The organism is Aeromonas sp. QDB63, assembly GCF_027707425.1.
Taxonomy (GTDB): Bacteria; Pseudomonadota; Gammaproteobacteria; order Enterobacterales; family Aeromonadaceae; genus Aeromonas; species Aeromonas caviae.
The window spans coordinates 1-113,181 of the sequence record NZ_JAPCIS010000003.1; the positions used below are offsets into that span (position 1 = coordinate 1).

Here is a 113,181-nt window from a genome sequence, read left to right on the forward strand (position 1 = left end):
GGGCAGGATGATGGAGGGTCAGACCCCCTACAGCATGTTCAAGAAGGGTCTGAAATTGATACCGAAGGAAGTGCGCATTAAAGTAGCGTAAACAAGACACCGGTTTGAGGCCGGTGTCAGGTGATAACTAGATCTGTACACTAGGGTATTGCTTACAATCAATAAACAAGGGGCTACACCCTCTTGTTTATTGATATTCAGCACGGACAATCAACCTTACTCGCTCAACCCCCGCTGCCTCAGGGCGGTCAGCAGCTCATCCACCAACACCTCGACCGGCTTGCCGGAGTTAAGCAGATGAATTTCCGGCTGCTCCGGCGCCTCGTAGGCGGAGTCGATACCGGTAAAATTCGTGATCTCCCCGGCCCGCGCCTTTTTGTAGAGCCCCTTGGGGTCGCGCTCTTCGCACACGCTAAGGGGCGCATCGACAAACACCTCGACAAACTCCCCTTCACCCACGAGATTGCGCACCAGCTCCCGCTCGGCACGAAACGGCGAGATAAAGGCGGTGAGCACGATAAGGCCCGCATCCACCATCAGTTTTGCCACTTCGCCGACCCGGCGGATATTCTCCTGACGGGCGGCGTCATCGAAGCCCAGATCGCCGCACAGGCCGTGGCGCACATTGTCCCCATCCAGCAGATAGGTGTGCTTGCCCGAGGCCGCCAGCGCCTGCTCCAAGGCTCCCGCGAGGGTGGACTTGCCCGCCCCGGAGAGGCCGGTGAACCAGATCACCAGCGGCTTCTGTCCCTTCTGCTCGGCCCGGCTCTGTTTGTCGACGGCATGGGCATGCCACACGATATTGCTCATCCAAAACTCCTTGCTTGGCGCTCGCGCCTCAATGCTGAAACGGTCTGGCTCCTTGAGCTCAGCCTCTGGCCACTCGCCACTGACGGGGGCCATGGTCGTCGTGTATTCCTATTCCCTGCAAGGCACCTGGCCCCCAGTTGCGCCGCCTTAAAACGGAAACAGCAGGGGCACCATGACGATCACCCCGAGGCTGTAAGCCAGGGAGACCGGCAGTGCCAGCTTGAGGTAGTCCGGCATCTTGTAGTTGCCCGCCGCATAGACCATCAGGTTGGTCTGGTAGCCGTAGGGCAGGATAAAGCTGGAGCTCGCCCCGAACAGCACCGCCAGAATGAACGGCATGGTCGAGACATCCATGCTGAGCGCCAGCTGGTAACCCATGGGGAAGGCCAGGGCCGCAGCGGCGTTGTTGCTCATCAGTTCGGTCAGCACCAGGGTAAACAGGTAGATGCCGATAAAGGCGATGATGGGGCTGGCGCCGTTGAACTCCCCCATCAGCCAGTCGGCGATGAGCTTGGCCAGGCCGCTTTTTTCCAGCTGATCGGCGATAGCCAGCGCCCCGCCCACCACCAGCCAGATATCCAGCGGAAAGCGGCGGCGGATCTCGTCCAGGGTCAGGATGCGGGAGAAGAGCAGCACCACCAACATCACCAGCAAGCCCTTGAACAGCGGCACCAGATCGAGCACCGACAGGGTCAGCACCCCAAGGAACCCCGCCACCACGGCGGCGCTGCGCGTGGCATCGAGCCGGGTGGAGGCCTCCAGCCCGCTCACCACCACGAACTCCCGGGAGAGGGACTTGTTGCCCGCAAACTTGGGGCCGGGGGCCAGCAGCAAGGTGTCCCCTGCGTGCAGTTCAATCTGGCCGAGGCCGCCGGTGAGCTGGGTCTCGCCCCGGCGCACCGCCAGCACCACCGCATCGAAGTGGGTACGAAACTCCGCATCCTTGATGGTCTGACCCACCAGGCGCGAGCTGTGGCTGACGATCACCTCCACCAGGTGCTGGCCGTTGAGGCGATGCTGGCCGTAGAGATCCAGCCCCTTGAGCTCCTGCAACACGCCGACGCTCTCCACGTCGCCACAGAACAGCAGCATGTCCCCCTCGTGCAGCTCGTGTTCCGGCTGCACCGGGCAGATCACCTGGTTGCCCCGGATGATCTCGGCGAGATAAAGGCTTTTCAGGCTGCGCAGGCCGTTCTCCTTGACGCTGCGCCCGGCCATCGGCGAGCCGGGGCCCACCTTGGCTTCGAGAAAATAGCCGGATTCCCGGCTCATCTCGGTGTCCTGCTCCGGCAGGTGGCGGGCAAACAGCAGCACGGCCACCAGGCCGGTCAGCAGAGTCCCCGCCCCCACCATGAAGAAGTCGAACATGCCGAGCGGCTTGGCCCCCATCTTGATGAGGAAGCTGTTGACGATGAGGTTGGTGGAGGTGCCGATCAGGGTCAGCACGCCGCCAAAGGTCGCCGCGAAGCACATGGGCAACAGCAGCCGGGAGGGCGCATGGTTGGGGTTGCGTTTGACCGCCCCCAGCATGGACGCCACCACGGCGGTGTTGTTGACGAACGCCGACAGGAAGGCGGTGGAAAACCACACCTTCACCAGCACCTTGTTGAAGGAGCCGGTGCCCACCAGATTGGCAAACCAGCTCATGACCCGGGTCTTCTCCACCGCGAGCGACACCAGCAGCAGCAACACCAGGGTCAGCAGGGCACTGTTGGTGTAGCCCGCCACCACGGCGTTGATGTCCGCCAGGCCGCTCAGGTAGGTGATGAGCACGGCGCCCGAGAAGAGCAGCGCCGGCCGGAGTTTGCCCTGGATCAGCAGGGCGACGAGGGCAGCCAGCAGACCCAGCACCAGGGATTGTTGCCAGGTCATGGGCTTACTCCTTGCCGGAATCGTTGCTGATGGTCAGCGCCTGCCAGTGGGGGAAGTGCTTGCGCACCAGGGCGTTGAGCTCCACTTCGAACTCGCTGTATTGCCCTGCCATCACCTTGGCCGCCAGCCCTTCCACTATCATGCCGGCACCGACGGTGACGTTGGTCAGCCGGTCGATGAGGATGAAGCTGCCGGTGTCGCGGATCTCCTTGTAGGGGTCGAACGCCACCGGGTCGGTCAGGCTGAATTCGCACAGGCCGATCTCGTTGAGCTTGAGCTCGGAGGCGGGCAGCTCGTCGAGCTTGTTGATCTCGATGCGGTGGCGGATGGCCTCCACCTGGCCGCGGCTCTTCTTGGTGGCAAGCTTGACGTCATAGACCCGGCCCGGTTGCAGGGACTCTTCCCCCATCCAGACGATGTGAGCCAGCACGTTCTGGGTCACCTGGGGCTTTTTCGCCGCATCCACCAGCAGGTCGCCCCGGCTGATGTCGATCTCGTCCGCGAAGGTGACCGTGATGGCCTGACCCGGCAGGGCGTACTCCAGATCCCCGTCGAAGGTGACGATGCGGGTCACCGTGCTCTCTTTGCCGGACGGCAGCACGGCAAGCTTGTCGCCCACCCGCAGGATGCCGGAGGCGAGCGTGCCAGCGAAGCCGCGAAAATCGAGGTTGGGGCGGTTCACGTACTGCACCGGCAGGCGCACCGGGTGACGCTCCAGCTCGCGCTCCACTTCGGCAGACTCCAGCAAGGAGAGCAGGGTCTCGCCCTGATACCAGGCCAGCTTGTCGCTCGGGTTCACCACGTTGTCACCGTCCAGGGCCGAGACCGGCACGATGTGGATGGTGTCGACGCTGAGCTTCTTGGAGAATTCGCGGTACTCCAAGCTGATGCGCTCGAACACCTCCTGGCTGAACTCCACCAGGTCCATCTTGTTCACTGCCACCACGAACTGCTTGATGCCGAGCAGGCTCGCGATAAAGCTGTGGCGGCGGGTCTGATCCAGCACCCCTTTGCGGGCGTCGATCAGGATGATGGCCAGATCGCAGGTGGAGGCGCCGGTGGCCATGTTGCGGGTGTACTGCTCATGGCCCGGGGTGTCCGAGATGATGAATTTGCGCTTGGCGGTGGAGAAATAGCGATAGGCCACGTCGATGGTGATGCCCTGCTCGCGCTCCGCCTGCAGGCCGTCCACCAGCAGGGCCAGGTCCAGCTTCTCGCCGGTGGTGCCGAGCTTCTGGCTGTCGGACTCCAGTGCCTTCAGTTGATCTTCATAGATCTGCTGGGAGTCGTGCAGCAGGCGGCCGATGAGGGTGCTCTTGCCGTCGTCCACGCTGCCGCAGGTGAGAAAACGCAGCAGGCTCTTGTGCTGCTGGGCGTGCAGGTAGGCTTCAATGCCCTGTTCGCTGATGGCGGTCTGAATGTGGTTGTTCATGTTGCGATTCCTTAGAACATTTTTTTAGAAATAGCCCTGACGCTTCTTCTGCTCCATGGAGCCTGCCTGATCGTGGTCGATGAGCCGCCCTTGCCGCTCGCTCGAGGTGGTGATCAGCATCTCTTCGATGATCTCCGGCAGGGTGGTGGCATTGGATTCGATGGCCCCGGTCAGCGGGTAGCAGCCGAGGGTACGGAAGCGCACCAGCTCCTGCTTCACTTCGTCTTCCGGGCCGATGGGCATGCGATCGTCATCCACCATGATCTTGATGCCGCCGCGATCCACCACGGGGCGCATGGCCGCGAAGTAGAGCGGGACTATGTCGATGTTCTCGAGATAGATGTATTGCCAGATGTCCAGCTCGGTCCAGTTGGAGAGCGGGAAGACACGGATGCTCTCCCCCTTGTTGACCTGGCTGTTGTAGACGCGCCACAGCTCCGGGCGCTGGTTCTTCGGATCCCAGCGGTGGGACTTGTCGCGGAAGGAGTAGACACGCTCCTTGGCACGGGATTTCTCCTCGTCGCGACGGGCACCACCGAAGGCGGCATCGAAGCCGTATTTGTTGAGCGCCTGCTTGAGCCCCTCGGTCTTCATGATGTCGGTGTGCTTGCTGCTGCCGTGCACGAAGGGGTTGATGTCCATGGCCAGACCGTCCGGGTTCTTGTGGACGATGAGATCCAGCCCGAACTTTTTGGCGGTCTCGTCCCGGAACTTGATCATCTCCTTGAACTTCCAGTTGGTGTCCACGTGCAGCAGGGGGAAGGGGATCTTGCCCGGATAGAAGGCCTTGCGGGCCAGGTGCAGCATGACGGAGGAGTCCTTGCCGATGGAGTACATCATCACCGGGTTTTCAAATTCGGCGGCCACCTCGCGGATGATATGGATGCTCTCGGCTTCCAGTTGCTGCAGGTGAGTCAGTCGCTCGCGGGTGACACCTGCACGGATGCTCTGTGCATCGGATGGCTGCAGTTGGGTCAGTCTTTCACGGTCCATGTCTGGGTCCTCGGTTCATTGCTATCGCACCTGCTCGGGGCGCGGTGTTGGTTCAGTTCGGTGCCGCCTTGGCCGCACCGTCAAATCGATTCGGGTCTCGCCTCTCAGGCCAGGCTCACCAGCTTGAGCTCGTGGCCGCTTTTTGCTTCCTGCCCTTGCCCCTGTTCGCCAAACCAGGCGAGTTGCTGGCGCAGGGCCACCACTTCACCGATGACGATAAGCGACGGGCTCACCGCCTGCTGGGCCAGCTCGGCCAGATCCGCCAAGGTGCCGGTCAGCACCCGCTGACGGGCCGTGGTGCCCCGCTCGATGATGGCGATGGGGGTGGCGGCGCGTCGGCCATGGCTCACCAGTTGCTGCTGGATATGCTCGGAGCGCATCAGCCCCATGTAGATGACCAGGGTCTGGTTGGTGGCCGCAAGCTGCTGCCAGTCGGGCTCCTTGCCCTCCTTCTGGCAGTGGCCGGTGATGAAGACGGCGCTCTGGGCATGGTCGCGGTGGGTGAGCGGAATGCCCGCATAGGCGGTGGCACCGGCGGCGGCGGTGATGCCGGGCACCACGGAGAAGGGAATGCCCTCCTCTGCCAGCACTTCCAGCTCCTCGCCACCACGGCCGAACATGAAGGGATCCCCCCCCTTGAGGCGCACCACCCGGTTGCCCGCTTTGGCATATTCCACCAAGAGGCGGTTGGTCTCTTCCTGGGGCACGCTATGGGCCCCCGCCTTCTTGCCGACCGACACCAGGGTGGCGTCGCGGCGCACCAGGTCCAGGATCTCGGGGGAGACCAGCTGGTCATAGAGCACCACTTCGGCCTGCTGGATCTGTTGCAGCGCCTTGAGGGTCAGCAGGCCAGGATCCCCCGGGCCCGCCCCCACCAGCACCACTTCGCCCACTTCGGTACGGGCTTTGTCCAGTCCCTCGTTCAGCCACTGCTCGGCACCCTGCCAATCGGCTTTCTCAATCAGACCGGCCAGGGTGTTGGAGGCAAAGGCGCGCTCCCAGAAGCGGCGGCGATCGGAGAGGGAGGCCAGCACCTGCTTGGCCCGGCGGCGCACCCGGCCGGAGAGCTCCGCCAGACCGCCAAGATGGCGGGGCAGCAGGCTCTCGAGCCGCTCGCGCAACAGGCGCACCAGCACGGGGGCCTTGCCGCCGCTGGAGACGGCCACCACGATGGGGCTGCGATCGATGATGGAGGGGAAGATAAAGCTGGAGCGCTCGGGGTCATCCACCAGGTTGACGAACAGACCGCGCTCGGTGGCGCTCTGGTAGACCAGGGCATTGACCTCGAGATCGTCGGTCGCGGCCACCACCAGGATCTGCCCTGCCAGGTGGGCCGGGTCGAAACGCGCCACCACATGGGTGAAGCGACCGGCAAATTCATGGAACTCGGGCTCGAGCGCGGGAGAGACCAGGGTGATCCGGGCACCTGCCGCCAGCAGCAGGCGCGCCTTGCGCAGGGCAACCTCGCCCCCGCCCACCAGCAGTACCGGGCGGCCTTCCAACCTGGCAAACATAGGTAAATAATCCATCAGGGCCCGCTCCTCGGCATCGCGACATCTGGGGCGACTATAGGCAGGAGCGCTTATCCCTCAAAATAATAAAAAATGCTCTTTAATGCGTTTTGGTAATTAGTAAAGCCGTGTGGCGGCAATAGAGAAGCGAATCTGCTTGTGGTGGATGGCACCAGACCCTAGGCTAGTGAAAGTGTTTCATAAGGAGCTTAATCATGAATGAGTCATTGATTGTATTGGGGATCTTCATATTCCTGGTACTCGCCACCCTGAGTGCCGGCATCAAGATAGTGCCCCAGGGTTACAACTGGACCGTGGAGCGCTTCGGCCGCTACACCCGCACCCTCTCCCCGGGCCTCAACCTGCTGATCCCCTACATCGACCGCATCGGTCACAAGATCATCATGATGGAGCAGGTGCTGGACATCCCGGCCCAGGAGGTGATCTCCCGGGACAACGCCAACGTCACCATCGACGCCATCAGCTTCGTGCAGGTGGTGGATGCCCGCAAGGCGGGCTACGAGGTCAATGATCTCACCAGTGCCATCCGCAATCTCACCATGACCAACATGCGGACCGTGCTCGGCGCCATGGAGCTGGACGAAATGCTCTCCCAGCGCGACACCATCAACGAGAAGCTGCTGCGCACCATGGATGCCGCCACCGCCCCCTGGGGCATCAAGGTGACCCGGATCGAGATCAAGGATGTGCGCCCGCCCCTCGCCCTGGTGGAAGCCATGAACGCCCAGATGAAGGCCGAGCGCCAGAAGCGGGCCGAGGTGCTGGAGGCCGAAGGGGTGCGCCAGTCCAAGATCTTGAAGGCCGAGGGGGAGAAGCAGTCCCAGATCCTGAAAGCCGAGGGTGAACGTCAGGCCGCCTTCCTCGCCGCTGAAGCGCGGGAGCGGGCCGCCGAGGCGGAAGCCAAGGCGACCCACATGGTCTCCCAGGCGATCGCCGAGGGCGACATGCAGGCCATCAACTACTTCGTGGCCCAGAAATACACCGAGGCCCTGGCCCGCATCGGTGAAGGCCCCAACAGCAAGATCATCATGATGCCCCTGGAAGCGGGCAGCCTGATAGGCTCGGTGGCGGGCATGGCCGAGCTGTTCAACAAAGACGGCAAGGCGGGCAAATCATGACAGCCCTGTTCGAGGGGCTGACCCACTGGCACTGGCTGGGGCTCGGCTTCGTGCTGCTGGCCATCGAGGTGATGGGGTCGGTGGGCTTCCTGCTCTGGACCGGCATCGCCGCCCTGGAGGTGGGACTCTTGCTGCTGGTCTGGCCCTTCGGCTGGCAGGCGCAGTTGCTGCTCTTCGCCCTGCAATCCCTGCTCACCACCTGGGCCTGGTGGCGCTGGCAGCATCGCCGGGATCGCTCCGGGCTGGATGCCGCCGCTCCCATCAACGAGCGGATGCAAAGCTACATGGGCCGCGAGCTGACCCTGCTGGACGAGGTCAGCCAGGGGATGAGCCGGGTGCATCTGGACGACACCGTCTGGACGGTGCGCTGCAACGCGCCGCTGCCGGCCGGCAGCCGGGTCAAGGTGGTGGGGGCCGACTCCCACATCCTGCTGGTGGAACCCCTCGGCTGACCGGGCAACGCCCTTCCATGGCCATAAAAAAACGGGCCCGGCGCGAGTGCGCCGGGCCCGTTTTTCAATGAGGTGCTGGCTTAGTTGGCCTTGGCATCGCTCACGGCAGCTTCAGCCTTGGTGGCCACGTCAGCGGCAGCCTTCTCGACAGTAGCGGAAGCTTCGGAAGCAGCCTTCTCGACGGTAGCAGACGCTTCGCTAGCGGCTTTCTCGACAGTGGCAGCAACGTCTGCGGCCGGGGTCGCAGCCGGAGCGGCAGCTTCTTCTTTCTGACCACAGGCGGTCAACATCAGACCCAGGATACCGGCTACCAGTACTTTGTTCATGTGCATACCCTCAAAAAAAGATGGAGAGATGGTGCAGGGACCATCACTGTACGCCCCGGCTCCTGTCGGCACACCGGCCGCTGGAGCCCGAAGGCGCGCGAAATATATCCCCATATGCGGCCGATGAAAACGCGTATCACAATGATATTTTCTCGTTGGCATGATAAGAAACACTGCTGCAACGACAAATATTAATATAAAACACCCATCCATCACCAGATTCGCACAACAAATCGCCAATTACCTGACGATTGCCAGTCAGCTATTGTCTTTCTGTCAGGCTCTCGGCGCTGCCGGATTACGCCGTCAGTCAGACAGCTTCTGACAAGGCAGGCGCCGCCCCTGCTGGTCGCTCTCCCGGGCCAGGTCCAGCAAGGCCATCACCGCCAGAGCCTCGTCGGCCGGCACCGGGTTGTCGCCTTCCCCACGGATGGCGGCACAGACGCCGCGATAGTAGGCGCCGTAATCCCCCGCCTCGCCGGCCACGCTCTGCTGCTGCAGCTGACCATCGCGGATCCGGCTGAGCTGGCCGGGTTCGTTGTCCACCCCCCAGTCTGCCGCCGGCGGCCGCTTGCCGAGCTTGAGCTGCTCCTCCTGCACATCCATGCCGAACTTGATGAAGGAGCCATCGCTGCCGTGGATGACGAAACGCGGCATGGTGGCCGACACCAGGCAGCTGCCGTGCAGCACGACCCGCATCTCGCCATAACCCAGCACCACGTGGAAGTAGTCATCAGCCAGGGCGCCGGGGCGCTGCTGGGCCAGATCCGCCTGCAGCCAGTCCGGCTGACCGAACAGCTGCAGCGACTGATCGAGGATGTGGGGGCCGAGATCGAACCAGAGGCCGGAGCCCGGACCGCCCGCTTCACGCCAGCGCTGGCGCACCTCGGGGCGATAACGATCGAAATGGGATTCGAACTGGGCAACCTGACCGAGCGCCCCCTCTGCCAGCAGGCGGCGCACGGTGAGAAAGTCACCGTCCCAGCGCCGGTTGTGGAAGATGCTGAGCAGGCGCTGCTGCTTCTGCGCCAGCTCCACCAGCGCCTTCGCCTCGGCCAGATCCAGGGCGAACGGCTTGTCGATCACCACGTGCTTGCCCGCCAGCAGCGCCTCGCGGGCAATGGGGGCATGGGTGTCGTTGGGAGTGGCGATCACCACCAGATCGACCGAGGGGTCCGCCAGCACCTCGGCCAGCGAACCGACCCGGCAGCCGGGCAGCGCGGCATGCACCTTGGCGGCATCGCGGCTCACCACCCAGCCGAGGGAGAGCCCGGGCGTGCTGGTCAGAAACGGGGCGTGAAAGGTTTGGCCTGCAAAGCCATAACCCACCAGGGCGGCATTGATTGTGTGGCTCATCCGGTTTTCTCCACGGGTAGCTGTGTCATGAGATGCAGGCAAACCTTTGGCCTGCCAAAAGAGAAGGGGGCCCAAGGCCCCCTGAGTGTGCCCATCAGAGCACAGGATTTATTGCAAACACAAGCGCCGGCCCTGGCGGGTCATCAGCACCAGCAACGGAGGCAGCAACAGCCACATGTGCAGCGCCAGCTGGTTCAGCGGGTCGTGCATCAGCGCACCGATAAAGCCCACCAGCGCACCGGAGCCGCTCATCTGGAACAGACCGAGCAGGGCGGCGGCGGTACCGGCGCAGTGACCGAACGGTGCCAGCGCCATGCCGGCGGCCGAACCCAGGATCATGGCAAAGCCGATGCTGGAGAGGAACACCGGGCCCATCATGGCCAGCGGATGCGCGATGTGCATCGACAAGCTCAGGGAGATGGCGGATAGCAGCAGCACCAGCAGGCCGATGCGCAGGGTGCGTCTTGGCCCCACCCTGGCGATGAAACGGGGCGCCAGGAAGCAGGCCAGGATGTTGAGCGCCGCGTTAGCCGCAAACCAGTAGCTGAAGCCGCTCATGTCCAGCCCCAGCCTCACCATCAGTTGCACCGGCGCCGCGGTGACATAGGCCAGGATCACCGCCATCGCCAGCATGCACAGCGTCGCGTTGAACAGGAAGCTCGGGGAGCGCAGCACCGGGCTGTAGCGCGACCAGCTGATGAGCGGGCCGCCGCTGCGGGTCTCTTCCGGTCGGGTCTCCGGCATCCGCCACAGCAGCCAGCTGCCGACGATGGCCGCATAACCGGCCATAAACCAGAAGTTGGCCGACCAGCCCGCCTTGGCGGTGAGCCAGCCACCGAGCAGGGGGGCCAGCGCCGGAATGAAACAGATGGCACCGTTCAGGTAGGAGATCATCTGACCGCTCTTCTTGGGGCCGTAGCTGTCACGTACCACCGAGAAGGCGGCCACCGAGGTGGCACAGGCGCCGAGGCCCTGCAGCACCCGCGCCAGCATCAGCTCGCCAAGGCTGGCAGCAAAGCCGGCACCCAGGGCGCTCAGACCGTAGAGCAGCACGCCGCCAAGGGCGATGGGCTTGCGGCCGTAGCGGTCGGCCAGCGGCCCCACCAACAGTTGCCCCAGTCCCATGCTGAACAGGAACCAGGTGATGGTGCCCTGCATCAGGGTCACCTCGGCGCCCAGCTGCTCGGCCATCTGCGGAATGGCGGGCAGGTAGATGTCGATGGCCAGCGGACTGAACAGCACCAGTAGGACAAGCAGAAGAATCAATGGCATCAGTCACCTCGTGGCATGGGGGAAATGGATTGGGGCGCGAGTCTACTGACTCACAGTAATGAATTGAAATGGTATTTAATCACTTCTGTTATTCCATTCAGGAAACATTCATTTTATCCACATCTTGCCATGACCCCGGTGAGGGTGATCCAGGGCAATTGGCGCTTTTCCTGGGCGCCAGCCCCGCATAGAATGCGCAGATTATTTTTGCGGAGGTGCTCGATGAACAAGCTTGTCCTGGCAACAGGGAACCAGAAAAAGGTGAAAGAATTGGCCGCCATGCTGGCCGATATGAAGATCCAGGTGATCCCACAGAGCGAGTTTGCGGTCTCCGATGCCGACGAGACCGGCACCACCTTCGTCGAGAATGCCATCATCAAGGCCCGCCACGCCGCCCGCGTCACCGGCCTGCCGGCGGTTGCCGACGACTCCGGCCTGGAAGTGGATCTGCTGCACGGCCGCCCCGGCGTCTACTCCGCCCGTTTTGCCGGCGCCGGTGCCAGCGACAAGGAGAACATCGACAAGCTGCTGGGCGAGCTGAAAGGGGCCCCCGAGTATCTCAAGAGCGCTCGCTTCTGGTGCGTGCTGGTCTACATGCGCCACGCCGACGATCCTACCCCCATCATCTGCCAGGCCAGCTGGGAGGGGATGATCATCGACGAGCCGCGCGGTCAGCACGGCTTTGGTTATGACCCTGTGTTCTTCGTGCCCGATCACGACTGCACCTCGGCCCAGATGCCGGCCGAGCTCAAGAACCAGCTCAGCCATCGCGGCCAGGCGCTGGCCAAGCTCAAAGCGGCCCTGGCGGCGGTCAACTAAAGCGCTGTCTCCCGCCGCGTTGTCATCTACAATGGGGGCCGTCGGCCCCCGTTTCGTTCGCGGCGCCCCGGCCCGTTGTCATCGACGACAAGGGCAACCCGACCCCTTTTGATTGTTGAATACTGGAAACCCCATGCTGCAACTGCCGCCCCTCTCCCTCTATATCCACGTGCCCTGGTGTGTCCAGAAGTGCCCCTACTGCGACTTCAACTCCCACGCCCAGAAGGGGGAGCTGCCCCACCTCGAGTATGTGGCCGCCCTGCTGGAGGATCTGGAGCAAGACCTGCACTGGGCTCAGGGGCGCTCCCTCTCCTCCATCTTTATCGGCGGCGGCACGCCGAGTCTGCTCTCCGTGGAAGCCATGCAAGCGCTGCTGGACGGGGTGCGCGCGCGCATCGCACTCACCGCAGACTGCGAGATCACCATGGAGGCCAACCCGGGCACGGTGGAGGCGGACAAGTTCGCCGGCTTCCAGCGGGCCGGCATCAACCGCATCTCCATCGGGGTGCAGAGTTTCCAGCAGGAGAAGCTGACCCGCCTCGGCCGCATCCACGGCCCCGAGGAGGCGCGCAAGGCCGCCGAACTGGCCCACGCCATCGCACTGCCCACCTTCAACCTGGATCTGATGCACGGCCTGCCGGATCAGAGTCTGGACGATGCGCTCTACGACCTGCAGCAGGCCATCGACTGTGCGCCGCCGCATCTCTCCTGGTACCAGCTCACCATTGAGCCGAACACGGCGTTTGCCTCCAAGCCGCCAAAGCTGCCGGAAGATGACACCCTGTGGGAGATCTACGAGCAGGGCCACGCCATGCTGACTGCCAAGGGCTATCAGCAGTACGAGATCTCGGCCTATGCCAAGGCGGGCTACCAGTGCCGCCACAATCTCAACTACTGGCGCTTCGGCGACTATCTGGGGATCGGCTGCGGCGCCCACGGCAAGGTGACGGATCTCGCCAACCAGCAGATCCTGCGCACCGCCAAGGTGAAGCATCCCAAGGGATATCTGGACCCGAGCCGCCCCTATCTGGACGAGCAGTGGCAGGTGAGCGCGGACGATCTGCCGCTCGAGTACTTCATGAACCGGTTCAGATTGTTTGAGCCGGCCCCCAAGACGGAGTTCGAGGCCTACACCGGGCTGCCGCTGGAGCGGGTGGAGACGGTGCTGGACATCGCCCAGAGCAAGGAGCTAATCGAGGATCTCGGCGACAGCTGGCAGCTCACCCCCCTCGGTCATCGCTATCTCAACGTGCTGCTCGAACTCTTTATGGACGAGTGAATACGGGTTCACTCTCTTGCGGCAAGACCGCAAGTCAGCACCAGCAAATAGAACAACAATCAGGGCGCCATTGGCGCCCTGATTGTTTTGGTTCCAAGAACCTGTTCACGGTCTGTCACGAGAGGCTGTCAGCAAGGTGAAGAGCTGCGCAGGAACCGGAGTGTGTAAGTACACATGAGGATTGCGAGCAGCACATGAGCCTTGATCACGGCCTCGCAGCAAGATCGTGGACAGGTGCCAAAGCAGAAACCCGCTCAGCAGCAGACGCGTACCATCTGCTGTTGGCCGGGCTCCCACTGCTTGCCGTGCTTGGCCTTGCGCTGATAGCTGCCCTTGCCCTTCTTGCTCGGTTCGACCCGGGCCTGGAACAGGGGGGAGGTCACCAGTGCCTTGAGGTGGTTGTCTTGAATGATGCCGCGCTGATGTTCGCAGGCGGGTTCGGCTGTGACGGAAGTCACCTTCTTCTTGGCCATATGGGCTCCTTGATGGGGGTGTCGTGTTTGCCTATCGTCCCTGCCTGGAAGGGCAGATGGCGAAAAACGCGCCGATTGTGCGCCTCTTGCCTCCCCCGTGCAAGCTGTCAGGCGGGGTGATAGATAACCCGCACCAGGCCGCTTGGCAGCACGGCGCTCGACACCGGTCTCAACCCTGCGGGGAGAGGCCCGGTAAAGAGCGGGATCCCGCCCCCCAGGGTGACCGGCACCCAGAACAGGGTCAGCTCGTCCACCAGGGCCCCCTGCAGACCCTGCCTCACCAGCTCCCCGCCATCCAGATAGAGGTGACGGCTTCCCCCCTGCCACAACTCGTCCAGCACCTGCGCCAGCGCCCCCTGCCGGAAGGAGACCCGAGGACGGGGGTCGGCGGGCCTGTGGGTCAGTACCACCAGCGGCTTGTCCCCGTAGGGCCACTCGGGAAAGGCGCTCACGATATCGTAGGTGTTGCGCCCCATCAGCAGGGTGTCCGCGTTCGCCATCAGGGCGCTGTAGCCGGTCTCCTGCGGCCCGTCGCCACCATAGGGGGCCAGCCATGCCAGATCGCCCCCCTCCCCGGCGATGAAACCGTCGAGGGAGAGGGCGAGAAAGGCGGAGACCCGGGGCCGACGCAGCTCAGTGCTCATGGTCGTGATGCTCGTGGCGGGAAGGGGCGCCGGACTCCAGGGTCTCGAGGATGGCGCAGTGCTCCGCCGAGCGCGGGCCGCCGCAGCAGATGTCGGAGAGGGCCTTCAGGTTCTCGCGAAAACGGGTCAGCTCCAGGAGCTTCTGCTCCACCTGTTCGAGCTTGGTGTCAGCCACCGCCTTCACCTCCTGGCAGGTGACCTTGGCCTTGTTGGTGTCGAGGGCAAGCAGCTCGCCGATGTCCGCGAGGGAGAAGCCCACCGACTTGGCGCGGATGATGAACTCCAGCCGCCGCTTGTCCTGCTCCCCGTAGAGGCGATAGCCGGATTCGTTGCGAATGCCCGGCGAGATGAGGCCGTTCTTCTCATAAAAGCGCAGGGTGTCGGCCTTCACCCCGCACGCCTTGGCCAGTTCACCGATCCGATACATGGTCCTCTCCCCCCGCATGACATTCCCGACATGGTACTCAATATAAACCGGCCTCCACTATCACCTCTTTGCCCGGCGATTGCCAGTCAAAGGCAGGAAAGCAGCAGCTAACCCCTCACTTGCCGGCCATTTATCCCCAAAACACTGAAAAGACAAACGTTTCACAAAAATTCACCAGAAAACGTTTAACGCCGCATCCCACAAGGGTTTGTCTCTTTAAAAAATCCACCACAGGTCACATTTTTTGTGTAGAATACGCGCCCACAAGAGAGCGTCGCGTCAAGCGGGCATTTCCTAAAACGCTTTTGCCAACGGCCGCCCCGGGCGAGAGTGGTTTGCGAAATCCCCCACTTCCATTTATTTGGGGACTCTCTGTGTGTTGAGCCTCGCCTCCCATGGAACGGTCCCCGTTATGCTGAGGACGATAGTGTGATGGAACAAGCTCGACCCATTCGCCGTGCACTGCTGAGTGTGTCTGACAAGACTGGCATCCTGGAATTTGCCAAGGCACTCGACGCGCGTGGTGTGGCCCTGCTCTCCACCGGTGGTACCGCCAAGCTGCTGGCCGATGCGGGCCTGCCGGTGACCGAGGTGTCCGACTACACCGGATTCCCCGAGATGATGGACGGCCGGGTCAAGACCCTGCATCCCAAGGTACACGGCGGCATTCTCGGCCGTCGCGACCGGGATGACGCCATCATGGCCGAGCACGCTATCTCCCCCATCGACATGGTCGTCGTCAACCTCTATCCCTTCGCCGCCACCGTGGCCAAAGCCGGTTGCACCCTGGAAGACGCCGTCGAGAACATCGACATCGGCGGCCCGACCATGGTCCGCTCCGCTGCCAAGAACCACAAGGACGTCACCATCGTCGTCAAGGCCTCCGACTATGACCGCGTCATCGCCGAGATGGATGGCAACGGCAACAGCCTGACCCTCTCCACCCGCTTCGATCTGGCCATCGCCGCCTTCGAGCACACCGCCGCCTACGACGGCATGATCGCCAACTACTTCGGCACCCTGGTGCCCTCCTACGGCGAAAACAAGGAAGGCGACGAAGAGTCCCGCTTCCCCCGCACCTTCAACAGCCAGTTCATCAAGAAGCAGGACATGCGCTATGGCGAGAACAGCCACCAGGCTGCCGCCTTCTACGCCGAAGAGCAGGCCGCGCCGGGCTCGGTGGCAAGCGCCATCCAGCTGCAGGGCAAGGCCCTCTCCTACAACAACATCGCCGACACCGATGCGGCGCTGGAGTGCGTGAAGGAGTTCAGCGAACCGGCCTGCGTCATCGTCAAGCATGCCAACCCCTGCGGTGTCGCCATCGGTGACGACCTGCTGGCAGCCTACGATCGCGCCTACCAGACCGACCCCACCTCGGCCTTTGGCGGCATCATCGCCTTCAACCGCGAACTGGACGGCGAGACCGCCGCGGCCATCGTCGCCCGCCAGTTCGTGGAAGTGATCATCGCCCCCAGCATCAGCCAGGCAGCCCGCGAGGCGGTCGCCGCCAAGCAGAACGTGCGCCTGCTGGAATGCGGCCAGTGGACTGCCCCGGCGCAAGGCTTTGACTTCAAGCGCGTCAACGGCGGCCTGCTGGTGCAGGAGCGCGATCTGGGCATGGTGACGCTCGGGGATTTGAAGGTGGTCAGCCAGCGTCAACCCACCGAGGCCGAGCTGCAGGATCTGCTGTTCTGCTGGAAGGTCGCCAAGTTCGTCAAATCCAACGCCATCGTCTACGCCAAGAACGGCCAGACCATCGGCGTGGGCGCCGGCCAGATGAGCCGCGTCTACTCTGCCAAAATCGCCGGCATCAAGGCCGAGGATGAAGGGCTGACCGTGGCGGGCTCCGTCATGGCCTCCGACGCCTTCTTCCCGTTCCGCGACGGCATCGATGCCGCCGCTGCCGCGGGCATCTCCTGCGTCATCCAGCCAGGTGGCTCGATGCGCGACCAGGAGGTGATCGACGCCGCCAACGAACACGGCATGTGCATGGTGTTCACCAACATGCGTCATTTCCGTCACTGACAGCCCAGGGCCGCCGATGGCGGCCCTGCCTCTTTAGCACCGGATCCTTTCCACTGGCAGGTTGCCACCGCAGCGCCAGTGAACTCAGACAGAAGCGAGCGAGACGATGAAAGTACTGATCATTGGCAACGGCGGCCGTGAACACGCCTTGGCCTGGAAGGCCAAACACTCCCCCCTGGTGACCCAGGTCTTCGTGGCACCGGGCAATGCGGGCACCCAGCTTGAGCCGGGCATCGAGAACGTCGCCATCCAGGCCACCGACATCGAGGGCCTGCTGGCCTTCGCCAAGGCGAACCAGATCGGCCTCACCATCGTCGGACCGGAAGCCCCCCTGGTGAAAGGGGTGGTCGATGCCTTCCGCGCCGCCGATCAGACCATCTTCGGCCCGACCGCCGCCGCCGCCCAGCTGGAAGGCTCCAAGGCCTTCACCAAGGACTTCCTGGCCCGTCACGCCATCCCCACCGCCGATTACCAGAACTTCACCGAGGTGGAGCCGGCGCTGGCCTATCTGCGCGAGAAGGGCGCCCCCATCGTCATCAAGGCCGACGGTCTGGCCGCCGGCAAAGGGGTGATCGTCGCCATGACCCTCGACGAGGCGGAAGCGGCGGTACGTGACATGCTTTCCGGCAATGCCTTCGGCGATGCCGGCGCCCGGGTGGTGATCGAGGAGTTCCTGGACGGGGAAGAGGCGAGCTTCATCGTCATGGTGGACGGCGAGCACGTGCTGCCCATGGCCACCAGCCAGGATCACAAGCGCGCCTTCGACGGCGACACCGGCCCCAACACCGGCGGCATGGGGGCTTACTCCCCGGCCCCCGTGGTGACCGACGAAGTGCACCAGCGCGTGATGGAGCGGGTGATCATGCCGACCGTGCGCGGCATGGCGGCCGAGGGCAACGTCTACACCGGCTTCCTCTACGCCGGCCTGATGATCGATGCCGAGGGCAACCCCAAGGTGATCGAGTTCAACTGCCGCTTCGGCGACCCCGAAACCCAGCCCATCATGCTGCGGATGCAGTCCGATCTGGTGGATCTCTGCCTCGCCGCCTGCGCCGGCCAGCTGGATCAGAAGGAAGCCGTCTATGACCCCCGCGCCGCCATCGGCGTGGTGCTGGCAGCGGGTGGCTATCCCGGCGACTACGGCAGCAACCACCCCATCAGCGGCCTGCCGGTGGACGAAGTGGCAGGGGAGAAGGTGTTCCATGCAGGCACCCGCCTGGAAGGACACACCAGCCTGACTCAGGGTGGCCGCGTGCTGTGCGCCACCGCCCTCGGCCACACGGTGCAGGAAGCCCAGCAGCGGGCCTATGCCCTGGCTGGTCGCATCCAGTGGGACGGCATCTTCTATCGCAAGGACATCGGCTGGCGTGCCATCGAGCGCGAGCAGGCCGAATAAGGGCCGGATCCCGATCACTCAAAGGGCCTGCGGGCCCTTTTTTTGTTGCACGGCGTCTGTACGGGCAGTGGAATCATCCATGGGTGGTGGCTTTCAAAAACAAAAACACCTGAAAAACTCACCTGACTTTAACAAAACGATGTGTGATAAAAAATGGCAGCATGATTCACTGCCTGCGGGCCCCTTCCCGGGCCAGATGCGCGCCCTTGTATCCCTGCCGGAGGCGAGATCCGGTGGCCGTTCTCTTTCGGCTACATTCCCACAGCAATCCCCTGCACAATTCGTCACAATTGGTCGCACTTTCTTCATACAATGATCGCCCTTTCATGGCATCATGATGCGTGAAACCGCACTCAAATGAGTGCTATAACAACCTGCAATCTCGTCGTCTCATAAGGAAATCCCATGCTGAAAACTGTGCGTCCCCTGCTGCTGCCCCTGATGTTCGGCCTGATGGCCCTGCCTGCCATGGCTGGCGATCTGGAGCAGCCGATGAAGAAGATCGGCTTCAACTACAAGCAGGCCGTCAAAGCCGACGACGCGGCCACCATGGAGAAATACATCAAGGAGATGAAGGCCCAGCTGGATGTCGCCAAGGGCAAGAACATGCCCGCCGCCAAGAAGGAGAAGTTCCTGGAAGGCATGACCGAAGTGCAGACCGAGCTGGATGCCAGCCTGGCAGCCCTCCAGGCCGGTGACGAAGCCAAGGCGCGCGAGCACCTGGCCAAGGTCAACGACCTGAAGAAGGAGTACCACAACTATGCCAAGCAAAAAGGCTGATCCCTTCCACTGGGATGCTCTGGTGCGCCTCACCCACTGGGGTGTGGCGGCCATCTGTATCGGCAATCTCTGGCTCAACGAGGCGGGCGAGGAGTGGCACGAGCGGATGGGATACGCCGTCATGGTGCTCATCGGCATACGCCTGCTGTGGGGGCTCACCTTCGCTCGCGGCCACGCCCGCCTGCGTGCCCTCATCCCGAGCCGGGAGGATTTTCGCCATCAGGCCGACGCCCTGCGCGAACGGACCCCGCCCACCCCGGGCCATCACGGCAGCGGCAAGCTGGCGGTCTGGGCACTCTGGCTGCTGGTACTCGCCACCGCAGGGACCGGCTGGTTCCAGAACACCGAGACCGGCTTCGATCTGGGGGCGGACGACTGGCACGAGTGGTGCACCTGGGTACTCCAGGGCATGATCGCTCTGCACCTGTGCGCCATCGCCTACACCTCCTGGCGCCAGCGCAGCAACCTGGTCACCCGCATGCTGCCAGGGCGTCGTGCCCGGGCCAGTGCCGGGCAGCAGGAACCCAACGTCTGAACGTTCACGGGGCCCTGCGGGGCCCCTGTTCATCCCCTTCGCTACCCGCTTGACGGGATCTCGCACCGATCTGCTCCCCTCTGCCCCCTCCTGCTGCCACCGAATAGCATGAAAGCATTTTCATTCACATTTCTTAATTAATTCAGCTTGTTCGATTTTCAACCACGTCGATTTCATGAATGCTACGGAGCTGAACGAGGTTGTTTGTTGTCCGTTCGACTACACGACAGTGATACGTCAATAACAAGATCGAAGGGAAAATCGTCATGCACAACACACTGTTTCGAACCGCCCTGCTGGCGGCGGCACTCGGCTCTTTCAGCCACACTGCCAGCGCCGAAGGGGTCATGGTTCACCTGTTCCAATGGAAGTTCAACGACATCGCCAACGAGTGCGAGACCGTGCTCGGGCCCAAGGGGTTCGGTGGCGTCCAGATCACCCCACCCGCCGAGCACAAGCAGGGCAGCCAGGTCTGGTGGACCGTCTATCAACCGGTCAGCTTCAAGAATTTCAACAGCTTCGGCGGTAGCGAGGCAGAGCTCAGGAGCATGATCGCCCGCTGCAACGCGGCCGGGGTCAAGGTCTATGCCGACGCCGTCTTCAACCAGCTGGCATCGGGTTCCGGCACCGCCACCGGCGGCGGCAGCTACAACTCGGGGCAATACCAATATCCCCAGTTCGGCTACAACGACTTCCACCACAGCGGCGACATCACCAACTACGGCGACAGCAACAACGTCTGGAACGGCGCCCTCTACGGCATGCCGGACCTCAATACCGGCTCATCCTACGTCCAGGATCAGATCGCCACCTACATGAAGACCCTGCTCGGCTGGGGCGTGGCGGGCTTTCGCATCGATGCGGCCAAGCACATGGCGCCGGCCGATGTGAAGGCCATCCTCGACAAGGCGGGCAGCCCCAGGGCCTACCTGGAGGTGATCGGCGCAGGCGGGGAGTCCCCCGACATTCAGCCGGGCCGCTACACCTATATCGACACCGTCACCGACTTCAAATACGGCACCGATCTCGCCGCCAACTTCAACGGCCAGATCAAGAACCTCAAGACCCTGGGCGAGAGCTGGGGCCTGCTCCCCTCCAACAAGGCCTTCGTCTTCGTGGTCAACCACGACCGCGAACGCGGCCACGGCGGTGGCGGCATGCTCACCTTCATGAGCGGTGCCCGCTACGATCTGGCCAACACCTTCATGATGGCCTGGCCCTATGGCTGGAAGCAGGTGATGTCGGGCTATCGCTTTGAAAACATGGGCACCTATGAAACCGACAAGGGGGCGCCGGGCAGCACGCCCTGCACGGACAGCCAGTGGAACTGCGAACAGCGCCGACCGACCATCATGAACATGGCCCTGTTCCACAACCGGACCGAAGGCCAGCCCGTCAGCAACTGGTGGGACAACGGCAACAATCAGATAGCCTTCAGCCGCGGTGACAAGGGCTTCGTCGCCATCAACAACGAGAGCGGCAGCCTGGTGGCCTCGGTGCAGACCGGCCTGCCGGCCGGCGAGTACTGCAACCTCCTGGGGGGCAATGACTACTGCAGCGGCGGCTATGTCACCGTCGATGGCAGCGGCAAGGCCAGCCTGAACGTCCCCGGCATGAAGGCGGCCGCCATCATCGCCGGTTGCACCAAGGCCAGCCCCTGCGGCGGTTCCGTCCTGCCGGGCAACAAGTTCAGCAGCATGAACCTGCGCGGCACCCACAACGCCTGGGGCAACACCCCCATGACCGTCGATGCCAACCGTGTCTGGTCCGCCACCCTCACCCTGACCGGCAACGGTGACGCCACCGGTGCCCAGCGCTTCAAGTTCGACGTCTTCGGCAACTGGGCCGAGAACTACGGCGACAACGAAGGGGATGGCATCGCCGACAAGGGCAGCAGCAAGGATATCCTGGTCAGCGGGGCGGGCACCTACCGCATCACCCTGAGCGAGAGCGATCTGCGCTACACGGTCACCCCCCTCACCAGCAACCAGGCACCGGTCGCCGCCCTCTCTCCCAAAACCCTCAGCGTCAAGGCGGGCGAGAGCGTGGTGTTCGACGCCTCCGCTTCCAGCGATGATGGCGGTGTGGTGAGCTACAGCTGGTCCAGCGGGGGCACCGCCGCCACGGAGACGGTCCGGTTCGATACCCCGGGTACCCATACCGTGACGGTCACCGTGACCGATGCGGAAGGGTTGACCGCCAGTGCCAGCGCCACCGTGACCGTCACCGACGACAACGGCACCTACGCCAGCGTATTGCCCACCCTGAACTTCCGCGGCACCCCCAATGCCTGGGGATCCCTTGCCATGACGCTGATCGCCGACAATCAGTGGGAAGCCCTGGTCACCTTCGACGGTCAGACCAACCAGCGCTTCAAATTCGACGTCAAGGGGGACTGGACCCAGAACTACGGCGACACCAACAAGGACGGCGTGGCCGAACTGACCGGCAGTGACATCCTCACCCCGGTCATCGGCCAGTACCGGGTACGTTTCAACGATCAGACCCTGCAATACAGCCTGACTCCGGTGAGCGTCACCTATGCCAAGAATGTCGCCAGCCTCAACATTCGCGGCACCACCAACAACTGGGGCACCACCCCCATGTCCCTGGTCGGGGATCACCTCTGGCAGGCCAGCGTCACCTTCACCGGCAGCGGTGATAGGAACGGCAGCCAGCGCTTCAAGTTCGACGTCAAGGGGGACTGGACCCAGAACTACGGCGACACCAACAAGGATGGCGTGGCCGAGCTGGCCGGGGCAGACATCACCACGGCAGTGGTCGGTGCCTATGTGGTGCGCTTCAACGACCAGACCCTGGCCTACAGCCTGAGCTCCCAGTAAGGCTGGACACACGCCAGGGCGATTGCGCCCCGGCGCCGAGCCAGGCCTCCCGCCATCGGCGGGAGGCCTTTTTCATGGCTCCATGACCCGTTCCCCGCCAGCCTGTCGGCAGGCATACTGATCCTTCATCCCCATGCAGGAGCGCATATGAAACAGCTGAACACCCTCAAGGCCGAGGGACGGCTCCAGGAAGCCCGTCAGCACGGTCTGCTGCAACTCATCGAGCACCCAACCCACGCCGAGCTGCATTACGAAGTGGCCGGACTGCACGACATGCTGGGGCGAGAGGCCGAGGCCATTCCCCTCTATCAGAAGGCCGTGTCGCTGGGGCTTGGCGAGTCGTCGCTGCGCGGAGCCCTGCTTGGACTTGGCAGCTCCTATCGCACCACGGGCCGTCATGCCGAGGCGCTGGCCACCTTTGACGAGGCCCTGTCCCGCTTCCCCGATGCCGTGGAGTTCAAGGTGTTTCGCGCCATGACCTGCTACAACCTGGGGCGCAGCAAGGAGGGGATGGAGACGCTGCTGGGGATCCTCGCGACCACCACCACGGATCCCGCCCTGCTTCCCTACCGGCGCGCGATGGCACTCTATGCCGAGGATCTGGACAGACACTGGTAAGCGCCAGAAACGACAAAGCCGCTCAAAAGAGCGGCTTTGTCTGAAAATGGTGGCCCCTGGGGGACTTGAACCCACGACCAATCGATTATGAGTCGACTGCTCTGACCAACTGAGCTAAGGGGCCATTGATGCTGGTTAGCGGCGTGGATTATAGGGGATGGCGGATACCCCGTCCATAGTCAGATCAACCACTTGGCGAGATTTCATCCATATTCAAGCGGTTCCATGACCCCTCTTCACGCCCATGCCACCACGGATAAAACAAAGCCCCGCATGGCGGGGCTTTTTGTTGCTATGTCAGGCTGACAAAACCCGGGACTACTCGTCCAGGAAGCTGCGCAGCACTTCCGAGCGGCTCGGATGGCGCAGTTTGCGCAAGGCCTTGGCTTCGATCTGACGGATACGCTCACGGGTGACGTCGAACTGCTTGCCCACTTCCTCGAGGGTGTGGTCGGTGTTCATGTCGATACCGAAGCGCATGCGCAGTACCTTGGCTTCCCGTGCGGTCAGCCCGGCCAGCACTTCGCGGGTCGCGTTGCGCAGGCTCTCGCTGGTGGCCGCATCCGCTGGCAGAGCCAGGGTGGTATCTTCGATGAAGTCGCCCAAGTGGGAGTCTTCGTCATCACCGATGGGCGTCTCCATGGAGATGGGCTCCTTGGCGATTTTCAGTACCTTGCGGATCTTGTCTTCCGGCATGCCCATGCGCATGGCCAGCTCTTCCGGGTTCGGTTCACGACCCATCTCCTGCAGCATCTGGCGGGAGATACGGTTGAGCTTGTTGATGGTCTCGATCATGTGCACCGGGATACGGATGGTACGGGCCTGATCCGCGATGGAGCGGGTAATGGCCTGACGGATCCACCAGGTGGCATAGGTCGAGAACTTGTAGCCGCGACGATATTCGAACTTGTCGACCGCCTTCATCAGACCGATGTTGCCCTCCTGGATCAGATCCAGGAACTGCAGACCGCGGTTGGTGTACTTCTTGGCGATGGAGATAACCAGACGCAGGTTGGCCTCGACCATCTCTTTCTTGGCACGGCGGGCTTTGGCCTCACCAATGCTCATGCGGCGGTTGATGTCCTTGATCTGGGCGATGGACAGACCGGTCTCTTCTTCGATCTGCTGCAGCTTGCCGATGGAACGCAGTACTTCTTCGTCCATCTCGAGCAGGCGGGGAGACCACGCCTTGCCAGCCTGCTTCTGGTATTCGAACCAGGCAGTTTCGCACTCGTTGTTGGTGAAGGCCGCGACGAAGGTCTTCTTCGGCATCTTGGCCTGCTCAACGCAGAGCTTCATGATGATGCGTTCCTGCACGCGGACACGCTCCATCATCTCCCGCATGTTGTTGACCAGGCGATCGAACTGCTTGGGCATCAGGCGGAATTGACGGAAGACATCGGCCAGCTGGGCGATGGCATTCTGGGTGTCGTCGTGGGCACGGCCATTCTGCTGAATGGAGAGACGAGTCACCTCGTACTGGGCACGCAGTTCGCCGAATTTCTCGCGAGCGACTTCCGGATCCGGGCCACCGTCGCCGTCATCGTCGGAGTTGTCACCGTCTTCGTCTTCGTCCTCATCTTCGTCTTCGTCTTCGTCGGCGAGGTCGTCCTCGCTGAGCTCGGAGCCGATATGAGTGGCGGTCGGCGCCACGTCATCCACTTCGTTCGGATCGATGAAGCCGGATATGATGTCGGACAGGCGAAGCTGCTCGGCTTCGTACTTGTCGTACTGTTCGAGCAGATAGGTGATGGCTTCAGGGTACTCGGCGACGGAGCTTTGTACCTGGTTGATACCGTCTTCGATCCGCTTGGCGATGTCGATCTCGCCTTCGCGGGTCAGCAGTTCGACGGTACCCATTTCCCGCATGTACATGCGGACGGGATCGGTCGTGCGACCAATCTCAGATTCAACAGATGCCAGAGCCTGGGCCGCTGCTTCGGCAGCGTCCTCATCGGCGGTACCACCTTCAGCCATGATAAGGTCATCAGCATCCGGAGCGTTTTCAACCACTTGAATGCCCATATCGTTGATCATCTGAATGATGTCTTCGATCTGGTCTGAATCGACAATGTCTTGCGGGAGGTGATCGTTCACCTCGGCATAGGTCAGGTAGCCCTGTTCTTTACCTTTGGCAACGAGGAGTTTAAGCTGAGACTGCGGGGTTTGCTCCATAGAACTCATCCGGTTGGTGTTGCTAGGTTGCGCGTACAGTGCGCTGCTGCGCAAATAGCCAATTCTAATAGAAAACCGCCAGACATGCTATGTCTGGTTGCGGCGTCGGTCATGAGAAACCCCTGCCCGCAGTGTTGTCGGGGCCAGGTGGTTATAAAGTGTTTGCTTTCAATCCCGTCGATTCGGGCAACGCTATTCATATTGGGACTGCTCACTCAAATATCAAGCCCCACTCTCATTTCTTTTCTCAATCTGCACCTCTCTGATCAGCATCATCAGCTCCTGAGTTTCCTCAGAGCTTAGCCCTTCCTGCGCCACCTTGGCCTGCAATTCTTCGATCCGTTGCTTCAGGAAAAGGTTGATGAAACCGACAAAGGTATCCTGTAATTCTCCCAGAATATCGGGCTCCTGGTCGAGCTTTACCTCTTCAAACAGGTCATGCATCGCCAGCTGGGCAAGTATTTCTCCCTCTTTTGTGCCGCGCCAATGCTCCAGCAGGATACCCGTTGTCACTCCCGGCTGGGTCAGGATCTGCTGGTGCAACTGCAGCAGGAAAGGGATCCCCTGCAGGCGCAGCCCGGCCAACTCGGGCATGGCCGGCAGCTCGGCGGTGATCGCCGGATACTGCACCATCAGGGCCAGAGCCCTGCGGATCGGCGTCAGTTTGGTCGCCTTGGGTTTGTTGACTTCCACCTTGGGCTGGCTGCTGCGGGCAAACAGCTCGGCAATCCGCTGCTTGTTTTCTCCCCAACGCATCATGCTGGAAAGTCGGGTAATCAACCCCTCGCGAGTGAAACCTTCCGGTACCCGACGAATCAGCTCGGCGGCCTTGTTGGCCACTTCAAACTTGCCTGCCTCACCGGAAAGAGCCGCATCGCGCCCGAGGCGTTCGAACATGAAATCCGCAAACGACTGGGCCTTGTCGAGTAACGCTTCGAACCCCTCCTTGCCGATCTGGCGTACCAGCGAGTCGGGATCCTCGCCATCCGGCAAAAAGACGAACTTGAGTTCACGGCCGTCCTGCAGGTGGGAGAGCGCGTTATCCAGCGCACGCCAGGCCGCTTCCCGACCGGCGTTGTCGCCGTCGTAGCAACAGACCACCTCTGCCGTGGTACGGAACAGGGTGTGGATGTGATCGCTGGTGGTCGCAGTCCCCAGTGCCGCCACCGCATAGTCGATGTCGTACTGGCCGAGCGCCACCACATCCATGTAGCCTTCCACCACCAGGATCCGGCGCGGATCCTTGTGTGCCTGCTTGACCTCATAAAGGCCGAACAGCTCTCGCCCCTTGTGGAAGATGGGGGTTTCGGGGGAGTTCAAGTACTTGGGCGTACCATCTCCCAGCACTCGACCACCGAAGCCGATGACCCGGCCGCGTTTGTCCCGGATCGGAAACATGATGCGATCGCGGAAACGATCGTAGCTGCCCGGGCCGCTGTCACGGGGGATCAGCATACCGCCCGAAATCAGCAGTTGTTCGTGATCCCGACTGGCGCCAAAGCGGCGACGCACCTGATCCCAGTCCCCAGGGGCATAACCGATGTTGAAGCGCTTGACCACCTCGCCAGTCAGGCCCCGGCCTTTCAGATACTCCACCGCCTGAGGCGCGTTCTTGAGATTGCTCTCGTAGAAGCGCGCAATCTGGTTCATCAGCTCGAACAGATCCTTGCTGACGGCTGGTTGGCTATGGCTTGATCCACCCGCCGTTTGCTCACGGGGGACCTGCATGCCGTGCAGGCTTGCCAGCTCTTCGATGGCATCGGGGAATTCCAGGCCGTCGTACTCCATGACAAAGCCGATGGCATTGCCGTGGGCACCACAACCGAAACAGTGATAGAACTGCTTCTCCTGGCTGACGGTAAAGGAGGGGCTTTTTTCGTTATGAAAAGGGCAGCAAGCCTGGTAGTTCTTACCAGCTTTCTTCAACCGCACACGGGAGTCGATCAACTCGACTATGTCTGTGCGTACGAGCAGATCATCGATAAAGGATTGCGGGATCCTGCCAGCCATAACCGTCCTGTTTCATTGCATAGGAAATAAAAAAGCCGCGCATTCCAATGGGAAGCACGGCTTCTTCGACCAAACAAGAGAGTTGCCTGTTACGCCAAGCGGGTTTTCACCTGAGCACTGACGGCGCCGACATCGGCACGCCCCTGAATTTTTGGCTTCAAGACAGCCATGACTTTACCCATGTCAGCCATGACGGCAGCACCACTTTCAGTGATGGCTTGCTCGATCAGGGCGGCAATTTCGTCTGCGGTCAGCTGTTGTGGCAGGAACTCCTGCAGCACAACGATCTCGGCGGACTCTTTGTCGGCGAGATCCTGGCGACCGGCAGCTTCAAACTGACTGATGGAATCGCGACGCTGTTTGACCATTTTGGTCACGACGGCGAGGATCTCTTCATCATTGAGCTCGACACGGGTATCGACTTCACGCTGCTTGATTTCTGACATCAACAAGCGGATAGCACCCAACCGAGGCTTGTCTTTGGCAAGCATGGCGAGCTTTTGCTGATCCTTGAGTTGATCCTTCAGAGACACGGCATGATCCCTTGATTAGTACAGGCGGATACGACGTGCGTTTTCGCGGGACAGCTTCTTGGCGTGACGCTTGACAGCGGACGCTTTGGCGCGCTTGCGAATGGTAGTCGGCTTCTCGTAGAACTCACGGCTACGAACTTCGGACAGGATACCGGCCTTTTCGCAAGAACGCTTGAAGCGACGCAGAGCAACGTCAAACGGCTCATTTTCACGGACTTTGATTACTGGCATGTGCCTTTCACCTCAGTGATAAATTGTTAGCTGACCTTCAATCGATCAGCATGTCTTAAAATGGTGCGAAATTATACTCTGGACAGGGAATGAAAGTAAACCCGCAGAGATCGCTCTGGTTTAAAAAACCCGCGAAGGTTACCATAGCCGTCTCATTTTAGCAGTGAAATTTTTTAGCAATGCGTGTATTGGGCATAGAGACATCCTGTGACGAAACCGGGATCGCGATCTTCGATGATCAAAAAGGGATCCTTTCCCACCAGTTGTACAGCCAGGTCAAGCTGCATGCGGACTACGGCGGCGTCGTTCCCGAGCTCGCCAGCCGGGACCATGTACGCAAGACGATCCCCTTGATCCAGGCCGCCTTGAAAGAGGCCGGGCTTGGCAAGGATGACATCGATGGCATCGCCTATACCGCGGGGCCAGGTCTCGTTGGTGCCATCCTGGTCGGGGCTACCATAGGCCGCTCGTTGGCGATGGCCTGGGACAAGCCGGCCATCGCCGTACATCACATGGAAGGCCACCTGCTGGCCCCCATGCTGGAAGAGAAGGCCCCCGAGTTCCCCTTCGTGGCGCTCTTGGTTTCCGGCGGCCACTCCATGCTGGTCCGGGTCGACGGTATCGGCAGCTATCAGCTGCTGGGCGAATCGATCGACGATGCCGCCGGTGAGGCGTTCGACAAGACCGCCAAGCTGATGGGTTTGGACTACCCCGGTGGTCCGCTGCTCTCCCGGCTGGCAGAAAAGGGCACCACTGGACGCTTTACCTTCCCGCGTCCCATGACCGACCGTCCCGGGCTCGACATGAGCTTCTCCGGCCTCAAGACCTTTGCCGCCAATACCATAGCAGCCAATGGCGACGACGAGCAGACCCGTGCCGACATCGCCCGGGCGTTTGAGGATGCGGTGGTCGACACCCTGGCCATCAAGTGCCGCCGTGCCCTGAAAGAGACCGGTCTCAATCGTCTGGTCGTGGCAGGCGGCGTCAGTGCCAACCGTCATCTGCGCGCCCAGCTGGCCGAGCTGATGGAGAACCTCAAAGGTGAAGTCTTCTACCCGCGCACCGAATACTGCACCGACAACGGCGCCATGATCGCCTATGCCGGCATGCAACGCCTGAAGGCGGGAGTCTTCGAACCCCTCGTCGTCAAGGCCGTGCCGCGCTGGCCGCTGGACACTCTGGATCCGGTGTGATCCTGACGATCCACGACAAAAAGAAAGGGGCCTGCGGCCCCTTTTTCATCTTGATGACGGTATTCATACCCGTTTAGTTGGTGCGGAACAGCGCCTCAATGGACAGCCCCTGCCCCAGCAGAATTTCCCGCAGACGGCGCAACCCTTCCACCTGGATCTGGCGCACCCGCTCGCGGGTCAAACCAATCTCGGCGCCCACGTCTTCCAGGGTGGCCGGTTCATAGCCGAGCAGACCGAAACGGCGGGCCAGCACTTCGCGCTGCTTGGGATTCAGCTCCTCCAGCCAGTGCACTATGCTGCTGCGCATGTCATCTTCCTGGGACTCCAGCTCGGGCCCCATTCCGCGCTCGTCGGAAAGCACATCCAGCAACGCCTTGTCGCGATCGCCACCAATGGGAGTATCCACCGAGGTGATCTTCTCGTTGAGCTTGAGCATGCGATTCACATCGTCCACAGAGCGATCCAGTGCAGAGGCGATATCCTCGGCAGTCGGCTCATGGTCGAGACGATGGGAAAGCTCGCGCGCAGTGCGCAGATAGACGTTCAGCTCCTTGACCACATGAATGGGCAGACGAATGGTACGGGTCTGGTTCATGATGGCCCGCTCTATGGTCTGGCGGATCCACCAGGTGGCATAGGTGGAGAAACGGAAGCCTCGCTCGGGGTCAAACTTCTCGACCGCGCGAATAAGACCGAGGTTGCCCTCTTCGATGAGATCCAGCAGCACCAGGCCGCGGTTGTTGTAGCGTCGGGCAATCTTGACCACCAGGCGCAGGTTGGATTCAATCATGCGCTTGCGCGCCGCTTTGTCGCCACGCAGGGCACGGCGGGCGTAGTAGACTTCCTCTTCGGCCGTGAGCAAGGGGGAGAAGCCTATCTCCCCCAGATAGAGCTGGGTGGCGTCCATTACCTTGTTCAGCTCTGGCGCCATCAGTTCATCGGAAATGGTCTCTTCGGCTTCGGCCGCCACTTCCTGAACCTCTTCTTCCTCCTGAACCTCCAGCTCCTCGTCGAACTCTAACTCTGCATCCTGCATTACCAGTTGTTCTTGGCTCATGATATCTCTCCCTGACCTACACCAGAGTAAGACTCAGCTCTCTGAGTTAACGCTTTGGCAAATAGCCCATCGGGTTGATCGACTTGCCTTTGTACCGGATTTCAAAGTGCAAGCGCACATCCGGCGCATCCGTGCTACCCATATTGGCGATAACCGCCCCGCCCTTCACGGTGTCTCCCTCCTTGACCCTCAACTCATCGTTGTGAGCGTAGGCGGAGAGGTAGTCATCGTTGTGCTTGAGAATTATCAGCTTGCCATACCCTCGCAGTGCACTGCCCGCATAGACCACTTTGCCGCTGCTCGCAGCGTAAATGGGTTGGCCCTTCTGGCCGGAAATGTCGATGCCCTTGTTGCCTTGTTCCGCAACGGAGAAGCCTTCAACGATCCGCCCTTTGGCCGGCCAATGCCAGGAGAGTGTTGACGAGGAACTGACGGTTTTTTGTTCTTTCGCCTGAGCGTATGCTGTTGACGAGGCAGGAGCAATCGTTTTCTGAGCAATAAATGGTGTGGTCGTACCTGCCGGAGCCGTGGCCAGGGGTTTGGGCCCCGTGCTGGTCACCACCGGTGTGGTTGCTGCCACCATCTGACCACCCGAGGAACCCGCGCCCCCCACATTGAGCACCTGGCCCACGTGCAATGCATAAGGAGCCTGGAGGTTGTTGCGCTGGGCCAAGGCCTGGTTGGAGAGACCGAACTGGCGACCGATGCTGCTCAAAGTATCGCCACGGCGCACCTCGTAACTGCCAGACCCCGTCACGCTGCCACGACTGACAGGGCTGCCGACGGTTGCCACCGCCATGGGGGCGGAAGCGCCATCGAGCCTGAGCTGCTGGCCGGGATAAATGTTATAGGGGGGAGTGATGCCATTGATGCTGATAAGCGAAGCCACATCCATGCCAGAACGAAATGCAATGGAGTAGAGAGTGTCTCCTTTGACCACGGTGTACCCGTTGCCTGCAATGCCGGGCTTGGTCATACCTTGACGCACGGGGATGGTCGAAGCGACCTGATCATTGCCTAGGCTGTGCACCGGAGCCGCAGTCTTGCTGGAGGAACAGGCAAGCAGCAGCCATGACAACACGACGACACCGCTACCTTGCCAAACACGCGAACACATAGTGGATCCTTAACGACTAAACCAGAAATAGGCCGCAACGGCCAAACCAATACAGAGCCAGCCCAGCACATCCACATAGTGCATCAGCTTGCGCTCCATCTTCTCGCCGCCCCAGCGCATCAGACCTGCAACCAGGAAGAAGCGCATGCCACGACCGATCAGCGAGGTCAGGATGAAAGGCAACAGTGCCATGTGAAGCAAGCCAGCCGTGACGGTAAACACCTTGTAGGGGATCGGCGTGAAGCTGGCAATAAAAATAACCCAGATGCCCCACTGCGCGAACCACTGCTCGGCCAGGGCAATCTTGTCCTCATAGCCAACCGAGGTCACCAGCGGCTGCACCACAGGCTCCCACAGGGCATAGCCGAGCAGATAACCAAACAGGGCGCCCAACACCGAAAAGAGGGTGGCCAGCGCGGCATAGTGCCAGGCGCGATGAGGTTTGCCGAGCGCCATGGGCGCCAGCATCACATCCACCGGGATGGGCCAGAAGATGGATTCAATAAAGGCGGTGATGGCCAGATACCAGGGGGCATACTTGTAGCGTGCCCACTGCATCACCAGAACATAAAGGCGGGAAAACAACTTCACTCGACATCTCCGTCAATCAGGGGAACGAAACGTACCGGCTCCAGGATCCGGCTGGTGAGCTGGGAGCCCGATCGCTCGATGAGCTGCAGGGTCTGCTGACCATCACCCACCGGCAACACCAGACGACCACCGTCAGCCAGCTGATCGGTCAGGGCCTTGGGGACCTCACTGGCCGCCGCCGTCACCAGAATGGCGTCGAAAGGGCCCTTGTTGGGCCAACCTAGCCACCCATTGCCGTGCTTGGCCGACACATTGTGCAGATCGAGCTGGCGCAATCTGCGCCGGGCCTGAAACTGCAGCGACTTGATCCGCTCCATGGTGTAGACATGCTCCACCAGATGGGCCAGTACCGCCGTCTGGTAGCCCGATCCCGTCCCGATCTCCAGCACATGGGCCGGATCGTTCTGGATCAGCAGCTCGGTCATGCGCGCCACGATGTAAGGCTGGGAGATGGTCTGCCCATGGCCGATGGGCAGGGCCGTATTGTCCCAGGCTTTGTGGGCCATGGCTTCATCCACGAACAGCTGGCGCGGCACCTTCGCAATCGCCGCCAATACGCGGAAATCGCGGACATCCTGGGCAATCAGTTGATTCAACAGGCGCTGTACTATCACAACGTCATCCCTGCAGATCCAGCCACGCGCCCAGGGTCGACAGACTGCCGTAGGCCGTCATGTCGATGGTCAGGGGAGTGATGGAGACATAACCCTGCTCGATGGCGGCAAAGTCCGTTCCCTCTCCCGCATCCTGCTGGTTGCCGGGGGGGCCAATCCAGTAGACGGGCTGACCACGGGGGTCCTCAGTGCGGATCACCGACTCCGCCCGGTGGCGATTGCCAAGGCGCGTCACCCTGATCCCCTTTATCTGCTCGAGCGGCAGGTCAGGCACATTCACGTTGAGGATCTGATCCGCAGGCAACGGATGCACCATCAGCCCCCGCACCAGCTGGGCGGCGTAGTGGGCCGCACTGGCGAAATGGGTCTTGCCCACCAGCGATACGGCGATGGAGGGGAAACCAAGATGGCGCCCTTCCGTCGCGGCCGCCACCGTCCCCGAGTAGATGACGTCATCCCCCAGGTTGGCCCCGTGATTGATACCGGCCACCACCATGTCGGGCTCAGGGCGCAGCAGTTCGTTAACCGCCAGATGAACGCAGTCGGTCGGCGTCCCCTTGACCGCATAACTCTTGATGCCTTGAAAACTGGACGCATCGAGGCGGGTGACCCGCAGCGGCACTTCCAGCGTCAGGGAGTGGCTGGCACCGCTGCGGTTGCGATCCGGTGCCACCACCACGACCTCGCCACAGGCACGCAACGCCTCGCTGAGGGCGAGAATGCCCTCGGCGTGTACCCCATCGTCATTACTGACCAGAATTCGCATCGGTTGAGTTCCTGAAACCGTGATCGGCCTCTTCGGCCTGCATTAATTCGCGTACCACGCTGGTGGCAAAGGCGCCGGCCGGCAGGAAGAACGACAGGGTCAGCACCTCGTCCTCCCGTTGCCAGCTCATCTGCTCCGGCTTGAGCAGCAGCGGGCGCCTGTCCTGATCCAGCCCGGCTTTCTCCAGCCCCTCGCACCAGTCACCATAAGGAGCCAGCACTTCTTGCTCGAACTCGGCAGCAGCGCCCTGGCTCGCCAGACGGCCACGGCCCCACTGGGGAGCGGTGAGCTGCACGTCTCCGGAGGCAAGGCGCGCCTCCAGCTCGGGCGTCACGCTCTCTTCGCTGAAGATGGAGTGGCTGCCCTTGAGCATCACGCAGTCGCCTGCCAGCAGCTGATGGGCCAGTCCCTGCTCGATGCGGGCGCTGACGATGGCATTGAACAGCATGCTGCGGGCGGCGGACAGATAGAGGGAGCGCTTGTTGCGATCCTTGATCCGTTTGCCGGCGAACATCGCCTTGGCGGCCTCCAGGTTGTTGCCACCGCGGCCGAAACGCTGCTCGCCGTAGTAGTTGGGCACCCCCTGGGTTGCAATCGCCTGCAGACGGGATTCCAGCCCGTCGGCCTGCTCCAGCCCGGTGAGGCGCAGGGTGAAGTGGTTGCCCTTGAGATAGCCGACCCGCAGCTTCTTGTTGTGGCGCTTCACCTCAAGGATCCGGATGTTGTCGTTCTCGATGACCGAGAGATCCGGTTCGCCCTTGCCCGGCAGATGGATGCCGAACCACTGTTCGGTCACCGCATGGCGATCTTTCAGACCAGCCCAGGTCACCGCATTACGGGCAACCCCGGCCGCATCGGCCAGCAGACCAGCCACCCAGGCGGTATTCTCGCCGGTTTTGCGTACCCGGACGAAGATGTGTTCCCCCTCGCCACAAGGTGCAAACCCGAGATCTTCATTGACCACGAAGTCGGCGGCCTCGGCCTTGAGGATGCCGCGAGCACTGGGCGTCCCGTGCAGATAGGCAAGTTGTTCAAGCATCATTGTTTCACCAGCAAGACGACGGCTTCGGTGGCGATCCCTTCCTTGCGCCCCGTGAATCCGAGTTGTTCGGTGGTGGTCGCCTTGACGTTCACCCGGTTCAAATCACATTGCAGATCTGCGGCCAGCACGGCGCACATGGCGTCGATATGGGGGGCCATCTTGGGGGCCTGGGCGATGATGGTCACATCCAGGTTGCCGATGGCATAACCTGCGAGCTGCACGCGGGCAAAGACATCCCGCAGCAGGATGCGGCTGTCGATGCCCTTGAATTCGGCGGCGGTATCGGGGAAGTGGCGGCCGATGTCGCCAGCGCCGATGGCCCCCAGCAGGGCATCGCTCACCGCATGCAGCACCACGTCACCATCGGAGTGGGCCAGCAGGCCCTGTTCATAGGGCACCGCCACCCCGCCCAGCATGCAGGGACCGACCCCGCCAAACTTGTGAACATCAAAACCATGTCCGATCCGCATCATGCCTGCGCCCTCCTCAATACACGGAAATCTGTCTCATCAAAACCATGTCCGGTGCGGATCATGCCTGCTCCTCTGGGGATGAATCGGGTCGTGCCGACCGGCACGCACGTTGTTGCTGTAAATAGAGCCCGGCCAGGGAGAGATCTTCCGGCCGGGTCACCTTGATGTTATCGGCCCGCCCTTCCACCATGCGCACGGGGAAACCGGCGCGTTCCATGGCGGAGGCTTCATCGGTGATGGCAGCGCCGAGCGCCAGCCCCTCCTCCAGCGCCCGCTTGAGGGGGCGGACTAAAAACATCTGGGGCGTCAGGGCATGCCAGAGCTGCTCGCGATCCACGGTGGCGAGGATATTGCCGGCCGCATCGGTGCGCTTCATGGTATCGCGCACCCGGCTGCCGAGGATGGCACCGCCAGAGGCCATGGCGGCAGCAATGAGCGCATCGAGATCCTCGTGGGTCAGACAGGGCCGGGCGGCGTCATGCACCAGTGCCCACTCCCCTTCTGCCATGTGCAACGCATTGAGCACGGAGAAGGCGCGCTCGCTTCCCCCTTCCACTCGCAGCACCCGCGGATCGGTTGCCACGGTCAGCGTCTCAAACCAGCGGTCGTGGGGCGCCAGCGCCACGATCACACGGGCGATGGCGGGATGGGAGAGCAGACGCTCCAGGGTGTGCTCCAGAATGCATTTCCCTGCCAGGGACAGGTACTGCTTGGGGCAACTGGCCCCCATGCGACTACCAATACCGGCAGCCGGGACGATGGCGGTCAGGCCGCTCAGGCTATCAGTCATCGTAGGGGGCACCATCAGGCTCCGTCACCTGATCCTTTTCTTTGGGAATGATTCGGTAGAAGGTCTCGCCCTGCTTGATGTAGCCAAGATCGTTGCGCGACAACTCCTCGATGGCCTCAAGGCCAGAGGTAAGATCGTCGATTTCGCGGTAAATCAGACTGTTGCGATCCTTGAGTACCAGGTTGTCCTGTTGCTGCCGCTCGATGGCGGTGGAGAGTTCCCGATAGTCGGAGAGGCCGTTTTTCCCCAGCCAGAGGTCATATTGCAGCCCTCCCAACAGGAGGAGCAGGATAAGAGTGAGTAGCCGCATGCACTGAGTCTCCTTCAAGCGGCCTAGTTTCCCATATTCGCAGGCAAGACAAAAGAAAGCCTGTGTGCCGGATGGGTTGGTCGGAATAAAAAATGCAGTTCGCACACGCCCATAAGCGCAGAACGAAAAAGCCCCGCCAGATGGCGGGGCTTTGTGAAGCATGAGCGCAGGCGAAAATTAAGCCTGGTTCTTCACTTCTTTCAGACCACGGAACGGAGCCTTGGCACCCAGGGCTTCTTCGATACGGATCAGCTGGTTGTACTTGGCAACACGGTCAGAACGGCTCATGGAACCGGTCTTGATCTGGCCAGCAGCGGTACCCACAGCCAGGTCGGCGATGGTCGCGTCTTCGGTCTCACCGGAGCGGTGGGAGATGACGGCAGTGTAGCCAGCGTCTTTGGCCATCTTGATGGCAGCCAGAGTTTCGGTCAGGGAACCGATCTGGTTGAACTTGATCAGGATGGAGTTGGCGATGCCGTTGTCGATACCGCGCTTCAGGATCTTGGTGTTGGTTACGAACAGGTCGTCACCCACGATCTGGATTTTCTTGCCCAGTTCGGCGGTCTGGTAGGCGAAGCCTTCCCAGTCGGACTCATCCAGGCCATCTTCGATGGAGACGATCGGGAACTTGGTGGTCAGGTCAGCCAGGAAGTCGGAGAAACCGTTGGAGGTGAAGATACGACCTTCGCCCTTCAGGTTGTACTCTTTCTTCTCTGCGTCGTAGAACTCGGACGCAGCGCAGTCCATGGCCAGGGTGATGTCGGTGCCCAGTTTGTAACCGGCAGCGGCAACGGCTTCAGCGATCACTTCCAGCGCTTCGGCGTTGGATTTCAGGTTCGGAGCGAAACCACCTTCGTCACCGACGGCAGTGTTGTAGCCCTTGGACTTCAGCACTTTGGCCAGGTTGTGGAACACTTCTGCGCCCATGCGAACGGCTTCTTTCAGGGTCTTGGCGCCAACCGGCTGGATCATGAACTCCTGGATGTCGACGTTGTTGTCGGCGTGCTCACCACCGTTGATGATGTTCATCATGGGCAGCGGCATGGAGTAGACGCCCGGGGTGCCATTCAGCTCGGCGATGTGGGCGTACAGCGGCATGCCTTTGGCAGCAGCGGCAGCTTTGGCGTTGGCCAGGGAAACAGCCAGGATGGCGTTGGCGCCGAACTTGGATTTGTTCTCGGTACCGTCGAGGTCGATCATGATCTGGTCGACAGTGGCCTGGTCCTTGGCATCTTTACCCAGCAGAGCCTGAGCGATCGGGCCGTTGACGGCTTCGATGGCTTTCAGCACGCCTTTACCCAGGAAACGGCTCTTGTCGCCGTCACGCAGTTCCAGCGCTTCGCGGGAACCGGTGGACGCGCCAGACGGAGCGGCTGCCATACCAACAAAACCACCTTCCAGGTGAACTTCGGCCTCAACGGTCGGGTTACCACGGGAGTCGATGATTTCACGACCGATCACTTTAACGATCTTGGACATGTGTATTTCCTCAGGTTTCGTAAAAAAACAACAAAAATATGCCAAAAAAAGCGGCTGTGGCACAGAGCCCCAACCGCATTTATTTTCAATTACTTCAAATTACGCTTCTGATACTCGCCCGCCGCCTTCACAAAACCGGCGAACAGGGCGTGGCCATCACGGGGAGTCGAGGTGAACTCCGGGTGGAACTGCGCGGCCACGAACCAGGGGTGATCCGGGATCTCGATGATTTCCACCAGCTTCTTGTCGGCGGAGAGACCGGTCACCTTCAGACCTGCCGCTTCAATCTGCGGCAGCAGCTTGTTGTTCACTTCATAACGGTGACGGTGGCGCTCGTAAATGGTCGGGCTGCCGTACATCTGACGCACCTTGGAATCTTCCACCAGGTGGCAGAGCTGGGAGCCAAGACGCATGGTACCGCCCAGATCGGACTTCTCGGTCCGGGTCTCGACGTTGCCTTCGTCATCCACCCACTCGGTGATGAGACCGACCACGGGGTACGGGCTGTCTTTCTTGAACTCGGAGGAGTGGGCCCCTTCCATGCCCGCCACGTTGCGGGCGTATTCGATCAAAGCGACCTGCATGCCCAGGCAGATACCGAGGTACGGGATCTTGTTCTCGCGGGCATATTTGGCGGCCAGGATCTTGCCTTCCACGCCGCGTTCGCCGAAGCCGCCCGGTACCAGGATCGCATCCAGACCTTCCAGCAGCTCGGCACCACGGGTCTCGATGTCCTGGGAGTCGATGTACTTGATGTTGACGGAGAGACGGGTCTTCAGGCCACCGTGCTTGAGCGCTTCGTTGACGGACTTGTAGGCGTCCGGCAGGGAGACATACTTGCCCACCATGCCGATGGTGACTTCGGCAGTCGGGTTGGCCTCTTCATAGATGACCTGTTCCCACTCGGCCAGGTCGGCTTCTTTGCACTCGATGCCGAAGCGCTCGGTGATGTAGCCGTCCAGCCCCTGGGATTTCAGCAGCGCCGGGATCTTGTAGATGGAGTCGACATCCTTCATGGAGATGACGGCGCGCTCGGGCACGTTGCAAAACAGGGCGATCTTGGCACGCTCGTTGGCCGGAATGGCGCGGTCGGAGCGGCAGATCAGCACATCCGGCTGGATACCGATGGAGAGCAGCTCCTTCACGGAGTGCTGGGTCGGCTTGGTCTTCACCTCGCCGGCGGCGGCCAGGTAAGGAACCAGGGTCAGGTGCATGAACATGGCATTGTTGCGACCCACGATGGCCGCCAGCTGACGAATGGCTTCAAGGAACGGCAGGGACTCGATGTCGCCCACGGTACCGCCCACTTCGACGATGGCAACCTGATGGCCTTCGGCACCGGCAATCACCCGCTCCTTGATGGCGTTGGTGATGTGCGGGATTACCTGGATGGTGGCGCCCAGATAGTCACCACGACGCTCCTTGCGCAGCACGTCTGCATAGATGCGGCCGGTGGTGAAGTTGTTGCGGCGGGTCATCTTGGTGCGGATGAAACGCTCGTAGTGGCCCAAATCCAGATCGGTTTCGGCCCCGTCCTCGGTTACGAACACTTCACCATGCTGGGTCGGGCTCATGGTGCCCGGATCCACGTTGATGTACGGGTCCAGTTTCATGATGGTCACATCCAGACCACGGGCTTCCAGAATGGCTGCCAGAGAAGCTGCGGCAATGCCTTTGCCGAGGGATGAAACAACGCCACCAGTCACAAAAATATATTTGGTCGTCATGCTGAACCTGAAAGAAGTTTAGGGAATTTTAAGGGGTGCTTCGGGGATGAAGCAGGACGGGGAAACAGTATACCAAAACCCCCACTCCCAAACAATGAACAAAAATCTATCAGGCTCCCCGCCGCCCCGTCTTGCGCCAAATCAACTTTGCTCGGTTTCCTTGGCCTTGTTCCAGGCCTCGTCCAGCTTCTCCAGGGAGCAATCCGTCATTTTCAGACCTTCTGCGGCAATAAAGTGTTCAACTTGACGAAAACGACGCTCAAACTTGGTGTTGGCAGCCCTCAGCACCTGCTCGGGATCCTTGCCCAGATGACGCACCAAGTTGACGGTGGCAAACAAGAGATCGCCGAGCTCGTCGCTCACCCGAGCCTCGTCCACGTCAACCATCAGCACCTCTTCCATCACCTCCTCGATCTCCTCGTGGATCTTGTCCACCACGGGCCCCAGCGTCTTCCAGTCAAAACCGACGGTAGCGCAGCGCTTCTGGATCTTGGCGGCCCGGGTCAGGGCAGGCAGGGAGAGGGGGATATCGTCCAGCACGCTCTCCTTGTCGAGCGCGGCCCGCTCTTTGGCCTTTTCCGCCTCCCAGTTCGCTTTGACCGCCTGCTCGTCACCCAGGTCGGCATCGGAGAAGACATGGGGGTGGCGGCGAATGAGCTTCTCGCTCACGGTATCGACGATGTCGGCAAAGTCGAACAATCCCTGCTCCTTGCCGAGCTGGGCATAGAACACGACCTGGAACAGCAGATCACCGAGCTCCCCCTTCAGCCCTTGCCAATCTTCGCTCTCGATGGCATCCGCCACCTCGTAGGCCTCCTCCAGGGTGTGCGGCACTATGGTCTGGAAGCTCTGCTTGAGATCCCAGGGACAGCCCCCGTTCGGGTCACGCAATCTAGCCATGATGTCGAGCAGTTGGGGAAGGTCGTAGCGTTGGGACATGGGCAACTCACTTTCGATTCGGTAAATGGGGTTCATGAATATCCGCTCACGCCACTGCTCCACATGATGTGGAGCCATGGCGGCCGGAGATGGGGCGCGTGATATCCGTCTTCAATGCTCTACAAGGAGGGAGAAAATGCAGACCGGCCACTGGGGCCGGTCGGTTGAGCATTACAGCCGCTTGGCGCTGATCACGTCGTTGAGCTGACTGAGCTTGGCCAACGCCCGGTTGAAGGCGTTGATGTTGTAAATCTCCAGCTCCATGTCTATTTCGGCAGTCTGCTCGCGCACGTTGGAGCGCGAACGCACTCCCATCACGTTGATCTTCTCGTTGGCGAGCACGGTGGTGATGTCGCGCAGCAGGCCGGATCTGTCGTTGGAGAGAATGCGGATGGTGAGACCGTAACCGCCGGAGTAGTTCTCCCCCCAGACCGCATCGATCAAGCGCTCCGGGTTGCGACGCGACAGCTCCTTGAGCTGCTCGCAATCCTCCCGGTGGATGGAAACCCCCCGTCCCATGGTGATGAAGCCCTGGATGGCGTCCCCCGGGATGGGCTGGCAGCAGCGGGCGATGTGAGTCATCAGGTTGCCCACCCCTTCCACCACGATGTGATCCTTGGGTTTGGGGCGGAAGGGCACATTGGCCTTCTGCTCCAGCTTCTCCAGCAGACGGCGATCTTCTTCTTCCGCCGTCGGCTTGTTGTAGCGGGTGTCCAGATAATTGAGCAGCTGGTTGATGCGGATGTCGCCGCTGCCGATACCGGCCAGCAAATCTTCCAGCTCCTCCGCATGGAAGCGCTCCAGCACTACCTTGTCCACCTTGGAGAGGGTGAGGTTGTGTCTGTCCAGCTCTTTCTCCAGCAGCTCCTTGCCGGCGGCGATGTTCTTGTCCCGGTCCAGCTTTCTGAACCAGGTGGCCACCTTGGCCCGCGCCCGGCTGGAGCGCAGGAAGCCGGCGTTCGGGTTCATCCAGTCGCGGCTCGGGTTCGGCTCCTTCTGGGTGATCACCTCCACCTGATCACCGGTTTGCAGCGTATAGGTGAAGGGCACGATACGACCGTCGATCTTGGTGCCGATGCAGCGGTGACCGATCATGCTATGCACGTGATAGGCGAAGTCGAGCGGCGTCGCCCCTGCCGGCAGGTCGATGACATCGCCCTTGGGAGTGAAGACATAAACCCTGTCCTCGAACACCTGACTGCGCAGATCGTCCAGCAAGGAGCCGCTCTCCGAGAGATCCTCCTGCCAGGCGAGGAGTTTGCGCAGCCATTCGATCTTGTCTTCGAAGGTGCTGGTCTTGGCAGCGGCCTGTGCACCTTCCTTGTAGCGCCAGTGCGCAGCCACACCGAGCTCCGCATCCTGATGCATCTGCTCGGTACGGATCTGGATCTCCACTGTCTTGCCCTCCTCCCCCACCACCACGGTGTGGATGGACTGGTAGCCATTGGGCTTGGGGTTGGCGACATAGTCGTCAAATTCGCGGGGAATATGGTGGAAATGGGTGTGAACGATACCGAGCGCCGCGTAGCAATCCTGCAGCCGCTTGGTGATCACCCGCACCGCGCGCACATCGAACAGCTCGTTGAATTCGAGGTGCTTCTTCTGCATCTTGCGCCAGATGCTGTAGATGTGTTTCGGTCGGCCATAGACCTCGGCCTCGACGCCGGCCTCGGCCAGGGCATCGCGCAGAGACTGCACGAATTCACGGATGTAGCGCTCGCGGTCGAGCCGTTTCTCGTCCAGCTGTTTGGCGATCTGCTTGTAGGTGTCCGGGTGCAGGTAGCGGAAGGCGAGATCCTCGAGCTCCCACTTGAGCTGACCGATACCGAGGCGGTTCGCAAGGGGGGCATAGATGTTGGTGATCTCCTGGGCCATCAGCACCCGGGTCTCCTCATCCGCCTTCTTCGCCTCACGCAGGCAGGCGATGCGCTCCGCCAGCTTGATGACCACGGCGCGCACGTCCTCGACCATGGCGAGCAGCATGCGGCGCACGTTGTCCACCTGCTCCGGCGAGGTTTCGCTGCGGTGAAGGGTTTGCAGGGAGCGGATGGCCTCCATCTCCAGCACCCCTTCCACCAGCTTGGCGATCTTGGGGCCGAAGTCCTCGTTCACCTTTTCCTGGCTGATGAGACCGGCTTCGACGAAGGGATAGAGAATGGCGGCCTTGAGGGTGGCGAGATCCATGCTGAGCATCAGCAGGATGCCCACCATCTCGACCCCGCGCACCAGCAGGCGGTTGGTGAGCGCTTCGTCACCCAGGGTCAGGCAATACTGGTAGACGGTTCGCAGCTGATTCTTGTCACTTTCACTCAGGGTAAGGGAACTGACCCACTCATCCAGAGTGAAATTGTCTTTCAAATGAATATCGCGCACCGCAACCATGGTATCAATCCTTAAAAGTGTGGGGTCGAAAGCCGATGCTCTCCTCATCCCCTCATCAACTGATGACTGCCTCAAATGGGGATGCATGAAAGAGTTTTCAAGGCATGTCACCGCGCAAGGTGACAGGGCTCTTCCCCGCATCCGATCCACTATCGACGACCTAGATTACCCTAATCACTCCCGCTCAAACAGCGCTGCCGCCGCTGGAAAACCAAGATAACCGCATTCTGCCCTGCCCGTTGAAGGCAGCGAAAAACACCTGTTTTACCTCACTCTGGCAGCATCATGCACATCGAAAAATCATCACGACCGCATCTTGATTCATCCAGAATAATGCGGTCGCCTCGACTCAGCCCCGTTCGAACAGCGCCATGGACTCCAGATGACCGGTGTGGGGGAACATGTCCAGCATCCCCAGACGGGTCAGCTTGTAGCCCCCCTGCACCAGCACCTGACTGTCACGGGCCAGGGTGACCGGGTTACAGGAAACATAGACCACCCGTTTGGGGGAAAGTGCCACCACGTGGCTCATCACCTCCAGCGCCCCGGGTCTGGCCGGATCCAGCAGTACCAGATCGAACCCTTCCCGGGCCCAGGACATGCCCACGATGTCGCCGCTCAAGTCCGCCTTGTAGAAGCGGGCGTTGTCGATGCCGTTGCGGCGGGCATTCTCCTGTGCACGCGTCACCATGGCGAACTCCCCTTCCACCCCCACCACTTCGCGGGCCTGACGGGCCAGCGGCAGGGTGAAGTTGCCGATGCCGCAGAAGAGGTCCAGCACCTTGTCATCCTTGCCTGCGTCGAGCCAGCTCAATGCCTGCTCCACCATGCGCTGGTTGACGGGCCCGTTGACCTGGATGAAGTCGCCGGGAGCGAATGCAAGAGACAGGCCATCCAGCGTGTAACTTGGCTGAGACTGTTGACGCAGAGGTTCGATCTGCTCGTCCGCCGCCTGCAGATAGAGGTCTATCCCCTGGGCGGTGGCAAACTCGGTCAAGTGCGCCCGATCCGCCTCGGTGGGGCTACCGATGTGGCGCAGCAGCATCAGAATGCCCTGCTCCCCCTGAATGAGTTCCGCATGGCCCAGTTCGCGCTGGCTCTTCAGCCGGTTGAGACATTCGCGCAGAGGGGCAATAAGGGCGGAGAGGGGCTCGGCCAGCACAGGACAGCCGGCAATCTCTACCAGATCGTTCGACTGGCGACGACGAAAGCCCACCCGGGTGCAGCGACCGTTCTTGTCAAACTTGATGGCCAGACGGCAGACCCGGCGGTAGGCGCGGGACTCCCCCGTCAGCGCAGGTGCCAGCGCCGGCGCCTGGATGTTGCCAAGGCGCTCGAACAGGCTGACCAGTCCCGCCTCCTTGGCCGCCAGTTGATCTCCCTCTCCCAGGTGCTGGGCACTGCAACCGCCACACTCGCGATAGTGGTCGCAGAAGGGGGCGACCCGGTTGGCCGCCGGGGTCACCACCTGTTGCAGGGCGGCGTGGGCATAGTGCTTCTTGTCGTCGATGATGCGGGCCTTGATGGCCTCGCCGGGCAGCGCCCCTTCGATGAAGATGGCCTTGCCCTGATGACGGCCGACGCCGACACAGTGGTGATCCAGACTGTCTACCGTAAATTCAATACGTTGGGGCTGGGTGGATTTCTTTTGGGGCTTGAAAAACTGGGCCATAAAACTTGGTGCCTATAGGTGGCTATGTCATGATTGTGGAATCTGCGGCAGACCATTGTCCCACAAGAATAATCGTATGACCAAATACGGCCTGAGGACCCCAGCCGCGGCATCCGCCCCATCGTCCATTCTGACCAAAAGTGGCCCATTGATATGACCGGATACGGCCTGAGACCCCGTACAGCGACAATGACTGTATTGCCTGCCCGACCCCAGTGCCTGCATGCGCCCCGGATCATGGCTTCTCTTGCGAAAGGCGGGTCGGCGGCATGACCAAGTACGGTCTCAGGGCCCGGGTGCTGGCCTTCACCATCTTGCCGACCCTCATCATTGGCGGCCTCATCGCCGGCTATTTCACCTTCCACCGCTATCAGCAGCTGGAAAACAACCTCATCGATCAGGGCATCAACATCATCGAGCCCCTGGCCATCGCCAGCGAATACGGCATGACACAGCACAGCCGCGAATCCCTCAAGCGGCTGATCGGGCTCACCCATCGCAAAAACTCGCCCTTCATCAAGTCCATCGCCGTCTTCACCCAGGAGAACCAGCTGTTCGTGACGTCCAACTACCACAGGGACTTCAGCCAGCTTCGTCTGCCGGACGGCAGCATCATCCCGGCCCTGACCAGCGTCTCCGTCAACGGCGATGACATCATACTGCGCACCCCCATCCAGGCAGAGACCAGCCTGGACGGCTTCCCGCTGCCAAGCGATCTGGAGCCGCCGGTCATCGGCTACATCTCCATGCAGCTCGCCACGGACAGGGCCATCGTCCTGCAGTACCGCGACGCCTTCTTCGCGGTCATCATCGTGCTCATCGGGCTGGCCATCAGCGCCCTGTTCGGCTTCCGTCTGGTCAAGAGCGTGACCCAGCCCATCACCGACATGGTGCAGGCGGTGCACCGGATCAGGGAGGGGCGACTCGATACCCGGGTCAGCGGCCAGCTCACCGGCGAGCTGGACATGCTCAAGAACGGCATCAACGCCATGGCCAAGGCGCTCTCCGAATATCACGAGGAGATGCAGCAGAACATCGATCAGGCGACGTCGGATCTGCGGGAGACCCTCGAGCAGATCGAGATCCAGAACGTCGAGCTCGACATGGCGAAGAAGCGCGCCCAGGAGGCGGCCAGGGTCAAGTCCGAGTTCCTCGCCAACATGTCCCACGAGCTGCGCACCCCTCTCAACGGGGTCATCGGCTTCACCCGCCAGCTGCTCAAGACCAGCCTAACCCCGAGCCAGACTGACTACATGCAGACCATCGAGAAGTCGGCGCGCAACCTCCTTGGAATCATCAACGACATCCTCGACTTCTCCAAGCTGGAGGCGGGCAAGCTGCAGCTCGAGCACATCCCCTTCAGCCTGCGGGACACCCTCAACGAGACCATGCACCTGCTGGGGCCGAGCGCCCACGACAAGCAGCTCGAACTCTCCCTCCAGGTGGATGCCGCCGTGCCGGACTACCTCACCGGCGACCCCATGCGCCTGCAGCAGGTGCTCACCAACCTCACCGGCAACGCCATCAAGTTCACCGAGCGCGGCAACGTGGACGTGCGTGTCGAGCAGACCGGGGAATCCAGCGGCAACAAGGTGCGCCTGCGGGTGCTGATTCGCGATACCGGCATCGGCATCTCGGAAGAGCAGCAGCGCCAGTTGTTCCAGGCCTTCAACCAGGCAGACTCCTCCATCTCCCGCCGCTATGGGGGCACCGGGCTCGGGCTCGTCATCACCCAGAAGCTGGTGCAGCAGATGGGGGGCCAGATCCGCTTCGAATCCGAACTCGGCAAGGGGTCGGTCTTCTCGTTCCACCTCGATCTGGATGTCTCGCCCCTGCCCCAGAGCGAGCGGCTTCCGCTGGATCGCATCCAGGGCAAGCGGGTCTGGCTGCTGGAGCCGGATCCCTTCACTCACGCCTCCCTGCTCGCCCTGCTGGGAGAGTGGCACCTGGATGTGCACTCCCTGACGGTGGACGAGGAGTGGCCCCCGATGAGCAGCCAAGACATGGTGCTCATCGGCAGCAGCACCCTGCACAGCCCGCAGCAGGTGATTGCCCGTCTCGACGGACTGGACGGCCAGCAGAACACCATAGTGCTGCTCAGCAGCCACGAGCCGGCCCTCTACGACGCCATGCTGGCCCACGGCGCCGTCCACTGCCTCTCCAAGCCCATCAACCATCGCAAGTTGCTGCACGCCCTGCTCTCCCCCGAGGCGGTACGCCGTGCCCCCCTGCCCGCGCCGACGCCGCGAAGCGTGCAGGCGGTCAAGGTGCTGGCGGTGGATGACAACGCCGCCAACCTCAAGCTCATCGCCGCCATGCTCAAGGAGATGGTGACCGAGGTGGTGGTGTGCAAGAACGGCAAGGAGGCGGTCAACCTGGCCCAGAGCCAGCCGTTCGACATCATCTTCATGGATATCCAGATGCCCGTCATGGACGGCATCAGCGCCACCCAGGCGATCCGCCACCACTCCCTCAACACCGAGACCCCCATCGTCGCGGTCACCGCCCATGCCATTCCCGGTGAGCGGGAGCGCCTCATTCGCCAGGGCATGGACGACTACCTGGCCAAACCCATCGACGAGGGGATGCTGGCACAGCTCATCACCGACTTCGCCCACCGGCGGCACCAGAATCACGGGGATCAGCAGATAGACTGGCCCCTCGCCGTGCGTCAGGCCGCCGGCAAGCCAGCCCTCGCCCGGGAGATGCTGACCATGCTGCTGGCCAGCTTCGACGAGGTGGAGCCCATCCTGGCGGCGGCGCTGGAAGGGAGTGCCGACGATGCAGACGTGCTGGCCCAGCTCCACCGCCTCAACGGTGGCTGCGCCTACTCCGGGGTGCCGGGTCTGCAACGCCTGCTCTCCCAGCTCGAGCAGCAGCTGCGCGACGGGGTCGCCGTGAGCGATCTGGAACCCGAGTTGCTGGAGCTGCAGGATGCCCTGGAGCAGGTGAGGCAAGAGGCACCCCGCTACCTGGCCCTGACCGACTGAGGCGCTTTTTCTGACTGGACAGGCGGCAGGTGGTAACATCTGCGCCGTTTCCACAGGAGTCAACATGACCAACAACGATATTCTGCGCCGCCTGCGCTATGCCCTCAGCATCAGCAACGACCAGATGGTCGAGATCTTTGCCAAGGGCAATCTGGCCATCACCCATGCCCAGTTGCACGGCTGGCTGATGAAAGAGGCCGAAGAGGGCGAGGCACAGGAAGCGGGCTTCGCCGCCTGCCCGGACTCGGCACTGAGCCAGTTCCTCGACGGCTTCATCGCCCTGCGCCGCGGTGTGCGGGAAGATGCCCCGCCCCAGGTGATCCCGAACCGGATCAACAACAACCTGATCCTGCGCAAGCTGCGCATCGGCCTCAACTACAAGGAAGAGGAGATGCTGGGCACCCTCAAGCTCGCGAACTTCAACCTCTCCAAGTCCGAGCTGAGCGCCCTGTTCCGCGCCAGGGATCACAAGCACTATCAGGATTGCGGGGATCAGATCCTGCGCAACTTCCTGATTGGCCTCACCGCCAAATACAGGCCCGGGCCCTGATGACCGCCTCCGGCCAGGTGCGAGGCTAGACCATGGGCTGGCGCCGCCTGCTGACTCCACGCCCGTCGGCGAGCGGCGGTGCGTGTCGGTTCGCGGCGCGCTGGTTCTGGTCACTGCCCCTCATCCTGCTGCTCGGCGCCTGCCAGCCTGCACCCTATCGGCTCAACCAGGATCATCAGAGCGCTAGCCAGAACGAGCGCATCGCCTTTCTCATCCTGCACTACACGGATGAAGAGGATGCCCGCTCCCTGCACCTGCTGACCGAGCCGGAGCACAAGGTGAGCGCCCACTACCTGATCCCCCGCGACACCGACGAGCAACCGTTCCCGGTCTACCAGCTGGTGCCCGACAGCCAGCGGGCCTGGCACGCCGGACGCAGTCGCTGGCATCACTACGCCGGGCTCAACGCCAGTTCGCTCGGCATCGAGATAGTGAATCTCGGGTATGACGAGAAAGACGCGGCCCTGCCCGCCCATCTGAGACACTGGCAACCCTATCCTCCTGCCCAGACCGCCGCCCTCGGCGCACTCGCCCGGGATCTGGTCGAACGCTACCACATCCCCCCCACCCAGGTGCTGGCCCACAGCGACGTCGCCCCCGAGCGCAAGCAGGATCCCGGCCCCCGGTTCCCCTGGCGCGAGCTCGCCCTGCGCTACGGTGTCGGCGCCTGGCCCGACGAGGCCCGGGTGGCCGAGCTGCGCCAGACGCAGCTCATCCCCTGGGATGCGCTGCAATGGCAGCAGCAGCTTGCCCGTTACGGCTACGGCCTACCCCAGCACGGCGCCTGGGATGAGCAGAGCCGCGCCGTCCTGCGCGCCTTCCAGCTTCACTTTCGCCCCGCCCTGGTCACCGGCGAGCCGGATGCCGAGTGCCAGGCCATCCTCACCGCCCTGCTGGAGCGCTACTTCCCGGAACCAGGCTGAGACGCCCCTTCCCTTTCGCCCTCTGCACACGGATGCCCGGCCCCATGCCAGATGAGCACGGGGTTCACCCCTCCCTCCATTCCTGAAAACCACAAGGGACGCCGAAGCGTCCCTTGTGGTTTTCATACCTGCGAAGCGGCATCAGATCCCCTGACGGGCTTCCTGCATCAGCGCACGCATGTCGCTGACCGCCTTGGCCAGACCGTCGAAGGCGGCGCGACCGATGATGGCATGACCGATGTTGAGCTCATAGAGCTCGGGGATCGCGGCGATAGCCTTGACGTTGTGGTAGTGCAGGCCGTGGCCCGCATTGACCTTCAGGCCCTTGCCAGCGGCGTAGGAAGCTCCGGCTGCGATGCGCTTGAACTCGGCGTTGCGCTCGGCATCCGTGGTGGCATCGGCGTAGCGGCCGGTGTGGATCTCGATGAAGGGAGCACCGCTCGCGGCGGCCGCATCGATCTGCAACGGATCCGCATCGATGAAGAGGGATACCTGAGCACCGACGGCCGCAAGACGGGTCACCGCATCGGTCACCTTGTCCAGCTGGCCCGCCACGTCCAGACCACCCTCGGTGGTCACCTCGGTGCGCTTCTCCGGTACCAGGCAGACGAAGTGGGGCTTGATGCGGCAGGCGATGCCGATCATCTCCTCGGTCACCGCCATCTCCAGGTTCATCCTGGTCTGGATGGTCTGGCGCAGGATCTCCACGTCCCGGTCGGTGATGTGGCGGCGATCTTCCCGCAGGTGGACCGTGATGCCATCGGCACCGGCCTGCTCGGCCACGAAGGCGGCCTGTACCGGATCCGGATACTGGGTGCCGCGGGCGTTGCGCAGGGTGGCGATATGGTCGATGTTCACACCCAGGTAGATCTCGCTCATTGCTTACTCCTTGATACAGGTCATCTGTGAATGCCGGAGCGGGTGGAGCCCGCTCCTCTGTCCATGTGCCGCCGCAGGCCGGTTCTGGTCGCGGCGACAGCATTATTGTTCATGAAAGGCGATGTCATAAACACAAAACATCACCAGATAATAAAAATCAGCTTGAAACACTGCCTTTTCGCTTCAAAAAGAGCTCCCTGCTCTTCAGTTGACGCTTGCCGAGATAGGGCTGCAGCGCCAGTCGGCTGAAACGCTTGGCCGCCTGCAGCAAGGGAGGCGTGTCAAAACGCCCCTCGGCGAAGGCCAGCAGGTGGGCGCCGAGGAACAGGGTACGGGGATCCGGCGCCCGCTCGCAAGCGACAAAGCCGAGCTCCCGCTCGAAGCCGTAGAGCAGGGTGGGGTCGATGGGGGAGTCGTCGTCCGCGGCATATTCGAAGTCCACCGCGTAGCCCAGGGCCTGCAGCAGCAGGAACTCGAAGCGGCGCAGGGGCAGCTCCGGGGTCTCTCCGTCCGCCAGTGCCATGATGGCACGGGCATAGGCATCGAACACCTCGGGGAAGGGGGTGTGCGCTTCCAGCAGGTAGTAGACCAGCTCGTTGAGATAGAGGCCGTAGAAGAGACGATCCCCGCCGAGGCGCAACGAGTGATCCGGGCACTCCACCTGGGTGAGGTTCTTGAGATCCCCCTTGCCGCGCCAGGCAATGGTGAGCAGGGTGAAGGGCTGAAGCAGCCCCTTCAGAGAGGAGCGTGGCCCGCGGGAACCGCGAGCCACCAGGGTGAATCGACCGCTATCCTGGGTGAAGACCTCGACCAGCTGGCTGGTCTCCCGATAGGGCCGACTGTGGATGACGAAAGCCGGGGTCAGCAATCAGTCGTCGCCATACCCGAGGCTGCGCAGGGCCCGCTCGTCGTCGGCCCAGCCGGACTTGACCTTGACCCACAGCTCGAGATGCACCTTGTTCTGGAACAGCCGTTCCATGTCGATGCGCGCCTCTGTGCCGATGGTCTTGATCTTCTCGCCCTTGTTGCCGATGACCATCTTTTTCTGGCCTTCGCGCTCCACCAGGATGAGCCCGTGGATGTGGTAAAGACCGGTCTCCTCCACCTTGAAGCGCTCGATCTCCACCGTCACCGAATAGGGCAGCTCCTCGCCGGTGAAGCGCATCAGCTTCTCGCGGATGATCTCGGAGGCCATGAAGCGGGAAGAGCGGTCGGTCACGTAATCTTCCGGGAAGAAGTGGACGTTCTCCGGCAGCAGATCCTTGGCCCACTCGCGGATCTTCTCCACGTTGGTGCCCTTCTCGGCGCTGATGGGCAGGATGTGGGCAAAGTTCATCTGCTGACCCAGCCACTCGAGGTGCGGCAGCAGATCCTCTTTCTCCTTGACGTTGTCGATCTTGTTGACCGCCAGCACCACAGGGCACTTGAGGTGGCGCAGCTTGCCCAGCACCATCTCGTCATCCTTGGTCCAGTGGGTGCCGTCCACCACGAACACCACCATGGCCACGTCCCCCAGGGAACTGGTGGCGGCGCGGTTCATCAGACGGTTGATGGCCCGCTTCTCCTCGATGTGCAGACCCGGGGTATCCACATAGATGGTCTGATGGTTCTCCTCGGTGTCGATCCCCAGGATCCGGTGACGGGTAGTCTGGGGCTTCTTCGAGGTGATGCTGACCTTCTGGCCGAGCAACTTGTTGAGCAGGGTGGACTTGCCCACGTTGGGGCGGCCCACGATGGCGACAAAGCCGCAATAGGTGGTATCTGTCATGACCGCGTTCCCAATGCTGATGGAGTGAAAAGAGCGCACAGTGCCGGATCCGTCATGGTGCTCATGACAGCCGTTCCAGTGCTTGCTGCGCCGCGGCCTGTTCGGCCTTGCGGCGGCTGGAGCCGATCCCGACCAGGGGGCCATCCAGCCCATCCACTTCGCACTGGACGGTGAACTCCTGGTTGTGGGCCTCGCCCTTGACGTTGGTCACCGTGTAGGTCGGCAGGGATTTGCGGCTGCCCTGCAGGATCTCTTGCAGACGGGTCTTGGGATCCTTCTGTTCGATCCCGGGCTTGATCTCGCCAAGGCGGCTGGCATACCAGCCGAGCAGGAGGCTGCGCACCCGCTCCAGATCCGTGTCCAGATAGACGGCGCCGATCACCGCCTCGACGGTGTCGGCCAGGATGGACTCGCGGCGAAAACCGCCGCTTTTCAGCTCCCCCGGCCCCAGGATCAGGTGATCCCCGAGGTCGAATTCCCGGCCCAGCTCGGCCAGCGTCTTCTCGCGCACCAGGGTGGCGCGCATCCGGCTGAGATCCCCTTCCGCCGCCTGCGGGAAGCGGTGGAAGAGGTCATCGGCAATCACCAGACTCAGGATGGAGTCCCCCAGAAATTCCAGGCGCTCGTTGTGACGGGACCCTGCGCTGCGATGGGTCAGTGCCCGGGTCAGCAGCTCAGGATCCTGAAAGACATGCCCGAGACGGGACTGCAGTCTGTTCATCTTGATATTCATTTACTTGATTCCGCCAATGCGGTTGAAGCGCACACCGGTCGGCACCCAGCTCGGCAAGCTGGACCCTTCCTCGCGCTCGAATTCGAAACTGATCCAGATGGCGACCGCCTTGCCCACCAGGTTCTGCTCGGGCACGAAGCCCCAGAAACGGCTGTCGGTGCTGTTGTCGCGGTTGTCACCCATCACGAAATAGTGGCCTTCCGGCACCACCCACTCGTCGGGGTAGGTGCCGGGCTGGCGATAGTAGCGGTCCACCAGGTCCGGCATCAGCGGGTTGCGCAAGGTCTCGTGGGAGACATCGCCCAACTGTTCGGTGTAGCGATCCAGCGGGATCCCCATCTGGCTGAACTCGCCGCGCTGCTCGAACTTGACGTCCAGCTTCTGGAAGCCGGGGCACGTTTTCCCTTCCTGCTCATCGCACTTGGGCCGGATCATCAGCTCCTTGTTGCGATAGATGACCCGATCGCCGGGCATGCCGACCACCCGCTTGATGTAGTCCACCCGGGTATCCAGCGGATACTTGAAGACCACCACATCACCGCGCTTCGGCTCGCCGGTCTCGAGGAACTTGGTGTTGGTCACCGGGTCCTTGAGGCCGTAGGCGAACTTCTCCACCAGGATGAAGTCGCCCACCAGCAGGGTCGGCATCATGGAGCCGGACGGGATCTGGAACGGCTCGAAGATGAAGGAGCGCAGGATCAGCACCAGCGCGATCACCGGGAAAACCCCGCCGGTCTGTTCGATCCAGACCGGCATGGGGGCCACCTTGGCCAGTGTCTTCTCGTCCACATCCGGACCGGCATTGGCACGGGCGGCGGCAATCTTGGCCGCCCGCTGCTTGGCCCAGACCAGCTTGTCGAGCGTCCAGATGATGCCAGTCAGCAGGGTGACGACGACGAGGATCAGGGAAAAGGTGCTTGCCATCGATTAATCCTTTCCGACGTGGAGAATGGCGAGGAAGGCCTCTTGCGGCACGTCCACACGACCCAGGGACTTCATCCGCTTCTTGCCTTCTTTCTGCTTGTTCAGCAGCTTCTTCTTCCGGCTCACGTCACCACCGTAGCACTTGGCGGTGACGTCTTTACGCAATGCCTTGACGGTGCTGCGGGCGATGATCTGGTTGCCGATGGCGGCCTGAATGGCGATGTCGAACATCTGGCGCGGGATCAGCTCACGCATCTTCTCCACCACCTGGCGACCGCGATACTGGGCGTTATCCTTGTGGGTGATGATGGCCAGGGCGTCGACCCGCTCGCCGTTGATCATGATGTCCAGACGGACCATGTCGGAGGTTTCGAAGCGCTTGAAGCCGTAGTCCAGGGAGGCGTAGCCGCGACTGGTGGACTTCAGACGGTCGAAGAAGTCGAGCACCACTTCCGCCATCGGGATCTCGTAGGTCAGCGCCACCTGCTTGCCGTGGTAGACCATGTTGGTCTGTACGCCGCGCTTCTCGATGCAGAGGGTGATGACGTTGCCCATGTACTCCTGCGGCAGCAGGATGTGGCACTCGGCGATGGGCTCGCGCATCTCCTTGATGTTGTTGATGGCGGGCATCTGGGCCGGGCTGTCGATGTGGATGGTGGAGCCATCGTTCAGCTCGATCTCGTAGACCACGGTCGGCGCAGTGGTGATGAGATCCAGATCGTATTCACGCTCCAGACGCTCCTGGATGATCTCCATGTGCAGCATCCCGAGGAAGCCGCAGCGGAAGCCGAAGCCCAGCGCCGTGGAGCTCTCCGGTTCGTAGAACAGGGAGGCGTCGTTGAGGGAGAGCTTCTCCAGCGCATCGCGGAAGGACTCGTAGTCATCGCTGGAGATGGGGAACAGGCCCGCATAGACCTGGGGTTTCACCTTCTTGAAACCGGCCAGCGCCTTCTCGGCACCGTGCTTGGCCAGGGTCAGGGTATCCCCCACCGGCGCACCGTGGATGTCCTTGATGCCGCAGACGACCCAACCTACCTCGCCACAACCCAGGCCGTCGGTGTCCACCTGCTTCGGCGTGAAGATACCGATGCGATCCACACCCCATACCTGACCGGTGCTCATCACCTTGATCTTGTCGTTCTTTTTCAGGGAACCGTTCTTGATCCGCACGAGCGACACGACCCCGAGGTAGGAGTCGAACCAGGAGTCGATGATCAGCGCCTGCAGCGGCGCCTCCGGATCCCCTTCCGGGGACGGGATCTTGGCGACGATCTCTTCCAGCACCAGATCGACACCGAGGCCGGTCTTGGCGGAGCAGCGCACCGCGTCCACCGCGTCGATGCCGACGATGTCCTCGATCTCCTCGGCAACCCGCTCGGGCTCTGCGGCCGGCAGGTCGATCTTGTTCAGCACCGGCACCACTTCCAGATCCATTTCCATGGCGGTGTAGCAGTTGGCCAGAGTCTGTGCCTCAACCCCCTGACCGGCATCCACCACCAGCAGTGCCCCTTCACAGGCAGCCAGGGAGCGAGAAACCTCGTAGGAGAAATCCACGTGGCCCGGGGTGTCGATAAAGTTCAGCTGATAGGTGTTACCGTCTTGTGCCTGGTAGTTCAGGGTCACACTCTGTGCCTTGATGGTAATGCCGCGCTCGCGCTCCAGATCCATGGAGTCCAGCACCTGGGCCTGCATCTCGCGATCGGACAGGCCGCCGCAAGTCTGGATCAGACGGTCCGACAGGGTCGACTTACCGTGGTCGATGTGCGCAATAATCGAAAAGTTACGAATGTGTTTCATCGAGCAAGAATCACTCAAAATTAAGTTAGGGTCGGATATGAGGGCAGGATTTTACTGGATAACCCGGTCGACGGCCAATCTTTAGTCGGCGGGCCCCACAAATAGCGCCTTGTCTGGCGGGCGTTGGGCACCTGGATGCCCTCCGCCAGACCCGGCCCCTCAAGAGAGATGACGGGTATTGAGCACCACCCCGAGCATGCGGGGACCGTATTCCCCCTGCTCGAGCCGGTCAGAAAAGTAACGAACCAGTAAAAATCCGATGGCGCCGCCCAGCAGACAGCAGAGGATGGTCACCCCCTCTCCCGCCGACAAGAGCGGCACCAGCCAGAGCTGGCCGAGCAGGGCGCCCAGCAGCAGACAGAAGAGCGGCAGCACGTACACCAGAGCCGCACCGCGCAGGATGCTGGCCTGAGGGATGCCCAGGCGGATCTGCTGGCCCACCGCCACATCACCGGTGAGGGCGACCCGCAGCCGCTGCGCCTTCATGGGAAAGGCCTTGGCGACGGTGCCGGTCCCGCAGCTGGATTGTTGGTGGCAACCGCTGCAGGCGGATCGCCGCTCGCACTCCACCCAGGCGTGATTGCCGTCGATGGCCACTACTGTGGCCAGCTCTTCACTCATGTTACTCACCTGATGACTCCTCACAGGGGGCGGTGGATGCACCGGATCTCAGCACGGCGGCACCCTCAGGGCAAGTCTCACGGCAAAGACTCACTGCACCGCCTCGTTGCGAGCCAGGGGCTGCACTGCCTCGGCGATGCGCTTGGCGGTTTCGGCGGGCACCTCGCCCACCACGGTGATCTCCACCCCGACCTCGTTGACGAAACTCACCAGCGAGGTAGCCCCCTGGCGAATCAACTGCTGGCGCACCGCCTGCTTGGGATCGACCCGGGAGACGTAGACGGAGAGATCCACCAGCCCGTCGGAGAGCATCATGTAATCCACCGGCAGACTGGTGCTGACCAGCTGATGCCGATCCTGAGAGAGCACCTTGAAGCCATCGGGCAACCAGGTCAGGTGCCAGTTGAGGGTCTGCTGGGGAGCGGGATAGGCATCTTCCAGCGCCAGCGCATCCGGCAGCTTGCTGCGTGCCAGGGTGACCAGCCAGGGGGCCGGCGCAGATTGCCTGTCCAGATCCACCCCCAGCACCTGCTCCACCAGATTGCCTTCTCGATCCACCATGTCCACCCGCAGCAGCAAATGGCTCTGTTCATCAATCCAGAGCACGAAGCCGTACTTGTCCGCCTCCTTGGGCACCAGCCGCACCACTTGTGCCACCAGGCCGGCCACCCGGCTGCGGCCCGCCAGCACGGGGTCATAACTCTCCATCACCCGGGGCAGCGGCATCCTCACCAGGCTCGACCAGACCCCGGGGAAACGCGCCCCCTTGAGGGTGTAGGGTTCATGGGTGTTTTCGAAGAAGGTGTATTCGTTCTGGCGTTGCAGGAACTCCACGGCCTTGCCGTCGAGATAGCTCAGGTGAGCCACCTCCTTGCCATCGATGATCCCGTGGCTGAAACGGATAGGCTCGAGGCGCCCCTGGCGGGCCTTGACCATGGACAATTCGAAGTTCTGTTGCGAAACGGCACTCTGCATCTGCTGCAACAAGGCCTCGGCCGACAGATCGTCGGCCGAGGCCTTGGCACAAATCAACAGGAGAGAGGCCAGCAGGATACGGCTGGACTGGCGCACGATCTGATCCCTAAAAATGCGTTATTCCTGAATCTGCTTGTCTTGCAGCAGACGCTGTTGCAGTTGATGGTCGCGCAGGAAGGCATTGATGCGCTCGCGCTGCTCCTGCATCTGCTGCTCGCTCAGACCTTGCTGACGCACACCGGTCCGGCTGCCATCCTGGGGATAGTGCACGCTCACCGGCGCAGCACTGCCACCCACGGGTATGGTATTGAGCACCGGGCTGGTCGGCACACCATCCTTGCCCTGGTACTGCTGCACGCCGAAGATGACGGCGGTAGCCACGGAGGCGGCAATGGCATACTGCCCCACTTGCTGGCCAAAGCGGCGAACGAAGGGGATCACCTTGCCGGCGGGCTGCACCTGGGGCGCAGCAGGCTGTGCCGGCTTGGGCGCCAGTATGGCGGGTTCATCCTCCAGCGCCAGCATGATGCTGTCGCTGAGATCCAGTTGCAGATTGACCGGCAGGTCACCCCGCATGGCATCACCGATCAGATGGTAACGCGACCAGGTATCCTGCAGAGCGGGATCCGTTCCCAGCTCGTTCAGTACCTCGATTTCGCTAAGGTCGCCATCCATCAGGGCTGAAAGTTGCTCTTTATTTGCCATAAGTTTGCCTGTCTTTCCCCAGTTAATGCTCGATCAGAGGTTGCAGCTTTTTATCGATTGCTTCCCTCGCCCGGAAGATGCGGGATCTCACCGTACCCACCGGACAATCCATGATCTCCGCAATCTCCTCGTAGCTCAGCCCTTCCATTTCACGAAGGGTGATCGCCGTTCTCAAATCTTCTGGCAAGGCTTCTATGGCGGTAAACACGGTACGCTTGATCTCGTCGGTCAGCGCCAGGTTTTCCGGGGTGGCCACCTCTTGCAGGGCTTCACCACCACCATAATATTCAGCCTCGTCCGCTTCGACATCACTGCTGGGCGGTCTGCGCCCCTGTGACGTCAGGTAGTTTTTGGCCGTGTTGACGGCAATCCGGTACAACCAGGTGTAAAACGCGCTCTCGCCACGGAATGTCGGTAACGCACGGTAGGCCTTGATGAATGCCTCCTGCGCCACATCCGGTACATCGCCCGGATTGTTGACATACCTGGCCACCAGGTTGACCACCTTGTGCTGGTACTTGCGTACCAACAGGTTGAATGCATTTTTATCGCCACGCTGGACCCGTTCAACCAGCTGTTCGTCCAGTAGATTCTGGTCGCTCATCAGAGCCGTAAAACCCCCATCAGGTTATCGTTTTTCTTTTCCGGCCCCTTCTAAGCGCACAAGTTCAGACAGGAGGAATCAGGGAAAGTTCGCTTGCATTGAAAAAAATGTGATGCGGGCTGCATCACAACCCCCCTTGGGCTACCATGGGGCCAGTTCTTAATCCAGGCCAATGATACTTATGAAAGCAAGTGTTGAATACCTTTGCGACGTACTCATCATTGGCAGCGGTGCCGCCGGTCTGTCCCTCGCGTTGCGATTGGCAGACCAGGCCAAAGTCCTGGTTCTGAGCAAGGGGCCCATCAGTGAGGGGGCCACTCTCTATGCGCAAGGAGGCATCGCTGCCGTGTTCGACGAGACCGACAGCATCGAATCCCACGTGAGCGACACGCTCAACGCCGGCGCCGGGTTGTGCGACCCGGCAGTGGTGGAGTTCACCGCCCGCAACGCCCGCGACTCCATCCAGTGGCTCATTCAGCAGGGAGTCCCCTTCGATCAGGAAGAGGATGCCGAGGGGGAATCCCACTATCACCTGACCCGGGAAGGGGGCCACAGCCATCGCCGCATCTTCCACGCGGCCGACGCCACCGGCAAGGCGGTGCAGCTCACCCTGATCGACCAGGTGCGCGCCCACCCCAACATCCAGCTGATGGAGCGCTTCAACGCGGTCGATCTCATCACCACCCGCAAGCTGGGTCTGCCGGGCAACAAGGTACTGGGAGCCTATGTCTGGAATCGCAACGCCGAGCAGGTCGAGGTGATCCGCGCCCGCTTCGTGGCGCTGGCCACCGGTGGTGCCTCCAAGGTGTACCAGTACACCTCCAACCCCGATGTAAGCTCTGGCGACGGAATCGCCATGGCATGGCGCGCCGGCTGCCGGGTGGCGAACCTGGAGTTCAACCAGTTCCACCCCACCAGCCTGTTCCACCCGGACGACCCCAACTTCCTGCTGACCGAGGCCCTGCGTGGCGAGGGGGCCTATCTGCGCCGCCCGGACGGCAGCCGCTTCATGCCGGAGTTTGACGAGCGGGCCGAGCTGGCCCCGCGGGACATCGTCGCCCGCGCCATCGACCACGAGATGAAGCGCCTCGGGGCGGATTGCATGTATCTGGACATCAGCCATAAGCCGGCGGATTTCATCATCAAGCACTTCCCGACCATTTATGAGCGCTGCCTCGCGGTCGGTATCGACATCACCAAGGAGGCGATGCCCATCGTCCCGGCGGCCCACTACACCTGTGGCGGCGTGATGATCGACAACAACGGCCAGACCGACATCCCCGGCCTCTATGCCATCGGCGAGGTGACCTATACCGGGTTGCACGGCGCCAATCGCATGGCCTCCAACTCCCTGCTCGAATGCGTGGTCTATGCCCATCAGGCGGGAGCCGACATCCTGGCCAAGCTGCCCACCAGCGTGGCGCCCCCCAGTCTGCCGGCCTGGGACGAGAGCCAGGTGGATGACTCGGACGAGCAGGTGGTGATCCAGCACAACTGGCACGAACTGCGACTGATGATGTGGGACTACGTGGGCATAGTGCGCACCAACAAGCGCCTGGCCCGGGCCAAGCGTCGCATCGATCTGCTCAAGCAGGAGGTGCAGGAGTACTACGCCAACTTCCGGGTCTCCAACAACCTGCTGGAGCTGCGCAACCTGTTGCAGGTGGCCGAGCTCATCGTCAACTGCGCCCTGGAGCGCAAGGAGTCTCGCGGTCTGCACTACAACCTGGATTATCCGGACATGCAGCCGGACTCCAAGCCGACCGTGCTGACCCCGGATCGGGAATGACGCCGGATCTGGAATAAGGCCGTTGCGTTCGATTCGGGCGTATGCCCTCCCCCAGATGACCCCGCCCAGGCGGGGTCATCTGCTATGAGCGGCAGATGTAGCAGGTAGAGAGACGCCCCTAGCGGACAGCGAGGTGAATGGCGCGGGCCAGGGCGCGGTAGTGTGCAGGGGCCAGGGCATCGGAGAAGAGCCAGAGCTGCCCCTCGGAGCCCTCCACCGTCTTCAGCCGCAACCAGAGCACCCCGGGCAGGATGCGGCTGCGGGGACCCAGCCGATGGCGTGCCCCTTGCCACTCGAGCCACTCCCCGTCCCAGACGAGCACGCCGCTCGCCGCCGGATGGCGGCGCAACACGCGCCACAGACTCAGCCCCCAGACAGGGAGGAACAGCCCCCATTGCCAGCCCTGGATCAGGCTGGCGACGGGCAAGAGCAGCAACAGAAACAGGATGCACAGCAGCAGACGCTGCTGGCGGGAGGCGATCACGGGCATCACTACCCGCTGGGGAGACGCGAGGCTGGCCATGAGGGGTGGCGGTCGCGAGTCGGGCTCAGCGCAGGCTGTCGTGGCGGGCCTGGTTGCGCTCGAGGATCAGGGGGATCATGGCGGCAAAATCGGGATCCTCGGGCACGCCGTGACCCATGCACCAGCGGAACAGCTCGGGATCCTCGCACTCCAGCAGGCGGATGAAGGTGCGCTGTTCGGCCTCGCCGAGGCCATCGAACTCGTGCTCAAAGAAGGGCATAAAGATCACATCCAGCTCGAGCATGCCGCGACGGCAGGCCCACTTCAGGCGGGACTTCTCACTTGGGTTCAACATGGAACTCTCCTTACAAAGACCGGGGAATGGTAGCAGCAGGATTTTCCGGCTGACAAACATTCCTTACGTCTTTACCATGCAGGTCACATACTTTCTGTCTCTGGAATCCCATCGTGAGCCTGCCGACCCCTCTTCTTCCTGCCGAGCCGACCCTGTTTTCCCTGACCAATCTGGCCATCACCCGCCTCTGCGGCCCGGATCGCGCCAAGTATCTGCAAGGTCAGGTCACCTGCGACGTCAACGCCCTGCAACCGGGCCAGAGCACCCTCGGCGGCCACTGCGATCCCAAGGGCAAGCTGTGGAGCGATTTTCGCCTGCTCTGCCTGGAAGACAGCCTGCTGATGCTGACCAAGCCCTCGGTGCTGGCCCGCCAGCTGCCGGAGCTCAAGAAGTTTGCGATCTTTGCCAAGGTCGAGATCGGCGAGTTTCAGGGCAGCCTGGCCGGACTGGCCGGTCAGGGGACGGACGACTGGATGGCACAGCACTTCGCGCTGACCGGCACCGGCCTGGTGGAGGGCGGCATGGCAGTCAGGGTGGAGGCGGACCGCTGGCTGCTGGCGAGCACATCCCCGCAGGCCCTGAACCTGCCGGTGGGCGATGAAGGACTCTGGTGGGGGCTGGAAATCAAAGCCGGTCTCCCCCATCTGGAAGCTGTCCATCAGGGGGAATACATCCCCCAGATGCTGAACCTGCAAGCCCTTGATGGCATCAGCTTCAACAAGGGCTGCTACATGGGGCAGGAGACGGTGGCGCGCGCCAAGTATCGCGGCGCCAACAACCGCGCCCTCTTCGTGCTGAGCGGCACTGCCGCAACGCAGGTGGCCAGCGGTGACACCCTGGAGATCCAGCTCGGTGACAACTGGCGTCGCAGCGGTCTGGTGCTCAATGCCTGGCAGCAGCAGGGTCAGGTGTGGCTCACCGCCGTGCTGCCCAAGGACACCGAGGCCGACGCCCGCTTCCGCCTCAAGCTGGAAGAGGGCTCCAGCCTCGGTCTGCAACCCCTGCCCTATGCGTTGATCGACTGAATCCCCCCTAGCGAGGCACCCGCGCCAGCAGTGCCTCCTGCAACCAGCGCCCCGCCTGCCCGAGCGGGCGGGCGCGATACCACTGCAACTCCAGCGCCAGTTCCGCCTCGGCGATGAAGTCCGGCTTGAGCACCACCAGCTCCCCCCGCGCCAGGGGCCGGTGCAGCAGAAACTCGGGCACCGCCGCCCATCCCAGCCCCAGTTTCACCAGCTCCAGGATCCCGAGATCCCCCTCCACCCACCACACTTGCGCCGAGAGGCGGAAGCGATGGCGCTCCGTCCCCTCCCGCCGTCCGGTCACCATCAACTGGCGAGCCCCTTGCAGGTCGCTCTCCTTCAACGGCGTCTTGTGGGCCAGGGGGTGATCCGGAGAGACCACCAGGGGCATGGTGACCGTCCCCAGGGAGCGGGAGATCAGCTCCCGCTCGGGGTGCGCCTTCTGATAGCTGATGCCGAGCTGGGCACGGCCGCTCTTGAGCAGCTCGGTCACGTCCTCCATCAGCGGGAACAACAGCTCCAGCTCCACCGCCGGGTAACGGCTGGCGAACTCCTCCAGCAGGGAACCAAGCCAGGGCAGGTGGGAGTCATCGTCGATGGCCAGGGTAAGGCGCGACTCGACGCCGTTGGCCAGTTCGCCGGCGATGGCCTGCAGTCGCTCGCTCTGGGCCAGCAGCACCCCCGCCTCCTGACAGATGCGGGCCCCCGCCTCGGTCAGCACGGGATAGCGGCCGCTGCGATCGAACAGCGCAAGGCCGAGATCGATCTCCAGGTTGGCGATGGCGGCACTCACCACCGACTGAGCCTTGCCCAGCCTGCGCGCCGCCGCCGAGAACGACCCGGTCTCGGCCGTCGCCAGCAATGCCTTGAAGTGTTCCAGTGAAGGGGTCATGAGCCTGCTCCGCCGTGCTGTTGTGTCGTCACATCTATCTATTTTAGCGATAGATACCAACGTGAATCTATCCGGTTTTGGCGATACATTGCCGCCATTCCCTGACCAAAGAGAGAGACAGACCATGCGTACGACCCGTGACCGCCTGCGCCACGCCATCGGCTTCGAATTGATTGGCCTGCTGATCGCCGCCCCGCTGGCCAGCTGGGTGACCGGCGTCGGGCTCAACCACATGGGCCCCCTGGCCCTGTTCTTCTCGGTGGTCGCCACCGTCTGGAACTATGTCTACAACATCGGGGTGGACAAGCTGCTGCTGCGCTATCAGGGCCACACCCACAAGGCGCTGTGGCAGCGTGTGCTGCACACCCTGGGGTTCGAGGGGGGCCTGCTGATCGTGGCCCTGCCGGTGATGTCCTGGTGGCTCGACATCGGCCTGCTGGAGGCGCTGGTGCTGGATATGGGCTTCGTGCTCTTCTACCTGGTCTATGCCTTCGTCTACAACTGGAGTTACGACAAGGTGTTCCCCATTCCCATGGGACAGGTGCAGAAGGCGCTGGGATAAGCGATTCGAGGGGTAAGGGCGAGGCACCATCATGCGATGGCATGATGGTGCTGAAGAGGGCCTCGCGGGGTCAGGCCTGGGCCTTGACCTCTTCCGGCGGGGTGTCGTCCTGCCTGGTTTCCTGGCGCATCATGGCTTCGAGGTCGCTCTGGTACTGGTTCAGCATGCGCTGGGCCGCCACCATGTCCCCCTTGTGCAGGCGTTCGAACAGATGATGCTGCACCACGCCGTTGAGGTACTCCACCGTGATGGGTTGCTCCAACGCCGACAACAGCTCCTCTTTTTCCAGCTCCGCATTGATCTCGTCGACACTGGTACGCAGCAGACCGGCCAGTTGCACCAGCATGCGGCGCTCCCCTTCACGCAACAGGCTCAACATGCGGTTTCTCTGCTGCTCATTCTGTTGGGTCATACATTTCCTTACGTAGAATTGGAACAAGCCCGCTCATTCTGCCCTGTCCTTTTCACAGCGTCCATCTCGGGCGCATGACTTATTCCGGGTGCGGGGGGCCGGGTGCTATTTGCCCCCCGGCCCGGTATAGTAGCGGCTGATCCAGGGGGCCCGTGCGCCCCGTTGCCGAGACCGTCCATCCCTATGACCGACGCCATTCTGGTGCTCTGCACCTGCCCCGACGAGACCAGTGCAGACCGCCTCTGCGAGCAGCTGCTCGACCAGCGCCTCGCCGCCTGCATCAACCAGCTGCCCGGGGTTACCTCCGTCTATCGCTGGCAGGGCAAGACGGAGCGAACCCGGGAGATCCAGCTCGTCATCAAGAGTCGGGCCGCTCTGTTCGAACCCCTGCGCCAGTGCATTCTCGCCCACCATCCCTACGAGGTACCGGAGATCCTGGCGCTCCCGGCAAGCAAGGGCCACCCTGCCTATCTCGACTGGTTGACACAGGAGACCTCATGACCGCCTCTCGCCCCCTCTCCTTCCTGTTGATGCTGCTGGGCCTGCTCTGTGTCCTGACGACGGCCCCCGCCCGGGCCAGCAGCCAGGATCTGCTCGGCAGCCTCGGCATCGAGACCCAGCCCAGATTCCTCAAGGTGGATCAGGCCTTCGCCCTCGAGAGCGAACAACAGGGTGATCGGCTGCTGCTCCGGATACGCATCGCCGACGGCTACTACCTCTATCGCCACAGCATCCGTGTGAAGGGAGAGAACCTCGCCTTTGACGAGCCCGTCCTGCCCCCCGGCACCGAGCACGAGGATGACTTCTTCGGCAAGAGCCGGGTCTATTACCAGGAGGTGCAGATCCCCGTGGCGCTGACCCGGGTCGGGGACGCGGCCAGCCTCACCCTGAGTTACCAGGGCTGCACCGAGGGACTCTGCTACCCACCGACCGACAAGCGGATCGCCGTCGAGCCCCTCGCCGCCCCCGCCCGGGCGGAAGCGGCGGCCCCCCTTCAGGGCACCGACGTGCCGGGCAGCCAGCAGGACAGGCTGGCGGCCGCCCTCGGCAGCCAGGGGTTCTGGATCAGCGTCGCCGCCTTCTTCGCTCTGGGTCTGGGCCTCGCCTTCACCCCCTGCGTCTTCCCCATGTATCCCATCCTGACCGGGATCATCGCCGGGGCCGGGCATCACCTCTCCACCCGTCGCGCCTTCCTGCTCTCCTTTGTCTATGTGCAGGGGATGGCGGTCACCTATACCCTGCTCGGGCTCGTCGTCGCCTCGGCGGGCCTGCAATTCCAGGCGGCCCTTCAACACCCCTATGTGCTCATCGGCCTCTCGGTGATGTTCGTGCTGCTCGCCCTCTCCATGTTCGGGCTCTACACCCTGCAACTGCCGAGCAGCCTGCAAACCCGTCTCTCGGGCTTCTCCAACCGCCAGCAGGGCGGATCCGTGGCCGGCGTCGCCATCATGGGCATGATCTCGGGACTGGTCTGCTCCCCCTGCACCACAGCGCCACTCTCAGGGGCCCTTATCTACGTGGCCCAGAGTGGCGATCTCTGGCTCGGCGGTGCGGCCCTCTATGCCCTCTCCCTGGGCATGGGGCTGCCGCTGCTCTTGCTCGGCACCTCTGGCGGCAAGCTGCTGCCCAGGGCCGGCGCCTGGATGGATGTGATCAAGCAACTCTTCGGTTTTGCGCTGCTGGCGGTACCCATACTGCTGCTCTCAAGGCTCCTGAGCGACCAGATGTCCACCCTGCTCTGGCTCGGCTGGGGGCTGGTGCTGTGCGGTTATCTCTATCACCACAACCAGCATCGCGCCCATTCGGTGGGCAAGAGCCTCGGCGGCTTCGTCCTGCTTCTGGCGATGATGGGTCTGGTGGTGGTGGGCAAGGATCTGCTGCTGCCACCCGAGGGGGCCAATGCCGCCGCCCAGACCCAGGCCCCCCGATTCATCCGCATCAAGACCCTGGACGATCTCAAGGTGCAGCTTGCCGCCGCCCGCGGCAAGCCGGTGCTGCTGGATCTCTACGCCGACTGGTGCGTGGCCTGCAAGGAGTTCGAGCACAAGACCTTCAGCGACCCCGATGTGCAGGCGCGCTTCGGCGAGATGGTGCTGCTGCAGGCGGACGTCACCGCCAACGACGACGCCGACGTGGATCTGCTCAACGGCCTCAACGTGCTGGGATTGCCGACACTCCTCTTCTTCGATCGCGATGGCAACGAGGTGAACGGCCAGCGGGTGACCGGCTTCATGGGGCCTGCCGAATTTCTCGGCCAGCTGGACAAGCTGCGCTAGATGGAGCTTCGGCGTCTGTCAGCGTTTCACCCAGAGCACAGGGGCTGGCTGGAGGAAGTTGTCATGGCAGCCCCAGCCTACAGCTGGCTGACCGAAAGCAAGGGGCCTGCCCCTGCGGATGCCGAAGAGATACTCAAGGTCTGTCCACCGGGGATGGGGCAAGAGGACAAGTTTGTGCTGGCCGTGCTGGAGGGCGAAGAATTGCTTGGCTGCGTCGATCTCATCCGTGGCTATCCCACACCGGATACCGCCTATCTCGGTCTGCTGCTGTTGAAGGAGTGCAGGCAAGGCCGTGGCATCGGCAGCCAAGTCGTCCTACGGCTCATGGAGATGGCGGCAAACTGGGGTTGCACCAACATGCGGCTCGGGGTCATAGAAACCAACCTGCCAGCCCTGCATTTTTGGACCAAGCACGGCTTCCAGCAAGTAGATCGCAAACAGATCGCCGGGTTCAGCGGCGATACCCTGGTCATGACCTGCATCGTTCGCCGTCCCCTTCCCTCGGACCTCCCATAGACTGCTGATTTTTCTGGCTATCCCTTGTATCTGGCCCGTACCGTGGCAAACTTTGCCCCTCCTGTCTCGCATCATCCGGAGTTTTGATGAAAAAATGGTTCATCCCCCTGCTGGCCCTCTGGCTTTATGGCTGCAACGCAGGTCCCGGTGAAGAAACCATCCAGAGCCAGGTCACCGCCAGGTTGCAGGGGGGCACAGATGCTGACCTGTTCGACATCCGCGACTTCGCCGTGCTCGGCAAGGAGGAGCGGATGGAGGGGGTCTATCTGGTCAAGGTGAGCTACCAGCTCCACTTCAAGCAGGGACTGGATCAGTTGCAGGTGCTGCACGACGAGGATCTCGTCTATGACAGGGTCGGCCCCTTCCAGCAGGAGATGGGACTGATGGAGCTCGAGCGCAAATATGGCGACTTCGAGGCAGGCCAGGCCCTGGCGCAGGAGACCCAGGTCTGGATGATGAAGACGGAGCAGGGCTGGCGCCTGGCCGAGCCAGACGCGACGCAGCAGGGATAATCCCGAGCCCCCCTCCCCCTAGAGCAGATCCTTCAGCCGATACCAGAGCATCCCGAGCGCCAGCAACGGAGAGCGCAACGCCGGGCCACCCGGGAAGGTCATGTGAGGGACGCGGCTGAAGAGATCGAAGCCCCGGCTCTCCCCCTTGATCGCCTCCGCCACCAGCTTGCCCGCCATGTGGGTGGCATTGAGGCCATGGCCCGAATAGGCCTGGGCATAGAAGACGTTGGGATGCTGCTCGAGGCGGCCTATCTGGGGCAGCCGGTTGGCGCCTATGCCTATCATCCCCCCCCACTGGAACTCGATGGCGGTACCCGCGAGCTCGGGGAAGACCCGCAGCAGCTTGGGCAGCATGAAGGCCTTGATATCGCGGGGGTCACGGCCCGAGTAGTTGCAGGCCCCGCCGAACAGCAGGCGACCGTCCGCCGACAGCCGATAGTAGTCGAGCGCCACATTCTGATCGCACACCGCCATGTTCTGTGGCAGCAAGCGCTGGCGCAGGCGCTTCTCCAGCACCTGGGTGGCGAGAATGTAGGAGCCTGCCGGCAGCACCTTGCCCCCGAGATCGGGCTGGAGGTCGCCCAGATAAGCGTTGCAGCCGATCACCAGGTAGTCCGCGCTGACCCGGCCGTGGGCCGTGGTCACCTCGACCCGCTCGCCGTAGTCGATGTGGGTCACCCTTGAGTGTTCGAACAGGGAGACCCCGAGACTGGCTGCCGCACGCGCTTCGCCGAGAGCCAGGTTGAGAGGATGCAGGTGACCGGAGCCCATGTCGATCATCCCGCCGATATAGCGATCCGACCCGACCACGGTGTGCATCTCCTCCCGCGCCACCATTTTCAGTGCGTGCCGGTAACCCAGGCTAGCCAGGTGCTCGGCATCCTCCTCGAACCCCTTCAGGTGGCGCGCCTTGGTGGCAAGATCGCAATAGCCCCAGGTGAGATCGCACTCGATATTGAAACGCTCGACCCGCTCGCGCACCAGCTGCACCGCTTCGATCCCCATGAGATCCAGCTCCCGCACGCCCGCTTCGCCAATCCAGCGGGCAAACTGGCTGGTATCGTGGCCGATGCCGCGGATCAGCTGGCCGCCGTTGCGCCCCGACGCTCCCCAGCCAATGCGGTTCGCCTCCAGCAGCACCACCTTGTAGCCGGCATCGGCCAGGTTGATGGCGGTGTTGAGGCCGGTGAAACCGCCACCGATGACGCAGACGTCCGCATCCAGCTCACCACTGAGCTCGGGCCACTGCCGATGGTCGTTGCGAGTGGCCGCGTAATAGGAGGCCGTGTGTTCCTGATGTCCCTGTCTTCCTGTCTGCATGCTCAGCATCCTGCCTGGTTGCATTCGTTTACTAAATTAAACGGGTGTCATCGATAATACTCAGCCCCCCATCCCCAATCCAGCCCGTCAGGATCACAGAAATGCAAAAGGCGCCCCGAAGGGCGCCTTTTCATGCAATCAAGGTGCTGCGAATTACAGTACGTCGATGGCGTTCAGGTCGGAGAAGGCCTTCTCCAGACGCGCGATCATGGAAGTCTGACCGGCACGCAGCCATACGCGCGGATCGTAGAACTTCTTGTTCGGCTTGTCGGCACCTTCCGGGTTGCCCAGCTGGCCTTGCAGGTAGGCTTCGTTGGACTTGTAGAAGTTCAGCACGCCTTCCCAGGTCGCCCACTGGGTGTCGGTGTCGATGTTCATCTTCACCACGCCGTAGGAGATGGATTCGCGGATCTCTTCCAGGGTAGAGCCGGAGCCACCGTGGAACACGAAGTCCAGGGACTTGGCAGGCAGACCGAACTTCTCGGAGACGTACTTCTGGGAGTTGTCCAAGATCTTCGGAGTCAGCTTGACGTTACCCGGCTTGTACACACCGTGCACGTTGCCGAAGGAGGCAGCGATGGTGAAGCGCGGGCTGATCTTGGACAGACGCTCGTAGGCGTAGGCCACGTCTTCCGGCTGGGTGTACAGGGAGGATTGGTCCAGGTGGCTGTTGTCCACGCCGTCTTCTTCACCGCCGGTGCAGCCCAGTTCCAGCTCCAGAGTCATGTTCATCTTGGCCATGCGGGTCAGGTACTCGCAGCAGATGTCGATGTTCTCTTCCAGAGACTCTTCGGACAGATCCAGCATGTGGGAGGAGAACAGCGGCTTGCCGGTTTCGGCGAAGTGCTTCTCACCGGCATCCAGCAGACCGTCGATCCACGGCAGCAGCTTCTTGGCGGCGTGGTCGGTGTGCAGGATCACCGGCACACCGTAGGCTTCGGCAACGGCGTGCACGTGCTTGGCACCGGAGATGGCACCCAGGATGGCAGCTTGCTGGCCTTCCAGCTTCAGACCCTTGCCGGCGGTGAACACGGCACCACCGTTGGAGAACTGTACGATAACCGGGGCTTTGACCTTGGCAGCAGCTTCCAGCACGGCGTTCACGGAGTCGGTACCGACGCAGTTGACGGCCGGCAGAGCGAAGCCGTTTTCCTTGGCGATGGCGAACACTTTCTGAACGTCATCACCAGTGATCACGCCGGGTTTTACGAAGTCGAAAATTTTCTTAGACATGTTTAATCGTCCTGTCTCGTATGCCGTTAATAAAAAGTGGGGGGTTCATCATGAACCGGCACAGCGGCCACATGATAAACGAAACGGGAGGCTTTTGCCCCCCGTCCCGGGTCAATTAGGCTTTGGCGCGCTCTTCGAGAATCGCGACAGCCGGCAGTACCTTGCCTTCTACGAACTCCAGGAAGGCGCCGCCGCCGGTGGAGATGTAGGAGACCTTGTCGGCGATGCCGAACTTGTCGATGGCAGCCAGGGTGTCACCACCGCCAGCAATGGAGAAGGCCGGGGAAGCGGCGATGGCTTCGGCGATCACCTTGGTGCCTTCAGCGAACTGGTCGAACTCGAACACACCGACCGGGCCGTTCCACAGGATGGTCTTGGCGTTCATGATGATGTCGGCCAGGGCCTTGGCGGAATCCGGACCGATGTCGAAGATCATGTCGCCGTCAGTCACGTCGGACACGGACTTGATGGTGGCCGGGGTGGATTCGGAGAACTCGGCACCCACAACCACGTCGGTGGTCACCGGAATGTTGGTTTCGGCAGCCAGTTTCTTGGCGGTGTCGATCAGATCGTGCTCGCACAGGGACTTGCCGACGTTGTGACCGGCAGCAGCGATGAAGGTGTTGGCGATGCCACCACCGACCACCAGCTGGTCAGCGATCTTGGAGAGGGATTCCAGCACGGTCAGCTTGGTGGAGACCTTGGAGCCGCCCACGATGGCAACCATGGGGCGCTCGGGCTTCAGCATGGCTTTGCCCAGGGCTTCCAGTTCACCGGCCAGCAGGGGGCCTGCACAGGCAACCGGCGCGAACTGGGCCACACCGTAGGTAGAACCTTCGGCGCGGTGAGCAGTACCGAACGCATCCATTACAAAGACGTCACACAGGGCGGCGTATTTTTTGGCCAGATCGATGGTGTTCTTCTTCTCGCCTTTGTTGAAGCGGCAGTTTTCCAGCACAACCAGCTCACCGGCGGCGACGTCTACGCCATCCAGGTAGTCTTTGGCCAGACGAACCGGGCAGGACAGTGCGTCTTTCAGATAGTTGACAACCGGAGCCAGGGAGAATTCTTCGTTGTATTCACCCTCGGTCGGACGACCCAGGTGGGAGGTGATCATCAGCTTGGCGCCCTTTTCCAGAGCCAGCTTGATGGTCGGCAGAGTCGCAACGATACGTGCATCGGAAGTGACCTTGCCGTCTTTTACCGGCACGTTCAGGTCAGCACGGATCAGAACGCGTTTGCCCGCCAGATCCAGGTCGGTCATCTTGATAACAGACATATTCAGTCCTCTATATATTTTCAGGTAATGTTAAAAAAACAGTAACCTTGCGCCCGGTGCAGACTTTCAGCCTGCGGCCATCATGGCCCGGGTGGTATCCAGCATGCGGTTGGCGAAGCCCCATTCGTTATCGCACCACATCAACATCTTGACGAGGTTGGCATCGCTGACCCGGGTCTGGGTACCATCAATGATGCAGGAGTGTGCATCATGATTAAAGTCTACGGAGACCAGTGGCTCTTCCGTGTAGTCCAGAATACCGTGTAATGTACCTCTGGATGCCCGTTGCAGGGCTTGATTTACGTCACTAACTGTCACTTTTTTACGAACAGTAATGCTCAGATCCATGGCGGTTACATTGATGGTGGGTACCCGCACCGCGATCGCCTCGAACTTGCCGGCGAAGTGGGGAAGGATACGTTCCAACCCCTTTGCCAGCTTGGTGTCCACCGGGATGATGGACTGGCTGGCTGCCCGGGTTCTGCGCAAGTCGCCGTGATAGGCGTCGATGACTTGCTGATCGTGCATGGCCGAATGAATTGTCGTAATAGTACCACAATTTATCTCGAATTCTCGATGCAATGTTTCGATGACGGGGACCACGCAGTTGGTGGTGCAGGAGGCGTTGGAGACAATCCGCTCCCGCCCGGTCAGCACCTGGTGGTTGACCCCGTAGACGATGGTGGCGTCCACATCCGCGTCCGCCGGATGGGAGAAGAGCACCTTGCCCGCTCCCGCCCCCAGATGCAGCTCGGCATCGGCCCGGGAGCCGAACACTCCGGTGCAGTCCAGCACCACGTCCACCCCCAGCGCCCGCCACGGCAAGTTCGACGGATCCCGCTCGGCAAACAGGGCGATGAGATCCTCCCCCACCTGCATGCTGTTGCCCGCCAGTTGCACCGGATAGCGGAAGCGACCGTGGCTGGTGTCGAAGCGGGTCAGGTGCACCATGGCCTCGGGGGCCGCCAGCTCGTTGATGGCCACTATCTTGATAGTCTTGTCGCGGCCGCTCTCGTAGAGGGCCCGCAGCACGTTGCGGCCGATGCGGCCATAGCCGTTGATGGCAATCTTGATCATGGAAACGTTGTGTCCTTAGCTGCGACAAAGGGATGGGAGGAAGGGGCGACTCACGAGAGCAGTGCCTCGCGAAAGACGCCGCGGGCCAGCAGTGCGGCACCGAATACCCCGGCGCTGTCCCCCAGGGCCGGCGCTATCATGGGGGTGGCGAAACGGGGGTTGAACAGGAAGGGCAATACCGTTTCGCGCCCGGCGCGATAGAGGCTCTGCACATTGCCCACGCCGCCACCGATGACGATGACGTCCGGATCGAGAATATTGATCACGTTGGCGAGGGCCTGGCCGAACAACAGGTGCAACCTGTCCATGGTGAGCCTGGCGACATGATCATGGGCACTGGCCGCAGCAATCTGGGCGAGCGAGAGACGGCGTTTGGTCCTGGCCTCGTACCAGGCCTCCAGCGCCGGGCCGCTGATGAGGGTTTCGACGCAGCCGCGCTTGCCGCAGTAGCACTCTGGCCCCTCCGGCAACAGGACGTTGTGCCCCCACTCCCCGGCGATGCCGTGGTGACCGTTGAGGATCTGGCCGTTGATGACGATGCCGGCCCCGACCCCGGTGCCCATGATGATGCCGAACACCACTTTTGCATCGGGATGATGCTGGCGCACCGCCCCCAGGTGGGTTTCCGCCAGGGCGAAACAGTTGGCGTCGTTGGCGATGAGCACGGGGACGCCCAGCCTGCGCTCAAGATCTTCCTTGAGCGGCTTGCCGTTGAACTCGGTGGTGTTGCTGTTTTTCAGCAGCCCGGTCTGGGGGTCCCGGGCCCCCGGCGTCCCCATGCCGATGAGTGCAGGACGCTGACCGAGTTTGGCGGCACACTCGTCCACCAGTTTGGCGATCTGGCCCAGCATGTGCTGGTAGCCGCCGCGCCGTTCAGTGGGAATGCGGTGGCGCAGCAACACCTCGTCGCCATCTAGCACCACGCACTCGCACTTGGTCCCGCCAAGGTCGATGCCCCAATCCCACGCCCGCTTCTCCATCCAGCCTCCTGCCCCTCAACGACCCCATCCCGGCCACGACGGCCAACATGGGGGTGCAGTGTAACCCGAGCCGCGACCAGGATGCAGCCCCCTGTGTCACGGACAGCAAAACGGGGCCCGCAGGCCCCGTTCATCACGCTGTATGCAGCCCTCAGCGACCGTGGTACCGGGCGGAGAGCTCATGCACCGCGTTGACGAACACGCCAGCATGTTCCGGGTCCACATCCTGATGGATGCCGTGCCCCAGGTTGAAGACATGGCCGTTGCCATGACCGAAACCGGCCAGAATGGTGGCGACCTCTTCGCGGATCCGCTCCGGGGTGGCGTAGAGCATGGAGGGATCCATGTTGCCCTGCAGCGCCACCTTGTCGCCCACCCGGCGTTTGGCGTCCGCGATGTCGGTGGTCCAGTCCAGCCCCAGGGCATCGCAGCCGGTGGCGGCGATCTGCTCCAGCCACTGGCCGCCGTTCTTGGTGAACAGGGTGACCGGCACACGGCGGCCCTCATGTTCACGGATCAGGGCATCGACGATCTTGTGCATGTACTGCAGGGAGAAATCGCGGTAATCCCGCGGGGTGAGCACGCCGCCCCAGGTGTCGAATACCATGACCGCCTGGGCACCCGCCCTGATCTGGGCGTTGAGATAGCTAATCACGCTGTCCGCCAGCTTGTCGAGCAGCAGATGCAGGGTCTGCGGCTCTGCATACATCATCTTCTTGATCTTGGTGAACGCCTTGGTGCTGCCCCCCTCCACCATGTAGGTGGCCAGGGTCCAGGGGCTGCCGGAGAAGCCGATGAGCGGCACGTCGCCCTTGAGCTCGCGGCGGATGGTGCGCACCGCATTCATCACGTAGCCGAGCTCGTCTTCCGGATCCGGGATGGGCAGGGCCTTCACGTCGGCCATGGAGGTGATCGGGCGCTCGAAGCGCGGGCCTTCCCCGTGTTCGAAGTAGAGGCCCAGCCCCATGGCATCGGGCACGGTCAGGATGTCGGAGAAGAGGATGGCGGCATCGAGTGGATAGCGGCGCAGGGGCTGCAAGGTGACTTCACAGGCCAGCTCGGCGTTGCGACACAGGGACATGAAATCCCCCGCAACGGCGCGGGTCGCCTTGTATTCCGGCAGATAACGGCCAGCCTGACGCATCATCCATACCGGGGTCATGTCCACTTCCTGGCGCAGCAGGGCACGCAGGTATCGATCGTTCTTCAGCTCTTTCATCCCAGTTCCTGAGTCATGTCACGCATAAAATGGCGGACATGATACCACTTTGTGCAAGGCTGAGGGCGACCCTGACGCCGCACATCGCCGCAGGAGTGCAAAGATGTGAGGGGGCGCATACAAGCGCCCCCGTTTTCCCTCAACGCGCCTCGGCGAGGCACTGTTCGATGAGCCGGCGCGCTATGGTGCCATGAGGGGGCAAGCGCGGCAGCCGGTCAGCCTCAAAGAACCCTGCCGCCACCAGTTCGTCATCCTGCACCTTGATCTCGCCGTTCTCGTAGTCGGCGGTGAAGCCCATCATCAGGCTGTGGGGGAAGGGCCAGGGCTGGCTCGCCACGTAACGCACATTGGCCACCCGGATGCCGCTCTCCTCGAACACCTCCCGCACCACGCACTGCTCCAGATTCTCCCCTGCCTCCACGAAGCCGGCCAGCACGGTATACATGGGATCATCCGCCTGATAGTGACGGCGGTGGGCTGCCAGCAAGATGGCCGGCCCCTTGCGCACCGCGACGATGATGCAGGGGGAGATGCGCGGATAGACGACATGGCCGTGATGACACCCCTGGGCCCACTCTCCTTCCCTCGGGGTCATGGGGGCGCCGCACTCACCGCAGAAACGATGGGTACGGCGAAAAGTGGCGAGCTGCCAGGCCCGTCCTGCGAGGCGAAAGCCCTCTTCGTCCCCCGCCACCATGAGCTGGCGCAGCGGGGCCATGGCCCCGGTCTCCGCCTCTGCCCCCAGATCCAGCAGATGGCAAGGCAGGCCGTCCCACTCGTCGAAGCGCTCGAAGGGGGCGGTGTGCAGATGGGGGGGCAAAACGGCGCGGGGCCCTTGTGGAATGCGCCCCTGTTCATCCAGCAGGACGAGGTGATCGCCCCCCAGCACGAACCAGAAGGCCTGTTCAGTTGATGACATATGATGAAGGCTCTTGTTGAGAATGCGCGCGGCACGAGATCGTTTGCCTCATCTTACGAGCGGGAAGGGCCGATGGCGACCCCCGTCATGGCCCTCTTCTCGCCAGGCACACCATGAAAAAAGGCCGCCTCTGGCGACCTTTCATCCTGTTGACCGCCCGGGCGATCAGTTCATCCAGCGCTCGCTGCTCTTGCGACGGCGCGGGAGCATGGGCAGGAGGATCCCGAGCAGGATGCCGCCCCCCACCATGGCACCACCGCGGATGAACCAGTCCATCTGCATGTCGTGCTCACGGTTGTCATAGCTCTGGGTCAGGGCGTCGTTCTGTTCCTTGAGGCTGCTCATCTCGGCGCTCTGGCTGTCCAGACGGGCTTTGAGGCTGGCGATCTCCTTGCTCTGCTCGGCGATCTTGCCATCCTTCTCGGCGAAGCGTTTCTCGTTGTCGCCATTGAGGTTCAGCAGACGGGCCTTGGCTTCGTCCAGCTCTTTCTGAACCTGGGGAAGGCGTTCACGCAGGCTGATCTCCCCCTGCAGCTCGCTGTTCTTGATCCAGCCCTCGCGGCCACGACCGTCCACCACCTGGGTGAATCCGGCCTCCTGGTTCACCGCCTTGACCTCCAGCGGCTCACCGGCCTTGACGCTGCCGAGGATCCGGTACTGGGTACCCGGACCGTTGTGGATATAGGTAAAGATGTTGTCTGAAACATAGCGGGTATCGGCCAGTGCCTGTTGGGCACACAAGCAGATCAGGATCCCGAGAAGGGCGCGCATGGTCGATCGATTCTCTTCGTTGGATTAGGTTGCAGGCCGAATGTTAAGCCGCCTGCGGGTCAAAGGACAAGCAAAGAAAAGCGCCATCTCCCCGAGTGAGAGCTGTCTCGCAGCGCCGCCGGTTTGCCACGCGACCATTCCAGACGTCGTACCTACTTCTGTTTCAGCGCCTGCACCTCGGCGCGCAGGGCCTTGAGCTCTTTGAGCAGTTGCGCCTGCTGCTCGCTCTGTTGGCGTCGCCACACCGCGGTGTCGTCGTTGGTCTTGCCGGGATGGACGAACAGGCTGGCCATGAAGCCGCTGAGGGCGCCAAACAACCCCACACCAAAGAGGATCAGCAGGCTGGCGACGAAGCGCCCCTCCTCCGTCTTGGGCACCAGATCCCCGTACCCCACGGTAGAGAGGGTCACCAGCGTCCACCAGAAGGCATCGTAAGGAGTCTGGATCTGGCTGCCGGGTTGCCCCGTTTCCAGCCAGTACATGACGCCGGAGCCGACCCCCAGCAACAGGAAGAAGAGGAAGAGAATGCCGGAGAGGGTGGTTTCGTTGCGTTCACGACGGAACATGGCCAGCAGATCCGGTCTGTCCCGGAGCAACTGGTAGACCCGCCACAGCTGGATGAGCCGCGCCCAGCGCAGTTGTTCCACCATGGGCAGGCTGCCGGGCAGATAGAACCAGTTGCTCTTGAAGAAGGCCATCCTGTCGGAGGCGCGCGCCCAGCCATAGGCGAAGTGAGCGAGGAAGAAGTAGCAGATCAGACTGTCGACATCATAAAAGAGCTGTAAAGTCTGGGGGCTCAGTTCACCGTGCCCCAGCCAGCGAGCAGCCACCAGGCAGACCGAAATCACGGAGAGAAACCCCATCAGCAGATCCATGGTACGCAAATGAGTTAAGTGATGTCGCATACATTTTCCAACTTTAAGCACGGTGCAAATTAATAAAAAGGAAGATAATGCCGATAGCTATGACGGCAAAGGAATAATGGACGTTGAAAGGAGAAAAATTATGCAGTTGAACCCGCTGGAGAGGCGCATGAGCAACATCCGACTGGTGCCCAAGGTGGTGCTGCTCATGGTGTTCAGCACCCTGCTGCTGCTGGCCAAACTCTGGTTCGATGCCAGCAACCTGGAAGCGACCCTGCTCAGCGAGGGCATTGATGCCGCCATGGCCAACACCATCGCCGATCGCCTGCTCTGGACCGGGCTGGTGGAGACGGCGCTCATGGGGGTCGTCTTCGTGGTGCTGCTGCTCACCGGCTCCCGCCTCATGGTCAAGCAGGTCCACTACCTGGTGGGGCTGCTGGAGCGTTTCGCCAACAAGGATCTCAGCCACAGCGTGCTGCTCAAGTCCCGGGACGAGTTCGGCGACATCGCCAAGGCGGTGGCCCACTCCCAGGAGAACCTCAAGGAGGTGTTCGGGACCCAGCGTGCCGCCTGCAAGGAGCTCAACGAGATCGCCTCCCAGGTGACTCTCTGCATGGATGAGGCGAACGAGGCCATCAACGAGGAGTTCACCCAGATTGAGCAGCTTGCCAGCGCCATGAGCCAGATGGTCGGTGCCATTCGAGAAGTGGCCAACCACGCGGAGCAGGCGTCCCACGCCACCGCCGAAACCAGCCAGCTGGCCGAGGAGGGCAGCCGCTGCGTGGCGGCTACCGTCAACACCATCGACACTCTCTCCGGCAACATCCAGCGCTCCTCCACCGTGGTCAACGAAGTGGAGCACGGGGTCGATCGCATCGGCTCCGTGGTGGACACCATCCGCAGCATCTCGGAGCAGACCAACCTGCTGGCCCTGAACGCCGCCATCGAGGCCGCCCGCGCCGGTGAGGCGGGTCGCGGTTTTGCCGTGGTCGCCTCCGAGGTGCGCGAACTCGCGAACCGTGCCCAGGCGGCCACCGTCGAGATCCAGAAGATGATCGAGCAGCTTCAGGGCAACGCCCGCCAGGCCGTCGGCCTGATGGCCGAGAGCGTGCAGCAGGCGGACAAGGGGGTGGAGCAGGTGACCCAGGCAGGCACCCAGCTCGACACCATAGTGCAACGGGTGCAAGGAGTGGCCGACATGAACCGCCAGATCGCCGCCGCCTCCGAGCAGCAGAGCTCGGTCGCCGAGGAGATGAATGCCAACCTGGAGCAGGTCAAACAGGTGGTGGAAGGCTCCGTCGTGGTGCTGCGGGAGCTGAAAGATGCCTCCGAACTGGTGGAACACCACAGCCAGACGCTGGACAGCCATATCCAGGCCTTCAAGCTGGCCTGATGCTGGCGCCCATCGTCAAACCTTCAGGCTGGCCTGAGGTCGTGATTTGAGTACACTGGAAGGCCCCCTTAGGGGCCTTTCTTTTTTCATCACGGCAAGGAGCCAGGATGCAGACCACAGAACGTGCGCTTGAGATAAGCGACGACAAGGGGCGCCTCGACGTCCCGCTCATTCACCGTTTCCTCAGTGAAGAGGCCTACTGGTGCCTCGGCATTCCCCTCGCTACCCTGCAGCGGGCCATCAACCACTCCCTGTGCTTCGGAGCCTATCTCGACGGCCAGCAGGTCGCCTTCGCCCGGGTCATCACCGACAAGGCCACCTTCGGTTATCTCGCCGACGTCTTCGTGCTGCCCGAACATCGCGGGCGCGGTCACAGCAAGGCCCTGGTGGCCGCCATCCTCGCCCACCCGGAGCTGCAAGGGCTGCGCCGTCTCTCCCTCGCCACCTCCGATGCCCACGGCCTCTACGCCGGTTTCGGTTTTGTGCCGCCGAGAAGCCCCGGCAGCCTGATGGAAATCTACGACCCCGAGATCTACCGGCGTCCCTGAGCCCGGCCGATCGCCAGATCCGTCGCCGGATCACCTTCCGGGCAGCGGCGCTGTGACGCCAGCGCCCGGGAGTGCTAGATTGGCAGCCGGCATTTCACTCTCCCTGCAGACTCGTCAACCACAAGGATGGCAACCGTGGCCCAGCACTCTCCCTCTTTCTCCGCCTTCTCTCCCTTGCTGCAGGAGCAGGCCCTGCGCCACTGGCAGCGGCTGCTCGCTCTGGCGCCCCAGTATGACGCACTGCCCGAGCCCACCCGCCAGACTCTGCTGACCCTGCTCGGCCTCTCCGACTTTGTCGCCGACTCCCTCATCAAGCAGCCGGGGCTGCTGGCCGAGACCCTGGCATCGGACGCACTGACCCGGGCCGAGCGCTGGCCCGCCTATGAACCTGAGCTCGCAGCGCTGCTCGCCGAGGTCGCGGACGAGGAGGCGCTCAAGCGCATCCTGCGCCAATTCCGCCGCAGCCGCATGCTGGTGATCGCCTGGCGCGAGCTGCTCGGGGAGTCCGAGGTCGAAGAGAGCTTCATCCATCTCACCAAGCTGGCGGATGCCCTCATCTGTGGAGCCCGCGACTGGCTCTACGCCAAACAGTGCAGCGAGCTGGGCACCCCCATGGACGGCGATGGTAACCCCCAGCCGCTGCTCATCCTCGGGATGGGCAAGCTCGGCGGCGGCGAGCTCAACTTCTCCTCGGACATCGACCTTATCTTCACCTTCCCCGAGAACGGCTACACCGTTGGCGGGCGGCGGGAGCTCGCCAATCAGCAGTTCTTTATCAAGCTGGGGCAGCGTCTCATCAACGCCCTCCACCAGCCCACCCAGGATGGTCAGGTGTTCCGGGTCGACATGCGGCTGCGCCCCTTTGGCGATGCGGGGCCGCTCGCCATCTCCTTCGCCGCCATGGAGGACTACTACCAGCATCACGGCCGCAACTGGGAGCGCTACGCCATGGTCAAGGCGCGGGTGCTGGGCCCCCAGTGCGAACACGCCATGGCCCTGACCGAACTGCTGCGCCCCTTCGTGTTCCGCCGCTATATCGACTTCGGCGTCATCGACGGCCTGCGCCAGATGAAGGCGATGATCGCCGCCGAGGTGCGCCGCAAGGGACTGGAGGGCAACATCAAGCTGGGGGCCGGGGGCATTCGCGAGGTGGAGTTCATCGCCCAGGCGCTGCAACTCATCCGTGGCGGGCGCGAGCCCGCCCTGCGGGTACGCCACCTGCCCGAGGCGCTGGCCGCCATCGCCCAGGGGGGTGCCCTGGAGGGGAGCCAGTGCGAACGCCTGCTCACCGCCTATCGCTTCCTGCGCCGGGTGGAAAACATCTTGCAGGAGATCGGCGATCAGCAGACCCAGACTCTGCCCACCGAGGATCGGGATCGCCAGCGGCTCATCGCCACCCTCGGCTTTACCGACTGGGACGCCTTCATGGCCCACCTCGATGAGGAGATGGCCGCCGTCCATCAGGAGTTCGTCGCCGTGGTGGGGGAAGAGAAGGAGGCCCCCGCCCACCTGGAACAGCTCTGGCTCGATCTCTGGCGCACCGAGCTTGATGCCGCCGAGCTGGAAAAACTGCTGACCACGCAGGGAGTGGTGGAGCCCGCCCCCCTCTGCGCCGCCCTGCTGCGTTTCAAGGAGGAGTACAAGCGCCGTCAGGTGGGGCCCCAGGGGCGCATCGCCCTGGACTGGCTGATGCCGGAGCTGCTGCGGCTGGTGGTGGCGAGCCGCGAGCCCGCCCGCCTGTTCGAGCGGGTCTGCACCCTGCTGACCCGCATCTTCACCCGCAGCGCCTATCTGCAACTGCTGGCGGAAAACCCCGCAGCCCTGCGCCAGCTGGTACGCCTGTGTGACGAGAGCAACCTGGTGAGCGAGCAGCTGGCCCGCTACCCCATCCTGCTGGACGAGCTGCTGGATCCCCAGCACCTCTACCACCCCACCCCGCTGGATCAGTACAAGCCCCAGTTGCGCCAGTTCCTCCTGCGCATCCCCGAGGAGGATGTGGAGCAGCAGATGGAGGCGCTGCGCCAGTTCAAGCAGGTGCAGCTGCTGCGCATCGTCGCCGCCGACATCGCCGGCGCCCTGCCGCTGATGAAGGTGAGCGACCACCTCACCTGGCTGGCGGAGGCGATCACCGAGGAGGTGGTCAATCAGGCGTGGGCCCAGATGAGCGAACGCTACGGGGTGCCGCCCGAGGTGGCGGTGAGCGGCCAGCGCGGCTTTGCGGTGGTGGCCTACGGCAAGCTGGGGGGCATCGAACTCGGCTACGGCTCGGATCTCGATCTGGTGTTCCTGCACGGCGGCGACCCCAACAGTTACACCGATGGCCGCAAGCCCATCGACAGCCGCCAGTTCTACCTGCGCCTGGCCCAGCGGATCCTGCATCTGTTCAGCACCCGCACTCCGTCCGGCATCCTCTACGAGATCGACATGCGGCTGCGCCCCTCCGGCGACTCAGGCCTGCTGGTCTCATCGCTGTCGGCCTATGAGCAGTACCAGCAGCAGGAAGCCTGGACCTGGGAGCATCAGGCTCTGGTGCGAGCCCGTCCCATCTATGGCGATGATGCCGTGGTCGCCGAATTTGCCCGCATCCGCCGCAACGTGCTGGCCAAGGAGCGGGATCTGCCCACCCTGGCCCGCGAAGTGCGGGAGATGCGCCAGAAGATGCGGGATCACCTGCTCAAGGCGGGAGAGGGAGAGTTCGATCTCAAGCAGTCCCCCGGTGGCATGGTGGACATCGAGTTCATCGCCCAGTACCTGGTGCTGGCCCATGCCTGCGGTGAGCCGGACGCCCTCACCCGCTGGTCAGACAATGTGCGCATCTTCGATGAGTGCGTGATGGCGGGAGTGCTCACACTGGAGCAGGCAGAGGGGCTCAAGCAGGCCTATCTGGAGATCCGCAACCTCGGCCATCGCCTCAACCTCTCGGAGATCTCCCGCAAGGTGGGGGACGATCAGTTGCCGCGAGAGCGGGGCCATGTGCTGGCGGTCTGGCAACAGCTGCTGGGAGAATAAGCAGAAGGGGCGCCATGGCGCCCCTTCTCGTTGACGAAAGGCTTGTTGAAGATGACCTAGCGCCCGCCTGCCACATCGATAAAGGTGCCGGTGGCATAGGAGGCCTCGTCCGACAGCAGCCAGGCGATGGCGGCCGCCACCTCACGGGGTTCGCCGCCCCGTTGCAGCGGAATGGCCCCCTTGATCCTGTCCACCCGGCCGGGCTCGCCGCCGTCGGCATGCATGTCGGTGTAGATGAAACCCGGGCGCACCCCGTTGACCCGGATCCCCTGAGCCGCCAGCTCCAGCGACAGCCCCTTGGTCAGCACGTCGACGGCCCCCTTGGCGGCGGCATAATCCACGTACTCCCCGGGGGAGCCCAGGCGCGCGGCGGCGGAAGAGACGTTGACGATGGCGCCCCCTGCCGTCATGCGGCGCACCGCCTCGCGGCAGCAGAGAAAGCAGCTGGTGACATTGGTGGTCAGGGTCTGGTTGATGCGCTCGGCGCTCATCTCCAGCACCCGCATCTGGGGCTGCAACCTGCCGGCGTTGTTCACCAGATGAGTGACGGGGCCGAGCCTCGCGTCCATCTCCTCGAACAGGCGCACCACCTCGGCCTCCACGCTGACATCGGCCTGCACCGCGATGCACTCGACCGGATGGGTGGCCAGGATCTCGGCCACCACCGCCTCGGCGGACGCCCTGTCCTGACGATAATTGAGACAGAGATGGTAACCCTGCGCCGCCAGATAGCGGGCTGTCGCGGCCCCGATACCTCTGCCACCGCCGGTGATCAGCACCCGTTTGTTCATGAACCCTCCTGGTTCCCGGTTTCGAAGACTGTTTCGCATAGTACCTCATGTTGCCGACCACACCTCGTCCCGTAACGCCCGGCACCACAGCAAAGAGCCCGCACGGGGCGGGCTCTTGATGACAACAACGGGAGGCTGGCTATTTGAACAGGCCCTTGAGCAGCTGGTCCGCCACCCCCTTCACCCCTTCGTTGTCGGCCTTGTCACCCAGCAGCTTCTTGAGACCGCGCTCGGTCTCCTTGCGGGCCTTCTCCTCCAGCACCTTGTTGTTGCTGAGCAATTCCTTCACGTCGAGCCGGTAGCTCGGCGCCTGCCAGTGGCCGCCGATGCGCACCGGTATGGTGATGTCCTTGAGCTCATCCACCGTCTTGCCCCCCTGCCCCTTGCTGCTCTCCACCACGGAGGTGAGGAACAGGAAGTCGAGGGTCTCCGGCACCAGGGCGGTCTGGCCCTGCCCCTTCACCCGCAGGGCGGGGGCAAAGAGCTGGATGTCATCGCTCCTGGCAATCCCGTTGGCAATCTGGAAGCTGGCGGTGAGGGCGCTGAAGTCGGTCTTGCGCACCTCCTTCACCTGATCCGCCCCCTTGCCGGTCAGGGTGGCCCGCGCCTCGCGGATCATCTCCGCCAGGTTGATGCCGTGCAGGGCGCCATCGCTCAACTTGAGGTTCACCTTGCCCTGCATCCGGCTGCGCAGCGCCTGCTCGGAAAGACCGCTACCCTGCACCTGCACCTCCAGATCCCCTTTGCCTTCCAGCAGGTCGGTCTGGGCCAGGGTCTGCAACAGCGGCCGCACATCGACTCCCTGCACCCGCTTATGCACCTGATAGCGGGCGGGTTGCTGACGGGCATCGAGCAGACCGCTGGCGGTCACCTTGCCGCCGGCCACCCCGGCACTGAACTGCTTGAGGGTGAGCTGACCACCCGCCAGGGCCAGTTGCAGATCGACGGCGCTGAGATCCAGCCCCTTGAGGCGCAGGCTGCCCAGTTGCAGGCGGCCAGACAGGTCCACCGACTTGAGGGCGGTCAGATCAGGCTCTACCGTGGAGAGCGCCCTGTTGGCGGGCGCCGCTGCCTGATCCTTTGCTCCGGCCGGTGCAGCCGCTCCCAAGGCGGCCGCAGCGGGCGCGGCCTTGGCCGATTGACCGAGCCAGCCGTCGAGATCGAGCTTGTCCCCCTTGAGGTCAAAGTCCACTTTGGGTACGGCCCCCAGACGAACGGCGCCGCTGCCGCTCAGCAGAGCATCATCCACCCCCATCACCAGGTTGCTGAGGGCGACGCTCTGCTTGTCCAGCTCGGCGCGGGCAAAGCCAGCGAGTTTGAGCTGCATCTGCGGGCGCGGCAGGGCATCGCCGCTCAGCTTGGCGGCCAGCACGGCATCCGACAGCTCCAGCAGTTGCCGGTTTTCATCGAGGCGCGCCTTGAGGGTCCCCTCCAGCGTACCGGCCAGGGTCGGCTTGTCCGCTGCCCCCAGTGCCCCGCTGAGGCTAAGGCTCAGACTGCTCCACTCCCCCAATGCCAGCCGATCCGCCTTGAGGGAGAAGGCATCGAGCCGCTGCGCCGGCTGGTTCAGGCTGCCGCTGAGATTGAGATCCTTGAGCTCGCTCTTCATGGCCTCCCGGGCCGGTTTGAGCTGGGCCTGACCCTTGAGATCAAAGGCCAGATCCCCCTGTGCCCCCTTGGCCGCCAGGGTCACCGGTACCCACTCCCCCGGGGTCAACTGCCCCAGATCGAGATCCAGCCGGTCGAGCCGGGAGACGGTACCGCTAAGGTCGTCCCGCACCAGGGCGCTGGCATCCACCAGCGCGATGCCTTGCAGGCTGATCTGCCAGGGCTGCTTGTCACTGGCAGCTGGGGGCGTCGTTGCGGCGGGCTCGGAGGTTGTCGCCTCCCCCTTGGGGTCGGCGGAGGACTTGAGCAGGTCACTCAGGTTGGAGCTGCCGTCAGCCCTGGTCTGGATAAACAGATGAGCGCCGCTCAGGGTCACCTTGCCAATCTCAAGCCGGTGGGAGAGCAGCGGCAGCAGGCCTACCGAGGCCTCACCCTGCTCGAATCGCACCAGGTCGGGCTCGGCAAAGCCGGCGGGGTTGCGCAGCGCCACCTTCTCGAGAGAGAGGCCGAGGCTCGGCCAGAAACGCCAGCCGATATCCCCTTGTATCACCAGCTCGCGGCCGGTGCTCTTGCGCACTTGTTCCACCAGCTGGGGCTTGAACTGATTGGGATCGATGAGGGACACCAGGGCGGCGATGGCCACCACGGCCGCCAGCGCCAACCCCAGCAGGATGTAGATGATCTTCTTCACGATGGACTCCTTGAATGCGGATCTTGTGGCTGACTATACCACCGGGGGGATGACAGATGGGGCCCGTCTGCCAAAACGGGCCAGCGGCGAGACAGGGATGGTCGCAGCTATTGCTGCCAGCGCAGCTCTTACAACGCGCGGCAATAAAAAGGGCCCCGCAGGGCCCTGATGATAGTGGATGGCTGGCGCCCGTCTCGCCCGGATCAAGGCTGACGCGGCAGCTCCCTGTAGCCCATCTCGTACAGGGTGAAGGCATAGATATCCGCACTCTGCTCGATAAGCTTGGCCACCGGCGTGCCCGCCCCGTGCCCGGCATTGGTCTCGATGCGGATGAGCTGGGGATGGGGGCCGGCATTGTCGGCCTGCAGGGTGGCGGCAAACTTGAAGGAGTGGGCCGGCACCACCCGATCGTCGTGATCCGCCGTGGTCACCAGGGTCGAGGGGTAGCTGACCCCGGCCCGGACGTTGTGCAGCGGCGAGTAGCCCTTCAGGTAGTCGAACATCGCCTCGCTGTCGGCGCTGGTGCCGTAGTCATAGGCCCAGCCCGCCCCGGCGGTGAAGGTGTGGTAGCGCAGCATGTCGAGCACCCCCACCGCCGGCAGGGCGACCCGCATCAGATCCGGCCGCTGGGTCATGACCGCCCCCACCAGCAGACCGCCGTTGGAGCCACCTCGGATCGCCAGCCGATCGGTGCGGGTGTAGCCCTCGGCCTTGAGGTACTCGGCCGCCGCGATGAAGTCGTCGAACACGTTCTGCTTGTTCTGCTGGGTGCCCGCCAGATGCCAGGCCTGGCCATACTCGCCGCCCCCGCGCAGGTTGGCCACCGCATAGACGCCCCCCAGATCCAGCCAGTTGGCCACCGCTACGCTGAAGCTTGGGGTCAGGCTCACGTCGAAACCGCCGTAGCCATAGAGGATGGTCGGGTTGCTGCCATCGAGTTTCAGCCCCTTGCGGTAGCTGATGATGAGCGGCACCCGGGTGCCGTCCTTGCTCTGGTAGAAGCGCTGCTCGGAAACGTAATCCTCCGGTTTGAACGGCGCCGCCGAGGCCCGATAGAGGCTGATGGCGCCGCTCTTGGGCTCGAACCGGTAGAGAGTCGGCGGCTGGGCATAGTGCTCGAAGCCGAAGTAGAGGGCGGGATCGTCGTGCTTGCCGTTGAAGCCGCTGACGCTGCCAAGGCTGGGCAGCGCCACCTCGCGCACCCGCTTGCCTTCGTAGTCGAACTGCTCGACCCGGGCGGTGGCATCCACCATGTACTCGGCGAACAGATAGCAGCTGCCGCTGTGTACCGTCAGCACCTGCTGACGCTCGGGGATGAGATCCCGCCAGTGGGCCGGGCCCGGGTTGGCGGCATCCACCGTCACCAGCCGGCCGTTGGGGGCGTCCCGGTTGGTCAGCAGGTAAAGGGTGCCGCCCTTGTTGTCCACCAGGCTCACGTCCGCATCCAGATCCCCCTGCACCGTCAGCAGCGGCGCGTTCTCCTGGCTCAGATCCTTCACATAGAGGCGGTTGCCTGAGGTGGAGTTCGCCGCCGAGATAAGCAGGAAGCGGTCATCTTCGGTGACGGTCGCCCCCACGTAACGGTGGTGCTGGGCCGGGATGGCACCAAACACCAGTCGGTCATCCTCCTGCGCCGTACCGAGCCGGTGGAAATAGACCTTGTGCTGATCGGTCCTGGCCGACAGCTCGCTGCCGTCGGGCTTGTCGTAGCTCGAGTAGAAGAAGCCCTCGTTGCCGAGCCAGCTGATGCCGCTGAACTTCACGTCCTTGAGGGGCGCCTCCAGCGGCTGCTTGCTCTGTACGTCCATCAGGTGGATCTCGCGCCAGTCGCTGCCGGCCAGCGACAAGGAGTAGGCCAGGATGCGGCCATCACGGGAGAAGCTCAGCTGATCCAGCGCCGTGGTGCCGTCGGGGCTGAGGGTATTGGGATCGAGGAACACCTCGGCCGGCTTGCCCTCCTGCTGGCGCCACAGCACGTTCTGGTTCTGCAGGCCGTCGTTCTTGAAGAAGTAGTGGTAGCGCCCCTCGCGAAACGGTGCTCCCTCCTTGGCGTAGTTCCAGGAGGCGGCCAGCTTCTCCTTGATGGCGGCGCGATACGGGATCTGCGCCAGGTAACCCTGAGTCACCCGGTTTTGGGCCTTGACCCAGGCCTCCGTCTCGGGGCTGCGATCATCCTCCAGCCAGCGATAGGGGTCGGCCACGGCCTGGCCGAAATAGTGATCCACCTGCTCACCCTGGCGGGTGACGGGGTAGTGAAGGCGCGTATTCCCTGACATGGCATCCTCTCTGGTTGGCTGGCCGCTGCACGCACAGAGCAGTGACAGGGCCAGCAGGCTGACAATGGCTCGCATCGAGGCGGCTCCCTGCGGTTTGAGTGAGCGGGCAGGGTAACAAAGCGCGCCGGATGGCCCAACCCCCCCCGACCGGTGGCAGAGGGTGGTCCGCCGACACGGGGGAGCCATATGAATTTTTTCGCTTAAGTTTGCCGCTTTATTTTGTTTGTTATCCGGCCCTTGGGTCACAGGATGGAATAAGACACCAGCCAACGTGAGCCATTCAGGATAAAGCATGCCGTACAGCTACCTATCACATCTGCGTTGCAGCAAGACCGGCGAGATAGTGGATGCCGATCAGCCCCAGCAGTTGAGCCCGGTCGGTGCCCCCTTGCTGGCCAGTTACGACCTCGAGGCCCTGAAACAGGCCTGGCACCCGGCCGCGCTGCTGGGGCGCCCCGCCAGCCTGTGGCGCTACCACGAGCTGCTGCCGGTGCGCGACCCCGCCCAGGTGATCACCCTGGGGGAAGGCTTCACTCCCCTGCTGCCCCTGCCCGCTTTCGGCAAGCAGATCGGCATTCCGGATCTCTGGATGAAGGATGAGAGCATCATCCCCACCGGTTCTTTCAAGGCCCGCGGCGCCGCGGTCGGCGTCTCCCGCGCCCGGGAGCTCGGCATCACCCACTTCGCCATGCCCACCAACGGCAACGCCGGGGCGGCCTGGGCGCTCTATGGCGCCCGCGCCGGACTGCGCAGCACCATAGTCATGCCCCAGGCGGCCCCCGCCATCACAAGACTGGAGACCTCGCTGGCCGGTGCCCGCCTCTATCTGGTGGACGGCCTCATCAGCGACGCCGGTCGCCAGGTGGCCGAGGCGGTGGCCGAGCAGGGGCTGTTCGATGCCTCCACCCTCAAGGAGCCCTATCGCATCGAGGGCAAGAAGACCATGGGGCTGGAGATCGCCGAGCAGCTCGGCTGGACCCTGCCGGACGTCATCCTCTACCCCACCGGCGGCGGAGTCGGTCTCATCGGCATCTACAAGGCGCTGCGGGAGTTGCAGGAGCTGGGCTGGGTCAAGGGGCCACTGCCGCGACTGGTGGCGGTGCAGGCGAGCGGCTGCGCCCCCATCGTCCAGGCCTGGCAGCAGGGGGAGCGCGAATCGCGCTTCTGGCCCGATTCCCAGACCCTGGCCTTTGGCATCAACGTGCCCAAGGCGCTGGGGGACTTTCTGGTGCTGGACGCCCTCTATCGCACCGAGGGATGCGCCGTCGCGGTGGACGATAGCGCCATCCAGCGCGAGATCCGACAGCTCGCCGCGCGCGAAGGCAGCTTCGTCTGCCCGGAAGGGGCGGCCGCCTTCGCCGCCGCCCGCCAGCTGCGGGAAGCGGGCTGGATACGGGGGGGCGAGCGGGTGGTGGTGCTCAACACAGGTGCCGGCATCAAGTACCCGGACGCCATCACAGTGCTGCCCCAGCGGCTGCGCCGCGACGGGAGGATACCGGCATGAGCTTCGACTGGTCCTTTGTCCTCAACACACTGCCGGCCTTCGGCCAATCGGTCTGGGTCACCCTGCAGCTCGGCGCCATCGTGATCCTCACCTCGCTCGCCGTGGCGATGCTCAACGTGACGCTGCAAAGCCTGCACAAGCCCTGGCTGAACCGGGTGATCCGCGCCTATGTGGAGCTGGCCCGCAACACGCCGCTCTTGATCCAGCTGTTCTTTCTCTACTTCGGGCTGCCGGCGCTCGGCATCTCGCTCTCCGGCTTTGCCACTGCGGTGATCGCCATGACCTTCCTCGGCGGCGGCTACCTGACCGAGGCGCTGCGGGCGGGGGTGCAGGCGGTGCCCGCCAGTCAGCTGGAGGCGGGCCGGGCCATCGGTCTCTCCCGCTGGCAGCTGCTGCGCCACGTCCAACTGCCCCAGGCCTGGCTCGCCAGCCTGCCGGCGCTGTTTGCCAACTTCATCTTCCTGCTCAAGGAGACCACGGTCGCCTCGGCGGTGGCGGTGCCCGAGCTCCTCTACACCACCAAGAACTACATCGCCCTCTACTACAAGACCTACGAGATGCTGGCGGTGCTGACCTTGATGTGCGTGCTGATCTTTCTGCCGCTGTCCCTCGCCCTGCGCGTCGTTGAAAGGAGGCTGCAATATGGTCAGTTCGGTCACTGAATCGCTGATGCAGGCATCGATCGTCCTGCTACCGCTATCACTCGTCACCAAGGCGCAGGAAAGGAGGCTGCAACATGGTCAGTTCGGTCATTGAGCAGCTGACCCAGGCGCTGCCGCTGCTGGCGGTGGGCGCGGGTCAGACCCTCGCCATCTCGCTGCTAGCCATCCTGTTCGCCACCCTGGGCGGGGTCGGTTACGGCGTGCTGGCGCAACAGGGAGGCCGGTTGGTTCGGGGGCTGCTGCAGGTGTATCTGGAGCTGTTTCGGGTGGTGCCCGTGCTGGTCTGGCTCTACCTCTTCTTCTTCGGGCTGCCGATCTTCTTCGGCCTGGACATCCCGGCCTTCTGGTGCGCCGTGCTGGTGCTGGCCCTGTGGGGCGCCAGCGAGGTGGGTGAAGTGGTGCGCGGCGGTCTCAAGTCCCTCGCCCGCGGCCAGCAGGAGGCCGGGCTGGCGCTCGGGCTCTCCCGCTGGCAGCTCTATCGCCACGTGCTGCTGCCCCAGGCGCTGCAACGGCTGACGCCGCCGACCATCAACATCTACACCCGCATCATCAAGACCAGCTCGCTGGCGGTGCTGATCGGGGTGGTGGAGGTGATCAAGGTGGGCCAGCAGATCATCGAGCGCACCTATGGCTCGCTGCTTATTTACGGTCTGCTGTTCCTGTTCTTTTTTCTGGTCTGCTATCTGCTCTCGCTCGCCTCGCGCCGGCTGGAGCAACAATGGGGTAACGCGGTATGACACCTCTGCTTGAACTCAATGCTGTCAGCAAACAATTCGGCCAAAACCGGGTACTGGACGAGGTCAGCCTCACGGTGAACCCAGGGGAAGTGATCGTCATCCTGGGGCCGAGCGGCTGCGGCAAGAGCACCTTGCTGCGCACCCTCAACGGGCTCGAACCCATTCAGGGGGGCGACATTCGCTTCGACGGAGAGTTGCTGGATGCCAGCACCGACTGGCAGCGGGTACGCCAGCGCATCGGCATGGTGTTCCAGAGCTATCACCTCTTCCCCAACCTGACGGTGCTGGAGAACGTGCTGCTCGGCCCTGTGCAGGTGCAGAAGCGGGAGCGGGCCGAGGCCCTGCTGCAGGCGGAACAGCTGCTGACTCGCATCGGTCTGTGGGAGCGGCGCCACGACTATCCGCGCCAGCTCTCCGGCGGCCAGCAGCAGCGCATCGCCATCGTGCGGGCCCTGTGCATGAACCCCCAGGTGATGCTGTTTGACGAGGTGACCGCTGCGCTGGATCCCGAGATGGTACAGGAGGTGCTGGAGGTGATCCGGGATCTCGCCGGCAGCGGCATGACCCTGCTCATCGTCACACACGAGCTGGCGTTCGCCCAGGCGGTGGCGGATCGCATCGTCTTCATGGACGGCGGCCACATCCTGGAGCAGGCCGCCCCCCATCAATTTTTCGACAATCCCAGGAGCCAGCGTGCCCGCCAGTTCCTCGCCAAGTTTTCTTATACAACTGTCAGCAAACGAAAGGAGTCAGCATGAAGATAATTACCTCGGTCCTGTTTAGCGCCCTCATCGGCCTGGGCCTCGCCAGCGGCGCCGCCCAGGCAGAAGACGGTTCCCTCGCCAAGATCAAGGCGCGGGACAAGCTCATCGTCGGCGTCTTCACCGACAAGCCGCCGTTTGGCTATGTGGACGAGAAGGGCAACTACGTCGGCTTTGACACCGACCTCGGCCGCCGCTTCGCCAAGGATCTGCTGGGAGACGAGAACAAGGTCGAGTTCGTGGCGGTGGAGCCCGCCAGCCGCATCCCCTTCCTGCAGAGCGACAAGGTGGATCTCATCCTCGCCAACATGACGGTGACCCCGGAGCGGCGGCAGGTGGTGGACTTCACCAACCCGAACCTCAAGGTCGCGGTGCAGGTGCTGGTGCCGGAAGGCAGCGACGCCAAGAAGCTCGACGATCTGGCCGGCAAGTGGCTTATCGTCACTACCGGCACCACGGCCGACATCTGGCTGACCCGCAACCACCCGGACTGGAAGGTGCTCAAGTTCGAGAAGAACACCGAATCCCTGCAGGCGCTGGCCCAGGGCCGTGGCGATGCCTATGCCCAGGACAACCTGGTGCTGTTCAGCTGGGCCAAGGAGAACCCGGGCTATCGGGTGCTGCCCGAGAAGCTGGGCTCGGAAGACCCCATCGCGCCGGCGGTGAAGAAGGGCAATATCGAGCTGCGTGACTGGGTCAACGACCGTCTCGTCAAGCTGGGGGAAGAGAAGTACCTGCTCAAACTCTACGACCAGTATGTGCGCGATCGCTTAAGCGCCGATACCGATCCCAACGACGTGATAGTGGAAGGAGGCAAGTGGCAGGGTTGAGCCCTGCCCCCACAGCAGTGCTGAGTGTGAAGTGTGTGATCTTTGGTTCCGTTGGTCTGCAAACCGCAAGGTTTGACCTTTCCAGGCGCCCCCTCCAGGTGGCGCCTTTTTTTTGTTTGCAAGACCCCGGCAGGCGGGACACCCGCTCTGTGAGCCAGCTCCCCCTGCCCCGGGATGTCCTGTGCCATCCTCACTGAAACGGCAGCGGGAGGAGAAACCCATGTGGATAGAGGCCGAGCCCGTCTACGGCGCCCTGGTGTCCCTGGCCATCGGGCTCATCATCGGGCTGGAGCGGGGCTGGCAGGTGCGCCAGCTCGGAGACAACCAGCGCATCGCCGGGATGCGCACCTATGGCCTCATCGGTCTGCTCGGCGGGGTCTGCGCCCTGCTGCTGCCCACCCTGGGGCCCTGGCTGGCCCTGCTCGGTCTGCTGACCGTGGTGACGGGGTGCGGCCTCTCGGTCTGGCTGGCCCAGCGCTGGCAGGGGGAGTTCGGCCTCACCAGCTCGGTAGCCATGGTGCTCACCTACCTGCTGGGGCTGATGTCGGTGCTGCAGAGCCCGAGCGAGGCGGTGGCCTGCGCCGTGCTGGCGGCCCTCCTGATGGGGCTCAAGGGCAAGATCCAGCAGGGGATGCTGTTCTTGAGCGAACTGGAATTTCACGCCACCCTGCGCTTTCTGCTCATCTCCCTGGTGCTGCTGCCGGTGCTCCCCGATACCGAGATGGGTCCCCTCAATGCCTTCAATCCCTTCAAGATCTGGCTGATGGTGGTGGTGATCGCCGGCATCTCGTTCTGTGGTCACTTCGCGGTGCGCCTGCTCGGCACCCGCTCCGGGCTGGTGCTCACCAGCATGCTGGCGGGGCTCGCCTCCTCCACCGCCCTCACCCTGCAATTTGCCCGCCTCAACAAGGAGCAAGGAGGGCTGGAGCGGCTGCTGGCCACCGGCATCCTGCTGGCGGGGGCCACCATGTGGCTCAGGCTGCTGGCACTGGTGCTGATCATCCACGGGGAGCTGGCGCTGCGTCTGGCCGCCCCCCTGCTGCTGCTGGCGGCCATCGTCTACGGCTTTGCCTTCTGGTTCTGGCGCCAGCGGGAAGAGATGCTGGACGGCCCGGTACAGCCCGAAACCCGCAACCCGCTGGATCTCGCCACCGCCATCAAGTTCGGTCTGCTGCTCGCCCTCATCGGCTTCATGGCCACCCTGCTGCAAAGCAAGGTGGGCAACTCCGGGGTCTATCTGCTGTCGCTGGTCTCCGGCATCACGGACGTGGACGCCATCACCCTCTCCCTCTCCCAGCTCGCCCAGAAGGAGCTGGCCCTGGAGGTAGCCGCCAGGGGCATACTGCTCGCCGGGCTGGTCAACTCCCTGGTGAAAGGGGTGCTGGCACTGGTGATTGGCGGACGCAGCCTGGGGCGGCGGGTCTTGCTCCCCTACCTCGTCTCCATCCTGCTCATCCTGCCCCTTGTCCTGATGACATGATGACGGGGATCACCTGGCGGGCCCGGCACTCTGACACCCTTTCCCCTTGTCGCGTATACTGCCCCCTCTTGCAGCAGGAGGAGATGACCATGGCAAGCGACTGGGACAAGGTACTGGCGGGGGGCGCCCTGGACAGCCAGAGCGAGGAGATAGCGAACGACCGCATTCGCGGCCAGGCGCTGCTGAGCCGGCTCAACGCCTCACCGGCGGGGGATCACGTCCTGCGCCAGCAGATCTGCCGCGACCTCTTCGCCCACTGTCCCGACTCCTGCTGGATCAGCACCCCCTTCACCTGCGAATTCGGCCGCAACATCCACATCGGCGAGAAGACCTTCTTCAACTTCAACGTCACCATACTCGACGTGGGCGAGGTGCACATCGGCAACCATGTGTTGCTGGCCCCCAACGTGCAGATCTACACCGCCACCCACACCATGGACTATCTGGAGCGACGCAACTGGACCGCCTACAACAAGCCGGTGCGGATCGGCGATGACTGCTGGATTGGCGGCGGGGCCATCATCTGCCCAGGCGTCACCATAGGGCCCCGCTCCATCATAGGGGCTGGCGCCGTGGTCACCCGGGACATCCCGGCGGACTCCCTGGCGGTGGGCAATCCGGCCCGGGTGATCCGCACGCTACAACCGGGCGAGACTCGGGATCAGGCGTGCCTGTCATGATGGCCCTTGCCCTGCTGCCTTTGGGTTGGGCAGGCTGGCTCGGCGCGCACGATGCCAACTGGTGGCCGCTGGCCCTGATCCTGCTGATGAGCCTGCTGACCCTGGTCGTCTACGCCTGGGACAAACGCCAGGCCATTCGTGGCGGCTGGCGCGTGCCCGAGGCCCGCCTGCATCTGCTTGAGCTGTGCGGCGGCTGGCCCGGCGCCCTGGTCGCCCGCCAGTGGCTGCGCCACAAGACCCAGAAAGGGAGCTACCGCCTGCGGTTCTGGGCCATCGTCTGGGGGCAGTTGCTGCTGCTCGGGATCTGGCTCGGCTGGCCGCTCTGGCCGCTCTGAACAACCAGGCGGGCATTGCCGCCCAAGGTCGGGTATGAGACAACGACAGCGCGGGAGACAGATCCTCTCGTTCAAATCTTGAAAGGAGTCATTCATGACCATGTGGACAGGTATTGTCCTGATCGTCTTTATCAGCGTGTCGTTCAGCTATCTCACCAAACGCGCCCGCTACCAGATGGGGGATGCCCGCATTACCGACCGTCTCGGCAAGCAGGACATGATCATCAAGGAGTTGCAGGAGCGCATCGCCAATCTGGAGGCCATCGTCATCGAGGAGGAGAAGCGCCGCCCGTTCAAGGAGCTCTGATCCGGCAAGCCGGGCGGCAAACCGGCCAGCCCCCGGGCTGCAAGGGTTTGCCGCCGCCCCCGTTCGCACCCGCCCGCCCTCTGCCTGGCAAAAACGAAATTCACAGCAGGATCAATCCCCTGGCATTTTTCGGTTGAATGTTCGCCAAGCTGGCCCGATCCCTGCTCCGTCATGACATCAGTCGTACGGAGAGTGACATCATGATCGCCATCGGCACCCTGCTTCCCCTCGCCTCCCTTGCCCTCAAGCTCGGCAGCAAGCTGCTGGGCGACAGCACGCCGCCCGCCAAGACCGAGCCCGCCGTGCAGGAACCGCACCTTGCCCCCACGGTGCAGAGCCTGTTCCAGCGCCTCGGCATCCAGGAGGCTGACAGCGAGCAGAACCGCCCCGCCATCAACCACTTCATGGGGGCGCTGATGCAGACCCTGGGTCAGGAATCCTCGGATCAGCCCCTGCCCCAGGCCATCGATGCCGCCCGCACCCAGTTGGCAGACGGCACCCAGAGCACCCGCCTCGATGCGCTGCAAAGCGAGCTCGACACCCTCAAGGGCTCCCTCGGCAACAGCGACCTCAACCTCGATCAGCTGCTTTATGCCTTCAAACAGACCCTGCCCCAGGGCCCGGGGGAAGGCGTCGGCAAGCTGCTCAATGCCAGCGCGTGAGCGGGAGTGGAACCATGAAAAACGGCAACCAGACGGTTGCCGTTTTTGTCGGGCCGAATCTCAAGGTGTCACGCTAGGACTGTGAAGGGGGCGGGTTCAGCATGGCGCCGGCCAGCGCGCTCTGCCCGCGCTCCTGCAGGGCATTGGCCGCTCCCAGGCGATCCGCCGCCTCCTTGTTCTGGCTCAGCTTGAACTTGCCGACCAGGTGGTCGATCTCGATTTCAATGCCCACCACGGCCTGCACCATGGTCTCGAGATAGTCTCTCGGTGCATCCGCCATCTTCCAGGGAATGGACTCTCCCGCCTCGTGGGTACGGGTCAGGGTCGCGAGCAGGCGACGCACGAAGCGGGCATCGTCCCTCACCCGGATACGGCCATGGGCGTGCACCACGGCATAGTTCCAGGTGGGCACCTGCTGATGATGCACCTGCTTGCCCGGATACCAGCTGGGAGAGATATAACCCTCGGCGGCTCTGAAGATCACCAGCACCTCGTCGCCCTCTTTCACCTCCTGCCAAAGCGGGTTGTTGCGGGCCACATGGGCCCGCAGCACACCGTGGGCCCCCTGCTCCCCATCGAACTCGAACGGCAGGTGGTTGGCATCCAGCCCCCCTTCACCACAGGTGATCAGGGCCCCCAGGGGGTGCGCCTGCATCAGCTGGTGCAGCGCCTCGGGGTCGGTAACGGCGAAATGGGGTGGCAGGTACATGGGAACTCCTTGATCCGGTTGACGCGTCCATACGCATTCCTGCGGGATCATGCCCTGCCCGGTGCGGGCCGTCACCCTGAATGTGCCCACTGAGCCAGTTCATTGCAGCAGGTGGCCACAATGCCACATCATCATCCACAAGCGAGATATAACACCCTATGTTCACGGTGCGAATATCACTTTCACAGCCAAAGTGAATGGAAAAACAACCTCAATGACAAAGATAACTCCGCTTTATACCCCTCCCCCCTTCGCCAGATAGCCGATACGGTAGATCTCGCCCCCGCCAGGCAAGGGCGATGAGAGGGACGGGAGAAAATCCGCCTCCAGCCATTCCCATCGGGTGAGATCCCAGCCGCTCACCATGGCCTCGCCGTGCAGGTCGGCAAGCTCGCCGTGGGAAGCGACCTTGGTGCGCCGCAGCCTGGCCATGCAAGCCCCGTCGAGGGAGGCCGGATCCGGCACCCGCAGCAGATGCCAGGTCTCGATGCGGGGCCAGCCGAAATGCCGGGTGAGCGCCGCGAATCCCTCGCTTGCCAGGAATCGGTGCATCGCCTCGGCGCTGTGCCACACATAGAAGGGGGCATAGCGGTTCTCCTGCCCCGGCAGGGCCCCATCGTCCTGACGGCTGTAGAGATAGGCCTTGAACAACAGACCGGGAAAGCCGTCCAGTCTGGCGCCATTGCTGGCGATCCGCTGCTCGATCAGCGCCATGTCGTAGTCTGCGGGCAGGGTGAATCGGTAGTGCATGGCGATCATGAGGCCACCTCCTGTCTGAACATCCGGCCCTGGCCGAAACTCCACGCCTCGGCATCGGTCTGCTGGATCACCACCATGAGGTTGTCGGGGTGGATCCCAAGCTCGGCCTCAAGGCGCTCGGCGAGACGTGCATAAAACCGCTCCCTGGTCGCGGTGCTGCGCACCTTGCCCGCCAGGATCTGGAAGAGGATGAAACCCTGGTCCCGGCGGCCGGTCTGGTAGTGGGGGTCATAGATGAGCGCACTGGCAGGCAAGATCTCGAGGATCTGGAATTTATCCTTCGGCGGCACCTCGAACACCTCCACCAGGGTCTGGTGGTAGAGGGCGCTGAGTTGTTGCAGGTGTGCGTCGCTCATCCCCTCGCACAGGGTGATACGGGTCAGCGGCATGGGGTCACCTCCTCGCGGGGGGGCAGATAGCCCACAGCCGTCACTGCGGCGGGCAAACCGGCGTAGAAGGCAAGATGGGTGAACAGCTCTTCCAGCTCATCCCGGGACAGGCCGTTTTGCCGGGCGAATGCAATATGCCAGGGCAGTTGTTGCACCCGGCCCAGGGACGCCAGGATGGCCAGGGTGATCAGGCTGCGCTCGCGGGCCGAGAGGGTGGGGCGCTGCCAGATATCGCCAAACAGCGTCTCTTCCGCCAGTCGGGCGAGTCGGGGGGCAAGCTGCGCCAGGGTGGCGCGATCGGGAACATCGGGTGTCATGGCAATCTCCTTGGTGGATGAAGCCACTCTCCCTCACTGCTACAATTTAAAAAATCGAAATATTAAAGACCAATCATCCCGATTATAAGGATAGTTATGTCACCCCTTCCCCCCAGCCTGGATCTCGATGCCCTGCGCAGCTACGTGCTGGGGCTGGAGTGCGGCAGCTTTGCGCTGGCGGCGCAGCGGCTGTGCCGCTCCACCTCGGCGGTCAGCGCCCAGTTGAAAAAACTCGAACAACAGTGCGGCACCGATCTGGTCATGAAGCAGGGACGTCACCTGGTGCCGACAACCAGCGGTGAGCGCCTGCTGGGCTACGCCAAGCGGCTGCTGGCGCTCAATGACGAAGCCGTGCTCGCCCTCAAAGGGGAACTGCTGCAAGGGGAGATCCGGCTCGGGGTGCAGGAGGACTTCGGTGAATCTTTGCTCCCCGCCGTGCTGGGGCCCCTCTGTCGCCAGCACCCGGCCCTGCGCATGACGACCCGCATCGATCGCAACGGGGCTCTGGTGCAGGGGATCAGGGAAGGCACCCTCGACATGGCTCTCGCCTGGCAGCCACAGGGAGAGCGGGAGGATCTTTCCCTCATCGAGGTGGTGCAACTGGCCTGGATTGCCCACCCCGAGTGGGACCTTGCCCCTTTGCTCGCGCGCGGGGAGCCCCTGCCCCTGGTGCTCTTCGATGCCCCCTGCCTGATGCGGGCGCGGGCCATCCGCGCCCTCGACGATGCCGGGATCCCCTGGCGGATCGCCTTCACCAGCCAGAGCCTGGGCGGGATCTGGGCCGCCGTACAGGCCGGGCTAGGGATCACGGTGCGTTCCCCCATCGGCATGCCGGCCAGTCTCGCCACCCTCGGCGGCGTGCTGCCCTCACCGGGTACCCTGGGGGTGGTGCTGCTCGCCGCCAGCCATGAAGCCGACGAGGCCAGATGCCAGTTGCAACGGCTGCTCACGGACGCCGTGCATCAGGCCAGCGCCGGACACAGGGGCTGAACAGCTTCTGGTCAACGCGCCTCACGGCGCCGAGGCGTGCCCATAAAAAAACGGCAACCCTGAGGTTGCCGTTCTGCCTTCTTGTTCCCATGGCGAGCCGCTTGGCTTAACCCGCCCGTTTGGCCAGCCAGGCCTCGGCGGCGGTGAGAGCTGCCTCTATCTGCTCGCGAGCGACGCCTCCCTTGGCAACCCGCTTGGCCAGAGTCGCTTCCAGCTCCAGGTTCGGGTAAACATCCTCTCCCACCACGGGGCTGAAGCGCTGGAACTCGGGGAGGGAGAGCTCTTCCAGGGGCTTTTTCACCTGGATCGCATAGACCACGGTCTCGCCGACGATATGGTGCGCCTCGCGGAACGGAATGCCCTTGGCCACCAGATAGTCCGCCAGTTCGGTGGCATTGGCGTAACCGCCCTGGGCCGCCGCCTTGGTACGCTCGCCATTGACCTTCAGATCGATCAGCACCAGCGCCGCCATGTCGAGGCAGTCGTGCCAGGTGTCGAGGGCGTCGAACAATCCTTCCTTGTCTTCCTGCATGTCCTTGTTGTAGGCCAGCGGCAGCGCCTTGAGGCTCATCAGCATGCCCATCTGGGCCCCGACCACCCGGCCGGTCTTGCCACGGATCAGCTCCAGCGCGTCCGGGTTCTTCTTCTGGGGCATCAGAGACGAGCCGGAGGTGACGGCGTCAGACAGCTCGACAAAGCCCGCCTCGCCGGTGTTGTAGAAGATAAGGTCTTCGGCAAAGCGCGACAGGTGGGTCATGGACAGCGACGCCACGTGCATCAGCTCCACCACGTGATCCCGATCGGACACCGAATCCAGGCTGTTGCGGGTGGCGCCGCTAAAGCCCATGTCGAGCGCCAAGGCTTCGCGGTCGATGGCGTAGGCGGTGCCTGCCAGGGCGCCGCAGCCGAGGGGGCTGGTGTCGAGGCGCTTGAGGGCATCCTGCAGACGGGAATGGTCCCGCTCCAGCATCTCCACATAGGCCAGCGCCCAGTGGGCGTAGGTGACCGGTTGGGCCCGCTGCAGATGGGTGTAACCGGGCAGCACCGCGGCCTGATTGGCGCGGGCGGAGGTGACCAGCCCCTGTTGCAGGGCGGTGATGGAGCCGAGCAGCAGCTCACCCTGCGCCTTGCACCAGAGTTTCAGGTCGGTGGCGACCTGATCGTTGCGCGAGCGGCCGGTGTGCAGCTTCTTGCCAAGGGCGCCGACGGCGTCGATGAGCTGGCTCTCGACCCAGGAGTGGATGTCTTCGGCGTCCGAGCTCAGGATCTGCTGGGGATCCTGCTGCACGGAGGCGAGCAGTACCTCCATCGCCTGCTGCAACTGAGCCTGCTCATCGGCGGTCAACACCCCCACCTTGACCAGCGCTTTGGCCCAGGCCATGGAGCCCTGAATATCCTGCTCCGCCAGACGGTAGTCGAACCGCAGCGAATCGTTGAACTGCTTGAACCGGCTATCGGCTCCCTGACTGAAGCGTCCACCCCAAAGTGCCATACTGCTCTCCTTGAATGCGTTGTCGGCGGCGCCTTGCGCCGTCGAACTTGAAATCTTGCCCTGTTTTTCTGCGAGCCTGTTATCTCACAGAAGCGGCCAGGGCGCAGCCGCTCTTGTCACACCCGATGAGGATGGCAAAGGGCCTCTCTGCCTGTAAAAGAGGGGGCCATGCCCCCTCGAATCAACGGGTGATAGCGCTTGCTTAGCCGTGGGTATGGTCGCCACCGATGGCTTGATGCTGCTCTTTCATGGCGCGGATCCGGCTCGCCAGAGTGTAGAGACGGATGAAGCCTTCGGCATGGCTCTGGTCGTACACTTCGTCGGCGCCGAAGGTGGCGAAGTCTTCGGAGTAGAGGCTGTTCGGCGACTTCTTCTGCACCGCGGTGACCTGACCCTTGTACATCTTCAGCACCACTTCACCGTCGAGCTCCTCGGCGATGGCGTTGGCGGAGGCGACAATGGCCTTGCACAGCGGGGTGAACCAGCGACCGTCATACACCAGGTGGGAGAACTCGGCGCCGAGTTTTTCCCGCCAGGCGCGGGTCGGTCTGTCCAGTACCAGCTCTTCCACGGCGCGCAGTGCGGCAACCATCACGGTACCACCCGGGGTCTCGTAGCAGCCACGGGACTTCATGCCCACCATCCGGTTCTCGGTGATGTCGATCCGGCCCACGCCGTGCTTGCCGGCACGCTCGTTCAGGGTGGTCAGGATCTGGTGCGGGCTGAGCGGCTGATCGTCAACGGCCACCACTTCGCCCTTGGCCACGGTCAGCTTGACGTATTCCGGCTCGTTCGGGGCATCCTCTGCAGAGACGGTCCACTGCCAGACGGCTTCGGACGGCTCGTTCCAGGTGCTCTCCAGCTCGCCACCCTCGGTGGAGATGTGCCAGGCGTTGGCGTCGCGGCTGTAGATCTTCTTCAGGGTCGCCTTGCAGGGGATGTTGCGGGCTTCCAGATAGGCCAGCAGATCTTCCCGGGAACGCATGTCCCACAACCGCCACGGGGCGATCACTTTCAGTTGGGGCGCCAGGGCAGCCACCGCCCCTTCGAACCGCACCTGGTCGTTGCCCTTGCCGGTGCAACCGTGGGAGATGGCATCAGCCCCTTCTGCCAGGGCAGCCTCGACCATCGCCTTGGCGATCACCGGACGGGCCATGGAGGTACCCAGCAGGTAGGTGCCTTCATAGACGGCGCCGGTCTTCAGGGTCGGGTAGACATACTCTTTGACGAACTCTTCCCGCAGATCCTTGACAATGCACTTGACCGCGCCGGAGGCGATGGCCTTCTGCTCGATACCTTCCAGATCGTCACGCTCCTGACCCACGTCGGCGACGAAGGCGATGATTTCAGCGTCATAGTGCTCCTTCAGCCAGGGAATGATGGCCGAGGTATCCAGTCCGCCCGAGTAAGCCAGTACGATCTTGTTGATTCCGCTCATTTACTTCTCTCCGTGATGATTCGATAAAAAGGGGTGATTCCGGGTCGGTTGCCGGATTACTTCTGGCCCTGTCCGAACAGGGTCAGCAGCACGGCGTTCTGGATATGCATCCGGTTTTCTGCCTCATCCATGATGAGGGAGGCTGGGCCGTCCATGACCTCCGAGGTGATCTCCAGCTCCCGGTGGGCCGGCTGGCAGTGCAGCACGTGCTGGATGCCGGTCCGATCGAGCAGGGCCTGGTTGATCTGATAAGGCATGAAGATATCTTTTACCTGCTCCATTGGTGTGTTGTCACCCATGGAAACCCAGGTATCGGTATAAACCACGTCAAAGCCTTCGATATCCGCGACATCATCGCTGATATGTATGGTCGCGCCAGATTGAGCTGCCAGCGCCTGGGCCTGCAGGAAGATCTGGGTATCCGGGCCATGGCCTTTCGGGCAGACCAGGGTCACGTCGGTACCGAGGGTAGCCCCCAGCAGCAGCAGGGAGTGGCTCACGTTGTTGCCATCGCCGAGATAGGCCAGCTTCACCTTGGACAGGTCGCTGTAGTGCTCGCTGATGGTCATGAAATCCGCCAGCCCCTGGCAGGGGTGGTAGAGGTTGCACAGGCTGTTGACCACAGGCACCGAGCCGAACTCGGCCAGCTCGACCAGGGTCTGGTGATCGAACACCCGGGCGACGATGGCGTCACACCAGCGGGACAGGTTGCTGGCGAAATCCTTCACCGACTCCCGCTTGCCGAGCGCCCCGTTCTGCTGATCCAGATAGACGCTGTGACCACCCAGTTTGGCGATGCCGATGTCGAAGGTGACCCGGGTACGCAGGGAGGGCTTCTCGAACAGGGTGACCACGCTCTTGCCCGCCAGGGCCTGGCTGTATTTCTTCGGATCGGCCTTGACCGCCTTGCCAAGCGCCAGCAGCGCCTCGATCTGGGCCTTGCTTAAATCACTGTCTTTCAGAAGATGTTGCATCGGATTGTCCTTTTCCCGGTGGAGATCAGAGGGTGACCTGGGTGCCGACCGCGCCGCCAGCCAGCAGCTTGAGCAGCTGATCCGGGTAGCGCCAGCTGGCGACACAGACCGGCTTGCCCAGGGTTTCTGCGGCGTGCAGGGCGGCTTTCACCTTGACGGCCATGCCGTCCGTGATAACGCCCTTCTCCATCAGGTCCAGCGCGCTCTGCTTGTCCAGTTGCGGCACCAGCTTGCCCTTGCCATCCAGAATGCCGCTCACATCCGACAGCATCACCAGATCGGCGCCCAGCGCTTCGGCGATGGCGGTGGCCGCCTGATCCGCATTGACGTTCATCATCTGTCCGTCGGCGGTGATGCCGATGGAGCTCACCACCGGCAGGAAGCCCTGCCCCAGGATGCCGGCCACCAGCGCCGGGTTGCCCGGTTTGCAGTCACCGACCGCACCGAGATCCGGATCGAGCTGGGTCACCTGGCACAGACCCCCGTCGGCGAGGCACAGACCCACAGCAGGAATGCTGGTGGAGATAGCCTTGGCCATCATCATCTTGTTGGCGGTCCCGGCCAGGGCACCGGCAATCACGGGGATCTGCTCGAATGGGGTCACCCGCAGGCCGTTCTTCTTGGTGGAGGTCATGCCCAGCCCCTTGAGCAGGTCGTCCACCAGGCAGCCACCACCGTGCACCAGCACCAGAGGACGGTGCTGATCATCCAGGAAGGTCTTCAGGGTGGCGAACAGGGCGGTCAGGGCCTCGTCGTTCTCGATCAGGGCACCACCCAACTTGATTACCAGCGTCTGCTTGTCCATCTTCTCGATCCTTTCTTAAAGCGTTAAATCAGGCCGGTGGCCGGTTCAAAACCAAACTTGATATTTATGCACTGCATGGCTTGCGAGGCGGCCCCCTTGAGCAGGTTGTCGATGGCAGAAACCACCACCAGCATGTTGCCCTGCTGCTGCCAGGCGATGTCGCAGTAGGGCGTGCTCGCCACGCCGCGAATGGAGGGCATCTGTCCGGTGAGGCGTACCAGGGGCTTGCCTTCGTAGGCCTTGAGGTAGGCCTGATCCACCTGGGTGTGCGTCACCCCTTCCGCCAGTTGCACATAGATGGTGGCCAGGATGCCCCGCACATAGTTGCCGAGGTGGGGCTGGAACAGCACCTCCTTGCCGAGGTGGTGGCTGATCTCCGGCTGGTGCCTGTGATTGAAGGTGCCGTAGGGATTGAGGCTCACTTCGCAGAAACTGGTGTTGATGGCGGCCTTGCGACCGGCCCCGGAGACGCCGGAAACCGCATTGATGATGGGCTGCCACCCCTGGGCAATCAGCCCGGCCTGTTGCAGCGGCTTGAGGGCGCACAGGGAGGCGGTCGGGTAGCATCCCGGCACGGCAATCAGCTGGGCGGCCTTGACGGCATCGGCATTCCACTCGGCCAGACCGTAGGCGGCCTGCTCCAGCCACTGCTCATTCTCGTGGGTGAAGCCGTAGAAGGAGGAGTAGAACTGCTGATCGTTGACCCGGAAGGCACCGGAGAGATCGAACACCGGCAACCCCTTGGCCAGGAACTTGGGCGCGAGTTCCGCACTCACCTCGTGAGCAGTGGCCAGCACCACCAGATCGGCCTGGGTCAGGATCCGGGTCATGCCGTCTTCGTCCAGGGGCAGCAGCGGCTGATCCAGCTTGCCCACCCATTGGGGATGCAGGGAAGAGAAGCGCTTGTGGGCGTCCTGGCTGCCGGCGGAAACATAGAGGCCGAACAGCTCGAGTTGTGGATGGTTCTGGACCAGAGCGGCCAGTTCGGCCCCCGCGTAGCCACTGGCACCGACGATAACGGTCTTAAGCATGTTTGAGTATTCCAAGTCTGGGTTCGAAATTCACAGCATGGTGCTGCGGTGCAAGGGGTCGGCTATCGCCCCTTTGATGCAACGAGTGCGGAGGGGCAATTCAGGCGGATATGCGTCGTCGGTTACAGATCAGGTGACAGAACATTAACTTTCCCTTACAACTAGAGGCCTTGTCGATGAGCACTCGAACAGAATATTCATGCACTCACTTTGCATTTGTATTTTCTAACAGAAACACTCCGGGGACGCAAGGAGGAGCTGATGGCCAAACTGGATTTTTTTTCACTTTATAAGAATATTATTGCGATTCCTTCTATCAGCAGCACGGATACTCGCTGGGATCAGAGCAACGAGGCGGTGATCCGGCTGCTGGCCGACTGGTTCGGCCAGCTTGGATTCCAGTGCGAGGTGACGGCCCTGCCGGATCTGCCGGGCAAGTTCAACCTGGTGGCGACCTATGGTCAGGGAGAAGGGGGGCTGCTGCTGGCGGGCCACACGGATACGGTTCCCTTCGATGAAGGAGCCTGGACCAAAGACCCCTTCAAGGTGACCGAAGAGGGCAACCGCCTGTACGGGCTCGGCACCATCGACATGAAGGGCTTCTTCGCCTTTATCGTGGAAGCGCTCAAGGAAGTCGACCTCAAGACCCTGAGCAAGCCGCTGCGCATCCTGGCCACCGCCGATGAAGAGACCACCATGGCCGGGGCCCGCGCCATCGCCGCCGCAGCCGAACTCAAACCCGACTACGCGGTGATCGGCGAACCCACCGGGCTGGTGCCCGTGGTGGCCCACAAGGGCCACATGTCGGAAGCCATTCGCATCACAGGCCGAAGCGGCCACAGTTCGGATCCCGCCAACGGCGTCAACGCCATGGAGATCATGCACAAGGCCATGGGTCAGGTGCTCAGGCTCCAGCAGGATCTGAAGGAGAAGTACGCGGATCACCGCTTCGCCGTGCCCCAGCCCACCCTGAACCTCGGCTACATCCAGGGGGGCGACAGCCCGAACCGCATCTGCGGCTGCTGCGAGCTGCACATCGACATGCGTCCCACCCCGCAGGTGGGTCCCGACGAGCTGATGGGCATGTTGAAAGAGGCGCTCTCCCCCATCGAGATCCACCAGCCCGGCTGCCTGCACCTGCAGCACCTGCACGAACCCATTCCGGCCTATGCCTGCCAGGATGATTCCGAGCTGGTGCGGGAGGCGGAAAAGGCGAGCGGCCGGGCCGCCGAGTCCGTGAACTATTGCACCGAAGCCCCCTTTATCCAGCAGCTGGGTTGCGAGACCATAGTGATGGGCCCAGGCCATATCACCCAGGCCCACCAGCCCGATGAATACCTGGATCTGTCGTTCGTCAAACCGACCACGGCGGTGCTGCAGCACCTGATCCGGCGCTTCTGCGTCTAGCCAAATAGGGATGTAAGTAAGTTACATGACAGGCGCCTTGGGACAGGTGAGGGAAATACATGTTCTGAATCGGCTTGTTATTTGACCTTGCGCAGACAATCTGGGTAGATTGTCCCCCTAAGATGACGGAGCATATGTTGTAATCGCACAACAATAAGTGAGGTCGCCTCCCGCCTGGAAGGTCAGGAGGCACCAACAAAATAAGGATGTGGAATGAACGAAAAGTACGCCGCACTACGGGCCAACGTAGGCATGTTGGGCCAACTGCTGGGTAAATCCATCAAGGATCATCAAGGGCAGGCCTTCCTCGACAAGATTGAGACCATTCGCCAACTGGCCAAGTCTTCCCGCAAGGGAAACGAGGCTGACAGAGAGCGCCTGCTCGACACCCTGCGTACCCTCTCCGATGACGAACTGCTGCCCGTGGCCCGTGCCTTCAGCCAGTTCCTCAACCTGGCGAACGTGGCGGAGCAGTTCCACACCATCTCCCGTCGCTGCGAAGAGCAGGTCTGCACCCCGGACCCGCTGGAGCAGATGTTCGACAAGCTGAAAGCCTCCAACCTGTCCCAGGAGGCCATCATCCAGGCCGTGCGCGAGCTGGACATCGATCTGGTGCTGACCGCTCACCCCACCGAGGTGACCCGTCGTACCCTGATCCACAAGCACGTGCAGCTCAACGACTGCCTCGAGGCCCTGGAACTCTCCGATCTGCTGCCCCGCGAGCGGGACAAGATCCAGAGTCGCATCGAGCAGCTGGTCAACCAGGCCTGGCACACCAACGAGATCCGCGAACAGCGCCCGACCCCGGTGGACGAAGCCAAGTGGGGCTTCGCCGTGGTGGAAAACAGCCTGTGGCCGGCCATCCCCGAATTCATGCGCAATCTGGACGAGCGCCTGCAACACCATCTGGGTGTGCGGCTGCCGCTGGATGCCGCGCCGGTCAAGTTCACCTCCTGGATGGGCGGTGACCGCGACGGCAACCCCTTCGTCACCGCCAAGGTGACCGCCGAAGTGCTGGAGCTGGGCCGCTGGATGGCGGTGAGCCTGTTCTACAAGGACATCAAGGAGCTCACCTCCGAGCTCTCCATGGCCGATTGCACCGACGCCGTGCGTGCCCGGGTCGGTGATAACCCGGAACCCTATCGCGCCTTGGTACGCGAGCTGCGCGAGCAACTGCGCGAGACCCAGGAGTACCTGACCGCCAAGGTACAGGGCCAGGCGAGCGAGAGCCGGGATCTGGTCAAGAGCACCGCCCAGCTGCGCGAGCCCCTTGAGCTCTGCTACCACTCCCTGCACGCCTGCGGCATGGGCAACATCGCCGACGGCATGCTGCTGGACGTGCTGCGCAAGCTGGCCTGCTTCGGCATCCACCTGGTCAAGCTGGACATCCGTCAGGATGGCGAGCGCCACGGCCAGGTCTTCTCCGAGCTGACCCGCTATCTGGGTGTGGGCGACTACGCCGAGTGGAGCGAAGAGGACAAGCAGGCCTTCCTGCTGCGCGAGCTGAACTCCCGCCGCCCCCTCATCCCGAGCGACTGGGATCCCAGTGCCGAGACCCGCGAGACCATCGACACCTGTCGCGTCATCGCCCAGCACGACCCCGATGCATTCGGCATCTACATCATCTCCATGGCCGGTGCCCCGTCCGATGTCTTGGCGGTCCAGCTGTTGCTGAAGGAAGCTGGCTGCAAGTTCCGCATGCCGGTAGCCCCGCTGTTCGAGACCCAGGAAGACCTGATGGCGGGCACCGCCGTGATGGAACGCCTGCTGTCGGTGGACTGGTATCGCGGTTACATCCAGGGCCGTCAGTACGTGATGATCGGCTACTCCGACTCCGCCAAGGATGCGGGCATGATGGCCGCTGGCTGGGCCCAGTACGCCGCCATGGAATCCCTGGTGGCGCTGGCTGAAGCCAACAACATCCGCCTCACCCTGTTCCATGGCCGTGGCGGTACCGTCGGCCGTGGCGGCGCCCCCGCTCATCAGGCGATCCTCTCCCAACCCCCGGGATCCCTGCGCGGCGGCCTGCGGGTCACCGAACAGGGGGAGATGATCCGCTTCAAGTTCGGCCTGCCGAAGGTGGCCATCCAGAGCCTGAACCTCTACACCAGCGCCGTGCTGGAGGGGAACCTGCTGCCGCCGCCCAAGCCGAAAGAGAGCTGGCGCGCCGTGATGGAGCAGCTGGCGTCTGTCTCCTGCGATCACTACCGCAGTATCGTGCGCGGTCACCCGGACTTCGTGCCCTACTTCCGTGCCGCCACCCCGGAGATGGAGCTCGGCAAGCTGCCGCTCGGTTCCCGCCCCGCCAAGCGCAAGCCCAACGGCGGTGTCGAGAGCCTGCGCGCCATCCCCTGGATCTTCGCCTGGACCCAGAACCGGCTGATGCTGCCGGCCTGGCTCGGCGCCCACAAGGGATTGCAACAGGCCATCGACGACGGCCAGAAGAGCGTGCTGGACGAGATGAGCCGCCAGTGGCCCTTCTTCCGCACCCGTCTCGAGATGCTGGAGATGGTGTTCCTCAAGGCCGACCTCTGGCTGGCGGAATACTATGACACCCGCCTGGTGCCGGAGAACCTGTGGGCACTCGGCAAGCAGCTGCGTCAGGAGCTTGCCGACTCCATCGAAGTGGTGCTGAAACTGCGCCCGCAGGGCGACCTGCTGGACGATCAGCCCTGGATCAAGGAGTCCATCAAGCTGCGCAACCCCTACACAGACCCGCTCAACGTGCTGCAGGCCGAGCTGCTCAATCGCTCCCGCAACCACCCGGAGACCCTGCACCCCGAGCTGGATCAGGCGCTGATGGTCACCATCGCCGGCATCGCCGCCGGCATGCGCAACACCGGCTGATCCCGGACCGTTGCAAACAAGGGCGCCCCGGCGCCCTTTTTCATCTCTGCCGGGCACGGGGATCCCGATATTGCCGCCAGCACAGCCCCCTCTAAGGGGAAAAAAACATCCACAACAAACAGGGCGCCATGATGGCGCCCTGTTTTATTTCGCGATATGGCCTCTCATTAGGAGACCTGGTTGCGACCCCGACGTTTTGCCTCGTAAAGTCGCTGGTCCACGCACTGAAGCCAGTCATCCATGCGCCTGTAACTCATCTGATAGGGCGTGAGCCCCACGCTGATGGTGACGGTGATCGCCTGGTGCTGGTACAGGAAGGTGTGCTGCTCCACCTGGCGCCGGATGCGCTCCATGATGGTGTGGGCCTCCTCCAGAGTCGTGCCCCGCAGCAGCAGGATGAACTCCTCCCCGCCAAAGCGCGCCACCAGATCCTTGCTGCGTACCGCCTGCATCAGCAGCCCCGCCAGCGACGCCAACACGGCATCTCCGGCAAGGTGTCCATATACATCATTGATTTGCTTGAAGAAGTCGATATCTATCAAGGCCAGGCAACAGGCCTCCCCTTCGGCGGGATGGTGCTGGACGTGATCCAGCAGCACGTTGGCCTGCTGGAAGAAGCTGCTGCGGTTGGGCAGCTTGGTCAAGAAGTCGTGCTCGGCGTTGAAGCGCAGCACCCGCTCCATGCGGCTGCGCTCGTCCTCCAGGTTGCGGGCGTGGATAAGGGTGCCAAGGGCCGTGGTGAGGGGCTCGAGCAGGCTGACATGGGTCTCGTCAAAGCCGCCCGGGCGGTTGGCCAGAGCGATCATGCCGATCGCCTCCCCCTTGTGGCGGATGGGAATGCCGAGGAAGCTCTCCAGGTGTGGATGACCACGGGGGGAGACACCGCGACTGGCTGGATGGCTCGGCAGATCGTTGCAGCACACCAGGGTATTGTGGGTCACCACGTGCCCAAACAGGTTGTCGAGCTTGCTGAAGATGAGCCCGCCCCGACTCTGGCGCTGCTGCTCATACCAGGCGTGGGTCGCCTCGTCCCAGGAGACATTGGAGATGGAGGGGACATAGAGACTGGGGCAACCATCCTCGTACTGGATGATGCCGATGAAACCATAGGAGCTCTCGCTCACGCTCAGCAGCCGCTCGAAGACGGTGTCGCAGGCGGAGCCGAGATTGCGATCGAGCAGAAAACTCTGGTGCGCGGCCACCACGATGTCAAACAGCTGGCTCTGCTGCTCGACCCGCTGCTTGGCCATCACAGCCGAGGTAATGTCGTGCGCCAGCTTGACCACCCCCAGCAGGGTGCCTGCCTCGTCGCTCACGGGCATGTAGGTGGCATGGAGCCAGAGGGGGCTGCCACCTTGCCTGACCCGGCGAAACTCCCCCGACTGGATCTCGCCACCCAATACCTTCTGCCAGAAGAGATCATGCTCCGCCTGCAGATCCGGCGGCAACAGCATGAGATGGGACTGGCCCACCAGCGCTTCGGGGGGATAGCCCAGCATGTCGCAAAACAGGGGGTTGACCGACACCATGCGACCATCGAGATCGAACTCGACCATGCCATAGGCCCGATCAAGGGCGGTCAGCCTGGCAAGGGTCTCATATCGATCCATCGCGTCGATATCGCGAGCGCAAAGTGCTGTGGTATTCATGGCTACGATTCCTTTCGATCGCCGGCGCATTGCATTGGAATGCGGGGACAAGTGCCCAAATCATAGGATCCGGCACCCGGTTACGCTAACACAGGCCCCGATTGGGTGTGAAGACTGGTTCTTGCCACATCCGGCTCCCGAGCGCAGACTGTCTGGCCTTGCCACGGTTCGAGGAGACCCCATGACACCCGCCATCAACTTGCTGAAAAAGCTCAAGATCCCCCACAGGCTCTACCCCTACGAGTGTGAAGCCCACGACGACTTCGGCAAGCATGCCGCTACCCAGCTGGGTCTGCCCGAGGCGCAGGTGTTCAAGACCCTGCTCGCCCATCACGACAAGCAGGCGGTGGTGGCCATCGTGCCCTCCTCGGGCATGTGCAGCCTCAAGCAGCTCGCCAAGGCCACCGGGCTCAAGAAGGTGGAGATGATGAAGCCGGCGGAAGCCGAAAAGCTGACCGGCTACAAGGTGGGCGGCATCAGTCCTCTGGCCCAGAAGAAGCTGCTGCCCACCGTGCTGGACGACTCCGCCATGGCCTTCGACGAGATCCTGGTGAGCGGTGGCAAGCGGGGGCTCTCGGTCGGCGTGGCCCCCGGGGACATGGTCCGGCTGATGAACTGGATTGCGGCCCCCATCGGCGATCACCACGACTGAACAAACAAAAGAGGCGCCATGACTGGCGCCTCTTGCGTCTGGATACCGGATCTGGCGCCTTGCGGGCGAAGCGCCCAAGGAACCCGACCGGAAACCGCCCCGTCCCCGCGGGTGATCTGTCGCCCTCAGCACGCCCCAGAGCGGCAGGCGGCGGTCAGTTCGGAGAGTCGGCGACGCTGACGCCCGGCATGGTCGAAGTTGCCGTCCTCCAGCCAGCGCTCGAAGCACCCTTTCAGGGCGGGCCACTCGCTGTCGATGACGGAGAACCAGGCCGTATCCCGGTTGTGTCCCTTGTCCACCCGCGCCTGACGGAAGGTCCCCTCATAGTGAAAGCCCAGGCGCAGGGCCGCCTGGCGCGAAGGCAGGTTCAGGGCATTGCACTTCCACTCGTAGCGCCGGTATCCCAGAGCAAAGGCATTGGCCATCATCAACACCATGGCCGCCGTCGCCAGCCGTGACTGTTGCATGGCGGGGGAGAAGTGCAGCCAGCCCACCTCGATGCTGCCCGCCAGGGGATCGATGCGCAGGTAGCTCGCCAGTCCCAGCGCCCGTCCGCTCCCCTCGTCGATGATGCCGTAGAACTGGGGATCCCGCTTGGTGGCGACCTCCCGCAGCCAGACCCCCATGGCGGCCTCGTCCGCGAAAGGGCCGCTGGTCAGGTAAGTCCACATGGCCCCGCTGTCGGCACTGAATGCCTGCCACAGATCCCCCAGGTGGCGCTCGGGATCAAGGGGCTCGAGACGACAGCCCCAGCCATGCAGGGCGCGGTGGGGAGGGAACTCGGCGCCGCGCCATTCTGGCAGCGCACGCCCCAGAGGCTGCCCAAAGTCGTTGAAAAGGGCGGCGCCGGACAGGGAGGCGTCGCCCCTCTCATTGCAACGTTCAACAGGCACAGGCAATTCCCCCTTCCAGCAGCACTCCGGGCTCACTGCCCGTGGCGACGGCGAAACCGTCCTGACGCCACCAGTGCAGACCCCCTATCAACTCCTTGACCTCAAACCCGAGGGACGCCAGCTTGTAGGCCCCCTGGGTCGAACCGTTGCAGCCGATGCCGTCGCAATAGCAGACATACACCAGGTTCCGGTCCAGTAACGCCGTGGTCGACGCCGTCATGGTCCTGTGGGGGAAGGAGATGGCGCCGGGAATGTGCCCCTCGGCATAGTGTGCGGGGGAGCGGGTATCGATGACCACGATCCCCGCCGCCCCGGCCAGCAGATCGGCGGCCAGATCCGCCGGATCGGTACGAAACTTCAGTTGGGCCTCGAAAAAGGCGCTGGCTTCGGCGGCCCCTGCCACCCCTGTGCTCAATACATGACTCATCCTGAACGCTCCTGATGACTAGATGACGATCTCTGTGGTGACGACGGTGTTGACCGAGTTGGCGATGAAGCACTCCTCATGGGCCTGGTGGTGCAACTGCTCCAGATCCGCCAGGGCGGGCTCCCGCTCTCCCCCGAAGATCACCCTGGGACGCAGGGTGACCCGGGTCATGGCGAGGCGACCTTGCCCGTTTTTCGCCATGATGCCGACCGCGTCGTCCCGGTAGCTCTCTACCCGATAGCCCGCCTTCGCCGCCAGCCAGAGGAAGGTGAGCATGTGGCAACTGGAGAGGGCCGCCACAAACGCCTCTTCCGGGTCCACATGTTCCGCCACCGAGTAAGGCAGCGGCACCACATGGGGAGAGGAGGAGGCCGGCACCCTGACCCCGCCATCAAACGCCCACTCATGGGCCCGGCTGTAACGCTGATCGACGAAGGGCTCATGCTCCCCCCGCTGCCAACTGATGGTGGCACTGTATTCCGACATGCAGACTCCTTGTGTTGCCAATCCGTGCCGCCCGCTGGCGCCACCCTGTGACCACCAATGTAGCGACAAAATGGCCTTGCCACGCCGACCAATTTTGCCAATATGGGCAGACCAATTTCATCGAGCCGCCACCATGACCATCCACCCCACCCGCTCTGCCCGTCGGTCGCCAGCCCCACAGCCGCGCCATGCCCTGCGGGCAGGATCCCTGCCTCGAAAGGGGCGCAACCCCCGAGCCAACGGGAGCGCATCATGACCGTTCTGCCAACGCTCTTCGCCAGCCAGCAACAAGGGGATCTGCCCCTGCACGAACAACTGGTGCGTACCCTGCGCGAGGCTATCCTGGCGGGCCACCTGCCCCTGCACAGCCGCCTGCCCGCCAGCCGTCTCCTGGCCCGGGATCTCGGGATCTCTCGCAGCACGGTGGAACTGGCCTATGGCCGGCTCGAGGCGGAGGGGTATCTGGTGCGCAAGGTGGGCGCCGGCAGCTTTGTCGCCCTGGCGGCGGTGCGCCCCGCGCCGCGCCCGCCCCAGTCAGCGGCTGGCCTCTCCCGCCGCGGCCAGGAGATGGCCCTGGGTGGCGCCTGTCACGACGTGCCCGAGGTGGGCACCACCTTTGCTTCCAGCCAGCCGGATCCCCGTCTCTTCCCCCAGGCACTCTGGGGTCGGCTGATGCAGCAACAGTGGCGCCAGCGCGCCAGCGACTGGATGAACTACGGGGATCCCCAGGGGCTTGGGGAACTTCGCGCCGCCATCAGCAGCTATCTGGTGCAGTCCCGCGGCGTGGTGTGCGAGCCGGATCAGATCCTGATCCTCACCAGCTCCCAGCAGGGGATCCTGCTGGCGACCCAGTTGCTCATCGATGCCGGTGACACCGTCTGGGTGGAAGACCCCGGTTATCCCGGGGCTCGCACCGCCATGGAGAGCGCCGGTGCCCGGGTGCATCCGGTGCCGGTGGATGAAGAGGGGCTCAACCCTCATGGGGATCATCCTGCACCGCGCCTCATCTACTGCACCCCGGCACACCAGTATCCCCTTGGCGTCCCCATGAGCCTGCCCCGCCGCATGGCGCTGTTGGCCGAGGCAGAGCGTCACGGCGCCTGGATCCTGGAGGACGATTACGACGGGGAGTACCAGTATGATCAGCGCCCCCTGCCCGCCCTGCAGGGGCTCGACGGCCAGGGGCGGGTGATCTATGTGGGCACCTTCAGCAAGGTGCTGTTCGGCTCGCTGCGCCTCGCCTACCTGGTGCTGCCCAGGCCGCTGATGGACTCCTTCTGCCGCGCCAGGGCCGCCGTCGACGGCCACAGCAACCAGTTGCAGCAAGCGGTCACGGCAGACTTCATCCGGGGCGGGCACTTCGCCACCCACCTGCGCCAGAGCCGCCTCCTCTACCAGAGCAGACGGGATCTGCTGCTGGCTGAACTGGCCGAGCACTGCCCGGGGCTCACCCCCATCCACAGCGGCGCCGGCCTGCAGTGCGCCGTGCTGCTGCCCCCCGGTGGCGAGGCGCGCTGGACCAATGCCGCCAATACCTGCGGGTTGGGGCTGCGCCATCTGGGCCAGTTCTACCTGGGCCCGCCGACACTGGAGGGGTGGCTGCTCGGCTT

General features: G+C 62.9%; 107 protein-coding genes and 1 tRNA gene (1 of these 108 only partly in view). 39 read left to right on the top strand and 69 right to left on the bottom strand.

Annotation, left to right across the window (positions count from 1 at the left end):
• Positions 1–216: 216 nt before the first annotated feature.
• From cysC to cysG, 5 genes are all read right to left on the bottom strand, one after another.
• The gene (cysC, locus tag PG879_RS02750; protein WP_210557254.1) at positions 217–810 is read right to left on the bottom strand and encodes an adenylyl-sulfate kinase; all 594 of its coding nucleotides are present in this window, start codon (positions 808–810) and stop codon (positions 217–219) included.
• 147 nt (positions 811–957) lie between these two features.
• A complete protein-coding gene (locus PG879_RS02755) occupies positions 958–2,682 on the bottom strand; it encodes an SLC13 family permease (RefSeq protein WP_024941653.1) in 1,725 nt (574 codons plus the stop codon).
• 4 nt (positions 2,683–2,686) lie between these two features.
• Entirely contained in the window at positions 2,687–4,114 is a 1,428-nt protein-coding gene (cysN, locus tag PG879_RS02760) for a sulfate adenylyltransferase subunit CysN (RefSeq protein ID WP_210557250.1), read from the bottom strand.
• A gap of 24 nt (positions 4,115–4,138) precedes the next feature.
• Positions 4,139–5,107 (bottom strand): sulfate adenylyltransferase subunit CysD, encoded by a 969-nt coding sequence (gene cysD, locus PG879_RS02765; protein WP_052224733.1) that lies wholly within the window; start codon positions 5,105–5,107, stop codon positions 4,139–4,141.
• A 104-nt stretch (positions 5,108–5,211) separates the two neighbouring features.
• Complete coding sequence (cysG, locus tag PG879_RS02770; protein WP_104452289.1) at positions 5,212–6,636, bottom strand: siroheme synthase CysG; 1,425 nt, start codon at positions 6,634–6,636, stop codon at positions 5,212–5,214.
• 197 nt (positions 6,637–6,833) lie between these two features.
• Between cysG and PG879_RS02775 the strand changes: the two genes are divergently transcribed.
• Positions 6,834–7,757 carry an SPFH domain-containing protein gene (locus tag PG879_RS02775; RefSeq protein ID WP_029314806.1) on the top strand — a complete coding sequence of 308 codons (924 nt, stop codon included), beginning with the start codon at positions 6,834–6,836 and terminating at the stop codon, positions 7,755–7,757.
• Positions 7,754–8,209, top strand: a complete 456-nt coding sequence (locus PG879_RS02780; RefSeq protein ID WP_010675601.1) for an NfeD family protein — start codon at positions 7,754–7,756, stop codon at positions 8,207–8,209. Before PG879_RS02775 ends, PG879_RS02780 begins: the two co-directional genes overlap by 4 nt.
• Before the next feature lie 80 nt (positions 8,210–8,289).
• On the opposite strand, the gene PG879_RS02785 is transcribed toward PG879_RS02780, so the two are convergent.
• The 3 genes from PG879_RS02785 to PG879_RS02795 all read right to left on the bottom strand — a co-directional run bounded on the left by PG879_RS02785 (position 8,290) and on the right by PG879_RS02795 (position 11,163).
• Positions 8,290–8,535, bottom strand: a complete 246-nt coding sequence (locus PG879_RS02785) for a hypothetical protein (RefSeq protein WP_010675602.1) — start codon at positions 8,533–8,535, stop codon at positions 8,290–8,292.
• 306 nt (positions 8,536–8,841) lie between these two features.
• Positions 8,842–9,891: an oxidoreductase gene (locus tag PG879_RS02790; protein WP_270829692.1), complete on the bottom strand. Its 1,050-nt coding sequence runs from the start codon at positions 9,889–9,891 to the stop codon at positions 8,842–8,844.
• Between the two features lie 108 nt (positions 9,892–9,999).
• Complete coding sequence (locus tag PG879_RS02795; RefSeq protein ID WP_201900283.1) at positions 10,000–11,163, bottom strand: multidrug effflux MFS transporter; 1,164 nt, start codon at positions 11,161–11,163, stop codon at positions 10,000–10,002.
• A 222-nt stretch (positions 11,164–11,385) separates the two neighbouring features.
• Here PG879_RS02795 and rdgB point away from each other — a divergent pair, with 222 nt between their 5' ends.
• Complete coding sequence (gene rdgB, locus PG879_RS02800) at positions 11,386–11,982, top strand: RdgB/HAM1 family non-canonical purine NTP pyrophosphatase (RefSeq protein WP_005309479.1); 597 nt, start codon at positions 11,386–11,388, stop codon at positions 11,980–11,982.
• Between the two features lie 133 nt (positions 11,983–12,115).
• The gene (gene hemW / locus PG879_RS02805; protein ID WP_270829693.1) at positions 12,116–13,261 is read left to right on the top strand and encodes a radical SAM family heme chaperone HemW; all 1,146 of its coding nucleotides are present in this window, start codon (positions 12,116–12,118) and stop codon (positions 13,259–13,261) included.
• Positions 13,262–13,515: 254 nt separating this feature from the next.
• On the opposite strand, the gene PG879_RS02810 is transcribed toward hemW, so the two are convergent.
• The 3 genes from PG879_RS02810 to zntR form a co-directional block, all read right to left on the bottom strand.
• Positions 13,516–13,734 carry an alternative ribosome-rescue factor A gene (locus PG879_RS02810; protein ID WP_270829694.1) on the bottom strand — a complete coding sequence of 73 codons (219 nt, stop codon included), beginning with the start codon at positions 13,732–13,734 and terminating at the stop codon, positions 13,516–13,518.
• A gap of 107 nt (positions 13,735–13,841) precedes the next feature.
• On the bottom strand, positions 13,842–14,378 hold the full coding sequence (locus tag PG879_RS02815; protein ID WP_270829695.1) for a dihydrofolate reductase family protein: 537 nt from the start codon (positions 14,376–14,378) through the stop codon (positions 13,842–13,844).
• Positions 14,368–14,805, bottom strand: coding sequence for a Zn(2+)-responsive transcriptional regulator (zntR, locus tag PG879_RS02820; RefSeq protein WP_010675609.1), 438 nt, complete (start codon positions 14,803–14,805; stop codon positions 14,368–14,370). The genes PG879_RS02815 and zntR overlap by 11 nt, the downstream gene beginning before the upstream one ends.
• Before the next feature lie 432 nt (positions 14,806–15,237).
• Here zntR and purH point away from each other — a divergent pair, with 432 nt between their 5' ends.
• The 6 genes from purH to PG879_RS02850 all read left to right on the top strand — a co-directional run bounded on the left by purH (position 15,238) and on the right by PG879_RS02850 (position 23,002).
• Positions 15,238–16,830: a bifunctional phosphoribosylaminoimidazolecarboxamide formyltransferase/IMP cyclohydrolase gene (purH, locus tag PG879_RS02825; protein ID WP_201933210.1), complete on the top strand. Its 1,593-nt coding sequence runs from the start codon at positions 15,238–15,240 to the stop codon at positions 16,828–16,830.
• A gap of 106 nt (positions 16,831–16,936) precedes the next feature.
• Positions 16,937–18,226: a phosphoribosylamine--glycine ligase gene (gene purD / locus PG879_RS02830; protein WP_104452295.1), complete on the top strand. Its 1,290-nt coding sequence runs from the start codon at positions 16,937–16,939 to the stop codon at positions 18,224–18,226.
• 405 nt (positions 18,227–18,631) lie between these two features.
• Complete coding sequence (locus tag PG879_RS02835) at positions 18,632–19,006, top strand: cytochrome b562 (protein ID WP_010675612.1); 375 nt, start codon at positions 18,632–18,634, stop codon at positions 19,004–19,006.
• Positions 18,987–19,541 carry a cytochrome b/b6 domain-containing protein gene (locus tag PG879_RS02840; RefSeq protein ID WP_103858030.1) on the top strand — a complete coding sequence of 185 codons (555 nt, stop codon included), beginning with the start codon at positions 18,987–18,989 and terminating at the stop codon, positions 19,539–19,541. Before PG879_RS02835 ends, PG879_RS02840 begins: the two co-directional genes overlap by 20 nt.
• Positions 19,542–19,807: 266 nt before the next feature.
• Positions 19,808–22,384, top strand: coding sequence for an alpha amylase C-terminal domain-containing protein (locus PG879_RS02845; RefSeq protein ID WP_270829696.1), 2,577 nt, complete (start codon positions 19,808–19,810; stop codon positions 22,382–22,384).
• 147 nt (positions 22,385–22,531) lie between these two features.
• Positions 22,532–23,002 (top strand): tetratricopeptide repeat protein, encoded by a 471-nt coding sequence (locus PG879_RS02850; RefSeq protein ID WP_270829697.1) that lies wholly within the window; start codon positions 22,532–22,534, stop codon positions 23,000–23,002.
• Positions 23,003–23,049: 47 nt separating this feature from the next.
• Here the strand turns inward: PG879_RS02850 and PG879_RS02855 are convergent.
• The 5 genes from PG879_RS02855 to rpsU form a co-directional block, all read right to left on the bottom strand.
• Positions 23,050–23,126 (bottom strand) — tRNA-Ile (locus tag PG879_RS02855).
• A gap of 194 nt (positions 23,127–23,320) precedes the next feature.
• Positions 23,321–25,216, bottom strand: coding sequence for an RNA polymerase sigma factor RpoD (rpoD, locus tag PG879_RS02860; RefSeq protein ID WP_263639565.1), 1,896 nt, complete (start codon positions 25,214–25,216; stop codon positions 23,321–23,323).
• Between the two features lie 183 nt (positions 25,217–25,399).
• On the bottom strand, positions 25,400–27,187 hold the full coding sequence (dnaG, locus tag PG879_RS02865; protein WP_041211070.1) for a DNA primase: 1,788 nt from the start codon (positions 27,185–27,187) through the stop codon (positions 25,400–25,402).
• A gap of 89 nt (positions 27,188–27,276) precedes the next feature.
• Positions 27,277–27,720, bottom strand: coding sequence for a GatB/YqeY domain-containing protein (locus PG879_RS02870; protein WP_043155944.1), 444 nt, complete (start codon positions 27,718–27,720; stop codon positions 27,277–27,279).
• 15 nt (positions 27,721–27,735) lie between these two features.
• Complete coding sequence (rpsU, locus tag PG879_RS02875) at positions 27,736–27,951, bottom strand: 30S ribosomal protein S21 (protein ID WP_005309452.1); 216 nt, start codon at positions 27,949–27,951, stop codon at positions 27,736–27,738.
• Between the two features lie 179 nt (positions 27,952–28,130).
• Between rpsU and tsaD the strand changes: the two genes are divergently transcribed.
• Positions 28,131–29,144: a tRNA (adenosine(37)-N6)-threonylcarbamoyltransferase complex transferase subunit TsaD gene (gene tsaD, locus PG879_RS02880; RefSeq protein ID WP_043155946.1), complete on the top strand. Its 1,014-nt coding sequence runs from the start codon at positions 28,131–28,133 to the stop codon at positions 29,142–29,144.
• Positions 29,145–29,217: 73 nt separating this feature from the next.
• Here tsaD and rpoS read toward each other — a convergent pair whose 3' ends face one another.
• The 14 genes from rpoS to rlmD all read right to left on the bottom strand — a co-directional run bounded on the left by rpoS (position 29,218) and on the right by rlmD (position 44,103).
• Positions 29,218–30,201, bottom strand: coding sequence for an RNA polymerase sigma factor RpoS (gene rpoS / locus PG879_RS02885; RefSeq protein ID WP_010675620.1), 984 nt, complete (start codon positions 30,199–30,201; stop codon positions 29,218–29,220).
• Between the two features lie 46 nt (positions 30,202–30,247).
• Entirely contained in the window at positions 30,248–31,318 is a 1,071-nt protein-coding gene (locus PG879_RS02890; protein ID WP_270829698.1) for a LysM peptidoglycan-binding domain-containing protein, read from the bottom strand.
• 9 nt (positions 31,319–31,327) lie between these two features.
• A complete protein-coding gene (locus PG879_RS02895; RefSeq protein WP_202041527.1) occupies positions 31,328–31,909 on the bottom strand; it encodes a YqaA family protein in 582 nt (193 codons plus the stop codon).
• A complete protein-coding gene (locus tag PG879_RS02900; protein WP_010675623.1) occupies positions 31,906–32,523 on the bottom strand; it encodes a protein-L-isoaspartate(D-aspartate) O-methyltransferase in 618 nt (205 codons plus the stop codon). The genes PG879_RS02895 and PG879_RS02900 overlap by 4 nt, the downstream gene beginning before the upstream one ends.
• Before the next feature lie 4 nt (positions 32,524–32,527).
• Positions 32,528–33,289, bottom strand: coding sequence for a 5'/3'-nucleotidase SurE (surE, locus tag PG879_RS02905; RefSeq protein WP_270829699.1), 762 nt, complete (start codon positions 33,287–33,289; stop codon positions 32,528–32,530).
• Positions 33,270–34,328, bottom strand: a complete 1,059-nt coding sequence (gene truD / locus PG879_RS02910) for a tRNA pseudouridine(13) synthase TruD (RefSeq protein ID WP_270829700.1) — start codon at positions 34,326–34,328, stop codon at positions 33,270–33,272. The genes surE and truD overlap by 20 nt, the downstream gene beginning before the upstream one ends.
• Positions 34,328–34,804: a 2-C-methyl-D-erythritol 2,4-cyclodiphosphate synthase gene (gene ispF / locus PG879_RS02915; protein WP_010675626.1), complete on the bottom strand. Its 477-nt coding sequence runs from the start codon at positions 34,802–34,804 to the stop codon at positions 34,328–34,330. Before ispF ends, truD begins: the two co-directional genes overlap by 1 nt.
• Positions 34,805–34,862: 58 nt before the next feature.
• Entirely contained in the window at positions 34,863–35,594 is a 732-nt protein-coding gene (gene ispD / locus PG879_RS02920) for a 2-C-methyl-D-erythritol 4-phosphate cytidylyltransferase (RefSeq protein ID WP_010675627.1), read from the bottom strand.
• Positions 35,587–35,904: a cell division protein FtsB gene (ftsB, locus tag PG879_RS02925; protein ID WP_010675628.1), complete on the bottom strand. Its 318-nt coding sequence runs from the start codon at positions 35,902–35,904 to the stop codon at positions 35,587–35,589. Before ftsB ends, ispD begins: the two co-directional genes overlap by 8 nt.
• A gap of 177 nt (positions 35,905–36,081) precedes the next feature.
• On the bottom strand, positions 36,082–37,383 hold the full coding sequence (eno, locus tag PG879_RS02930) for a phosphopyruvate hydratase (protein WP_043154803.1): 1,302 nt from the start codon (positions 37,381–37,383) through the stop codon (positions 36,082–36,084).
• 89 nt (positions 37,384–37,472) lie between these two features.
• Positions 37,473–39,110 carry a glutamine hydrolyzing CTP synthase gene (gene pyrG, locus PG879_RS02935; RefSeq protein WP_039041042.1) on the bottom strand — a complete coding sequence of 546 codons (1,638 nt, stop codon included), beginning with the start codon at positions 39,108–39,110 and terminating at the stop codon, positions 37,473–37,475.
• Positions 39,111–39,251: 141 nt separating this feature from the next.
• Positions 39,252–40,049: a nucleoside triphosphate pyrophosphohydrolase gene (mazG, locus tag PG879_RS02940; RefSeq protein WP_104454748.1), complete on the bottom strand. Its 798-nt coding sequence runs from the start codon at positions 40,047–40,049 to the stop codon at positions 39,252–39,254.
• A 171-nt stretch (positions 40,050–40,220) separates the two neighbouring features.
• A complete protein-coding gene (gene relA, locus PG879_RS02945; RefSeq protein WP_010675631.1) occupies positions 40,221–42,431 on the bottom strand; it encodes a GTP diphosphokinase in 2,211 nt (736 codons plus the stop codon).
• A 349-nt stretch (positions 42,432–42,780) separates the two neighbouring features.
• The gene (gene rlmD / locus PG879_RS02950) at positions 42,781–44,103 is read right to left on the bottom strand and encodes a 23S rRNA (uracil(1939)-C(5))-methyltransferase RlmD (RefSeq protein WP_109112716.1); all 1,323 of its coding nucleotides are present in this window, start codon (positions 44,101–44,103) and stop codon (positions 42,781–42,783) included.
• A 269-nt stretch (positions 44,104–44,372) separates the two neighbouring features.
• Here rlmD and barA point away from each other — a divergent pair, with 269 nt between their 5' ends.
• The 3 genes from barA (at position 44,373) to PG879_RS02965 (ending at position 48,566) form a co-directional block, all read left to right on the top strand.
• Positions 44,373–47,093 carry a two-component sensor histidine kinase BarA gene (gene barA / locus PG879_RS02955; RefSeq protein ID WP_223924910.1) on the top strand — a complete coding sequence of 907 codons (2,721 nt, stop codon included), beginning with the start codon at positions 44,373–44,375 and terminating at the stop codon, positions 47,091–47,093.
• Positions 47,094–47,157: 64 nt separating this feature from the next.
• Positions 47,158–47,643 (top strand): DUF1456 family protein, encoded by a 486-nt coding sequence (locus PG879_RS02960; protein ID WP_010675634.1) that lies wholly within the window; start codon positions 47,158–47,160, stop codon positions 47,641–47,643.
• A gap of 32 nt (positions 47,644–47,675) precedes the next feature.
• Positions 47,676–48,566: an N-acetylmuramoyl-L-alanine amidase gene (locus PG879_RS02965; protein ID WP_113977608.1), complete on the top strand. Its 891-nt coding sequence runs from the start codon at positions 47,676–47,678 to the stop codon at positions 48,564–48,566.
• A 141-nt stretch (positions 48,567–48,707) separates the two neighbouring features.
• Here the strand turns inward: PG879_RS02965 and pdxJ are convergent, their stop codons facing one another.
• The 10 genes from pdxJ to rpoE form a co-directional block, all read right to left on the bottom strand.
• A complete protein-coding gene (gene pdxJ / locus PG879_RS02970; RefSeq protein ID WP_010675636.1) occupies positions 48,708–49,445 on the bottom strand; it encodes a pyridoxine 5'-phosphate synthase in 738 nt (245 codons plus the stop codon).
• A gap of 157 nt (positions 49,446–49,602) precedes the next feature.
• Entirely contained in the window at positions 49,603–50,313 is a 711-nt protein-coding gene (gene recO / locus PG879_RS02975; protein WP_039040537.1) for a DNA repair protein RecO, read from the bottom strand.
• Positions 50,314–51,213: a GTPase Era gene (era, locus tag PG879_RS02980; protein ID WP_041211854.1), complete on the bottom strand. Its 900-nt coding sequence runs from the start codon at positions 51,211–51,213 to the stop codon at positions 50,314–50,316. It abuts the gene before it with no gap.
• A gap of 61 nt (positions 51,214–51,274) precedes the next feature.
• Complete coding sequence (rnc, locus tag PG879_RS02985) at positions 51,275–51,946, bottom strand: ribonuclease III (RefSeq protein WP_042864945.1); 672 nt, start codon at positions 51,944–51,946, stop codon at positions 51,275–51,277.
• On the bottom strand, positions 51,947–52,870 hold the full coding sequence (gene lepB / locus PG879_RS02990; RefSeq protein WP_010675640.1) for a signal peptidase I: 924 nt from the start codon (positions 52,868–52,870) through the stop codon (positions 51,947–51,949).
• Between the two features lie 3 nt (positions 52,871–52,873).
• Complete coding sequence (lepA, locus tag PG879_RS02995) at positions 52,874–54,667, bottom strand: translation elongation factor 4 (RefSeq protein ID WP_052815668.1); 1,794 nt, start codon at positions 54,665–54,667, stop codon at positions 52,874–52,876.
• A 159-nt stretch (positions 54,668–54,826) separates the two neighbouring features.
• Complete coding sequence (locus PG879_RS03000) at positions 54,827–55,288, bottom strand: SoxR reducing system RseC family protein (RefSeq protein WP_039040538.1); 462 nt, start codon at positions 55,286–55,288, stop codon at positions 54,827–54,829.
• 90 nt (positions 55,289–55,378) lie between these two features.
• A complete protein-coding gene (locus PG879_RS03005; protein WP_010675643.1) occupies positions 55,379–56,359 on the bottom strand; it encodes a MucB/RseB C-terminal domain-containing protein in 981 nt (326 codons plus the stop codon).
• A 21-nt stretch (positions 56,360–56,380) separates the two neighbouring features.
• Complete coding sequence (locus PG879_RS03010; RefSeq protein WP_042864942.1) at positions 56,381–56,968, bottom strand: sigma-E factor negative regulatory protein; 588 nt, start codon at positions 56,966–56,968, stop codon at positions 56,381–56,383.
• 22 nt (positions 56,969–56,990) lie between these two features.
• Entirely contained in the window at positions 56,991–57,572 is a 582-nt protein-coding gene (rpoE, locus tag PG879_RS03015) for an RNA polymerase sigma factor RpoE (protein ID WP_010675645.1), read from the bottom strand.
• Between the two features lie 181 nt (positions 57,573–57,753).
• On the opposite strand from rpoE, the gene nadB reads away from it, so the two are divergent.
• The gene (gene nadB / locus PG879_RS03020; RefSeq protein WP_048208412.1) at positions 57,754–59,361 is read left to right on the top strand and encodes an L-aspartate oxidase; all 1,608 of its coding nucleotides are present in this window, start codon (positions 57,754–57,756) and stop codon (positions 59,359–59,361) included.
• A gap of 118 nt (positions 59,362–59,479) precedes the next feature.
• Here nadB and PG879_RS03025 read toward each other — a convergent pair whose 3' ends face one another.
• Together PG879_RS03025 and PG879_RS03030 are read right to left on the bottom strand one after the other, a co-directional pair.
• The gene (locus tag PG879_RS03025) at positions 59,480–59,851 is read right to left on the bottom strand and encodes a protein YgfX (protein ID WP_270829794.1); all 372 of its coding nucleotides are present in this window, start codon (positions 59,849–59,851) and stop codon (positions 59,480–59,482) included.
• 58 nt (positions 59,852–59,909) lie between these two features.
• Positions 59,910–60,179 carry an FAD assembly factor SdhE gene (locus tag PG879_RS03030; protein WP_041213909.1) on the bottom strand — a complete coding sequence of 90 codons (270 nt, stop codon included), beginning with the start codon at positions 60,177–60,179 and terminating at the stop codon, positions 59,910–59,912.
• Between the two features lie 113 nt (positions 60,180–60,292).
• Here PG879_RS03030 and ygfZ point away from each other — a divergent pair, with 113 nt between their 5' ends.
• Positions 60,293–61,204: a tRNA-modifying protein YgfZ gene (gene ygfZ, locus PG879_RS03035; protein ID WP_270829703.1), complete on the top strand. Its 912-nt coding sequence runs from the start codon at positions 60,293–60,295 to the stop codon at positions 61,202–61,204.
• A gap of 7 nt (positions 61,205–61,211) precedes the next feature.
• Here ygfZ and PG879_RS03040 read toward each other — a convergent pair whose 3' ends face one another.
• Positions 61,212–62,093, bottom strand: a complete 882-nt coding sequence (locus PG879_RS03040; protein WP_270829704.1) for a LysR family transcriptional regulator — start codon at positions 62,091–62,093, stop codon at positions 61,212–61,214.
• Positions 62,094–62,217: 124 nt separating this feature from the next.
• Here PG879_RS03040 and PG879_RS03045 point away from each other — a divergent pair, with 124 nt between their 5' ends.
• Positions 62,218–62,655, top strand: a complete 438-nt coding sequence (locus PG879_RS03045) for a PACE efflux transporter (protein WP_039040541.1) — start codon at positions 62,218–62,220, stop codon at positions 62,653–62,655.
• 70 nt (positions 62,656–62,725) lie between these two features.
• Here PG879_RS03045 and PG879_RS03050 read toward each other — a convergent pair whose 3' ends face one another.
• Complete coding sequence (locus tag PG879_RS03050; RefSeq protein WP_010675652.1) at positions 62,726–63,067, bottom strand: hypothetical protein; 342 nt, start codon at positions 63,065–63,067, stop codon at positions 62,726–62,728.
• Between the two features lie 183 nt (positions 63,068–63,250).
• Here PG879_RS03050 and cutA point away from each other — a divergent pair, with 183 nt between their 5' ends.
• The 4 genes from cutA to PG879_RS03070 all read left to right on the top strand — a co-directional run bounded on the left by cutA (position 63,251) and on the right by PG879_RS03070 (position 66,371).
• Positions 63,251–63,568, top strand: coding sequence for a divalent-cation tolerance protein CutA (cutA, locus tag PG879_RS03055; RefSeq protein ID WP_270829705.1), 318 nt, complete (start codon positions 63,251–63,253; stop codon positions 63,566–63,568).
• Complete coding sequence (locus PG879_RS03060; protein WP_270829706.1) at positions 63,565–65,343, top strand: protein-disulfide reductase DsbD; 1,779 nt, start codon at positions 63,565–63,567, stop codon at positions 65,341–65,343. Before cutA ends, PG879_RS03060 begins: the two co-directional genes overlap by 4 nt.
• Positions 65,344–65,406: 63 nt before the next feature.
• The gene (locus tag PG879_RS03065) at positions 65,407–65,859 is read left to right on the top strand and encodes a GNAT family N-acetyltransferase (protein ID WP_050498250.1); all 453 of its coding nucleotides are present in this window, start codon (positions 65,407–65,409) and stop codon (positions 65,857–65,859) included.
• Between the two features lie 86 nt (positions 65,860–65,945).
• Positions 65,946–66,371, top strand: a complete 426-nt coding sequence (locus PG879_RS03070) for a hypothetical protein (RefSeq protein WP_270829707.1) — start codon at positions 65,946–65,948, stop codon at positions 66,369–66,371.
• Between the two features lie 18 nt (positions 66,372–66,389).
• Here PG879_RS03070 and PG879_RS03075 read toward each other — a convergent pair whose 3' ends face one another.
• From PG879_RS03075 to PG879_RS03115, 9 genes are all read right to left on the bottom strand, one after another.
• Positions 66,390–67,691: an NAD(P)/FAD-dependent oxidoreductase gene (locus tag PG879_RS03075; protein WP_041213912.1), complete on the bottom strand. Its 1,302-nt coding sequence runs from the start codon at positions 67,689–67,691 to the stop codon at positions 66,390–66,392.
• 153 nt (positions 67,692–67,844) lie between these two features.
• On the bottom strand, positions 67,845–68,924 hold the full coding sequence (gene fbaA, locus PG879_RS03080) for a class II fructose-bisphosphate aldolase (RefSeq protein ID WP_010675658.1): 1,080 nt from the start codon (positions 68,922–68,924) through the stop codon (positions 67,845–67,847).
• A gap of 115 nt (positions 68,925–69,039) precedes the next feature.
• The gene (locus PG879_RS03085; RefSeq protein ID WP_128272569.1) at positions 69,040–70,203 is read right to left on the bottom strand and encodes a phosphoglycerate kinase; all 1,164 of its coding nucleotides are present in this window, start codon (positions 70,201–70,203) and stop codon (positions 69,040–69,042) included.
• A gap of 66 nt (positions 70,204–70,269) precedes the next feature.
• Entirely contained in the window at positions 70,270–71,280 is a 1,011-nt protein-coding gene (gene epd, locus PG879_RS03090; protein WP_041211676.1) for an erythrose-4-phosphate dehydrogenase, read from the bottom strand.
• 50 nt (positions 71,281–71,330) lie between these two features.
• Entirely contained in the window at positions 71,331–72,260 is a 930-nt protein-coding gene (locus tag PG879_RS03095) for an ROK family protein (RefSeq protein WP_167826096.1), read from the bottom strand.
• Positions 72,261–72,411: 151 nt separating this feature from the next.
• Positions 72,412–73,479 (bottom strand): uroporphyrinogen decarboxylase, encoded by a 1,068-nt coding sequence (hemE, locus tag PG879_RS03100; RefSeq protein WP_270829708.1) that lies wholly within the window; start codon positions 73,477–73,479, stop codon positions 72,412–72,414.
• A 139-nt stretch (positions 73,480–73,618) separates the two neighbouring features.
• On the bottom strand, positions 73,619–74,398 hold the full coding sequence (gene nudC, locus PG879_RS03105; RefSeq protein WP_270829709.1) for an NAD(+) diphosphatase: 780 nt from the start codon (positions 74,396–74,398) through the stop codon (positions 73,619–73,621).
• 165 nt (positions 74,399–74,563) lie between these two features.
• Positions 74,564–75,169, bottom strand: a complete 606-nt coding sequence (locus PG879_RS03110; RefSeq protein ID WP_010675664.1) for a TIGR04211 family SH3 domain-containing protein — start codon at positions 75,167–75,169, stop codon at positions 74,564–74,566.
• A 152-nt stretch (positions 75,170–75,321) separates the two neighbouring features.
• Positions 75,322–76,074, bottom strand: coding sequence for a potassium channel family protein (locus tag PG879_RS03115; RefSeq protein WP_029314808.1), 753 nt, complete (start codon positions 76,072–76,074; stop codon positions 75,322–75,324).
• A gap of 100 nt (positions 76,075–76,174) precedes the next feature.
• Here PG879_RS03115 and PG879_RS03120 point away from each other — a divergent pair, with 100 nt between their 5' ends.
• From PG879_RS03120 to glnE, 3 genes are all read left to right on the top strand, one after another.
• A complete protein-coding gene (locus tag PG879_RS03120; protein WP_010675666.1) occupies positions 76,175–77,425 on the top strand; it encodes a methyl-accepting chemotaxis protein in 1,251 nt (416 codons plus the stop codon).
• Positions 77,426–77,532: 107 nt separating this feature from the next.
• Positions 77,533–77,973, top strand: a complete 441-nt coding sequence (locus PG879_RS03125) for a GNAT family N-acetyltransferase (RefSeq protein WP_010675667.1) — start codon at positions 77,533–77,535, stop codon at positions 77,971–77,973.
• Between the two features lie 135 nt (positions 77,974–78,108).
• Positions 78,109–80,982, top strand: coding sequence for a bifunctional [glutamate--ammonia ligase]-adenylyl-L-tyrosine phosphorylase/[glutamate--ammonia-ligase] adenylyltransferase (gene glnE / locus PG879_RS03130; protein ID WP_270829710.1), 2,874 nt, complete (start codon positions 78,109–78,111; stop codon positions 80,980–80,982).
• Between the two features lie 56 nt (positions 80,983–81,038).
• Here the strand turns inward: glnE and PG879_RS03135 are convergent, their stop codons facing one another.
• The 3 genes from PG879_RS03135 to PG879_RS03145 all read right to left on the bottom strand — a co-directional run bounded on the left by PG879_RS03135 (position 81,039) and on the right by PG879_RS03145 (position 86,423).
• A complete protein-coding gene (locus PG879_RS03135) occupies positions 81,039–81,773 on the bottom strand; it encodes an SDR family oxidoreductase (protein ID WP_171865330.1) in 735 nt (244 codons plus the stop codon).
• A 139-nt stretch (positions 81,774–81,912) separates the two neighbouring features.
• The gene (locus tag PG879_RS03140) at positions 81,913–84,072 is read right to left on the bottom strand and encodes an AsmA family protein (protein WP_270829712.1); all 2,160 of its coding nucleotides are present in this window, start codon (positions 84,070–84,072) and stop codon (positions 81,913–81,915) included.
• Between the two features lie 203 nt (positions 84,073–84,275).
• Positions 84,276–86,423: a prolyl oligopeptidase family serine peptidase gene (locus PG879_RS03145; RefSeq protein ID WP_270829715.1), complete on the bottom strand. Its 2,148-nt coding sequence runs from the start codon at positions 86,421–86,423 to the stop codon at positions 84,276–84,278.
• Between the two features lie 217 nt (positions 86,424–86,640).
• Here PG879_RS03145 and PG879_RS03150 point away from each other — a divergent pair, with 217 nt between their 5' ends.
• The 10 genes from PG879_RS03150 (at position 86,641) to PG879_RS03195 (ending at position 94,306) form a co-directional block, all read left to right on the top strand.
• Positions 86,641–87,852 carry a threonine synthase gene (locus tag PG879_RS03150; RefSeq protein WP_270829717.1) on the top strand — a complete coding sequence of 404 codons (1,212 nt, stop codon included), beginning with the start codon at positions 86,641–86,643 and terminating at the stop codon, positions 87,850–87,852.
• Entirely contained in the window at positions 87,849–88,514 is a 666-nt protein-coding gene (locus PG879_RS03155) for an amino acid ABC transporter permease (protein ID WP_270829718.1), read from the top strand. Before PG879_RS03150 ends, PG879_RS03155 begins: the two co-directional genes overlap by 4 nt.
• Positions 88,515–88,588: 74 nt before the next feature.
• On the top strand, positions 88,589–89,251 hold the full coding sequence (locus tag PG879_RS03160) for an amino acid ABC transporter permease (RefSeq protein ID WP_270829719.1): 663 nt from the start codon (positions 88,589–88,591) through the stop codon (positions 89,249–89,251).
• Positions 89,248–90,009, top strand: a complete 762-nt coding sequence (locus PG879_RS03165) for an amino acid ABC transporter ATP-binding protein (RefSeq protein ID WP_270829720.1) — start codon at positions 89,248–89,250, stop codon at positions 90,007–90,009. The genes PG879_RS03160 and PG879_RS03165 overlap by 4 nt, the downstream gene beginning before the upstream one ends.
• The gene (locus tag PG879_RS03170; protein WP_270829722.1) at positions 90,006–90,842 is read left to right on the top strand and encodes a transporter substrate-binding domain-containing protein; all 837 of its coding nucleotides are present in this window, start codon (positions 90,006–90,008) and stop codon (positions 90,840–90,842) included. Before PG879_RS03165 ends, PG879_RS03170 begins: the two co-directional genes overlap by 4 nt.
• Before the next feature lie 220 nt (positions 90,843–91,062).
• The gene (locus PG879_RS03175) at positions 91,063–92,322 is read left to right on the top strand and encodes an MgtC/SapB family protein (RefSeq protein WP_270829723.1); all 1,260 of its coding nucleotides are present in this window, start codon (positions 91,063–91,065) and stop codon (positions 92,320–92,322) included.
• An 89-nt stretch (positions 92,323–92,411) separates the two neighbouring features.
• Positions 92,412–93,002, top strand: a complete 591-nt coding sequence (locus tag PG879_RS03180; RefSeq protein ID WP_041215770.1) for a sugar O-acetyltransferase — start codon at positions 92,412–92,414, stop codon at positions 93,000–93,002.
• Positions 92,999–93,337 (top strand): DUF1294 domain-containing protein, encoded by a 339-nt coding sequence (locus tag PG879_RS03185; protein ID WP_039040562.1) that lies wholly within the window; start codon positions 92,999–93,001, stop codon positions 93,335–93,337. The genes PG879_RS03180 and PG879_RS03185 overlap by 4 nt, the downstream gene beginning before the upstream one ends.
• Positions 93,338–93,431: 94 nt before the next feature.
• Positions 93,432–93,644, top strand: a complete 213-nt coding sequence (locus PG879_RS03190; RefSeq protein WP_041211694.1) for a hypothetical protein — start codon at positions 93,432–93,434, stop codon at positions 93,642–93,644.
• A gap of 200 nt (positions 93,645–93,844) precedes the next feature.
• Positions 93,845–94,306 carry a hypothetical protein gene (locus PG879_RS03195; protein WP_270829724.1) on the top strand — a complete coding sequence of 154 codons (462 nt, stop codon included), beginning with the start codon at positions 93,845–93,847 and terminating at the stop codon, positions 94,304–94,306.
• Between the two features lie 73 nt (positions 94,307–94,379).
• Here PG879_RS03195 and PG879_RS03200 read toward each other — a convergent pair whose 3' ends face one another.
• From PG879_RS03200 to PG879_RS03215, 4 genes are all read right to left on the bottom strand, one after another.
• A complete protein-coding gene (locus PG879_RS03200; protein ID WP_236275286.1) occupies positions 94,380–95,015 on the bottom strand; it encodes an FMN-binding negative transcriptional regulator in 636 nt (211 codons plus the stop codon).
• 234 nt (positions 95,016–95,249) lie between these two features.
• On the bottom strand, positions 95,250–95,774 hold the full coding sequence (locus PG879_RS03205; protein WP_270829727.1) for a DUF4865 family protein: 525 nt from the start codon (positions 95,772–95,774) through the stop codon (positions 95,250–95,252).
• A complete protein-coding gene (locus tag PG879_RS03210) occupies positions 95,771–96,163 on the bottom strand; it encodes a tautomerase family protein (protein ID WP_270829728.1) in 393 nt (130 codons plus the stop codon). The genes PG879_RS03205 and PG879_RS03210 overlap by 4 nt, the downstream gene beginning before the upstream one ends.
• Entirely contained in the window at positions 96,154–96,480 is a 327-nt protein-coding gene (locus PG879_RS03215) for a carboxymuconolactone decarboxylase family protein (protein WP_010675684.1), read from the bottom strand. The genes PG879_RS03210 and PG879_RS03215 overlap by 10 nt, the downstream gene beginning before the upstream one ends.
• Positions 96,481–96,576: 96 nt before the next feature.
• Here PG879_RS03215 and PG879_RS03220 point away from each other — a divergent pair, with 96 nt between their 5' ends.
• Positions 96,577–97,470, top strand: coding sequence for a LysR substrate-binding domain-containing protein (locus tag PG879_RS03220; RefSeq protein ID WP_270829729.1), 894 nt, complete (start codon positions 96,577–96,579; stop codon positions 97,468–97,470).
• 106 nt (positions 97,471–97,576) lie between these two features.
• Here PG879_RS03220 and argH read toward each other — a convergent pair whose 3' ends face one another.
• The 5 genes from argH to argC form a co-directional block, all read right to left on the bottom strand.
• The gene (argH, locus tag PG879_RS03225) at positions 97,577–98,962 is read right to left on the bottom strand and encodes an argininosuccinate lyase (RefSeq protein ID WP_270829731.1); all 1,386 of its coding nucleotides are present in this window, start codon (positions 98,960–98,962) and stop codon (positions 97,577–97,579) included.
• A 202-nt stretch (positions 98,963–99,164) separates the two neighbouring features.
• A complete protein-coding gene (locus PG879_RS03230; protein WP_010675687.1) occupies positions 99,165–100,400 on the bottom strand; it encodes an argininosuccinate synthase in 1,236 nt (411 codons plus the stop codon).
• A 56-nt stretch (positions 100,401–100,456) separates the two neighbouring features.
• A complete protein-coding gene (locus PG879_RS03235) occupies positions 100,457–101,374 on the bottom strand; it encodes an ornithine carbamoyltransferase (RefSeq protein WP_010675688.1) in 918 nt (305 codons plus the stop codon).
• Positions 101,375–101,399: 25 nt separating this feature from the next.
• Entirely contained in the window at positions 101,400–102,179 is a 780-nt protein-coding gene (gene argB, locus PG879_RS03240; protein ID WP_045522048.1) for an acetylglutamate kinase, read from the bottom strand.
• Between the two features lie 23 nt (positions 102,180–102,202).
• The gene (gene argC / locus PG879_RS03245; RefSeq protein ID WP_042864921.1) at positions 102,203–103,210 is read right to left on the bottom strand and encodes an N-acetyl-gamma-glutamyl-phosphate reductase; all 1,008 of its coding nucleotides are present in this window, start codon (positions 103,208–103,210) and stop codon (positions 102,203–102,205) included.
• A gap of 261 nt (positions 103,211–103,471) precedes the next feature.
• Here argC and argE point away from each other — a divergent pair, with 261 nt between their 5' ends.
• Positions 103,472–104,617, top strand: coding sequence for an acetylornithine deacetylase (argE, locus tag PG879_RS03250; RefSeq protein WP_039040568.1), 1,146 nt, complete (start codon positions 103,472–103,474; stop codon positions 104,615–104,617).
• A gap of 213 nt (positions 104,618–104,830) precedes the next feature.
• A complete protein-coding gene (gene ppc / locus PG879_RS03255) occupies positions 104,831–107,464 on the top strand; it encodes a phosphoenolpyruvate carboxylase (protein ID WP_010675692.1) in 2,634 nt (877 codons plus the stop codon).
• A 167-nt stretch (positions 107,465–107,631) separates the two neighbouring features.
• Here the strand turns inward: ppc and PG879_RS03260 are convergent, their stop codons facing one another.
• Positions 107,632–109,113, bottom strand: a complete 1,482-nt coding sequence (locus PG879_RS03260) for a GGDEF domain-containing protein (RefSeq protein WP_010675693.1) — start codon at positions 109,111–109,113, stop codon at positions 107,632–107,634.
• 181 nt (positions 109,114–109,294) lie between these two features.
• On the opposite strand from PG879_RS03260, the gene ybaK reads away from it, so the two are divergent.
• Entirely contained in the window at positions 109,295–109,765 is a 471-nt protein-coding gene (gene ybaK, locus PG879_RS03265; protein ID WP_010675694.1) for a Cys-tRNA(Pro) deacylase, read from the top strand.
• Between the two features lie 125 nt (positions 109,766–109,890).
• On the opposite strand, the gene PG879_RS03270 is transcribed toward ybaK, so the two are convergent.
• Genes PG879_RS03270 through PG879_RS03280 form a run of 3 tightly spaced genes read right to left on the bottom strand, consistent with a single transcriptional unit; the run spans position 109,891 to position 111,571 of the window.
• Positions 109,891–110,619 (bottom strand): GNAT family N-acetyltransferase, encoded by a 729-nt coding sequence (locus PG879_RS03270; RefSeq protein ID WP_202016258.1) that lies wholly within the window; start codon positions 110,617–110,619, stop codon positions 109,891–109,893.
• Between the two features lie 28 nt (positions 110,620–110,647).
• A complete protein-coding gene (locus PG879_RS03275) occupies positions 110,648–111,085 on the bottom strand; it encodes a rhodanese-like domain-containing protein (RefSeq protein WP_042864918.1) in 438 nt (145 codons plus the stop codon).
• An 18-nt stretch (positions 111,086–111,103) separates the two neighbouring features.
• Positions 111,104–111,571, bottom strand: a complete 468-nt coding sequence (locus PG879_RS03280; RefSeq protein ID WP_042014799.1) for an OsmC family protein — start codon at positions 111,569–111,571, stop codon at positions 111,104–111,106.
• A 252-nt stretch (positions 111,572–111,823) separates the two neighbouring features.
• On the opposite strand from PG879_RS03280, the gene pdxR reads away from it, so the two are divergent.
• On the top strand, positions 111,824–113,181 hold the 5' portion of the coding sequence (pdxR, locus tag PG879_RS03285; protein WP_039040572.1) for a MocR-like pyridoxine biosynthesis transcription factor PdxR. The gene runs 70 nt beyond the window's last position; the window shows 1,358 of its 1,428 coding nt (coding positions 1–1,358); its start codon is at positions 111,824–111,826; the stop codon falls past the right edge of the window.

Coding starts and splice junctions, on each gene's coding strand:
- cysC (WP_210557254.1), bottom strand. CDS start 810: ATGAGCAATATCGTGTGGCATGCCCATGCCGTCGACAAACAGAGCCGG.
- PG879_RS02755 (WP_024941653.1), bottom strand. CDS start 2,682: ATGACCTGGCAACAATCCCTGGTGCTGGGTCTGCTGGCTGCCCTCGTC.
- cysN (WP_210557250.1), bottom strand. CDS start 4,114: ATGAACAACCACATTCAGACCGCCATCAGCGAACAGGGCATTGAAGCC.
- cysD (WP_052224733.1), bottom strand. CDS start 5,107: ATGGACCGTGAAAGACTGACCCAACTGCAGCCATCCGATGCACAGAGC.
- cysG (WP_104452289.1), bottom strand. CDS start 6,636: ATGGATTATTTACCTATGTTTGCCAGGTTGGAAGGCCGCCCGGTACTG.
- PG879_RS02775 (WP_029314806.1), top strand. CDS start 6,834: ATGAATGAGTCATTGATTGTATTGGGGATCTTCATATTCCTGGTACTC.
- PG879_RS02780 (WP_010675601.1), top strand. CDS start 7,754: ATGACAGCCCTGTTCGAGGGGCTGACCCACTGGCACTGGCTGGGGCTC.
- PG879_RS02785 (WP_010675602.1), bottom strand. CDS start 8,535: ATGAACAAAGTACTGGTAGCCGGTATCCTGGGTCTGATGTTGACCGCC.
- PG879_RS02790 (WP_270829692.1), bottom strand. CDS start 9,891: ATGAGCCACACAATCAATGCCGCCCTGGTGGGTTATGGCTTTGCAGGC.
- PG879_RS02795 (WP_201900283.1), bottom strand. CDS start 11,163: ATGCCATTGATTCTTCTGCTTGTCCTACTGGTGCTGTTCAGTCCGCTG.
- rdgB (WP_005309479.1), top strand. CDS start 11,386: ATGAACAAGCTTGTCCTGGCAACAGGGAACCAGAAAAAGGTGAAAGAA.
- hemW (WP_270829693.1), top strand. CDS start 12,116: ATGCTGCAACTGCCGCCCCTCTCCCTCTATATCCACGTGCCCTGGTGT.
- PG879_RS02810 (WP_270829694.1), bottom strand. CDS start 13,734: ATGGCCAAGAAGAAGGTGACTTCCGTCACAGCCGAACCCGCCTGCGAA.
- PG879_RS02815 (WP_270829695.1), bottom strand. CDS start 14,378: ATGAGCACTGAGCTGCGTCGGCCCCGGGTCTCCGCCTTTCTCGCCCTC.
- zntR (WP_010675609.1), bottom strand. CDS start 14,805: ATGTATCGGATCGGTGAACTGGCCAAGGCGTGCGGGGTGAAGGCCGAC.
- purH (WP_201933210.1), top strand. CDS start 15,238: ATGGAACAAGCTCGACCCATTCGCCGTGCACTGCTGAGTGTGTCTGAC.
- purD (WP_104452295.1), top strand. CDS start 16,937: ATGAAAGTACTGATCATTGGCAACGGCGGCCGTGAACACGCCTTGGCC.
- PG879_RS02835 (WP_010675612.1), top strand. CDS start 18,632: ATGCTGAAAACTGTGCGTCCCCTGCTGCTGCCCCTGATGTTCGGCCTG.
- PG879_RS02840 (WP_103858030.1), top strand. CDS start 18,987: ATGCCAAGCAAAAAGGCTGATCCCTTCCACTGGGATGCTCTGGTGCGC.
- PG879_RS02845 (WP_270829696.1), top strand. CDS start 19,808: ATGCACAACACACTGTTTCGAACCGCCCTGCTGGCGGCGGCACTCGGC.
- PG879_RS02850 (WP_270829697.1), top strand. CDS start 22,532: ATGAAACAGCTGAACACCCTCAAGGCCGAGGGACGGCTCCAGGAAGCC.
- dnaG (WP_041211070.1), bottom strand. CDS start 27,187: ATGGCTGGCAGGATCCCGCAATCCTTTATCGATGATCTGCTCGTACGC.
- rpsU (WP_005309452.1), bottom strand. CDS start 27,951: ATGCCAGTAATCAAAGTCCGTGAAAATGAGCCGTTTGACGTTGCTCTG.
- tsaD (WP_043155946.1), top strand. CDS start 28,131: ATGCGTGTATTGGGCATAGAGACATCCTGTGACGAAACCGGGATCGCG.
- rpoS (WP_010675620.1), bottom strand. CDS start 30,201: ATGAGCCAAGAACAACTGGTAATGCAGGATGCAGAGTTAGAGTTCGAC.
- PG879_RS02890 (WP_270829698.1), bottom strand. CDS start 31,318: ATGTGTTCGCGTGTTTGGCAAGGTAGCGGTGTCGTCGTGTTGTCATGG.
- surE (WP_270829699.1), bottom strand. CDS start 33,289: ATGCGAATTCTGGTCAGTAATGACGATGGGGTACACGCCGAGGGCATT.
- truD (WP_270829700.1), bottom strand. CDS start 34,328: ATGCTTGAACAACTTGCCTATCTGCACGGGACGCCCAGTGCTCGCGGC.
- ispF (WP_010675626.1), bottom strand. CDS start 34,804: ATGATGCGGATCGGACATGGTTTTGATGTTCACAAGTTTGGCGGGGTC.
- ispD (WP_010675627.1), bottom strand. CDS start 35,594: ATGACTGATAGCCTGAGCGGCCTGACCGCCATCGTCCCGGCTGCCGGT.
- ftsB (WP_010675628.1), bottom strand. CDS start 35,904: ATGCGGCTACTCACTCTTATCCTGCTCCTCCTGTTGGGAGGGCTGCAA.
- eno (WP_043154803.1), bottom strand. CDS start 37,383: ATGTCCAAGATCGTTAAAGTGATCGGTCGTGAAATCATCGACTCCCGT.
- pyrG (WP_039041042.1), bottom strand. CDS start 39,110: ATGACGACCAAATATATTTTTGTGACTGGTGGCGTTGTTTCATCCCTC.
- mazG (WP_104454748.1), bottom strand. CDS start 40,049: ATGTCCCAACGCTACGACCTTCCCCAACTGCTCGACATCATGGCTAGA.
- relA (WP_010675631.1), bottom strand. CDS start 42,431: ATGGTTGCGGTGCGCGATATTCATTTGAAAGACAATTTCACTCTGGAT.
- rlmD (WP_109112716.1), bottom strand. CDS start 44,103: ATGGCCCAGTTTTTCAAGCCCCAAAAGAAATCCACCCAGCCCCAACGT.
- barA (WP_223924910.1), top strand. CDS start 44,373: ATGACCAAGTACGGTCTCAGGGCCCGGGTGCTGGCCTTCACCATCTTG.
- PG879_RS02960 (WP_010675634.1), top strand. CDS start 47,158: ATGACCAACAACGATATTCTGCGCCGCCTGCGCTATGCCCTCAGCATC.
- PG879_RS02965 (WP_113977608.1), top strand. CDS start 47,676: ATGGGCTGGCGCCGCCTGCTGACTCCACGCCCGTCGGCGAGCGGCGGT.
- pdxJ (WP_010675636.1), bottom strand. CDS start 49,445: ATGAGCGAGATCTACCTGGGTGTGAACATCGACCATATCGCCACCCTG.
- era (WP_041211854.1), bottom strand. CDS start 51,213: ATGACAGATACCACCTATTGCGGCTTTGTCGCCATCGTGGGCCGCCCC.
- rnc (WP_042864945.1), bottom strand. CDS start 51,946: ATGAATATCAAGATGAACAGACTGCAGTCCCGTCTCGGGCATGTCTTT.
- lepB (WP_010675640.1), bottom strand. CDS start 52,870: ATGGCAAGCACCTTTTCCCTGATCCTCGTCGTCGTCACCCTGCTGACT.
- lepA (WP_052815668.1), bottom strand. CDS start 54,667: ATGAAACACATTCGTAACTTTTCGATTATTGCGCACATCGACCACGGT.
- PG879_RS03000 (WP_039040538.1), bottom strand. CDS start 55,288: ATGAGTGAAGAGCTGGCCACAGTAGTGGCCATCGACGGCAATCACGCC.
- PG879_RS03010 (WP_042864942.1), bottom strand. CDS start 56,968: ATGGCAAATAAAGAGCAACTTTCAGCCCTGATGGATGGCGACCTTAGC.
- rpoE (WP_010675645.1), bottom strand. CDS start 57,572: ATGAGCGACCAGAATCTACTGGACGAACAGCTGGTTGAACGGGTCCAG.
- nadB (WP_048208412.1), top strand. CDS start 57,754: ATGAAAGCAAGTGTTGAATACCTTTGCGACGTACTCATCATTGGCAGC.
- PG879_RS03025 (WP_270829794.1), bottom strand. CDS start 59,851: ATGCCCGTGATCGCCTCCCGCCAGCAGCGTCTGCTGCTGTGCATCCTG.
- PG879_RS03030 (WP_041213909.1), bottom strand. CDS start 60,179: ATGTTGAACCCAAGTGAGAAGTCCCGCCTGAAGTGGGCCTGCCGTCGC.
- PG879_RS03040 (WP_270829704.1), bottom strand. CDS start 62,093: ATGACCCCTTCACTGGAACACTTCAAGGCATTGCTGGCGACGGCCGAG.
- PG879_RS03045 (WP_039040541.1), top strand. CDS start 62,218: ATGCGTACGACCCGTGACCGCCTGCGCCACGCCATCGGCTTCGAATTG.
- PG879_RS03050 (WP_010675652.1), bottom strand. CDS start 63,067: ATGACCCAACAGAATGAGCAGCAGAGAAACCGCATGTTGAGCCTGTTG.
- cutA (WP_270829705.1), top strand. CDS start 63,251: ATGACCGACGCCATTCTGGTGCTCTGCACCTGCCCCGACGAGACCAGT.
- PG879_RS03060 (WP_270829706.1), top strand. CDS start 63,565: ATGACCGCCTCTCGCCCCCTCTCCTTCCTGTTGATGCTGCTGGGCCTG.
- PG879_RS03065 (WP_050498250.1), top strand. CDS start 65,407: ATGGCAGCCCCAGCCTACAGCTGGCTGACCGAAAGCAAGGGGCCTGCC.
- PG879_RS03070 (WP_270829707.1), top strand. CDS start 65,946: ATGAAAAAATGGTTCATCCCCCTGCTGGCCCTCTGGCTTTATGGCTGC.
- PG879_RS03075 (WP_041213912.1), bottom strand. CDS start 67,691: ATGCAGACAGGAAGACAGGGACATCAGGAACACACGGCCTCCTATTAC.
- fbaA (WP_010675658.1), bottom strand. CDS start 68,924: ATGTCTAAGAAAATTTTCGACTTCGTAAAACCCGGCGTGATCACTGGT.
- PG879_RS03085 (WP_128272569.1), bottom strand. CDS start 70,203: ATGTCTGTTATCAAGATGACCGACCTGGATCTGGCGGGCAAACGCGTT.
- epd (WP_041211676.1), bottom strand. CDS start 71,280: ATGATCAAGATTGCCATCAACGGCTATGGCCGCATCGGCCGCAACGTG.
- PG879_RS03095 (WP_167826096.1), bottom strand. CDS start 72,260: ATGGAGAAGCGGGCGTGGGATTGGGGCATCGACCTTGGCGGGACCAAG.
- hemE (WP_270829708.1), bottom strand. CDS start 73,479: ATGAAAGAGCTGAAGAACGATCGATACCTGCGTGCCCTGCTGCGCCAG.
- nudC (WP_270829709.1), bottom strand. CDS start 74,398: ATGTCATCAACTGAACAGGCCTTCTGGTTCGTGCTGGGGGGCGATCAC.
- PG879_RS03110 (WP_010675664.1), bottom strand. CDS start 75,169: ATGCGCGCCCTTCTCGGGATCCTGATCTGCTTGTGTGCCCAACAGGCA.
- PG879_RS03115 (WP_029314808.1), bottom strand. CDS start 76,074: ATGCGACATCACTTAACTCATTTGCGTACCATGGATCTGCTGATGGGG.
- PG879_RS03120 (WP_010675666.1), top strand. CDS start 76,175: ATGCAGTTGAACCCGCTGGAGAGGCGCATGAGCAACATCCGACTGGTG.
- PG879_RS03125 (WP_010675667.1), top strand. CDS start 77,533: ATGCAGACCACAGAACGTGCGCTTGAGATAAGCGACGACAAGGGGCGC.
- PG879_RS03135 (WP_171865330.1), bottom strand. CDS start 81,773: ATGAACAAACGGGTGCTGATCACCGGCGGTGGCAGAGGTATCGGGGCC.
- PG879_RS03145 (WP_270829715.1), bottom strand. CDS start 86,423: ATGCGAGCCATTGTCAGCCTGCTGGCCCTGTCACTGCTCTGTGCGTGC.
- PG879_RS03150 (WP_270829717.1), top strand. CDS start 86,641: ATGCCGTACAGCTACCTATCACATCTGCGTTGCAGCAAGACCGGCGAG.
- PG879_RS03155 (WP_270829718.1), top strand. CDS start 87,849: ATGAGCTTCGACTGGTCCTTTGTCCTCAACACACTGCCGGCCTTCGGC.
- PG879_RS03160 (WP_270829719.1), top strand. CDS start 88,589: ATGGTCAGTTCGGTCATTGAGCAGCTGACCCAGGCGCTGCCGCTGCTG.
- PG879_RS03165 (WP_270829720.1), top strand. CDS start 89,248: ATGACACCTCTGCTTGAACTCAATGCTGTCAGCAAACAATTCGGCCAA.
- PG879_RS03170 (WP_270829722.1), top strand. CDS start 90,006: ATGAAGATAATTACCTCGGTCCTGTTTAGCGCCCTCATCGGCCTGGGC.
- PG879_RS03175 (WP_270829723.1), top strand. CDS start 91,063: ATGTGGATAGAGGCCGAGCCCGTCTACGGCGCCCTGGTGTCCCTGGCC.
- PG879_RS03180 (WP_041215770.1), top strand. CDS start 92,412: ATGGCAAGCGACTGGGACAAGGTACTGGCGGGGGGCGCCCTGGACAGC.
- PG879_RS03185 (WP_039040562.1), top strand. CDS start 92,999: ATGATGGCCCTTGCCCTGCTGCCTTTGGGTTGGGCAGGCTGGCTCGGC.
- PG879_RS03190 (WP_041211694.1), top strand. CDS start 93,432: ATGACCATGTGGACAGGTATTGTCCTGATCGTCTTTATCAGCGTGTCG.
- PG879_RS03195 (WP_270829724.1), top strand. CDS start 93,845: ATGATCGCCATCGGCACCCTGCTTCCCCTCGCCTCCCTTGCCCTCAAG.
- PG879_RS03200 (WP_236275286.1), bottom strand. CDS start 95,015: ATGTACCTGCCACCCCATTTCGCCGTTACCGACCCCGAGGCGCTGCAC.
- PG879_RS03205 (WP_270829727.1), bottom strand. CDS start 95,774: ATGATCGCCATGCACTACCGATTCACCCTGCCCGCAGACTACGACATG.
- PG879_RS03210 (WP_270829728.1), bottom strand. CDS start 96,163: ATGCCGCTGACCCGTATCACCCTGTGCGAGGGGATGAGCGACGCACAC.
- PG879_RS03215 (WP_010675684.1), bottom strand. CDS start 96,480: ATGACACCCGATGTTCCCGATCGCGCCACCCTGGCGCAGCTTGCCCCC.
- PG879_RS03220 (WP_270829729.1), top strand. CDS start 96,577: ATGTCACCCCTTCCCCCCAGCCTGGATCTCGATGCCCTGCGCAGCTAC.
- argH (WP_270829731.1), bottom strand. CDS start 98,962: ATGGCACTTTGGGGTGGACGCTTCAGTCAGGGAGCCGATAGCCGGTTC.
- PG879_RS03230 (WP_010675687.1), bottom strand. CDS start 100,400: ATGAGCGGAATCAACAAGATCGTACTGGCTTACTCGGGCGGACTGGAT.
- PG879_RS03235 (WP_010675688.1), bottom strand. CDS start 101,374: ATGCAACATCTTCTGAAAGACAGTGATTTAAGCAAGGCCCAGATCGAG.
- argB (WP_045522048.1), bottom strand. CDS start 102,179: ATGGACAAGCAGACGCTGGTAATCAAGTTGGGTGGTGCCCTGATCGAG.
- argC (WP_042864921.1), bottom strand. CDS start 103,210: ATGCTTAAGACCGTTATCGTCGGTGCCAGTGGCTACGCGGGGGCCGAA.
- argE (WP_039040568.1), top strand. CDS start 103,472: ATGGCCAAACTGGATTTTTTTTCACTTTATAAGAATATTATTGCGATT.
- ppc (WP_010675692.1), top strand. CDS start 104,831: ATGAACGAAAAGTACGCCGCACTACGGGCCAACGTAGGCATGTTGGGC.
- PG879_RS03260 (WP_010675693.1), bottom strand. CDS start 109,113: ATGAATACCACAGCACTTTGCGCTCGCGATATCGACGCGATGGATCGA.
- ybaK (WP_010675694.1), top strand. CDS start 109,295: ATGACACCCGCCATCAACTTGCTGAAAAAGCTCAAGATCCCCCACAGG.
- PG879_RS03275 (WP_042864918.1), bottom strand. CDS start 111,085: ATGAGTCATGTATTGAGCACAGGGGTGGCAGGGGCCGCCGAAGCCAGC.
- PG879_RS03280 (WP_042014799.1), bottom strand. CDS start 111,571: ATGTCGGAATACAGTGCCACCATCAGTTGGCAGCGGGGGGAGCATGAG.